The sequence below is a fragment of the Exiguobacterium aestuarii genome, from assembly GCF_020171655.1.
In the GTDB taxonomy this organism is placed as follows: domain Bacteria; phylum Bacillota; class Bacilli; order Exiguobacteriales; family Exiguobacteriaceae; genus Exiguobacterium; species Exiguobacterium aestuarii_A.
Map to the genome: position 1 here is coordinate 57,672 of NZ_JAIVAC010000001.1, position 115,343 is coordinate 173,014.

The 115,343-nt window shown below is 47.6% G+C and carries 111 protein-coding genes and 1 pseudogene (2 of these 112 cut by a window edge); 69 read left to right on the plus strand and 43 right to left on the minus strand.

What is annotated here, in order from left to right:
• The 12 genes from addB to LCM29_RS00405 form a co-directional block, all read left to right on the plus strand.
• On the plus strand, window positions 1-1,886 hold the 3' portion of the coding sequence (gene addB, locus LCM29_RS00350) for a helicase-exonuclease AddAB subunit AddB (RefSeq protein ID WP_224860223.1). 1,552 nt of this gene lie to the left of the window's left edge; 1,886 of the gene's 3,438 nt are visible here — the last part of the coding sequence; its start codon lies beyond the left edge, outside the window; it ends in the stop codon at window positions 1,884-1,886.
• Window positions 1,864-5,481, plus strand: a complete 3,618-nt coding sequence (addA, locus tag LCM29_RS00355) for a helicase-exonuclease AddAB subunit AddA (protein WP_214785389.1) — start codon at window positions 1,864-1,866, stop codon at window positions 5,479-5,481. The genes addB and addA overlap by 23 nt, the downstream gene beginning before the upstream one ends.
• Window positions 5,482-5,649: 168 nt before the next feature.
• Complete coding sequence (locus LCM29_RS00360; protein ID WP_224860225.1) at window positions 5,650-6,132, plus strand: MarR family winged helix-turn-helix transcriptional regulator; 483 nt, start codon at window positions 5,650-5,652, stop codon at window positions 6,130-6,132.
• Window positions 6,125-7,849: an ABC transporter ATP-binding protein gene (locus tag LCM29_RS00365; RefSeq protein WP_224860227.1), complete on the plus strand. Its 1,725-nt coding sequence runs from the start codon at window positions 6,125-6,127 to the stop codon at window positions 7,847-7,849. Before LCM29_RS00360 ends, LCM29_RS00365 begins: the two co-directional genes overlap by 8 nt.
• Entirely contained in the window at window positions 7,846-9,717 is a 1,872-nt protein-coding gene (locus LCM29_RS00370) for an ABC transporter ATP-binding protein (protein ID WP_318247811.1), read from the plus strand. Before LCM29_RS00365 ends, LCM29_RS00370 begins: the two co-directional genes overlap by 4 nt.
• 134 nt (window positions 9,718-9,851) lie before the next feature.
• The gene (locus tag LCM29_RS00375; protein ID WP_074032651.1) at window positions 9,852-10,214 is read left to right on the plus strand and encodes a response regulator; all 363 of its coding nucleotides are present in this window, start codon (window positions 9,852-9,854) and stop codon (window positions 10,212-10,214) included.
• Window positions 10,211-12,769, plus strand: coding sequence for an ATP-binding protein (locus LCM29_RS00380; protein WP_224860229.1), 2,559 nt, complete (start codon window positions 10,211-10,213; stop codon window positions 12,767-12,769). Before LCM29_RS00375 ends, LCM29_RS00380 begins: the two co-directional genes overlap by 4 nt.
• Window positions 12,770-12,885: 116 nt before the next feature.
• The gene (locus tag LCM29_RS00385; RefSeq protein WP_214747656.1) at window positions 12,886-13,269 is read left to right on the plus strand and encodes a YisL family protein; all 384 of its coding nucleotides are present in this window, start codon (window positions 12,886-12,888) and stop codon (window positions 13,267-13,269) included.
• A 100-nt stretch (window positions 13,270-13,369) separates the two neighbouring features.
• On the plus strand, window positions 13,370-14,401 hold the full coding sequence (locus LCM29_RS00390; protein ID WP_214875209.1) for a class I SAM-dependent methyltransferase: 1,032 nt from the start codon (window positions 13,370-13,372) through the stop codon (window positions 14,399-14,401).
• A 69-nt stretch (window positions 14,402-14,470) separates the two neighbouring features.
• Window positions 14,471-15,964 (plus strand): phytoene desaturase family protein, encoded by a 1,494-nt coding sequence (locus LCM29_RS00395; RefSeq protein ID WP_224860231.1) that lies wholly within the window; start codon window positions 14,471-14,473, stop codon window positions 15,962-15,964.
• Window positions 15,961-17,439 (plus strand): phytoene desaturase family protein, encoded by a 1,479-nt coding sequence (locus LCM29_RS00400; protein ID WP_224860233.1) that lies wholly within the window; start codon window positions 15,961-15,963, stop codon window positions 17,437-17,439. Before LCM29_RS00395 ends, LCM29_RS00400 begins: the two co-directional genes overlap by 4 nt.
• A complete protein-coding gene (locus LCM29_RS00405) occupies window positions 17,405-18,247 on the plus strand; it encodes a phytoene/squalene synthase family protein (RefSeq protein WP_412093980.1) in 843 nt (280 codons plus the stop codon). The genes LCM29_RS00400 and LCM29_RS00405 overlap by 35 nt, the downstream gene beginning before the upstream one ends.
• A 443-nt stretch (window positions 18,248-18,690) precedes the next feature.
• Here LCM29_RS00405 and LCM29_RS00410 read toward each other — a convergent pair whose 3' ends face one another.
• From LCM29_RS00410 to ybaK, 6 genes are all read right to left on the minus strand, one after another.
• Window positions 18,691-20,157, minus strand: a complete 1,467-nt coding sequence (locus LCM29_RS00410; protein ID WP_224860237.1) for a phytoene desaturase family protein — start codon at window positions 20,155-20,157, stop codon at window positions 18,691-18,693.
• Window positions 20,158-20,187: 30 nt separating this feature from the next.
• Window positions 20,188-21,255 (minus strand): glycosyltransferase, encoded by a 1,068-nt coding sequence (locus tag LCM29_RS00415; protein WP_224860239.1) that lies wholly within the window; start codon window positions 21,253-21,255, stop codon window positions 20,188-20,190.
• On the minus strand, window positions 21,252-21,950 hold the full coding sequence (locus LCM29_RS00420) for a lysophospholipid acyltransferase family protein (protein WP_224860242.1): 699 nt from the start codon (window positions 21,948-21,950) through the stop codon (window positions 21,252-21,254). Before LCM29_RS00420 ends, LCM29_RS00415 begins: the two co-directional genes overlap by 4 nt.
• On the minus strand, window positions 21,916-22,665 hold the full coding sequence (locus tag LCM29_RS00425) for a carotenoid biosynthesis protein (protein ID WP_224860244.1): 750 nt from the start codon (window positions 22,663-22,665) through the stop codon (window positions 21,916-21,918). Before LCM29_RS00425 ends, LCM29_RS00420 begins: the two co-directional genes overlap by 35 nt.
• 89 nt (window positions 22,666-22,754) lie before the next feature.
• Complete coding sequence (gene pssA, locus LCM29_RS00430) at window positions 22,755-23,453, minus strand: CDP-diacylglycerol--serine O-phosphatidyltransferase (protein WP_214747683.1); 699 nt, start codon at window positions 23,451-23,453, stop codon at window positions 22,755-22,757.
• Window positions 23,454-23,472: 19 nt separating this feature from the next.
• Entirely contained in the window at window positions 23,473-23,937 is a 465-nt protein-coding gene (gene ybaK / locus LCM29_RS00435) for a Cys-tRNA(Pro) deacylase (RefSeq protein WP_214761060.1), read from the minus strand.
• A gap of 145 nt (window positions 23,938-24,082) precedes the next feature.
• Here ybaK and LCM29_RS00440 point away from each other — a divergent pair, with 145 nt between their 5' ends.
• The gene (locus LCM29_RS00440; RefSeq protein WP_224860246.1) at window positions 24,083-24,823 is read left to right on the plus strand and encodes an enoyl-CoA hydratase/isomerase family protein; all 741 of its coding nucleotides are present in this window, start codon (window positions 24,083-24,085) and stop codon (window positions 24,821-24,823) included.
• Window positions 24,824-24,846: 23 nt separating this feature from the next.
• On the opposite strand, the gene LCM29_RS00445 is transcribed toward LCM29_RS00440, so the two are convergent.
• Both LCM29_RS00445 and LCM29_RS00450 read right to left on the minus strand, forming a co-directional pair.
• Window positions 24,847-26,205, minus strand: a complete 1,359-nt coding sequence (locus LCM29_RS00445) for an MATE family efflux transporter (protein WP_211781580.1) — start codon at window positions 26,203-26,205, stop codon at window positions 24,847-24,849.
• A 159-nt stretch (window positions 26,206-26,364) separates the two neighbouring features.
• Window positions 26,365-28,149, minus strand: a complete 1,785-nt coding sequence (locus LCM29_RS00450; RefSeq protein ID WP_214785375.1) for a glycoside hydrolase family 13 protein — start codon at window positions 28,147-28,149, stop codon at window positions 26,365-26,367.
• Between the two features lie 370 nt (window positions 28,150-28,519).
• On the opposite strand from LCM29_RS00450, the gene LCM29_RS00455 reads away from it, so the two are divergent.
• From LCM29_RS00455 to LCM29_RS00495, 9 genes are all read left to right on the plus strand, one after another.
• Window positions 28,520-29,785: an extracellular solute-binding protein gene (locus LCM29_RS00455; protein ID WP_214875219.1), complete on the plus strand. Its 1,266-nt coding sequence runs from the start codon at window positions 28,520-28,522 to the stop codon at window positions 29,783-29,785.
• Window positions 29,786-29,890: 105 nt separating this feature from the next.
• Window positions 29,891-31,243, plus strand: a complete 1,353-nt coding sequence (locus LCM29_RS00460) for a sugar ABC transporter permease (protein ID WP_214875220.1) — start codon at window positions 29,891-29,893, stop codon at window positions 31,241-31,243.
• A gap of 1 nt (window position 31,244) precedes the next feature.
• A complete protein-coding gene (locus LCM29_RS00465) occupies window positions 31,245-32,078 on the plus strand; it encodes a sugar ABC transporter permease (protein WP_074037639.1) in 834 nt (277 codons plus the stop codon).
• Window positions 32,079-32,101: 23 nt separating this feature from the next.
• Window positions 32,102-33,604, plus strand: coding sequence for an alpha-amylase family glycosyl hydrolase (locus LCM29_RS00470; RefSeq protein WP_224860248.1), 1,503 nt, complete (start codon window positions 32,102-32,104; stop codon window positions 33,602-33,604).
• Window positions 33,605-33,659: 55 nt separating this feature from the next.
• Complete coding sequence (locus tag LCM29_RS00475; protein WP_224860250.1) at window positions 33,660-34,715, plus strand: LacI family DNA-binding transcriptional regulator; 1,056 nt, start codon at window positions 33,660-33,662, stop codon at window positions 34,713-34,715.
• A 116-nt stretch (window positions 34,716-34,831) separates the two neighbouring features.
• The gene (locus LCM29_RS00480) at window positions 34,832-35,245 is read left to right on the plus strand and encodes a general stress protein (protein ID WP_224860252.1); all 414 of its coding nucleotides are present in this window, start codon (window positions 34,832-34,834) and stop codon (window positions 35,243-35,245) included.
• 214 nt (window positions 35,246-35,459) lie between these two features.
• A complete protein-coding gene (locus LCM29_RS00485) occupies window positions 35,460-37,757 on the plus strand; it encodes a glycoside hydrolase family 65 protein (RefSeq protein WP_224860254.1) in 2,298 nt (765 codons plus the stop codon).
• 146 nt (window positions 37,758-37,903) lie between these two features.
• Window positions 37,904-38,752: a YitT family protein gene (locus LCM29_RS00490; RefSeq protein ID WP_074032674.1), complete on the plus strand. Its 849-nt coding sequence runs from the start codon at window positions 37,904-37,906 to the stop codon at window positions 38,750-38,752.
• A gap of 73 nt (window positions 38,753-38,825) precedes the next feature.
• Window positions 38,826-39,497, plus strand: a complete 672-nt coding sequence (locus LCM29_RS00495; protein WP_224860256.1) for a permease — start codon at window positions 38,826-38,828, stop codon at window positions 39,495-39,497.
• 168 nt (window positions 39,498-39,665) lie between these two features.
• Here the strand turns inward: LCM29_RS00495 and LCM29_RS00500 are convergent, their stop codons facing one another.
• The gene (locus LCM29_RS00500) at window positions 39,666-40,478 is read right to left on the minus strand and encodes a Cof-type HAD-IIB family hydrolase (protein WP_214875225.1); all 813 of its coding nucleotides are present in this window, start codon (window positions 40,476-40,478) and stop codon (window positions 39,666-39,668) included.
• A 162-nt stretch (window positions 40,479-40,640) separates the two neighbouring features.
• Here LCM29_RS00500 and LCM29_RS00505 point away from each other — a divergent pair, with 162 nt between their 5' ends.
• The 11 genes from LCM29_RS00505 to LCM29_RS00555 all read left to right on the plus strand — a co-directional run bounded on the left by LCM29_RS00505 (window position 40,641) and on the right by LCM29_RS00555 (window position 47,389).
• Window positions 40,641-40,835 (plus strand): YjzD family protein, encoded by a 195-nt coding sequence (locus LCM29_RS00505; RefSeq protein WP_074032676.1) that lies wholly within the window; start codon window positions 40,641-40,643, stop codon window positions 40,833-40,835.
• Window positions 40,836-40,911: 76 nt separating this feature from the next.
• A complete protein-coding gene (locus LCM29_RS00510; RefSeq protein ID WP_214696100.1) occupies window positions 40,912-41,334 on the plus strand; it encodes a thioredoxin family protein in 423 nt (140 codons plus the stop codon).
• Window positions 41,331-42,110, plus strand: coding sequence for a phosphatidylserine decarboxylase (locus LCM29_RS00515; protein ID WP_224860259.1), 780 nt, complete (start codon window positions 41,331-41,333; stop codon window positions 42,108-42,110). Before LCM29_RS00510 ends, LCM29_RS00515 begins: the two co-directional genes overlap by 4 nt.
• Before the next feature lie 125 nt (window positions 42,111-42,235).
• Window positions 42,236-42,862, plus strand: a complete 627-nt coding sequence (locus LCM29_RS00520) for a YqeG family HAD IIIA-type phosphatase (protein ID WP_214696095.1) — start codon at window positions 42,236-42,238, stop codon at window positions 42,860-42,862.
• A 133-nt stretch (window positions 42,863-42,995) separates the two neighbouring features.
• Window positions 42,996-44,108: a ribosome biogenesis GTPase YqeH gene (gene yqeH / locus LCM29_RS00525; RefSeq protein WP_015880995.1), complete on the plus strand. Its 1,113-nt coding sequence runs from the start codon at window positions 42,996-42,998 to the stop codon at window positions 44,106-44,108.
• Window positions 44,105-44,890 (plus strand): shikimate dehydrogenase, encoded by a 786-nt coding sequence (aroE, locus tag LCM29_RS00530; RefSeq protein ID WP_214761054.1) that lies wholly within the window; start codon window positions 44,105-44,107, stop codon window positions 44,888-44,890. Before yqeH ends, aroE begins: the two co-directional genes overlap by 4 nt.
• A gap of 6 nt (window positions 44,891-44,896) precedes the next feature.
• Window positions 44,897-45,193, plus strand: a complete 297-nt coding sequence (yhbY, locus tag LCM29_RS00535) for a ribosome assembly RNA-binding protein YhbY (RefSeq protein ID WP_074032681.1) — start codon at window positions 44,897-44,899, stop codon at window positions 45,191-45,193.
• The gene (locus LCM29_RS00540; RefSeq protein WP_224860261.1) at window positions 45,190-45,759 is read left to right on the plus strand and encodes a nicotinate-nucleotide adenylyltransferase; all 570 of its coding nucleotides are present in this window, start codon (window positions 45,190-45,192) and stop codon (window positions 45,757-45,759) included. Before yhbY ends, LCM29_RS00540 begins: the two co-directional genes overlap by 4 nt.
• Window positions 45,749-46,306 (plus strand): bis(5'-nucleosyl)-tetraphosphatase (symmetrical) YqeK, encoded by a 558-nt coding sequence (yqeK, locus tag LCM29_RS00545; RefSeq protein ID WP_224860263.1) that lies wholly within the window; start codon window positions 45,749-45,751, stop codon window positions 46,304-46,306. Before LCM29_RS00540 ends, yqeK begins: the two co-directional genes overlap by 11 nt.
• 10 nt (window positions 46,307-46,316) lie before the next feature.
• Window positions 46,317-46,664 carry a ribosome silencing factor gene (gene rsfS / locus LCM29_RS00550; RefSeq protein WP_074032684.1) on the plus strand — a complete coding sequence of 116 codons (348 nt, stop codon included), beginning with the start codon at window positions 46,317-46,319 and terminating at the stop codon, window positions 46,662-46,664.
• On the plus strand, window positions 46,664-47,389 hold the full coding sequence (locus LCM29_RS00555; RefSeq protein ID WP_224860265.1) for a class I SAM-dependent DNA methyltransferase: 726 nt from the start codon (window positions 46,664-46,666) through the stop codon (window positions 47,387-47,389). The genes rsfS and LCM29_RS00555 overlap by 1 nt, the downstream gene beginning before the upstream one ends.
• A gap of 44 nt (window positions 47,390-47,433) precedes the next feature.
• Here LCM29_RS00555 and LCM29_RS00560 read toward each other — a convergent pair whose 3' ends face one another.
• On the minus strand, window positions 47,434-47,847 hold the full coding sequence (locus tag LCM29_RS00560; protein WP_224860267.1) for a VOC family protein: 414 nt from the start codon (window positions 47,845-47,847) through the stop codon (window positions 47,434-47,436).
• A 155-nt stretch (window positions 47,848-48,002) separates the two neighbouring features.
• Between LCM29_RS00560 and LCM29_RS00565 the strand changes: the two genes are divergently transcribed.
• Complete coding sequence (locus LCM29_RS00565) at window positions 48,003-48,599, plus strand: hypothetical protein (protein WP_224860269.1); 597 nt, start codon at window positions 48,003-48,005, stop codon at window positions 48,597-48,599.
• 83 nt (window positions 48,600-48,682) lie between these two features.
• Window positions 48,683-50,152: a catalase gene (locus LCM29_RS00570; RefSeq protein ID WP_224860271.1), complete on the plus strand. Its 1,470-nt coding sequence runs from the start codon at window positions 48,683-48,685 to the stop codon at window positions 50,150-50,152.
• A gap of 84 nt (window positions 50,153-50,236) precedes the next feature.
• Here the strand turns inward: LCM29_RS00570 and LCM29_RS00575 are convergent, their stop codons facing one another.
• Complete coding sequence (locus tag LCM29_RS00575; protein ID WP_214819268.1) at window positions 50,237-51,130, minus strand: DNA/RNA non-specific endonuclease; 894 nt, start codon at window positions 51,128-51,130, stop codon at window positions 50,237-50,239.
• Window positions 51,131-51,301: 171 nt separating this feature from the next.
• On the opposite strand from LCM29_RS00575, the gene nfsA reads away from it, so the two are divergent.
• Window positions 51,302-52,051: an oxygen-insensitive NADPH nitroreductase gene (gene nfsA / locus LCM29_RS00580; RefSeq protein WP_074032690.1), complete on the plus strand. Its 750-nt coding sequence runs from the start codon at window positions 51,302-51,304 to the stop codon at window positions 52,049-52,051.
• A 41-nt stretch (window positions 52,052-52,092) separates the two neighbouring features.
• On the opposite strand, the gene LCM29_RS15230 is transcribed toward nfsA, so the two are convergent.
• The 3 genes from LCM29_RS15230 to LCM29_RS00595 form a co-directional block, all read right to left on the minus strand.
• Window positions 52,093-53,214, minus strand: a complete 1,122-nt coding sequence (locus tag LCM29_RS15230) for a redoxin domain-containing protein (RefSeq protein WP_224860273.1) — start codon at window positions 53,212-53,214, stop codon at window positions 52,093-52,095.
• Between the two features lie 66 nt (window positions 53,215-53,280).
• Window positions 53,281-54,681: an MBL fold metallo-hydrolase gene (locus tag LCM29_RS00590; protein WP_214875232.1), complete on the minus strand. Its 1,401-nt coding sequence runs from the start codon at window positions 54,679-54,681 to the stop codon at window positions 53,281-53,283.
• 28 nt (window positions 54,682-54,709) lie between these two features.
• Window positions 54,710-55,006, minus strand: a complete 297-nt coding sequence (locus LCM29_RS00595; protein WP_015881009.1) for a rhodanese-like domain-containing protein — start codon at window positions 55,004-55,006, stop codon at window positions 54,710-54,712.
• Window positions 55,007-55,121: 115 nt separating this feature from the next.
• Between LCM29_RS00595 and LCM29_RS00600 the strand changes: the two genes are divergently transcribed.
• On the plus strand, window positions 55,122-55,496 hold the full coding sequence (locus tag LCM29_RS00600; protein ID WP_224860276.1) for a rhodanese-like domain-containing protein: 375 nt from the start codon (window positions 55,122-55,124) through the stop codon (window positions 55,494-55,496).
• Between the two features lie 33 nt (window positions 55,497-55,529).
• Window positions 55,530-56,309 (plus strand): sulfite exporter TauE/SafE family protein, encoded by a 780-nt coding sequence (locus tag LCM29_RS00605; RefSeq protein ID WP_214696060.1) that lies wholly within the window; start codon window positions 55,530-55,532, stop codon window positions 56,307-56,309.
• A 42-nt stretch (window positions 56,310-56,351) separates the two neighbouring features.
• Here the strand turns inward: LCM29_RS00605 and LCM29_RS00610 are convergent, their stop codons facing one another.
• From LCM29_RS00610 to LCM29_RS00620, 3 genes are all read right to left on the minus strand, one after another.
• Window positions 56,352-56,546: a hypothetical protein gene (locus LCM29_RS00610; protein WP_214696058.1), complete on the minus strand. Its 195-nt coding sequence runs from the start codon at window positions 56,544-56,546 to the stop codon at window positions 56,352-56,354.
• Between the two features lie 166 nt (window positions 56,547-56,712).
• Window positions 56,713-57,450 carry an ABC transporter permease gene (locus LCM29_RS00615; protein ID WP_224860278.1) on the minus strand — a complete coding sequence of 246 codons (738 nt, stop codon included), beginning with the start codon at window positions 57,448-57,450 and terminating at the stop codon, window positions 56,713-56,715.
• Window positions 57,428-58,360 (minus strand): ABC transporter ATP-binding protein, encoded by a 933-nt coding sequence (locus tag LCM29_RS00620; RefSeq protein ID WP_214696054.1) that lies wholly within the window; start codon window positions 58,358-58,360, stop codon window positions 57,428-57,430. The genes LCM29_RS00615 and LCM29_RS00620 overlap by 23 nt, the downstream gene beginning before the upstream one ends.
• 337 nt (window positions 58,361-58,697) lie before the next feature.
• Between LCM29_RS00620 and LCM29_RS00625 the strand changes: the two genes are divergently transcribed.
• The 3 genes from LCM29_RS00625 to LCM29_RS00635 all read left to right on the plus strand — a co-directional run bounded on the left by LCM29_RS00625 (window position 58,698) and on the right by LCM29_RS00635 (window position 63,662).
• Entirely contained in the window at window positions 58,698-61,550 is a 2,853-nt protein-coding gene (locus tag LCM29_RS00625) for a 2-oxoglutarate dehydrogenase E1 component (protein WP_224860280.1), read from the plus strand.
• 18 nt (window positions 61,551-61,568) lie between these two features.
• Window positions 61,569-62,843: a 2-oxoglutarate dehydrogenase complex dihydrolipoyllysine-residue succinyltransferase gene (odhB, locus tag LCM29_RS00630; protein WP_224860282.1), complete on the plus strand. Its 1,275-nt coding sequence runs from the start codon at window positions 61,569-61,571 to the stop codon at window positions 62,841-62,843.
• Between the two features lie 144 nt (window positions 62,844-62,987).
• Window positions 62,988-63,662, plus strand: a complete 675-nt coding sequence (locus LCM29_RS00635; RefSeq protein ID WP_224860284.1) for a DUF6241 domain-containing protein — start codon at window positions 62,988-62,990, stop codon at window positions 63,660-63,662.
• Between the two features lie 47 nt (window positions 63,663-63,709).
• Here the strand turns inward: LCM29_RS00635 and LCM29_RS00640 are convergent, their stop codons facing one another.
• Window positions 63,710-65,302 (minus strand): diguanylate cyclase domain-containing protein, encoded by a 1,593-nt coding sequence (locus tag LCM29_RS00640; protein ID WP_224860286.1) that lies wholly within the window; start codon window positions 65,300-65,302, stop codon window positions 63,710-63,712.
• 123 nt (window positions 65,303-65,425) lie between these two features.
• Between LCM29_RS00640 and LCM29_RS00645 the strand changes: the two genes are divergently transcribed.
• From LCM29_RS00645 to LCM29_RS00660, 4 genes are all read left to right on the plus strand, one after another.
• The gene (locus LCM29_RS00645; protein WP_214819287.1) at window positions 65,426-66,082 is read left to right on the plus strand and encodes a DsbA family protein; all 657 of its coding nucleotides are present in this window, start codon (window positions 65,426-65,428) and stop codon (window positions 66,080-66,082) included.
• A gap of 1 nt (window position 66,083) precedes the next feature.
• Window positions 66,084-66,497: a disulfide oxidoreductase gene (locus tag LCM29_RS00650; RefSeq protein ID WP_214819289.1), complete on the plus strand. Its 414-nt coding sequence runs from the start codon at window positions 66,084-66,086 to the stop codon at window positions 66,495-66,497.
• 4 nt (window positions 66,498-66,501) lie between these two features.
• The gene (locus LCM29_RS00655) at window positions 66,502-67,089 is read left to right on the plus strand and encodes an SCO family protein (RefSeq protein WP_318247812.1); all 588 of its coding nucleotides are present in this window, start codon (window positions 66,502-66,504) and stop codon (window positions 67,087-67,089) included.
• A 103-nt stretch (window positions 67,090-67,192) separates the two neighbouring features.
• A complete protein-coding gene (locus tag LCM29_RS00660; protein ID WP_224860288.1) occupies window positions 67,193-67,786 on the plus strand; it encodes a Crp/Fnr family transcriptional regulator in 594 nt (197 codons plus the stop codon).
• Here the strand turns inward: LCM29_RS00660 and LCM29_RS00665 are convergent.
• Window positions 67,746-68,468, minus strand: coding sequence for a DUF4386 domain-containing protein (locus LCM29_RS00665; RefSeq protein WP_224860290.1), 723 nt, complete (start codon window positions 68,466-68,468; stop codon window positions 67,746-67,748). The two genes, LCM29_RS00660 and LCM29_RS00665, sit on opposite strands and share 41 nt — an antisense overlap.
• A 181-nt stretch (window positions 68,469-68,649) precedes the next feature.
• Here LCM29_RS00665 and LCM29_RS00670 point away from each other — a divergent pair, with 181 nt between their 5' ends.
• A complete protein-coding gene (locus tag LCM29_RS00670) occupies window positions 68,650-69,744 on the plus strand; it encodes an MBL fold metallo-hydrolase (RefSeq protein WP_224860292.1) in 1,095 nt (364 codons plus the stop codon).
• A gap of 22 nt (window positions 69,745-69,766) precedes the next feature.
• Here the strand turns inward: LCM29_RS00670 and LCM29_RS00675 are convergent, their stop codons facing one another.
• The 3 genes from LCM29_RS00675 to trhA form a co-directional block, all read right to left on the minus strand.
• Entirely contained in the window at window positions 69,767-70,984 is a 1,218-nt protein-coding gene (locus LCM29_RS00675) for an MFS transporter (RefSeq protein ID WP_224860294.1), read from the minus strand.
• 97 nt (window positions 70,985-71,081) lie between these two features.
• Window positions 71,082-71,777: a DsbA family oxidoreductase gene (locus LCM29_RS00680; RefSeq protein ID WP_214697332.1), complete on the minus strand. Its 696-nt coding sequence runs from the start codon at window positions 71,775-71,777 to the stop codon at window positions 71,082-71,084.
• 88 nt (window positions 71,778-71,865) lie between these two features.
• On the minus strand, window positions 71,866-72,510 hold the full coding sequence (trhA, locus tag LCM29_RS00685; protein ID WP_074032708.1) for a PAQR family membrane homeostasis protein TrhA: 645 nt from the start codon (window positions 72,508-72,510) through the stop codon (window positions 71,866-71,868).
• Between the two features lie 126 nt (window positions 72,511-72,636).
• On the opposite strand from trhA, the gene LCM29_RS00690 reads away from it, so the two are divergent.
• A complete protein-coding gene (locus tag LCM29_RS00690) occupies window positions 72,637-73,158 on the plus strand; it encodes a DUF1836 domain-containing protein (RefSeq protein ID WP_224860296.1) in 522 nt (173 codons plus the stop codon).
• A 43-nt stretch (window positions 73,159-73,201) separates the two neighbouring features.
• Here LCM29_RS00690 and LCM29_RS00695 read toward each other — a convergent pair whose 3' ends face one another.
• The 3 genes from LCM29_RS00695 to LCM29_RS00705 form a co-directional block, all read right to left on the minus strand.
• Window positions 73,202-73,816 carry a PH domain-containing protein gene (locus tag LCM29_RS00695; RefSeq protein ID WP_224860298.1) on the minus strand — a complete coding sequence of 205 codons (615 nt, stop codon included), beginning with the start codon at window positions 73,814-73,816 and terminating at the stop codon, window positions 73,202-73,204.
• A 12-nt stretch (window positions 73,817-73,828) separates the two neighbouring features.
• A complete protein-coding gene (locus LCM29_RS00700; RefSeq protein WP_224860300.1) occupies window positions 73,829-74,662 on the minus strand; it encodes an aldo/keto reductase in 834 nt (277 codons plus the stop codon).
• Between the two features lie 61 nt (window positions 74,663-74,723).
• Window positions 74,724-75,629 (minus strand): MBL fold metallo-hydrolase, encoded by a 906-nt coding sequence (locus LCM29_RS00705; protein WP_224860302.1) that lies wholly within the window; start codon window positions 75,627-75,629, stop codon window positions 74,724-74,726.
• Between the two features lie 367 nt (window positions 75,630-75,996).
• Here LCM29_RS00705 and abc-f point away from each other — a divergent pair, with 367 nt between their 5' ends.
• From abc-f to LCM29_RS00720, 3 genes are all read left to right on the plus strand, one after another.
• Window positions 75,997-77,694: a ribosomal protection-like ABC-F family protein gene (abc-f, locus tag LCM29_RS00710; protein WP_224860304.1), complete on the plus strand. Its 1,698-nt coding sequence runs from the start codon at window positions 75,997-75,999 to the stop codon at window positions 77,692-77,694.
• An 11-nt stretch (window positions 77,695-77,705) separates the two neighbouring features.
• Window positions 77,706-78,464 carry a hypothetical protein gene (locus LCM29_RS00715; RefSeq protein WP_224860306.1) on the plus strand — a complete coding sequence of 253 codons (759 nt, stop codon included), beginning with the start codon at window positions 77,706-77,708 and terminating at the stop codon, window positions 78,462-78,464.
• Window positions 78,465-78,574: 110 nt separating this feature from the next.
• On the plus strand, window positions 78,575-79,477 hold the full coding sequence (locus LCM29_RS00720) for a cation diffusion facilitator family transporter (protein ID WP_224860308.1): 903 nt from the start codon (window positions 78,575-78,577) through the stop codon (window positions 79,475-79,477).
• A 28-nt stretch (window positions 79,478-79,505) separates the two neighbouring features.
• Here the strand turns inward: LCM29_RS00720 and LCM29_RS00725 are convergent, their stop codons facing one another.
• Window positions 79,506-80,348, minus strand: coding sequence for a metallophosphoesterase (locus tag LCM29_RS00725; RefSeq protein ID WP_224860311.1), 843 nt, complete (start codon window positions 80,346-80,348; stop codon window positions 79,506-79,508).
• A 90-nt stretch (window positions 80,349-80,438) separates the two neighbouring features.
• On the minus strand, window positions 80,439-80,852 hold the full coding sequence (locus tag LCM29_RS00730; RefSeq protein ID WP_074032719.1) for an organic hydroperoxide resistance protein: 414 nt from the start codon (window positions 80,850-80,852) through the stop codon (window positions 80,439-80,441).
• Window positions 80,853-80,969: 117 nt separating this feature from the next.
• Between LCM29_RS00730 and LCM29_RS00735 the strand changes: the two genes are divergently transcribed.
• Window positions 80,970-81,422, plus strand: a complete 453-nt coding sequence (locus tag LCM29_RS00735; protein WP_224860313.1) for a MarR family winged helix-turn-helix transcriptional regulator — start codon at window positions 80,970-80,972, stop codon at window positions 81,420-81,422.
• A gap of 13 nt (window positions 81,423-81,435) precedes the next feature.
• On the plus strand, window positions 81,436-82,350 hold the full coding sequence (locus tag LCM29_RS00740; RefSeq protein ID WP_224860315.1) for a CAP domain-containing protein: 915 nt from the start codon (window positions 81,436-81,438) through the stop codon (window positions 82,348-82,350).
• Between the two features lie 35 nt (window positions 82,351-82,385).
• Here LCM29_RS00740 and LCM29_RS00745 read toward each other — a convergent pair whose 3' ends face one another.
• Entirely contained in the window at window positions 82,386-82,859 is a 474-nt protein-coding gene (locus tag LCM29_RS00745; RefSeq protein WP_074032722.1) for a glutathione peroxidase, read from the minus strand.
• A gap of 162 nt (window positions 82,860-83,021) precedes the next feature.
• Between LCM29_RS00745 and LCM29_RS00750 the strand changes: the two genes are divergently transcribed.
• Together LCM29_RS00750 and LCM29_RS00755 are read left to right on the plus strand one after the other, a co-directional pair.
• On the plus strand, window positions 83,022-83,540 hold the full coding sequence (locus tag LCM29_RS00750; protein WP_224860317.1) for a VanZ family protein: 519 nt from the start codon (window positions 83,022-83,024) through the stop codon (window positions 83,538-83,540).
• Window positions 83,541-83,834: 294 nt separating this feature from the next.
• On the plus strand, window positions 83,835-85,136 hold the full coding sequence (locus LCM29_RS00755; protein WP_214785332.1) for a murein hydrolase activator EnvC family protein: 1,302 nt from the start codon (window positions 83,835-83,837) through the stop codon (window positions 85,134-85,136).
• A 34-nt stretch (window positions 85,137-85,170) separates the two neighbouring features.
• On the opposite strand, the gene LCM29_RS00760 is transcribed toward LCM29_RS00755, so the two are convergent.
• The 3 genes from LCM29_RS00760 to LCM29_RS00770 form a co-directional block, all read right to left on the minus strand.
• On the minus strand, window positions 85,171-85,341 hold the full coding sequence (locus tag LCM29_RS00760; RefSeq protein WP_198929991.1) for a hypothetical protein: 171 nt from the start codon (window positions 85,339-85,341) through the stop codon (window positions 85,171-85,173).
• Window positions 85,342-85,384: 43 nt separating this feature from the next.
• Entirely contained in the window at window positions 85,385-86,230 is an 846-nt protein-coding gene (locus LCM29_RS00765; RefSeq protein ID WP_224860319.1) for a GNAT family N-acetyltransferase, read from the minus strand.
• Between the two features lie 70 nt (window positions 86,231-86,300).
• Window positions 86,301-87,509: a dicarboxylate/amino acid:cation symporter gene (locus tag LCM29_RS00770; protein WP_224860322.1), complete on the minus strand. Its 1,209-nt coding sequence runs from the start codon at window positions 87,507-87,509 to the stop codon at window positions 86,301-86,303.
• Window positions 87,510-87,726: 217 nt separating this feature from the next.
• Here LCM29_RS00770 and zapA point away from each other — a divergent pair, with 217 nt between their 5' ends.
• The 6 genes from zapA to LCM29_RS00800 all read left to right on the plus strand — a co-directional run bounded on the left by zapA (window position 87,727) and on the right by LCM29_RS00800 (window position 95,530).
• Entirely contained in the window at window positions 87,727-87,948 is a 222-nt protein-coding gene (zapA, locus tag LCM29_RS00775; RefSeq protein WP_015881047.1) for a cell division protein ZapA, read from the plus strand.
• An 8-nt stretch (window positions 87,949-87,956) separates the two neighbouring features.
• Window positions 87,957-88,493: a CvpA family protein gene (locus LCM29_RS00780; protein ID WP_074032727.1), complete on the plus strand. Its 537-nt coding sequence runs from the start codon at window positions 87,957-87,959 to the stop codon at window positions 88,491-88,493.
• Between the two features lie 67 nt (window positions 88,494-88,560).
• Complete coding sequence (polX, locus tag LCM29_RS00785) at window positions 88,561-90,255, plus strand: DNA polymerase/3'-5' exonuclease PolX (RefSeq protein WP_224860324.1); 1,695 nt, start codon at window positions 88,561-88,563, stop codon at window positions 90,253-90,255.
• Between the two features lie 15 nt (window positions 90,256-90,270).
• Window positions 90,271-92,625 carry an endonuclease MutS2 gene (locus LCM29_RS00790; protein ID WP_214747848.1) on the plus strand — a complete coding sequence of 785 codons (2,355 nt, stop codon included), beginning with the start codon at window positions 90,271-90,273 and terminating at the stop codon, window positions 92,623-92,625.
• 13 nt (window positions 92,626-92,638) lie between these two features.
• Window positions 92,639-93,049, plus strand: coding sequence for a DUF350 domain-containing protein (locus LCM29_RS00795; protein WP_214760452.1), 411 nt, complete (start codon window positions 92,639-92,641; stop codon window positions 93,047-93,049).
• A gap of 213 nt (window positions 93,050-93,262) precedes the next feature.
• Window positions 93,263-95,530: a hypothetical protein gene (locus LCM29_RS00800; protein ID WP_224860326.1), complete on the plus strand. Its 2,268-nt coding sequence runs from the start codon at window positions 93,263-93,265 to the stop codon at window positions 95,528-95,530.
• 76 nt (window positions 95,531-95,606) lie between these two features.
• On the opposite strand, the pseudogene LCM29_RS00805 reads toward LCM29_RS00800, so the two are convergent.
• The 3 genes and pseudogenes from LCM29_RS00805 to LCM29_RS00815 all read right to left on the minus strand — a co-directional run bounded on the left by LCM29_RS00805 (window position 95,607) and on the right by LCM29_RS00815 (window position 101,168).
• A pseudogene (locus tag LCM29_RS00805) lies at window positions 95,607-97,166 on the minus strand (IS3 family transposase).
• A 92-nt stretch (window positions 97,167-97,258) separates the two neighbouring features.
• Window positions 97,259-100,483, minus strand: a complete 3,225-nt coding sequence (locus tag LCM29_RS00810) for an FtsX-like permease family protein (RefSeq protein ID WP_224860328.1) — start codon at window positions 100,481-100,483, stop codon at window positions 97,259-97,261.
• Complete coding sequence (locus LCM29_RS00815) at window positions 100,476-101,168, minus strand: ABC transporter ATP-binding protein (RefSeq protein WP_224860330.1); 693 nt, start codon at window positions 101,166-101,168, stop codon at window positions 100,476-100,478. Before LCM29_RS00815 ends, LCM29_RS00810 begins: the two co-directional genes overlap by 8 nt.
• A 153-nt stretch (window positions 101,169-101,321) precedes the next feature.
• Between LCM29_RS00815 and LCM29_RS00820 the strand changes: the two genes are divergently transcribed.
• Entirely contained in the window at window positions 101,322-101,525 is a 204-nt protein-coding gene (locus tag LCM29_RS00820) for a hypothetical protein (protein ID WP_224860332.1), read from the plus strand.
• Window positions 101,526-101,651: 126 nt separating this feature from the next.
• On the opposite strand, the gene LCM29_RS00825 is transcribed toward LCM29_RS00820, so the two are convergent.
• Genes LCM29_RS00825 through LCM29_RS00835 form a run of 3 tightly spaced genes read right to left on the minus strand, consistent with a single transcriptional unit; the run spans window position 101,652 to window position 105,160 of the window.
• Complete coding sequence (locus LCM29_RS00825) at window positions 101,652-102,404, minus strand: DUF6339 family protein (RefSeq protein ID WP_224860334.1); 753 nt, start codon at window positions 102,402-102,404, stop codon at window positions 101,652-101,654.
• Window positions 102,394-103,245, minus strand: coding sequence for a hypothetical protein (locus LCM29_RS00830; RefSeq protein ID WP_224860337.1), 852 nt, complete (start codon window positions 103,243-103,245; stop codon window positions 102,394-102,396). Before LCM29_RS00830 ends, LCM29_RS00825 begins: the two co-directional genes overlap by 11 nt.
• Window positions 103,235-105,160 (minus strand): hypothetical protein, encoded by a 1,926-nt coding sequence (locus tag LCM29_RS00835; RefSeq protein ID WP_224860339.1) that lies wholly within the window; start codon window positions 105,158-105,160, stop codon window positions 103,235-103,237. The genes LCM29_RS00830 and LCM29_RS00835 overlap by 11 nt, the downstream gene beginning before the upstream one ends.
• Before the next feature lie 137 nt (window positions 105,161-105,297).
• Here LCM29_RS00835 and LCM29_RS00840 point away from each other — a divergent pair, with 137 nt between their 5' ends.
• The 8 genes from LCM29_RS00840 (at window position 105,298) to LCM29_RS00875 (ending at window position 113,019) form a co-directional block, all read left to right on the plus strand.
• A complete protein-coding gene (locus LCM29_RS00840; protein ID WP_224860342.1) occupies window positions 105,298-106,953 on the plus strand; it encodes a DUF262 domain-containing protein in 1,656 nt (551 codons plus the stop codon).
• 94 nt (window positions 106,954-107,047) lie between these two features.
• A complete protein-coding gene (locus LCM29_RS00845) occupies window positions 107,048-107,377 on the plus strand; it encodes a nucleoside triphosphate pyrophosphohydrolase (protein WP_224860345.1) in 330 nt (109 codons plus the stop codon).
• Window positions 107,370-109,724 (plus strand): DEAD/DEAH box helicase family protein, encoded by a 2,355-nt coding sequence (locus LCM29_RS00850; protein WP_224860347.1) that lies wholly within the window; start codon window positions 107,370-107,372, stop codon window positions 109,722-109,724. The genes LCM29_RS00845 and LCM29_RS00850 overlap by 8 nt, the downstream gene beginning before the upstream one ends.
• Window positions 109,725-109,726: 2 nt before the next feature.
• Window positions 109,727-110,191 carry a hypothetical protein gene (locus LCM29_RS00855; protein ID WP_224860349.1) on the plus strand — a complete coding sequence of 155 codons (465 nt, stop codon included), beginning with the start codon at window positions 109,727-109,729 and terminating at the stop codon, window positions 110,189-110,191.
• Between the two features lie 14 nt (window positions 110,192-110,205).
• Complete coding sequence (locus LCM29_RS00860) at window positions 110,206-110,463, plus strand: hypothetical protein (RefSeq protein ID WP_214760466.1); 258 nt, start codon at window positions 110,206-110,208, stop codon at window positions 110,461-110,463.
• A gap of 128 nt (window positions 110,464-110,591) precedes the next feature.
• Complete coding sequence (locus tag LCM29_RS00865) at window positions 110,592-112,130, plus strand: hypothetical protein (protein WP_214747869.1); 1,539 nt, start codon at window positions 110,592-110,594, stop codon at window positions 112,128-112,130.
• Between the two features lie 91 nt (window positions 112,131-112,221).
• Window positions 112,222-112,584 carry a hypothetical protein gene (locus tag LCM29_RS00870; protein ID WP_224860351.1) on the plus strand — a complete coding sequence of 121 codons (363 nt, stop codon included), beginning with the start codon at window positions 112,222-112,224 and terminating at the stop codon, window positions 112,582-112,584.
• A 12-nt stretch (window positions 112,585-112,596) separates the two neighbouring features.
• A complete protein-coding gene (locus LCM29_RS00875; RefSeq protein ID WP_224860353.1) occupies window positions 112,597-113,019 on the plus strand; it encodes a stage III sporulation protein AH in 423 nt (140 codons plus the stop codon).
• A gap of 30 nt (window positions 113,020-113,049) precedes the next feature.
• Here the strand turns inward: LCM29_RS00875 and LCM29_RS00880 are convergent, their stop codons facing one another.
• From LCM29_RS00880 to LCM29_RS00905, 6 genes are all read right to left on the minus strand, one after another.
• Entirely contained in the window at window positions 113,050-113,328 is a 279-nt protein-coding gene (locus LCM29_RS00880) for a CPCC family cysteine-rich protein (RefSeq protein WP_224860355.1), read from the minus strand.
• A 79-nt stretch (window positions 113,329-113,407) separates the two neighbouring features.
• The gene (locus LCM29_RS00885; RefSeq protein WP_224860357.1) at window positions 113,408-113,770 is read right to left on the minus strand and encodes a DUF1304 domain-containing protein; all 363 of its coding nucleotides are present in this window, start codon (window positions 113,768-113,770) and stop codon (window positions 113,408-113,410) included.
• A gap of 1 nt (window position 113,771) precedes the next feature.
• The gene (locus LCM29_RS00890; protein WP_214760475.1) at window positions 113,772-114,056 is read right to left on the minus strand and encodes a putative quinol monooxygenase; all 285 of its coding nucleotides are present in this window, start codon (window positions 114,054-114,056) and stop codon (window positions 113,772-113,774) included.
• Between the two features lie 27 nt (window positions 114,057-114,083).
• Window positions 114,084-114,722, minus strand: coding sequence for a nitroreductase family protein (locus LCM29_RS00895; protein ID WP_224860359.1), 639 nt, complete (start codon window positions 114,720-114,722; stop codon window positions 114,084-114,086).
• 23 nt (window positions 114,723-114,745) lie between these two features.
• Window positions 114,746-115,156: a MarR family winged helix-turn-helix transcriptional regulator gene (locus LCM29_RS00900; RefSeq protein WP_159561951.1), complete on the minus strand. Its 411-nt coding sequence runs from the start codon at window positions 115,154-115,156 to the stop codon at window positions 114,746-114,748.
• 106 nt (window positions 115,157-115,262) lie between these two features.
• Window positions 115,263-115,343, minus strand: the 3' portion of a protein-coding gene (locus tag LCM29_RS00905) for a hypothetical protein (protein ID WP_224860362.1). Its footprint extends 684 nt past the window's final position; 81 of the gene's 765 nt are visible here — the last part of the coding sequence; the start codon falls outside the window, past its right edge — the gene reads right to left on this strand; it ends in the stop codon at window positions 115,263-115,265.

Genomic DNA, 115,343 nt, shown 5'->3' on the forward strand with positions numbered 1-115,343 from the left:
AAGTGTGGGACGCGGTCTTACATCTACTCGAACAATTGGAAGCGGCAGCTCCGGAAGAGAAGTTGTCGACGGAACTGTTTCTTCAGATGATGGACACTGGGCTAGATAGTCTACGTTATGCGCTCATTCCACCTTCACTCGATCAGTTGACGGTGACGGACTATGTCCGTGGTCGATTGATTGATAAGAAAGTGGTGTTCTTGCTCGGGGCAAATGAAGACCAAATCCCTCTCGTCACGACACAGTCCAAACTGTTGACCGATCACGACTTGGACTTCATGCATGAGAACGGACTGCGTGCCGGGAAAGCGACCGAGCACTTGTTCGATGATGAAACGTATTACTTATATAAAGCAGTGACGGCACCGAGTGAGCGTCTCTATATTAGCTACGCCCTCGTCGACAGAACGGGTAAGGCGGTTCAACCGGCACGTTTCATCGCTGATTTGAAGGTGCGTCTCCATAAAAACATCATTAAGACACACTTTGCTGAAGCAGGAGAGCACCGACCACGTGACCAATTCGCCTTTTTGACGAACGTGAACCAGACGGCAGCGGTCACGGCTCTTGAACTGCAACGATTGAGTCGTCATTATCCGATTCAAGATATGTGGTTCGCCGTCTATAACGAACTGTTAAAACATCCGGATGGTCGTGAACGTTTGCAGTTGTTGACGAGCGCCCTGTTCTATCAAAATATCCCGAAATCACTAGACGACGATGTGGCTAAATCTCTTTATACACCGTCGATTCGGGCGAGTGTCTCGCGACTTGAGACGTTCCAAGCATGTCCGTTCAAACATTTTGCGAGTTATGGCTTGCGCCTGAAGGAACGCCGATTGTATCGACTCGAGGCACCGGATATCGGAAACTTGTATCACCGAACGATTGAACATATGTCACAAACGGTGAAGATGGACGGAAAAGAATGGCGAGATGTGGCACCTGATGAATGTGTGAACTTAGCGGAACAGGCAGTAGAACTCGTGACGCCTGAAATCCAACACGCCATTCTGATGAGTTCAAATCGTTACGCCTATTTAAAGAAAAAATTGACGGACGTCGTCAGCAAGACGGCAGAAGTATTGATTGAACAGTCGAAACGGGACGGATTTGACCCGAAAGCGTTTGAACTCGCGTTCGGGAGTGGGCAGTTCCCTCCTGTCTCGTTCACGTTATCGAATGGAGCCACGTGTGAGCTCATCGGCCGCATCGACCGTGTCGACACGGCGATGGTCCACGATCAGCTGTACGTTCGTATCGTCGATTATAAGTCGAGCAAACGTGAAGTCGACTTCGCGGAAATTTACTATGGTCTTGCCATGCAGATGCTCATCTACTTGAAAGTATTGATTGAACAGGCGGAGGTATGGACGAAAGAGAATGTAGCGCCGGCTGCGGCACTGTATTTCCACGTTCATCGCCCACTCGTCCCACCGGCAGGTTCTGAGGAAGAGACGCGACAGAAAGTATTGGAGTCGTATCAGATGCAAGGGTTGTTGGTCGACGATCCGGAAATTTTGGAGATGATGGACCGCTCTGCGAAAGGGTCTTCGAAAAAATCAATCGTCATCCCGGTCAAATATAAAAAAGATGGCACACCTGATTCGAATACACTGAAGAAGATTGTCACACCACCTCAGCTCGAACAATTGATGGACCATGCGTTTGGCGTCGTCAAATCGAGTGCCGAAGAGATGTATGAAGGAAAAATTGACGTAGAACCTTACGAATATAAAGAGCGCCGCCCGTGTCAGACGTGTCCGTACCAAAGTGTCTGCCATTTTGACGAGGCACTCGCGAATGAACCACGCAAATTGAAAAAGTTAGAGAAAGAAGATGTATTTCAGGAGTTAGGAGGGGATGACCGTGAAATGGACGAATGATCAATTCGCCGCAATTGAAGCGAGGGGAAGTCACGTACTCGTCTCGGCTGCGGCCGGTTCAGGAAAGACAGCAGTTCTCGTTGAACGGTTGTCTAGCCGATTGCTGGACGAAGCGGATGCGTTGACGGCAGACCGTATGCTCGTCGTCACGTTTACGAACGCGGCAGCTGCAGAAATGAAGCGACGCATCGCAAAGGCGCTCGAAGAGGCGTTGCGCGACGACCCGACGAATGAGTACGTCCGAAAACAACGACAAATGTTGAATCGGGCTCTCATTACAACCATCCACTCGTTTTGCTTAGAAGTGATTCGCGAGAATTACTATTTGTTAGACTTAGACCCGGCATTCAAGATTGCGGAAGAACGTGACCTCGTGCTCTTACAAGATGATGTGTTAGAAGAGGTGCTTGAAGAGGAGTACGGAAAGCAGGATACGGATTTCTTCGCCCTTGTCGATGCCTATACGTCAGACCGTGGCGATAGCGAAATCGAAGACCTTATTCTTGGTCTTTATCATTATGCTCGTACACTCCCAGACCCTGATGCCTATTTGGACAAACTCATTTCGATGTATTCGTTCGGCGATGACCCGGATCATGAAGCCATCCTCATCGAGTTCGGTCACATGCTGTGGCAGGACATTGAGAAAGCGGTGCGTGATCTTCGGAAGCTCGAGGCGGAACTTCGGGTTGCAGGCTATGAACCGCAGTCGGAAAACATTCGTCAGGCGATTTTCCCGTTTGAACAGTTAGAAGGGGAAGAAATTGTCTGGAGTGAACTTGAAACGGCTGCACGTGCGATGAAGTTTGGAACGATGAAAGCCGTCCCTAAAAAAGAGGAGCATCAAATTTATCATGAGGTGCTCAAACCGGCGTACGATCAAGCGAAGAAGAAGTTGACGGCAGCTGCTGAACGGGCACGTGTCAGTGGGGCGGATCTATTAGAGAGCGTATCGATGCAACAACCTCTCGTCAAGACGCTCGTCCGAACGGTCCGTGCGTTCGGAACAGCGTATGAGCAAGCGAAACGTGACCGAGCCTTCGTCGACTTTAGCGACTTGGAACATTATGCGCTCGCCATTTTACGGCAGGAGGATGGACCGTCTGATGTCGCCGCTCTATACAAGGAACGTTTCGTCGAGGTACTAGTCGATGAATATCAAGATACGAACGAAATTCAAGAAACGATTATCAACCTGGTCGCAAATGAACGGGAAGAGATTGGGAACCTGTTCATGGTTGGAGACATCAAGCAGTCGATTTATCGGTTCCGTCATGCGGAACCGGGTCTCTTCATCGATAAGGCGACGCGCTTCAAACAGGCGGACACGGGAAAACGAATTGATCTCTCTCAAAACTTCCGCAGTCGGGCAGAGGTGCTTCATGGAATCAATGACTTGTTCGTCCAGCTCATGGACGAAGAGGTCGGAGAAATCGCTTATGATGAGGCCGCTCAACTCGTGCCGGGTCGTGAATATGAACCGATTCCAGCGAATCCTGAATTCATGATCGTCGACGGGACAAGTCGCGAATTATCGAAACAGGAAGTCGAAGGACGAGCGATTGCAACTCGAATCCTAGAATTAGTATCTGGGGAAGAACCGTTCAAAGTGACGGATGAAGTGACGGGTCAACTAAGAAACTGTGAGTACCGGGACATCGTGATTCTCGTTCGTTCGAAAAAAGGGCGGGTTGAACAGCTGATGGACATTTTGACACAGTACAACATTCCGGCTTATACGGATTCAGATGGCGGCTATTTTCAAGCGACAGAGATTCGAATGATTCTTGCTCTCTTGAAAGTAATTGATAATCCCCTACAGGACATCCCGCTCGCCGGTGCGCTCCGTTCCCCGATGTTCCGATTCGATGATGGGGAATTGGCACGAATCCGACTCGAGTCCGAAGATTCTTTCTTTGAAGCTTTGAAAGCAAAAGCGGATGACGATGACGAGCTTGGCGTGAAGTGTGGAGATTTTCTCGATCGTCTTTCCCACTGGCGTACGTATGCACGCAATCATAGCTTATCTGAACTGATTCAACAGCTGTTTAACGATACTGGGTTTTATGACTTCTCGGGTGGATTGCCTGGTGGGAAAGGACGCCAGGAAAACTTAAAAGCGCTCTATGACCGCGCCCTCTCTTACGAGCGAAGCGGCTATCGTGGACTGTATCGCTTCTTACGTGTCATGGACCGTTTACAAGATACAGGAGAAGATTTATCCGAGGCGCGTTCTCTCGGTGATGAGGAGAACGTTGTTCGCATCATGACTGTGCATAAGTCAAAAGGTCTTGAGTTCCCGGTGACGATTGTCGCCCAGCTCGGAAAACAGTTCAATACACTCGACCAGAAACAGCGCGTCATTTTCCATAAGCAATATGGAATTTCACTCGATGCGATTGATGTCGTGACACGTACGAAATCGGAAACATTCGTGAAAGAGATGATCCGACGAGATTTGGATGCAACGATGAAAGCCGAAGAGATGCGTGTCCTCTATGTCGCATTGACACGGGCAAAAGAGAAACTCATTCTCGTCGGTACGGTTGGAGATTCAGCCAAGCAGCTCCAGCAATGGCTACAGGTCGGGCAATCTGGGGAACTGTTAGCAAGTGAGGCGAGACGAGAGGCGAAAACGTACTTGGATTGGATTGCGCCAGCACTCTTACGTTTGCCAAGTGCCACGACATTTATCGAGTCGTTCGGTTTCACGGTACCCGCCTCATTTTATGAATCGACTTCGTGGACGTATCGTTTGATTGGAGAAGACGATCTTGCAGAGATTGCGACACTTCAAGAAATGATGGCACAACTCCACCATGTGCAACGATTTGAAGCGATTGATTTTCCTATTCAAAATGAGGATGAGACGATTCGTGCCGTCCACAAAGCGTTAACTTATAGCTATCCAGCTCAGGATGCTGTACGCACAGCGGCGAAACAGACAGTGACGGAATTAAAACGGGCGATGCAACTGGAACAAGCCGCCTTCGAAGACCCGGTTCGTCCGATCGATACACCTTATCGGGAGCCGAAATGGCGTCAAGTGAAACAGACCGGTGCCGAACGGGGGACCACGTTACATTTGATTTTCCAAATGGCTGATCCGAACCAACCGATTGTCGATCAAATCGATCAATGGGAGAGACACGGTATGCTGAGCCCGGTCGAGGCTGAGACGGCGCGTCTTGCCATTCCTGACGTCGAAGCATTTTTCCAGACCGACGTCGGGCAAGCGCTCGCCGACGCGCTTGAGCGCGGCACGGCGTGGCGAGAGCTTCCGTTCACCTATACCGTTCCGGCTGAACGAGTCAACCCGGATGGACAGTTTACGGATGAGGACGTCTTGATTCAAGGGATTATCGACTGTCTGTATTTCGACGGAACATCGTATGTCCTGTTGGATTATAAATCAGATGCCGTCGTCCATTTGTCCGAATCTCGTGAAGACGCACACGAGCGACTCCGTGAGCGATACGCGATTCAGTTGCAACTGTACCGAGAGGCCATTGAGACGATTTGGGAGATTCGTGTCGAACAGACGCTCATTTACTCACTTGATTTACAAGAAATCGTCACGGTAACAACTTCATAAAGGCTACACGTTGAGCGATGTCAGCTACATGACATCGCTCTTTTTGTTATGTGCATTTTCACATTCTAAATCGTTGACAAGTGAGCTATGGAGGAGTAACTTATTTTATATAAGTAATTGTTCCATATAGAACAATCCGAAACGGAACGATAAAAGGAGTGAAGAAATATGACCGAGATGAGCGCAACAAGAGCGCGGGAAATGATGCAATCGTTTTGGCGCGTCCAACGTGTGTTGATTCGTCTCATGCATCAGACGGCCCAACAAAATGACCTTACCTTGCCACAGCTTCACGGACTGATGATGTTGAATGAACAAGGGGCGATCACTCAAAAAGAGTTGGTTCGGCGCACAAGGATGCCGAAGAGTACGTTGAGTCAATCATTGGATGGACTTGTGGAAAGAGGGCTCATTCGTCGAGACATCAACCCGGACAATCGACGCGAAGTGGTATTGACGATCGATCAATCCGGCAAGCGATTGATTGAGGAGATTGAACAGCAGGAGGAAGGAACCGAACAACAGTTGAATCAAATCCTCGCTCGTCTAGATAAAGAGACGTATCGCCATATGATTGAAGCGCATCAACAGATTGCAGATGGGTTGAACGAAGGATTCACCGATTGTGAAGGAGGATGTCGTCATGATTAAGTTGTTAAAACGTTTGATTACTTATAAATGGGCCGTCCTTATGGTCTTGTTATTTGTGTTCGCCCAGTCGTTAGCAGATTTATTCTTACCGACATTAATGGCGGATATCATCGATAACGGGGTCGTGACAGGAGACACGGGCTATATTTGGCAAATGGGTGGCATCATGCTCGGTGTAACCGGACTCGGGGCGCTTGCAGCGGTCGTGGCAAGTTTTTATTCATCGAAAGCGGCGATGGGATTCGGACGTGACTTACGAAGACGTGTGTTTAACCATGTCGAGCGTTTCTCGCTGGAAGAGTTCGATCGTGTCGGCACAGCCTCGCTCATCACGCGGACGACGAACGACATCACGCAAGTCCAGCAAGTCATCATCATGATGCTTCGGATGGTCGTCAGTGCACCGATCATGTTCGTAGGTGGTTTGATCATGGCGACGTCAAAAGATGCAACGTTGTCACTTGTCATCGTTGCCGCCATGCCTGTTCTCGTCATCTCAATTTTCCTTATTTTCTGGAAGGCGATGCCGCTCTTTAAGAAAGTACAAAAGCGATTGGACCGATTGAATCTCGTCCTACGAGAAAATTTGACGGGTATTCGTGTCATTCGGGCCTTTAATCGTGAAAAAGAAGAGCAAGTTCGTTTGACAGAGGCGAATGAACGATTGACGGACGTCTCGATTAAAGTCAACCAAATCATGGCGTTCCTCATGCCGGCCATGATGCTCGTCATGAACTTGACCGTCGTCGGCGTCATCTGGTTCGGGGGCATCCGAATCGATAACGGGGCGATGCAAATCGGGGATTTGATGGCGTTCATTCAATATGTCATGCAAATCATGTTCGCGCTCGTCATGGCTTCTGTCATGTTCATCATGATTCCGCGAGCATCTGTATCTGCGAATCGCATCAATGAAGTGCTCGAGATGACTCCTTCACTCGTCGATGACGGCACGAAAACGGCCGATGTGGAACACGGGACACTCGTGTTTGATGATGTCACGTTCTTTTACCCAGGTGCCGAAGAGCCGGCATTATCACATGTCAGTTTCTCAGCAAACCCAGGAGAAGTCACGGCGGTGATTGGTGGAACGGGGTCTGGTAAGTCGACACTCGTCAATCTGATTCCTCGATTTTATGATGTGACGTCTGGCAAAATTCGCGTGAACGGGGTCGATGTTCAAGCCGTACCGCAAGAGGAGCTCCGTTCGAAAATCGGATTCGTTCCGCAAAAGGCGTTACTGTTCACCGGTACAATTGCAGAGAATATTCGATACGGGAAAGCCGATGCGACGACCGAAGAAGTCGAACATGCCGCGTCAATCGCACAGGCGAGCGACTTTATCGAGAAGATGTCAGATCGATATGAATCTGTGATTGAGCAAGGTGGCTCGAACGTATCTGGTGGACAAAAGCAACGTCTCTCCATCGCACGGGCACTCGTTCGAAAACCAGATCTATATGTATTCGACGACAGCTTTTCGGCACTCGACTTCAAGACGGATGCTGCGTTACGTAAGGCGTTGAAAGAAGAGATAAAAGATGCGACCGTATTGATTGTCGCGCAACGGGTGAGTACGATCATGGATGCCGATCGCATCATCGTGTTAGAAGAAGGAAGCGTGGCCGGAATCGGTACACATGATGAATTGTTTGCGACGAATGCGGTTTATCAAGAAATCGTGAAGTCGCAATTGTCTGAGGAGGAAATCGCATGAGTGAGAAACAAACAACGACGCGACAAACTCATGGCGGGCACGGTGGTCCAGGGGGTCCTGGCGGTGGGAACATGATGATGATGGGTGAGAAACCGAAGGAGTTCAAAGTCACGTTCCGTCGACTACTCGCCTATTTGAAACCGCGGCGAAACACACTGATCGCGGTCTTCGTCGCAGCGATTCTAAGTACGGTCTTTATGATTGCCGGTCCAAAGATCATGGGGATTGCCATCACGGAACTCTTTGAAGGCGCCTATGCGAAATTCACCGGTGTACCAGGCGCAGAGATCGATTTCACGAGAATCGGACAAATCTTGTCGTTACTCGCAGGACTTTACGTCATCAGCAGTCTATTTAACTACGTGCAACAGTATTTAATGTCAGGCGTTGCGCAAAAGACCGTCTATGATTTGCGGGAAGACGTCAATAAAAAATTGGAACGATTGCCACTCAAATATTACGATGGTCGTTCGAATGGAGAGACGTTGAGCCGAGTGACAAACGATATCGATTTGATTGGGAGCACGCTTCAACAAAGTGTGACGTCATTTATTACCTCAATCGTCACGATTGTCGGAATTTTGATTATGATGCTGTCCATCAGTCCGCTGTTGACGGTCATCTCTCTCGTGTCTTTACCACTCACGATTTTTGCGATTCGTCCGATTTTAAAACGGTCACAACAATATTTTTCCGATCAACAACGTCATCTCGGACGATTGAACGGTCACGTGGAAGAAATGTATACCGGGCACGCGGTCGTCAAAGCGTTCGGTCGTGAAGAGACAGCTGTCCGTGAGTTTGATGAGGTGAATGAAGAACTTTATGATGCCGGACGTAAGGCGCAATTTATCTCTGGGATCATCATGCCGATGACGATGTTCATCGGGAACATCAGTTACGTGTTGATCAGTGTCGTCGGTGGGATTTTAGTCACACAACGAAGCATCTCGATCGGGGATATTCAGGCGTTTATCACGTATACGCGACAGTTCACCCAACCGATTACGCAAACAGCGAACATCGCGAACATCGTCCAGTCGACGGTCGCTGCGGCAGAACGTGTTTTCGAGTTGTTAGACGAAGAGGAAGAAGTAAAAGAAGTAACGACTTATCGATTGGAGCGAGCGGAAGGGAATGTCGCATTCCGTCACGTCGACTTCGGATATGCAGAGAATCTACTCATTCAAGATATGAATCTCGATGTAAAGACGGGACAAACGGTAGCCATCGTCGGTCCGACCGGTGCCGGGAAAACAACATTGATCAATCTGCTCATGCGTTTCTATGAATTGAACGATGGAGAGATTTTGATTGATGGGAAAGACTCGCGTAAAATGTCGAGACAAGATTTACGTCACACGTTCGGGATGGTCTTACAGGATACGTGGTTGTTTAATGGGACAATCCGTGACAACATCGCTTACGGAAAAACCGGGGCGACAGAAGATGAAATTGTCAACGCGGCGAAGACGGCGCATGCGGACTCGTTCATCCGGACGTTGCCAAACGGATATGACACCGTCTTGAATGAAGAAGCGAATAATATCTCACAAGGTCAAAAACAGTTACTGACGATTGCGCGAGCGGTTCTCGCTAATCCACCGATTATGATTTTGGACGAGGCGACATCGAGTGTGGATACGCGCACCGAGATTTTGATTCAACAGGCGATGAAGCGGTTGATGAATGGGCGAACAAGTTTTGTTATTGCACACCGTTTATCAACGATTAAAGATGCAGACTTGATCTTAGTGATGGACCAAGGTCGTGTCATCGAACAAGGTACACATGAATCGCTGCTTGAAGCCGGTGGTTTTTATGAAGATTTATACAACAGCCAGTTCGCTGAAAAAGAAGTTGTATGAGAAGAATACAGGTTTTGCGCTCAAGTGATTAGGCAATAGACGTACGAAGATAGGTTTCGTACGTCTTTTTGTTTTGTGTAACAATTACAAATCCGTTAAAATAATTAAATGGGATAAAAAATGGAGGAACGACTATGGTTAAAATCTTACTTGCGGAAGACGAAGAAGTACTACGCATGCTCGTTATGGATACATTAGAAGATGAAGGATATGACATCGATGAGGCGCAAGATGGAGTAGAGGCCTATCGATTGATTGAAGAAAACGAATATGATTTGGTAATTGTGGACCATATGATGCCCGGCATGACAGGGCTTGAGGTCATTGAAAAAGTACGGAAGTTACCAGGGCGGCAAGATACGAAAGTGATGATGTTGACAGCGAAAAGCCAACAATCTGACCGTGATTGCGCGAATGAGATTGGTGTCGACTACTTCATTTCAAAACCGTTTAGCCCACTTGAACTTGTCAAAATCATAGGAGGCATCGTGAAGTGAAAAGGTGGTTTAAACAAAAACTCGGACGTGACATCATGGTCGTCCTCTATTCGTTCCTCGCCATTGCGTTGGTTGGATCGGTTCTGACATATTTTTATATCGAGAATCGACTCGAGGCGAATGAGGCGAAGTTGCGTCAAGTGGACGAACGCGTTAATCGTTTGACTTCACTTTGGGATGATTGGCAGGCCGATCAGTACGACACACGTGGATATCTCTTGTTTGGAGATACCTCGTCTCTCGAACGGGCAAGTGCGAACGAAGCGAAGTTCCAACAAGAAATTAATTGGTTTAAAACGCAAGTCACTACTCGCCAAGGTGAGTTGTTTGCTGAAGATTTACAGCAGTTCCATGACTTTTACTATGACGTCATCATTCCGGTGACATATGAGTATGCGCAGGCACAATTAAATGGCGAGATTACGGAAACGTTTATCGATGCCGAGACAATTGCCGAATTACCGACGGCTCAACGTTTGATTGACCAAGGGCTCGTCCAATTTAACCCGGAGCGAGGCATCGATATTTTAGGGCCAATTGATGAAGTAGAGTCTGCTCTTTGGGAATATCGTCAATTAATGTCAGCTGAAAAAGAGACCGTCTACGCTGAATGGCGCCAAAACAATAACATGCTTCAATTCTTGTGGATCATGAGCATCGCCTCATTTGCCGCATTGATTTTGTTATTCGTCCAACCGTTCCTTCGTCGTCAAACACGCTTGATTTCAAAACTCTCGATTGCTTCGAACCGTTTGTTGAAAGGTGAAATTGTCGACTTGAGCGATCAAATGGAGCGTGAAGACGAAATCGGGACGATGTCTCGCTCGTTCCATAAGATGGCCGAGACACTTCGTGACAACGAACGTCATTTGATTGAAAAGAACCATGAACTTCAAGCACAGCAAGAAGAATTGATTGCGCAACAAGAAGAGCTTCAGGCACAGCAACAAGAGCTTGAAGAGATTCTCGAACAGACTCAACAAAACGAACAACATCTCGCTTACCGAAACGAATTGACGGAAACGTTAGCGTCACGTGATTCGCTGACGGCTTATCCAGAGATTATCGAGAAACTCGTGACCATCACCGATTCAGAGGTCGGTGCACTCGTCTTCGTCGATGAATCGGGCACATACCGCGTGACGAGCCATGGCTTGAATGAGACGTTGTCACGTCAATTGCTCGATAGTGAGAATTCCGTGTTGACACGAGCAATGACGTTGAAGACGACAGTCCATTCATCGAAACAAGTCGCAAGTGACCACCCACTCCCGTATCCGTACTATATGTTTGAGACGGCGGTGCCGGTCCATGACCCGACAGATGACTCGATCATCGCGTTCATCTATTTGGTTCGTTATAAAGACCGTTTCACACAAACGCAGATGGGTGACATCATGTCGTTCGCTCGCCAGCTTTCACTCTCGCTCTTACGGATGCGTCTATTCGAAGAGATGAAGCGGGAAAAAGGGAAGACAGAACGCATCCTCGACTCGATTCGAGAGGCGGTCGTCTATATCGAACATGCGACGGATGATGTTTTCGTGAACCGACCACTCTACGAGATGTTCCCAGAACTGAGTGATGTCAGCGCGCAGGACCTTGAAGAAGAATCATGGGAAGAGTGGCGCAATCGTCTTGTCGAAACCGTGGATCAAGCGGAAGACTTTACGAAGTACACCAATCGATTGTTCACCGAAGACTTCCCGCATGACAGTGTGAGCTTCTCAATCCGTAAAGGTGAAATGAACTTGCAGATGTATGCAGAACGGATCATCGTCGGCGGTCTTTCGAAAGGAACGCTTCTCGTCTTCCGGGATATTACGAGTGAAACAGAGGCTGAGCGACTGAAGAGTGAATTTATCTCTACGATTTCTCATGAATTGCGGACACCACTTTCGTCTATCTACGGATTTACAGAATTGATGGTGAAGAAGCAGTTACCAAATGAGAAACAAGCAAAATATTTAGAGACGATTCATGCGGAAACGGAACGTCTGACGCACCTCGTCAACGACTTTCTCGATGTGCAGCGGATGGAATCCGGCAGCCAGATGTACGATCGGGAACAACTTGATATCGAACCGGTCGTCCGTGATATGTTGACGTTCTATGAAGCGTCTTCTTTGAAGCACGAATTCGAATTAATCGCAGATGACGCACGTCCTTATGAGTTGTTCGTTGACTGCCAGAAGTTCAAGCAACTGATGAGTAATCTTCTGTCGAATGCGGTGAAGTATTCTCCACGTGGTGGGAAAATCACGGTGGAGCTTGCCCATCATGAACAAATCGTATCCATTAAAGTGAAGGACGAAGGAATCGGAATTCCGAGCGACGCGCTCGACCGCTTGTTCGATAAGTTCTATCGCGTTGATAACTCCGATAGCCGTGAAATCGGTGGAACGGGTCTTGGGTTACCAATCTGTCAAGAAATCGTCCGTGGCCATAATGGTCAAATTCATGTGGAATCGATTCAACACGAGGGATCGACCTTCATCGTTGAAATTCCTAGCTATGAATACGCTGTCCAAGAGGCAGAGACGACACCAGTATAATGAATTGAGTCATCCTTGAGGGATGGCTCTTTTTTTACGAAAGCGTTCGCTTGACCAATCAGGAGAGGGTTCGTGTACAATGAAGACTGTACAACAACATAAAGGGGGGCATTAGAATGCCACTGATTGCATTCTTGCACACGCACGTTACGAGCTGGATTTTGTTACTTATTTTGTTTGCCGTTGCCTATATTGGTTACAAGAACGGCAACAAGAGTGGAAAGATCGCACATATGGCGTTTCGACTCATGTTACTCATCGCATTCGGAACAGGACTTTATCTCTATCTTCAATTGAACGGAGGCGGCACGTTCTATCACGTGAAAATCACAGTTGGACTATTGGCATTGATTTTTGGTGAGATGACGCTCGTCAAAGTGAAAAAGAAAAAACCATCAAACGCCTTGTTCGGCGGATTTATCGTATTGGCACTCGTCACGATTTTTATCGGTTACGCACTACCGTACGGACAATCGTTCTTCAACAGCTTCATTCAATAAGATTTTCCCACTTCGCACACCGAAGTGGGAATTTTTTGTTTGTAGACAAATTATTAGGGGAAAATAAAAAAATCAGTAATCATGACGATGAGGTGAAACGATGGATCAACAAATGACGGAATGGACACGCGTATTGCACGCACGGAAATGGATGAAACAAACGGAATCGTTCTTACCATTATGGCACGGCTATATCGGATATAAGTTTGGCCTATTCGATGCGCTTCAAGGTGGTGCAAGTATGGCAGAGATGAATTTACGACTCAAACGCCCGTTGACACAACTCGCGTTAGAGCGCTGGTTAGAAGTCGGGGTTGCAGTGCGTCATTTGAAGAAGAGAGGCTGGCGCTACTATCCGACACGTGGCTTAAAATATCAATTATCCGGTAACGACGAACGGAGCATCGGATTCATGCTTCAAGAGATGATGGAACTCCATATCCCTGCGTTGATCGCTTATCCGGAATTTTTAGAGTCCGGAAAACAAAAGACATTCGATGGGGCCGAACACGGTCAAGTCGTCGCGAAAACGTCGACCCTTGTGGAAACGGTCGCATTCCCGATTGTACAGCAGTTATTACGCCAGGCGAATGTCCAATCGATGCTTGATATCGGATGTGGACACGGTGGCTATTTACGTAAATTACAAGCGCTCGAACCGAGTTGGGAACTGACAGGCATCGATTTAGAGGAAGAGGTCATCGAAGAGGCGCGATCTCGTGATGAACGGGGCGATATTCATTTTGAAGTCGCCGACTTTATGAACTGGGAAACGGATGAGCAGTTCGATGCGGTCATGATGAACAATATGCTCTATTACTTTTCACCAGAAGAGCGGATCAAACTGCTTGAGAGACTTCGGGATCGTTTAGAAGAGAACGGGGTCGCGGTCCTCGTCACGCCGCTTGCAGAGACGGCACTCGGCGGACGATTCGCTTCTGCATTCAACGCATTCATGACACTTCATGACAACTTGTATCCGCTCCCGACCATTCCACGATTACGCCGACAGATGCAAGAAGTCGGATTTGAACAAATTCGATTTATCCCATTCATCCCAGAAGGATCTTGGTACATCGTCATCGCCGAGCGAGGAAGCAAGAACCTGCTCAATCAACCGATTGAAAATTGAACTTGTCTCCGGTCATTTCTATAATGATAGAGAAGCATAAGAGACTATTCACATAGGGAGTTGTTGAGTGTGTCGAAACAAAGAGTTGCCGTAATAGGGGCAGGACCTGGTGGGTTGGCTGCTGCGATGCTACTGGCGCATCGTGGGGTAGACGTCACCGTATTTGAGAAACAACCGTTTGTCGGAGGAAGGACGTCACGTCTCCAAGTCGGCGAGTTCACGTTTGACCGAGGACCTACGTTTTTAAATATGCCGTATATTTTAGAAGAAATTTTTGAAGAAACCGGACGCGATTTACATGATTACGTCGAGATGAAACGGCTCGAACCGATGTATGATTTGTATTTCGACCGCGGTACGCGTCAGCTCTCGATGACGACAGATCGTGATCAGATGCATCAAGCCATCGAAGAACAATTCCCGGGAAATGGGGAAGGGTATGAACGATTCATGAGCGAACAGGCAATCAAGCTGTCCAAGTTGATGCCTGTCTTACAGACCGCACATGATAAATTGACCGATTACGTCTCGTTGCGTGTGCTCAAAGCACTGCCGTTCCTGTCGATTGGGAAGTCGCTTTATGATGTCTTGTCCGAGTACTTCACGAGCGAAGAGTTGAAGTATGCGTTCACGTTCCAAGCAAAATATTTAGGCATGTCCGCTTGGGAATGCCCGGGCGGTTTCTCCATTTTATCGTATATGGAACACGCATATGGGGTTCATCACCCGATTGGGGGAGTGAATCAACTTTGCCATGCGATGGCAAAAGTCGTAGAGGAAGAAGGTGGCTCTATTCGTCTAGGAGAACCGGTGGAGCGTCTCCTCATGGATGACAAGAAAGTGACAGGTCTCGTGGCCGGAAGCGTCCATTATGCGTTCGATGAAGTCGTAATCGGTGCTGATTTTGCACATGCGATGACGTCGCTCGTTCCTGACGGTAAACTATCGAAGTGGAGTCCGGCTCAACTGAAGAAGAAGCGCTATTCGTGCTCGACGTTCATGCTCTATCTCGGACTCGATCACATATACGAAGACGTGGCGCATCATTCGATTCACTTTGCAGACGATTATGAGTTGAACGTCAAAGAGATGACGCAAGAGTTGAAACTAAGCGAGGATTTCTCGTTTTACGTTCAAAACGCCTCACGCATCGACCCGACGCTCGCGCCTTCAGGAAAGTCATCGCTTTACGTGCTCGTACCGGTACCGAATAACTTATCCGGTCTCCCATGGGACGAACTACAGACGACGATGACAGAACGTGTGCTCGACGCCCTTGAGACACGGTCACCGTACCGAGGCATCCGACAACATATTGAAGTGATGGAGACGTTGACGCCAATGGATTGGGAGACGTTCGGTGTATATGAAGGAGCAACGTTTAACCTTGGCCATAATCTATCGCAAATGATGTATTTCCGTCCGCACAACCAATTTGAAGAGCTCGACAACGTCTGGCTCGTCGGCGGGGGAACGCATCCGGGAAGTGGACTTCCGACGATTTTTGAATCGGCGCGAATCACGACGAACCTATTGCGTGAACGGGCAGGTGTCGGCCGATGAACATCAGCTTTGTCGGAGCCGGGGTCGGTACACTTTATGCCGCCCTCTTATTGACGAAACGGAACCCGTCGCTAAATATCACGATTTATGAGAAAGAAGCACGCGTCGGTGGACGGTTGAACTATGTTGAGTTTGAGAATGGGGCGAAAGTCGATGAAGGGCCTACGATCGTTTTGTTACCGAGTAAACTGAAGCAACAGTTGATTGAAGCAGGGGTACCGGAAAGTGAAGTCGAGTTACTCGAAGTTGACCCGCTCTATCGCTTACGTTATCAAGACGGGACATCATTCTACAAATATCGCGATATCGAACGACAGGCAGAAGAAATCGAGCGAACGTTCGGTGAAGGGGATGCGTTTCGTCATTATATGTCGCAGAAGAAAGAAGAGTATCGGATTGGATTCGATACGTTTTTGGACCGAAGCTACGCATCAAAAACGGAATTGTTCGAGCCTAAACTATTGCTCCTCCTGATGCGTCTGAAAGCATATGAAACGGCCCATGCGAACATGAAACGTTTCTTTGAGGACGAACGCCTACGTGTCGCCTACAGTTTACAGACACTCTATATCGGTGGGAATCCTTATGCGACGCCTTCTTTATATGGACTGATCCCGTATCGCGAACAGGAAGAGGGAGTCTGGTACGTAAAAGGAGGATATTTCTCGCTTGCGGCGAAAATGGAACAAGAGCTGAAGCGTCGAGGTGTCCGTTTTGTGATGAATGCGACCGTCAATCGCGTCCACGTCACAAACGGAGTGGCGGACGGTGTCACGGTCAATGACGAATATGTGTCTTATGACGCGGTCGTCGTGAATGGGGACTTCCCACTCATGGAGCGACTCATTGATGGCGTCACACCAAAGACATACGAACCGTCCAGCGGTACGTTACTCCTGTACTTTACTGTCAATGGCGCACTAGATTTACCGGTCCATCAATTTGATTTACCAAACGATTTTGAAGGATCGATGCGTACAATCTTTGAGGATGGTAAACTAAGTGAGTATCCGGCGATGTACACGTTCAATCCATCACGGATCGATGCGACACTAGCGCCGGATGGGACGAGCGTGTTATATGTCCTCGTTCCGGTACCTCGTAAATTGGAACGGGAAGACTTTGAGACGCAAGGGACGATTGATCATCTATTCGAACGAATCGAGGCACTCGTACCAGATTTTCGTGAACGCGTGACCGAGATGAAAGTCCGGACACCGATGGACGCTGAGCGTTTCGGTCTATTTGAAGGAGGAAGCTTTGGGATTGCACCGAAGTTGTCTCAATCAGCCGCCTTCAAGCCACAGGCAAGACCGTTCCCAAAAATCGAACGATTGTATGCGGTTGGTGCATCTGTCCATCCATGTGGTGGCGTGCCGATCGTCATGATTGGGTCACAGTTACTCGTGAAAAAAATGGAAGAAGAAATGGGGGCAATACATCGTGACGACACAAGAAGCGTATCGTCAATGTGAGGAAATCATGAAGAAAGGCTCGCTGACTTTTTATCGGGCCTTCTCTTTGCTCTCAAAACCAGATCGTCAAGCGGTCATGGCCGTGTATACGTTTTGTCGGACCCTTGATGATGCAGTCGATGAATCGGATCATCCAGAAGAAAGTCTGGCGTCATTTTTGCATGCGTTCGACCGTTTTTTGGCCGGTTATCATCAAGACGATGCACTATGGGTGGCCCTTCGAGATGTATGGCAGCGCTATGAGATGGACGTCGATCCCTTCTTCGAGCTGGCAGAAGGGATGAAGTGGGATTTACATAAGTCGCGATATGAGACGCTCGAAGAGACCGAGCAATACAGCTACTATGCGGCGAGCACGGTCGGTCTGATGCTACTCCCGATTCTTGTCCCGAATCAAGACGCTGCGACGAAACGCCAGCTTCGGCAAGGTGCCATTGACCTTGGAATTGCGATGCAACTGACAAATATTTTGCGAGATGTCGGGGAAGATTTGAACCGAGACCGCATTTATTTACCACGGACGATGATGCGACAGTTCGCTGTAACTGAAGAGATGTTACAGCAACGAGAAGTGACACCTGCTTTTATCGAATTATGGGAGGCGCTGGCGAAACGTGCGGAATTCTTGTATGAACGCGCACGTGGAACCCATCACCTCTATCCACTGGCCAGTCGAAAGCCAGTGCAAGCGGCAGCGCTCCTGTACGAAGGGATTCTAGATGCGGCTCGAGCGAACGGATATGACGTCTTCACAAAGCGTGCATACGTATCGACGCTTCAAAAAGGAAAGTTGCTAGCAAAACTTTAAATGATTCGACTCGCTGTAGGCGCTTTTGCGCGTCTACAGTTTTTTTTGCGCAAAAAAAACCACTTTTGGCGGGGGACCAAAAGTGGCGTAAGCGTTATGTGATCCATTCATCGGGGAAATGAATGAATCGATTTGTGATGAAGCCCTAAAGATGTGCCGGGATTCATGGGGAATGAATCAGTTGGGACATCTTCGTTGAAACAGGATGCTTGATGGACTAAGGGGGAACATCATACGCAAGCTGTCTCAACTACGGGATACGAGTGGGGAAACTCGCTCATCACTTTTTCTCGGGTGTGACAAGTTCAAAACGCGATAAGGCTCGGGGAAGCCATTCGATCGCTACAGGTGTAACCAACGTTACAGAACTGCTTGAACTCGAATATGATATTATCACGTCTTTCAATTGTCGACAAGTGTCGAAACTCGCGTTCACAAAATGTTCATATTGTCAGAGGTATGTCCTCTAACATCGATCGTGCCGCGAATTGTCCTGAAAGCGTGACCATCGGGCTCCCTCCTCCAGGATGGGTCGAACCACCTGCAAACCAGATGTTCGACACGTCCGTCGAGCGGGCTGCCGGTCTAAAGAATGCACCTTTTTTCGAGTTGGCCGACGTGCCATAAAGAGCACCGTAATAGGCATAAAAGTCACGACTCAAATCTTGTGGTGTCACGCGTCGATGGAAGAGGACTTCCTCATCTTCCCAATCGACACCGAACGCGCGCAACCGACGACGAATCAAATGCTCATACGTATCGGCATCAATATCAGTCAAATGAGCTGGGGCATTGACGAGGATGAACAGGTTGTCACCTGCCTCACCCATCGATGGGTCAGTTGCGGATGAATTGGAGATATAGATGGTCGGCTCGTCTGCATAGCGTTCTTCTTGGAAGAGTGCCTTAAATTCTCGCTCGTAGTCGTCAGAGAAATAGACGTTATGATGAGCAAGTTTCAAGCGTTTCGATAACCCGATCATTAACACGAATGCAGAGATGGACGGCTCGACTGTATCGCGAGTCGGGACCGGGAAAGAAGGACGGTCTTTCGCATCGACAAGTCGAGGATATTGTGTGAGCAGCTCGCCATTGAGCAGAACAGCATCGCAAGAGATGACTTCTTTGTCATCAACGACGACTTCATGGGCTTTCCCGTTCAAGACTTCAATTTTCGTCACTTCGTGTCCGAGTCGGAACGTCACGCCAAGTTCACTCGCTCGCTTCGCAAACCCTTTGGCGATGTTCCAGTTGCCTCCCTTGGCGAAATAGACCCCTTCATTCAATTCTAAATGAGAGATGAGTGCGAACGTGCCAGGTGTCACGTATGGGCTACTGCCGATGTATGTCGCATATCGGTCGAGTGCTTGGATGATGCGCTTGTCTTTGAAGTATTTCTGATGAAGGGCATGCAGACTTTGCAGCGGGTGTACTTTTACCATGTCCGCCCAAAGACCGGGATCTAATTTTGTCTCCATACGAGTGAAGAAGCGTTCGTTCGCAATTCGGAACAACTTCTCTGCTTCATCTAAATAAGCTTGTAATTGATTTTTCTTCATTTGATCATTCGTCAAGCGTCGCACTTCCAACTCGAGCTGTGCCCGGTCGGCGCTAAATGTGAACGAGGAACCGTCTGAATAATGATTGACGGTATGTTGATCGAGTTTGATCAATTCAAAATAGTCATCTGGATTGGCACCGCTGTTTCGGATGACGGAACGAAACACATCTGGCATCGTGATAGTGTTCGGACCGAAGTCGAAACGGTGCCCGTCAGTGATGACGGGCATGAGTTTTCCGCCGACATGTTCATTCTTCTCAATGACCGTGACGTCATAGCCGTGTGTGGCGAGCGTGACGGCAGCGCTCAGTCCACCTAACCCGGCTCCAATGACAACAATTTGCTTCATAAATTTGTCCCCCTTAAGTAAGACGCTCGATTAGGAATAATGGCGACCTTTCCATGTGATCGGTAGACGTCTCCATTTACGGATGACGGCGTTCCCGAGTAAGGTCAGATAAGCGATTAAACTGAGTGGATGCAACCATGTACCGGATCCATGAGATTTTATGTCGACAGCAAGTCGGGCGAGGAGTACGAAGAGCGCCGCACTGATCGTTTGCCAATTTGGTGAAAATAGCCATGCGAACATGGCTGTCAACTGAATCCCGTAATACGTCAAGAAGTACAAGGCGAGTCCTACTGATTCATTCATTCCCTTGAATACGTTTTTTGAAAACCCGCTCCATACTTCTTCATTCGTCTCATACATATCACAAGAGATGAACGGGGCGACTTGAACGAGTGACGTCACTTTTTGATGACGTTTGAACGTACGACATAAATCAATGTCATCAATCAACGATGAACGGATTGCAGCGTGCCCACCGATCTCTTCGTAACTATTTCGTTCGACAAATACATTCATTCCGTTCGCTGCCGCGAATGCTGGGTGTTTCACTTTTCGCCAGAACAAAGGCAGGTGTTGGGCGATGAGCACATGTTGCATCGGAATCAACAATTTCCCGAGAAATGTCGATGTCGGAAATTGTGGGAATCCGGATAGAAAGACAGCCTTTTCACGAGCGAGTGTCGCATGCATGCGGGGGATGAAGCTCGAATCGATGGTGACGTCCGCATCTAAAAAGAGGAGATACGGTTCAGTCGTGCGTGTTGCAAGCTGATGACAGGCATGGACTTTCCCGGCCCAGTCATCAGGCAAAGGGACTCCCTGAATGACGGTGAATCGGGAATCGTCTCCGATTGCGCGATTCAATCGTTCATATGTATCGTCTTCGGAGCGGTCTTCATAAATGTAGACATGAGTATTCTCCGGGATTGCCATTTGTAAATTAGTAATCAATCGGTCGACATGTCGTGACTCGTTCCGCATCGGGATGCATACGGCTGTCGCCGGTGTTTTCCCAGGTTTTGCGAGTGGTCGTAAAAACGCTAGATTCACGAGTGTAAAGATGAGCATGCAGAGGGTCATGAACCAAAGAATCATGAATCTTCCCTCCCGAGTCGGACGAACGTCTCTGTCCATTCGGCTAGATTGCGTCGCGGACGGAACAAAGGAGCATAGGCGGTTGAACGCGTGATGACGTCATGTCTGACATCGTCATACAACTGCTCGAGTGCTTGCGCAATCTCTTGTTTTTGAGCTCTCCGTGCCGACGAGGTCACACTGTGCTTTCGGAATCGAACATAGACAACGGGCTCGGCATGGCTTTCGAATGCATAATACATGGCACATAAATGAAGAGGGCGCTCATTCAGTAACAGGGTCGCCCCCGATTCGATTTCGATGGGACGCATCTCTTGAGGGACTTCTCGACCTTGTGGATACATCCACACCGATTTGCCTGAAGTAAGCAACTCATTCGCATAAGCGAGGGAAGCACGCACATCGGAAAGACTTCCTTTTTTTACAGAGAAGGCCCCAAGGTGACGAAAGAATGGGAAACGGCGCAATCCGTCCTCGTCCATCAACACATGGATGTCATGTCTCAAAAAATGTTCATTCACCATATACATGACGAGTCCATCCCACCAAGCACTGTGCGTACTTAAGATTAAACCAGGTGTTGGGATGTCATCGGTTCGAATAAAAATATTATGAAACGTCGGACGAATCTGACGTTCCCTTACGAACGTTGAGAATACGTTATTGAACCATTTCTTTTTGTGTGACTCGATCATCGCGACCTCTCCTTTCTAAAAAAATCACCCCAGACGTCAGAATGCTCAAGAAGCCGATCCCATAAAGACCTGCGTTCACGGCCGTGACGCCAAAGAGGGCATGAAGCATGACGAACAAGTAAACGCCGTGCTGGATGAACAAGGAATCGACAGCTCTTTCGTGACGCTGCAAAATCCAGGAGAAAATAAGGGATAATCCAAACCATCCAATAAAGTTTTGCGTCGGGATATCATAATACAAGCCGTCATTGGCCCATTCCCAGTAGCCTTTCACGTTTGCCGCCACGGGATCGATTGCCATATCGAGCCATACGGCAAGAATCGGAACGAGCCATAAAATGTTGTTGCGGAATGTGAATAGATGCGCCACAGCGAAACTTGAACCGATCACGGCGAGCCATGCCGCCCCAATCGTGACAGGGACTCCAAATACAGTCGGACCGAATGCCTCGGCATAGACGTATTCGCTGAACGGGAACCCCGTTTTCACGCCGAGAGTCTCGACGGCGATTGAACCGAAGAAAATAAACGGAACAATCCAAACACCTTGTCGAATCCCTTGATAAAGAATCGTTCCGCCGATCGCACCGGCGAGCCATAAAAAGACGGGGTTTGCCCACTCTAGCCAAGGCGGAAGCAGGTCGAATCCAACTAAGATCAATCCAATGAAATACCAAACAAGAAACCATTTCCAAATAAACGGATACACTTTCATTCCATCACCTCTTCTTTCATTCTAAAGCTCATCTCAGTCTTCGTCTAACAAATGCATGTACGAAAAAAGAGCCTCGTCGAACGAGACTCTTAATTGGCCATCCGCTTCCGTCTTTTCACGAAAGAGAAAGCGATGAATAAGACATAAAACGGAACGGCGATGAACCAGAACGTCGGCCATTCTTTCCAACGGGCGAACATCATATACGTCACGTAGACAAGACTGATGGTAATGATGAACGAGTGACGCGGCAGTGGTACATCTTTGAAACTCGGGATGCGGACACGGCTGACCATCAACAGGGCGAGCCCTGTGAAGAAAATTGGTGTCAACAGTTCGCTGACGCGGTCCCCGAACGTCGTGATGACGGCGAGGAGCCCACCGGCGGCCGTAATCGGGACACCGGAGAAGTAACTCGCCGCAACGTTTGTCGCGGACAAGTTGAAGCGAGCGAGGCGGTATGCCCCAAATAGCGGGAAGAGTGCCGCAAAGAACAATCCATAATTGCCGTAATCAATGAAAAACGTATAATAGGCGAGCATCGCCGGTGCGACACCAAACGTGACGATGTCAGCGAGCGAATCTAGCTCTTTCCCGAAGTCTCCAGCGACTCCGAGCATACGGGCGAGGCGCCCGTCCAAGCTATCGAGCATCATCGCGATGATGATTAACAACGTGGCGTTTGAGAAGTCACCACGTGCGGCGTAGACGATTGCGACGACACCACAAAATAAATTTCCGAACGTAAAGGAGTTTGGAATCCACGAGCGGATGCGTTCTTTCCACATAATTTTTCCCCCAGTAAGGTCATTGGCTAAACCAGCGACCGTTTGTGAATTGCAGTAAATCTTCTGGCTTCAACTCGATTTGATAGCCACGTTTCCCGGCAGAGATCGTGATGGTCTCTTTCTCTCTAGCTGCCTCATGCAGGTATACGGGAAACGACTTCTTCGCCCCGATGGGAGAGACGCCACCCCGGATGTATCCGGTCAGTGCCTCGAGCTCTTTCATCGGGACAGGCGATGCTTTCTTCGCTCCCCAAGCTTTCGCGGCTGCCTTCAAATCGATGTCACGTTCTCCAGAAATGAGAAAGAAGGCGTATTGTTTTTTCTCGTTCATGAGACAAATCGTTTTGTACAGTTCATCGAGCGGTTTATGCAACGTCTTTGCGACATGTTTGGCAGAGACATCGGTTTCATCGACTTCATACGTATGATAAGCGAACGGAATCTTCTTTTGTTTCAGTTGCCGAGCGGCGTTTGTCAGTTGCATCTGACTCATCCTTTCGTGACCGACTCCTTTTAGAATAGCAAATCAACCAACTTCACGGCAATTGAACTTCAAAAAACTTTTCAGTAAAGGAAGGAGTTTGACGGAATGGCGAAGAAATGAACAGTGATTCATTTTAGAAGGGGGAATGAAAGTGGAGACGATTCAATTGACGACGCACAATGGGGTAGGGTGGTTGAAACTAAACCGACCTGAAAAGCTGAACGCCTTGAACGAGACGTTGCTACGTGAAATGAAAACGGCAATCGATGAATTTGATCAGGACGACGCGGTTCGTGTCATTGTCCTTGTCGGAGAAGGGCGGGCATTCTCATCTGGACAAGATTTAACGATTGAGAGCGATGCAGATTACGGGGAATATTTAGAAGAGGTATATCATCCACTCGTTCGTGCGCTCTTCTCATGCCGTAAGCCGCTCATCGCCGGAATTCATGGCGTCGTGGCGGGAGCGGGACTCAGTTTGGCACTCGCGGCTGATGTCCGTATCGTCGCCAAGTCGACGAAGTTCAGCTCGGCGTTCATCAAAATCGGATTGGTCGCAGATGCAGGCGGACCGTATCACTTACGTCGACTCATGCGAGACGACCTCGCATTAGATTGGTTGTGGAGTGGCAGTACGATCGACTCGGAGGCAGCGCACACATTCGGACTCGTCACAGAGCTCGTGGAAGATGCGGTGTATACGGAGCGATTGACTTCCTACGCAGAGACACTCGCTGCGAAATCACCGGTCGCTGTTCAAGGGATGAAGGCGCTCATGCGAGCCGCTTCATTTGAGGACGGATTGAATGAAGAAATCGATTGGCAACGAAAGTGTGGGGACACGGACGTACACCGTCAGGCGATGCAGGCATTTTTGATGAAATAAAAAAAGCGGCCGCGGCCGCTTTTTTACGTGGTTGATTTGGCTTCGAACTGGAATCCTTTTTGTTGCCACGTTCCGTACTTCCAACGGCGGAACGCGAAGAAACCGCGGAACCACTCATCGAGAGAGAAGGCGAGCCAAATCCCGAGGATGCCGAGCCCCATTTGAAGACCGAACAAGTAGCTGAACGCTACGGCGACGCCCCACATCGAGGCGATTCCAATCATGACCGGGAAACGGACGTCTCCAACGGACTTCAACGATCCCATCAAGACGATGTTCATGGCGCGACCTGGCTCTAAAATGAGCGTTGCCCATAAGATTGGCACTCCGACCGCGATGATGTCAGGGTTTGACGTGAAGAGCCCGAGTAGCGACTCGCTGAATACCGCCAATCCGAGAGAGGCGACGAACGAGGCGAACATGGCAATCTTCAATGTCTTGACGGCGCGATGATACGCCTCTTTGAAACGTTTGCCCCCGATATCTCGCGCGATCAAGAGTTGTGTTCCTTGCGCGACGGCGACGGTGAACAAGAAGGCGAGCATCGACAAGTTCATGACGTATACCCGTGCGGCGAGGGAAGCTTCTCCCATCGTCGCGATGAAGCCGGTGATGATGATTTGTGAAGCTTGATAAGACAAGTTCTCTCCTGCAGAAGGGACACCGATTTGAAGGAGCGACTGGATGTCGTCTTTCTTAGGACGAATCACTTCTTTTAATGGGAAGCGGATCATTAGCTTTCGTTTGACGAGCCAGAACAACAGTACCATGGCGGCGAATCGTGCGATCACGATGGCCCAAGCGACACCGGCAACGCCAGTGACCGGAAGTCCGAACCAGCCGGTAACGGCAAAGATGGCACCAACAGCAGTGATGATATCAATCAGAAGCGTCGCGAGCATGGCATGTTTCGTCATACCGTGACTTCGTAGAATGGAGCTGAGCGCCATGATGAGTGCTTCGGTGAATAGCGACAAGCCGACGATTTGCAGGAACAACAGCCCGTGTGCAAACAGTTCGTCCGAAAGACCGAACAGGCGTAAAAACGTTTCACCGAACAAGAAGATGACGACGACCATGATCGCACCGAGCCACATGTTCAAACTGACGGCGGAGCGGGCGAAGTCGCGACTCTTCTTCATGCGCCCAGCCCCGATGGCCTGACCGATCAAAATGGTCGCCCCGACAGACGTCACACTGAAGACAATCAAGAACACGTTTAAGATTTGGTTGGCAACCCCGACGGCCGAAGCGGCGGCGTCTGAGTAATGTGCGAGCATCAATGTGGCGATGATCCCGGTTCCCATGTGGAGGGCGAGTTCGATGAAAATCGGCCACGACAGTTTGAACAGGGTGAGCTGTTCCGTTTGTTTCGTCTGCATGTAGTGTATTCTCCCTTTTCTCTATAATTCTTTCTGTTAACTATTTGTTTTGTAAAAATGTCAAAGGTCATCTTACTCCTTATGAAATGAAAAAGAAAGGGATTTGCTAAATTATTTTCAACAAAAAAATCACCCGAAGAAATCAGGTGATTTTCGAAATTATTTCAATTTCAGAATAGCTGCACTAAATGGTGCCAGTTCGATTTCGAGTGACTCGAGATCGCGGTCATGTAACAAGTCGTAGGCGGCGCCACGATAACCGAGCGGACTTAGTTTCGAAGTAGAGTCCGAGTTGTTGAAGTAGACCAAGTACGTCTCATCTTTCGTGCATCGCTCGATGATGACGGCATTGTTGGCGTCGTCGACCAAGTTGAAGCGATACGAGCCGGCGTTCGCGAGTACGGGATGGTCTTTCCGTAGCTGGATGAGCTTTTGAATGTAACGGAAGAGGTTACGATCTTCTTCGGCTTCGTCCCACGGCATGCAGCGACGGCAGCCCGGGTCTTGTTCTCCCTCGAGTCCGATTTCATCCCCATAGTAAATACACGGGCTACCGGTGTACGTGAGCATCGAAGTCATCAAGAGCTTGAATTTTCCTTTATGACCTTTCGCCCGCGTCAACGCGCGTGGCGTATCATGTGAGTCGATCAAGTTGAACGTGACTTCGTTAACGTTCATCGTGTTCATCATCTCGACGCGCGTCAATTCGTTGCGGAACTCAGAAGCCGTCGTCCGATCGAGTGCGAAATAGTTCAAGCTCGCGTTCGTGAACGGATAGTTCATGACGGCATCGAACTGGTCGCCTTGTAGCCAAGGTTGCGCGTCGTGCCAAATTTCCCCGAGGATGTAGGCTTCCGGGTTCGCTTGCTTGACGGCTTTTCGGAAGTCACGCCAGAACGCATGATCAACTTCGTTGGCGACGTCTAGGCGCCATCCGTCGATGCCAAATTCTTCGACCCAGTAACGGGCGACATCTAATAAGTAAGCTTTCAACTCTGGATGCTCCGTATTGATCTTCGGCATGTTCTTTTCGAATGCGAACGTATCGTAGTTCGGCTTCGGCTCCGTCACGATTGGGAATTCACGGAGATAGAACCAATCGCGATACTCAGACGCCGGACCGTTCTCGACGACATCTTGGAACCATGGGTGGTGATATCCGACATGATTGAAGACGGCATCGAGCATGACCTTGATGCCATTCTCGTGCAAGAGGTCGACCATTTCTTTAAATTTCTCTTTCGTCCCGAACTGCGGATCGATTTCCATATAGTCGAGCGTATCGTACTTGTGGTTCGTCGTCGCTTTAAAGATCGGGCAGAAATAGATGCCGGTAATCCCGAGTTCGACCAAGTGGTCGATATGGTCGATCACCCCTTGGAAATCCCCACCGAAGAAGTTTGTGATTGTCGGCTCTGTCGAGTTCCATGGCAGTGTCTCTTCTGGATTAAGTGAAGCATCTCCATTAGCGAAGCGATCCGGGAAGATTTGATACCAAACCGTGTCCTTCACCCATGATGGTGCGTGGAAGATATCAATTGGATTGATGAACGGGACACAGAAGTAATAGCCCGTGTCATCGAGCGGTTTTTCTTCGAACCATCCTTTTTCGGTATAGACGGCCGTCTCTTGTCCATCATTTAAACGGAAGCCGTAACGTAGACGTCGGAACGGTGGCTTGATGGCAATGAACCAGTAGTCATAAGCGTCGTCAAAACCGATTTTCTCCATTGGAGTCTCGTATGTACGCCAGTAGCTCGGCTTGTCCGGGTCAAAATTCCACATGGCCGGGTCTTCAGAATGCCAATCGTAAGGGTCGTTCCAAATCAAATCGACCGATTCAATATCTCCACGTTTCGTATGAAAACGGATGTGGATCGTCTCACGGTCATATTTGTAAACGAACGGGGACATGGCACGATGATAAATCGCTTCTTTCATCATAAGGAAAACATTCCTTTCTTTATAGGGGATGACATCATTTTACAACACTGTGAATCAAAGAGAATAGGTGTTGCGAAAACGTTTGCTCAAGCAAAGGTTAATAAAGCGTTTACATTTTGTCAATTGCTGAAACTCATAAAAAGTGAAGATTTGAGAACAAAATTTTATAAATTACATAAATGGGTCAACAGACGTAAAAAAAGTGTAAAAAAAGACTTGTAAAACGCTTTCACAAATGTATAATAAAAATTGAGGTGAGGATGCAAACGTTTTCACTACCGTGTCAATTTCGTAGCGGAGTTTTAAAATTGACGTGGTCGTGCGATTGCGCAAATCTGACCATACTATTTCCTTGGGGAGGTTTTTCATCATGAAGATGAAAAAAATGGTAGCAGGACTTTCAACAGCAGTATTTGCATTCGGTGCACTTGCTGCATGTGGTGGCGGAACAGACAACGGATCTTCTAACGAAGGTGGTTCTTCAAGCGAGAACAAACCTGAAAAGATCGTCATCTGGGAAGACATCGAAAAGTCTGAAACAACGAAAGAAGTTGCGAAGGCGTTCGAAGAAGAGCATGGCGTAAAAGTTGAAGTCGTCGAAGTACAGATGACAGACCAAAAAGACAAGCTTGCGCTTGACGGTCCAGCTGGTAAAGGTCCAGACATCGTTCTCGTACCACACGACCAAATCGGTACAATCGCTGACCAAGGTCACTTGGCTCCAATCGCTGACGAAGGATCACTTGACGCATTCACAGACGCTGCGAAATCAGCTGTCATGTTCGATGGTCAAGCTTATGGATATCCAAAATCAGTTGAGACACCAGTTCTCATGTACAACAAAGATTTGATGGCTGAAGCGCCAGCATCAATGGACGACCTCTACAAGTTGTCAAACGATGTGAAAGCTGACGGCGAGTACGGATTCCTCGCACTTTGGGATAACTTCTACTTCGCACACGGTGTTGTCGCTGGATTCGGCGGATACGTGTTCAAAGAGGACGGTGGCGCACTCGACCCATCTGACATCGGTTTAAACAACGAAGGCGCAGTTGAAGGATTCGAATATATCGGTAAATGGTATCAAGAAGGCCTCTTCCCTAAAGGATTGATCGGTGAGTCTGGTGGCCAAGCGATGGACCAACTCTTCACTGAGAAGAAAGCACATTCAGTCATGAACGGACCATGGGCTGTAGCTGGTTACACAGATGCGGGCGTAAACCTCGGAGCGGCTCCTATGCCAACACTTCCGAACGGTGAGCCAATCAAGACGTTCATGGGTGTGAAAACATATGCCCTTTCAGCTTACACAGAAAACCAAGAGTGGGCTGAAATGTTCCTTCAAGAGTTGACGAATGAAGAAAACGCATTGGCAATGTTTGAAGCATACAACGAAATCCCACCAGTAGCAGCACTCGAGTCGAACGAAACAATCACGTCGAACGAAGTTGCGAAAGCGGTATTCGACCAAGCGACAAACGCAATCCCAATGCCGAACATTCCTGAAATGGGACAAGTTTGGGAGCCAATGGCACAAGCACTTCAGCTTGTAGCTACTGGTAAACAAGATGCACAAAAATCTGCAGACGATGCAGTGAAAGTCATCGAGCAACAAATCCAAGCAAACAACCAATAAGGAATTGAAATGACGGGGTGCGCCACATGGCGTTCCCCCTCATTTTCTAGCATTGAGCAAACGTTTGCTTGATTGATTTGCTCAAATCGAAAGGAGAAACTGAGGATGGCTGCAATTGCGAACCCTAAAACACCGGACCAACGCCCGGACAAGCCTACAAACCATGCTCGGAACGCGGGACTACTTTCCATCATTCCGGGACTCGGACAGTTATATAACAAACAATACGCGAAGGCGGTAGCGTTCTTTATCATCGTCGTATCTTATTTTGCCGTAAACTATGATCTATTTTTCAAAGGGGCGGGCGCCGGACCAGGTGACCGTGGAGGACTTTGGGGATTGATCACGCTTGGTGAAGTGCCAGGACCTCGTAACGACCACTCCATCTTCTTGATGGTCGAGGGGATTGTCGCGTTAATTTTACTTTTCTTCGGAATCGCGTTCTATGTTTGGAACATTCGTGACGCCTATCGTGTCGGTCGCGCTCGTGATCAGCATCTAAACCTTCCATCGTTCCAAATGCAACTTCGCAACTTGCGTGACCATGGATTCCCATACTTAATGTTAATCCCATCACTCATTTTGTTAGTGTTTACCGTTATTCTTCCATTGATCTTTACGTTCTTGATCGCCTTCACGAACTATCGCTATAACAACGCACCACCAGCGAAACTCGTCGAATGGGTCGGATTCGAGAACTTCACGCGTATTTTTGAAATCGATATCTTCCGTGACACGTTCGTCGGGGTACTCGGCTGGACGCTTGTCTGGACGGTCGCTTCAACGACAGGTGTTATCGCAATCGGGATCTTCCTTGCGGTACTCTTGAACCAAGAAGGTCTTCGTTTCCGTCGCTTGTTCCGCTCAATCTTGATTCTTTCTTGGGCAGTTCCAGCATTCATCACGATCTTGATCTTCCGTTCGATGTTCAACGAATCGTTCGGGGTATTCAATACGACGATCTTGCCGGCACTCGGTCTTGACCCAGTCAACTGGATGACCGATCCGACGGCGACACGAACAGCACTCGTTCTCATTCAATGGTGGCTCGGATTCCCGTTCATCATGACGCTTATGACAGGTGTCCTTCAGTCGATTCCTGGTGACTTGTATGAAGCGGCGACAATCGATGGGGCGACCATCTTTGATAAGTTCCGTTTGATCACATTGCCGATGCTCTTGTTCGCAACTGCACCGATCTTGATCACGCAGTTCACGTTCAACTTTAATAACTTCAACATCATTTATCTCTTTAATGGCGGTGGCCCTGCTGTACCTGGACAAACGGCCGGCGGTACCGACATCTTGATTTCTTGGATTTACAAATTGTCTCTCGGTGCCAACCCGCAATACGGACTTGCGGCTGCGATCACACTCATCTTGTCATTCTTCATCATGACACTTGCCGTGATCCAGTTCCGTCGGACAAAATCTTTCAAAGACGAGGATATGATCTGATATGAAAAAACAAAAACGAATCAATTTGGCGATCTCGTATGTCATCTTGACGCTTGCGTCGATCATCATTCTCTATCCGATGCTTTGGGTTGTCGGTACATCATTCAACCCGGGGCGTACGATTACGTCAACGATTATTCCAGCGAACCCGACGTTTATTCACTATAAAAACTTGTTTGACCTAACGATTTCGGATTATAGTTTATGGTATGTGAACACGTTGAAAATCGCTTTCATCACGATGGCGCTCTCTGTCGTCTTGGTGACGATTACTGGTTACGTCTTCTCACGCTACCGTTTCGTCGGACGGAAGAACTCACTCGTCTTGTTCCTTGTCCTTCAAATGGTGCCACAGTTCGTTGCGATCATCGCGATTTATGTATTGCTCAACATGCTCAACCTTCTTGACACACATACAGCGCTCATCTTGCTCTATGCAGGTGGTGCGATTCCGATGAACACGTACTTGGCGAAAGGGTACTTCGACACGATTCCAAAAGAACTTGACGAAGCTGCCCGCATGGATGGTGCAGGTCACCTCCGAATCTTCTGGCAAATTATTTTGCCACTTGCGAAGCCGATTGTCGCAACGATTGCTCTCTTTAACTTCATGGGACCATTCAACGACTTTATCTTGGCATCGCTCGTCCTTCGTTCACCAGAGAAACAAACATTGGCAGTTGGTCTTTACAACATGATCTCGAAACAGTTCGATAATAACTTCACGTTATTCGCGGCGGGTGCGGTTCTTTCAGCCCTTCCGATCGTCATCTTGTTCTTCATGTTCCAACGCTACTTCGTTTCTGGCCTTACAGCGGGTGGTACGAAAGGATAATACTCGTAAAAGGAGGAAGCGATATGAGGCGAGGCGTCGTGCTCGTGCTCCTGTCGCTTCTTTTGTTTCCGACAATCGTCGGTGCAAAGGAAGCTGCTACTTGGGAACAAGAACGCATGTATTTTATTATGGTCGACCGATTTGTTGACGGGAACCCGGACAACAATGAGCAAGTCGACAAAGATGATCCGAAAGCGTTTCATGGCGGAGACATCCGTGGGGTCATCGAAAAGCTCGATTATATCGAGTCACTCGGCTTCACATCGATTTGGTTGACACCCGTTTTTGAAAATATGCCGGACGGCTATCACGGGTATTGGATTAAAGATTTTTATAACATCGACCCGCAATTCGGGACGAAAGAAGATTTACAAGAACTTGTCGCGGAAGCACACAAGCGAGACATGAAAGTCATTCTCGATTTCGTCGTCAACCACGTCGGCCCGAACCATCCATGGGTGGAAGAAAAACCGGAATGGTTCCACGAACAGTTGCCGATCGTATTCTGGAAAGATCAGGAGCAGGTCGAGACGCACTGGTTATTCGACTTACCGGACTTTAAGACAGAGGACCCGGAAGTCAAATCGTATTTGATCGACGCGGCGAAGTACTGGATCGAAGAGACAGATATCGATGGTTACCGTCTCGACACGGTCCGTCACGTCGATAAGGCGTTCTGGAAAGACTTTGTCGAAGGTGTTCGGTCGGTCGACCCAGACTTTTACTTACTCGCTGAAGTATTTGACCCAGACCCACAATACGTTGCGAAGTATGACGACCTCGGGTTCAACAGCATCACGAACTTTACATTCTACGACCGTGTATCAAAAACGATGACGCAACAGCAGGCGAACGTCGATGAGATCGATGTTGCCGCAAGCTATGCCGAAACGTTCTTTAACGACCCGAATCAAATGGCGACGTTCCTCGATAACCATGATGTCGAACGGTTCATGCATATGGCTGAACTCGGCGGCGTGGAATCGGCGGAACGACGGTTACGTCTTGGGTTGTTCGCACTCTATGCGTCACCGGGTATGCCAATCGTCTTCCAAGGAACAGAAAATGCACAGACAGGTGGAGCCGACCCGGCGAACCGTGTCATGACTGAATTCCCGGGAAATGAAGAGTTACACGAATACGTCGCAACGATGAACCGCATGCGTGAAGAGTATCCTGTTTTTGCGACAGGTGAACAGCGTATGATTGCATCGGAGGATGGAATGGCCGTCTTTGAACGTAAAGACGGAAATGACGTCGCGTTATATGCGATCAACATGAACAGTGAGGATCGAGAGATTGAGATCGAGGTCAGTGAAATCGGGGAAGATACAAGACTTCGTGGTCTATTATTCTCACAACTGGTCACAGATCAACGCGGAACGTTTACAATTGAACTGTCTGGCGAAAGTGCGAACGCTTACATTGTTGAGGAGTCATCGGTAAATCCGTGGATGATGGGCTTACTCGTCATCACGATTCCGATTTTCTTGACAGGTTTGGTCATGTGGAAGCGCCGCAAATAAAGATATGACACGCCGAAAGGCACGAATTGAATTCACGGAAGCAGGGGGGAACACCATGCAAATCACAATTAAAGATGTTGCGAAGCACGCGAACGTCGCACCGTCGACGGTATCTCGCGTCATCGCCAACAGTCCAAGAATCAGTCAGAAGACAAAAGAACGGGTCAGAAGCTCGATGGAAGAGCTCGGTTATCATCCGAACATTCATGCGAGAAGTCTTGCCAACCGCTCGACACAGTCGATTGGTCTCGTTATGCCGAGCGCGGCAACAAAGACTCTCCAAAACCCATTCTTCCCAGAGGTATTGCGAGGAATCAGCACGAAGGCGCATCAAAACGGTTATTCACTCTATATGACGACCGGTGTGACAGAAGAAGAGGTATTGTCGGGTGTGATCGAGATGGTACAAGGACGCCGTGTCGACGGTGTCATCGTCCTCTATTCACGTGAAGACGACCAAGTCGTCCAATATTTGCGACAGACGAAGTTTCCGTTCGTCGTGGTCGGGAAGCCGTTCGGGGACGCTTCTTCGATTACTTACGTCGATACGGACAACTATTTGGCCGGACGCGAAGTGACGAAGCACCTCTATAATCTAGGTCACCGTCGCATCGCCTTCATCGGGGGATCGGACAAACTCGCCGTGACACAAGACCGCCGAAACGGATACGCTACGGCTCTCATGGAAGCGGGTATCCCGGTATGTGAGGACTATATCGCCCGGGCCGAGTTCATGACGAAAGGCGGCGCAAAAGCCGTCCGTGAGTTGCTTCAAAATGAAGAGCCACCGACAGCTGTCGTCGTCAGTGATGACATGATGGCACTCGGGGTCATCAGTACACTCAGTGAGATGGGACTCAAGATTCCAGAAGATGTAGCTGTCGTCAGTTTCAATAACGTCTACATCGCCGAGCACTCGAACCCGCCGCTCACTTCGGTCGAAATCAATATTTTCGGTCTCGGCTTTGAGGCGACAAATTGCTTGATTGAACAAATTAGCGATAATGCCCCACCATACGGAAAACGCGTCATTGTTCCACACTATTTGGTCGTTCGCCAATCATGTGGACAGAAAAAGAGTAAAGTGGAGACGCTCGAATCAAATTCTTAATCATCTAGACGATCTCGCGAGGAGCGAGGTCGTCTTTTGCATATCCTGTTGATTGAAGTCGCCTGAAGTGGGGAACATTTCTCACGAACGGATTGAAATTGAAAGGATGGATAGAGATGAGCGAAAAACGATTTGTCGGAACATACGGTACGAAAGAGAGCCTGCTTTCTAAAATAAACGAACTGAATGAAAATGGCTATGATGAAGGAGAATTATATGTCGTGACCGAACAGGAAGACGCTGTCCATGTGCTCAAACATGAGACGAACGTAAACGTGGAAAATGGTGACGCGTCTTGGTTAGACAACCTTCAGGACGAAACAAATCAGGGAAAAGATATGAAACAGGCGCTACACGATTTAGGCATCTCAGATGATGAGGTGGAGCGAGCACATGCACAATTGAAACAAGGCGGATATGTGCTCGTCATCGATGAACCTGATACGGGGTTCAATGATGGCCGGAGCGCTCTATTCGAAGGGCATGAGGCGAATGCGGCGTTCGGTGAGGATGAAGAAAATCAAAAGTGATGACCTATTAAGACTGTCTCCGCGAGAGGCAGTCTTTTTTCTCTAAAAATGTGACAAAAAAAGAAAGAAAAAGTTTTATGCAAACGATTGCATTCTCACTTCAGTTGTGTAAAATGAAAGGTGAGATTAAATACAGCGCTTTCATAGACAAACGGTTGCATGAACTTGTTGTCCGTCGAAGGTAGCCTTGTAGAGAAAAAGGAGTGGCAGACAGATGAAACGATTGTTTGCAGTCGATGAATGGAAAGTAACAGAAGAAGGTCTTCACCCGAAAGAAAACCGTCTTGCTGAATCGATCACATCGCTCGGAAACGGGCACATGGGAATGCGAGGAAATTTCGAGGAAGATTACTCGAATGATACGCACCAAGGATTCTATGTGGCGGGCGTCTATTACCCGGATAAAACACGTGTCGGTTGGTGGAAGAACGGATATCCTGAATACTTTGCCAAAGTATTGAATGCGACAAACGTCATCGGTCTACGCGTCGCGATTAATGGGACACCTGTCGATTTGGCGAAATGGGACGTGAAGGACTTTACACGTGAATTGGATATGCAGCGTGGTGTCCTCACGCGGACGTTCACATTGATGAACGGGACAGAAGAGACAAACGTAGAAGTCGTCCGTTTCTTCTCCATCGTCGATAAAGAAGTATTAGCGATTCGTTACAACGTCACACCGGTGAACTACGAAGCGAAAATCGAGTTCACGCCATACTTAGACGGCGATGTCGAGAATGAAGATTCGAACTACGATGAGAAGTTCTGGCTCCCGGTCGACCGTGGCATCGAAGAACGCTTCGGTTTCGTGACGACGAAGACGAAGAAACTCGATTGGCACGTTACGGCATCGATGATTGCGGACGTAGAAGGCGCTCGTTGCGAAGTGCTCGAAGCGACAGACCTCTTCGTGGCGAACAAATTCACGGTCAATGTGACTGCTGGCGAGACAGCGACTGCCTATAAATATGTATCTGTCGTGACGAACCGCGACCATGCGATTGAAGACCTTCAATCTGCAGGGATGAAACGAGTCGAAGCGGCGTTTGAAAAGGGCTTTGAGACGCTTCTCACTGAACAGACGGAAGCATGGCTCGCACGTTGGGAAGATGCGGACGTTCGAATTGATGGAGATATCGAAGCGCAACAAGGAATCCGTTTCAACATTTTCAACATGTACCAAACGTACACAGGCGAAGATTCGCGTCTCAACATCGGACCGAAAGGATTCACAGGCGAGAAATATGGCGGCGCGACGTATTGGGATACGGAAGCTTATTGTCTCCACTTCTACTTGGCGACGACCAAACCAGAGGTCTCGTGGAACTTGCTCAAATACCGTCACAACCAATTGCCACAGGCAAAAGAAAACGCTGTGAAGAATGTCGGTATGGAAGGTGCGCTTTACCCGATGGTCACGATGAACGGGGAAGAGTGTCACAACGAGTGGGAAATCACGCATGAAGAGATTCACCGGAACGGTGCAATCGCCCATGCGATCTTCAACTACACGAACTTCACAGGCGACAAGTCTTACCTTGGACAATACGGACTTGAAGTATTGGTCGAAATCTCGCGTTACTGGGCTAGCCGCGTCAACTTTGTGCCACACAAAGACGTGTATATGATCCTAGGCGTCACAGGTCCGAACGAATACGACAATAACGTCAACAACAACTGGTACACGAACTTGATCGCCGCGTGGACGCTCGAGTACACGCAAGAAGTATATAACTACTTGAAAGAAGCAGAACCTGCACGTCTCGAAGAGCTCGTGTCGACACTTGGCATCACAGACGCCGAACTTGCGAAGTGGGCGGATATCCAAACGAAGATGTACTATCCAAAAGATGACCTTGTGCCAGATGTCTTCATGCAACAGGATGGCTTCATGGATAAAGAACAAATCTTAGTGAAAGACCTCGATCCGAAACACCTTCCACTAAACCAAAACTGGTCGTGGGATCGCATCCTCCGCTCGAACTTCATCAAACAAGCGGACGTCCTTCAAGGACTCTACACGTTCGGTGATCGCTTCACGCTTGAACAGAAACGTGCAAACTTCGATTTCTATGAGCCACGCACGGTTCATGAGTCGAGCTTGTCACCATGTGTCTATTCAATCATTGCGGCAGAAGTCGGTTATGAGGACAAAGCGGTTGAATTGTATCAACGTTCAGCACGTCTTGACCTCGACAACTACAACAATGATACAGAAGATGGGTTGCACATCACGTCGATGGTCGGCTCATGGATGTCCATCGTTCATGGTTTCGCGGGCATGCGCATCCAAGAGGATCACCTCTCGTTCAGCCCGATGATTCCGAAAGACTGGAACGGCTACTCGTTCAACATGCTCTGGCGTGGTCATCACTTAACGATCACATCATCACGTGAACAAGTGACAATCAAACAAACAGGTGGTACAGATGTAACGCTTCACGTGTATGGAAATGCAGTAACGGTTCCTGCGAATGAATCGATTACAATTGAAACAGTGAAAGCGTGACCAATTGCTTCATACGAACAAGCCGACCTCGGTCGGCTTGTTTTTGTATGAAAAACTTATCGGATTTCCTGCATATTTGCTGTATGCAGCATGAATAATCTATGTTATCTTGATTCTTAGCTATTTTGAGAAAGGGGAGTTGAAGCTTGACGGAAGCCGTTAAAGAACATACACGAATCGGGGTTGTCTCGATCATCGGAGGATTGTTTGTTGCCTTATCCATGACATTATTTTTAATTCCAGCCGGCGTCTATTCGACAGGATTTACGGGCCTTGCCCAAATCTTGACAGCACTACTAGCTGGTACACCGTTTGAACTAGGGGAAGGGCTCTGGTTCTTTATTCTGAACGCACCACTGCTCGTCGTCAGTTATTTTATGCTCGGGCGGAATATGATGATCCATACGCTTGTCAGTGTCGCCTCGGTCACGTTGTTCATTCGTATGCTTCCGCAATCGCAGCTCCTCTCGGACGACCCGTTATTGAACGCCGTGTTCGGCGGTGTGCTTTTGGCGATCGGATCTGGGATTACGATTCGGTACGGTGCCTCGACGGGAGGTTTTGACATCGTCGCGTTGATTCTTGCGAAATTCACGAACAACTCGGTCGGTGTCTACCTCTTCTTGATGAACATGATGATTGCGCTCGCAGCGGGTGCCTTGTTCGGATGGCCGACAGCACTCTATACAATCGTGTTCTTGTATGTGACATCAAAAGTCATCGATGAGATTTACACGAATACGCAGCGTCAGACGCTCTTCATCGTGACGAACCATCCAGATGAAGTGACGAAAGAATTGCATCAACACGTGTTCCGTGGCATCACGCTCATGCCAGCAATCGGTACGTACTCGAAAGTCGAGAAAGCGACGCTCATGATGGTCGCCCAACGACACGAGGTTCGTGAAATCACACGGATCTGTAAAGATGCAGACCCATCGGTTTGGATCAATATCTTGCCGACAGAGGATGTAGAAGGAACGTTCCGTCGCTAAATTAACCCCTACTGAAGTGATCAGTAGGGGTTATTATGTATGTAATACATCAATTGATTGGGGAAGATAGATGATGATTGGGGTCAGTATTGCGACGAAATGGGAATACGAGGCGACATTAGACTATTTTGAAGTGAGCAATGAAGAACGTTGTGAATATCCGTACGGAGAGTTTTTTCTGAAGAAAGTAAATGATACTGAGTTAATTTTTTATTTCACCGGTGTACGGAAAGCGAACGGGGTCGGGGCCAATCAATACATGATTTCTCGTTGTGACTTGGATAAGGTGATTGTGGCGGGAACGTGTGCCGGAATAGATGACACGTACGGTCATTTAGACGTCATCGTACCGCATCGTGCCGTGCAATATGATTGTACGGTTAAAGAGGTAGAACCGATGATCAAACAATCTTTCATCGTTGACATACCACTCTCTCACTACGGGGGTGATTTTTTGACGGGGACGATTGCAACGGCTGACCGGGCTGTCGTGATGTGGAAGGATTATGTAGAGTTGAACGAACATGAGATCACGATTGCTGATACGGAAGCGGGTGCCATTTCATATATCTGCAGAAAGAATCATGTCGAGTGCATTATCATCAAAGGGATTTCTGACTTTCCAAAAGATGAGAGGCAGGGAGACCCATTTGTTTCGAATGCTGAACAGATTGATGTGTATGTGAAGAATACGCCTGTAGTGATGGCTAAAATTTTTGATGACTACTTGATGCGTTTTCTTTGATTATAGGATTCAAAGTGTCTGAACGAAAATGACAGTTGTACGCTTGGAGTTTCGGATACCTTCGGCGGATGTTTGGATACGAAAACAGAGGATCTTCATCCTACTCAGGAAGAAAATCCTCTGTTTGATAATGGTTGAATACCAGACTTTTCTAGGTCGGTACTTTCGTTATGATTTGATCCCAAGTCTTTCTTCTAGGAAGAGGGCGATTCCGTCGTCCATGTTCGAAGCCGTCACTTCATTGGCCACGTTTTTCAGTTGGTTGATGGCATTCCCCATTGCGACACCTGTCCCGACATAGTCGAGCATCTCAAGGTCGTTTTCTTCATCACCGAACGCGATGATCTGTTTCCGGTCGATGTTCAAGTGCTTCGAGACTTCTTGGAGTCCGAGTGCCTTCGACGTGTTTTTGCTCATGACTTCAATCATGTGCTCCGGCATGCGCCATTGACGATTCAATACTGCCTCGGCATGAAGGTCGTCGAGCTGCGAGCGGACGTGCGCCACGTGATCTTTTGTCGCGTGAATCAATAATGACGTCGGCTCATCTTGCAAGTGCGTCAACAAGTTACCAGACGTGACGCTGAGCGCACGTTCTGCATACGGGCTGTAAAACTCTTGCGGGTCTTTTTGGAAATAAACGTGGTCGGTCACTTCTACGACGATGTTATGGGCTTTCGTATCGGCGACCTCTTCAATGATATCGTGTGCGGTCTTGAGCGGAATCGGGCGGTGTGTGACCGCGTAATTCGCATCTTTCGGGTGATGCACGAGGGCGCCGTTGAAGTTGACGAGCGGAGTCGTCAATCCCATTTGCTCATAGTACATGATTGAATGGCGCTTTGGACGCCCTGTCGCGATCATGACTTCATGACCAGCTTCACGTGCCGCTTGAAGGGCACGGAGATTTCGTTCACTAATTGTTTTATCATCTCTTAATAACGTTCCATCTAAATCAACTGCGATTAAATAACGTGACATCAGTCATCCTCTTTTCTTCACAATGATGTTTCTACGACCGTATCACATTTTTCGATTTGACGGAAAGAATATAGAATCGAAGTCACATATTCCATTCGAACAATGCTATACTAATGTCGTATGAATTTTTACGAATCATCTGTGAGATGGAGGGGACGTTCAATGCGTTATTTAGTGACATTGATCTGGGCGATTGTGCTCTCAAATACAGCGGTATTTATCATTTCTGCTGTTGATGGTGTAGAGTTCAACGCGATGCTCGCGACAGGATTTGGCGTGGCCATCACAATCTTCGTTGCACTTCTCGATGTCTTAAACCAAGACATGGGAATCAGCGACGTTGCACAAGAGAAGTAAGCCGTCTACAATCAAACTGACTCGTGCATGAGTCAGTCTTTTTTCTTTACTTAACATAAGAGGAGGATCATGCATTATGAAAAACCCTGAAAAACGCGCGAATTTTATCACGTTCGCTATCATCGGAGCGATTATCGTCATCGGAATCGGTCTGTTGTTCTTCTTAAACGGAGCCAATGAAGAAGAGGGCGTCAATGCCGTCACTGCAGACGAATTACAGCAACAGTTAGACCAGGACGGCGAGGTCGTCGCTTACTTCTGGCAAACAGGTTGTGAATATTGTGAGCAAGTGAAACCGTATGTCGAACCACTCATCGAAGAATATGATGCGGTATCGATCAACTTGGCAGACCATAACGTATGGGAAACTTACGGCATCAATGGAACACCGACGATCATCCGATTCGAAGATGGAAAAGAAGTCGGTCGCATTGAAGGTGCGGTCTCTGAACAACAATACGAAACATTCTTTAAAAATGAGGAGGCAAAAGAGGAATGAAGCGTCGTTTCTACCAAACGTTATTTGAGTTGAACGCCTCGCCTTGGATTGCTACACGCTTGAAGCGCTTTGCGGAATCAAGCGTGAGTCGCCACTTGATTCCTTCGTTTGCCAAAGTGTATGACATTGCGGTGGAGGAAGCAGAACAACCGCTTCATGCCTATCCGTCGCTCCATGCATTTTTTACACGCCATTTGAAGCCGGGAGCGCGTACGATCGATGAGTCTTCCGAGACACTCGTTTCACCGTGTGACGGAAAGTTATCTGTCATCGAATCGATCTCAGAGGATAGCCGTTTTGAGGTGAAGGGACAATCGTATACGCTTGCGGAGTTGCTTGGTTCTCAACAAGAGGCGAGACGTTACGCTGACGGAACGGTCGTTGTCCTGTACCTCAGCCCGCGTGATTATCACCGCGTCCATACGCCGCTCTCGGGTCGTGTGCTCAGTCACTATGAACTTGGGGACCGCTCGGCACCCGTAAACGAGCTTGGATTGACGGAGACGGTGAGACCGCTCTCTCGTAACTACCGTCGTGTGACGCGCTTTGACAGTCCGGCTGGGACGTATGAGCATATCATGGTCGGTGCCTTGAACGTGAACACGATTGAGTGGACACTTGAAGGCGATCAAGCGGAAAAAGGGCAAGAGGTCGGATACTTCTCATTAGGTTCGACGGTCGTGCTTTGTTTTGAGAAAGATGCGATTCAAATGGACCATGAAAAAATGGGTCCGGTTCGACTCGGTGACGTCATCGGGACGATCAAATCCAACTAATTTTGTATCAATTTTCTTCCGGCCGAACGATAGACTAGTCGTTTGGTCGGTTTTCGTTTACCATAGAAGGGATATCAATACTTGTATAAGTAGTTGAATCGTTTAGCTAATTGGAGGAATTTTACGTGTTTAATCGACTTTATCCGAAACAGTTCGTCGCGACTGTGTTTGACATCGACTTACAAGAATTGAAAGACCGTGGGGTACGTGTCATTTTGACCGACCTTGATAATACACTCGTGGCCTGGGACGTTCCGCATGCGCCTGAGCTTTTATTGATGTGGCTTGAAAAAGTAAAATCATACGGTTTCGATGTGATTGTCGTATCAAATAATAACGAGAACCGTGTACGAACGTTTACGGAGCCGCTCGGCCTTCATTATGTCGCTCGTGCCAAGAAGCCGTTACCATCCGGTTTCAAAGAGGCGCTCGCAAAATACGGCTATTCGCCGAAAGAAGCCATTTTCTTGGGGGATCAGTTGTTTACAGACGTACTCGGTGCGAATATGGCCGGCATCCATGTCATCCACGTTCAACCGGTCGTCAAAACGGACGGGCTCGTCACGAAATTCAACCGGATGCTTGAGAAGGTTGTCTTTGCGCATATGAAGCGTCGCGGGAAGTATGTATTGATCACGAAAAAAGTGGAAGAGCTTGCTGTCGACGCACAGCGGGCGAAAGTCGCGGTCGCTGAAAAAATCGGCGAAGCGATGCATCCACATTCCAAAGATTCACATAAAAAAGATGAATAAGACCTCGAACGCACAGGAAGAAGGAGGCTGCCCATGTACGGCGACCAAGGCGTCGGAATTAACGCTTCAGGAGTAGCAGCGAGGTGCTACGGCGAATGAAGAAGGGGAAACCTGAACGGCAGTAAGTACAACTATGGAAGAAACCAAACGATATTGCGCTGGGTGCGGCGTAGCCATCCAAACGGAAGACCCAAACGGGGTCGGCTATGCACCAAAATCGGCACTTGACCGAGAAATCGTCATTTGCCAACGTTGTTTCAAATTAAAGCATTACAACCAAGTTCAAGACGTCGAGTTGTCAGACGATGACTTCTTACGCATCTTGAACGGCATCAGTTCAAAAGAGGCACTCGTCATCAAGATTGTCGATATTTTCGACTTCAATGGCAGCTGGCTCCCGGGTCTACAACGCTCTGTCGGGTCGAACCCGGTCCTCTTAGTCGGGAACAAGGTTGACTTGTTGCCGAAATCCGTCAACCCAAACCGGATGGCGAACTGGATGAAGGCTGAAGCGAAAGAGCTCGGCTTGAACCCGATTGACGTTCATTTGATCAGTGCGAAAAAAGGACACGGCATCGATGAACTCGCAGAGAAGATTGAATATTACCGAAAAGGCAAAGACGTCTTTGTCGTCGGTTGTACGAACGTCGGGAAATCGACACTCATCAACCAGGTAATCAAACGTTTCGGTGAAGAGGATGAAGCCATCATCACCGTCAGTCATTTCCCGGGAACGACGCTTGACTTGATCGATATCCCACTTGATGATGATGCGAACTTGTACGATACACCAGGGATCATCAACCGTCATCAAATGGCGCATTACGTCGATGCGAAAGACTTGAAGACAATCACGCCGAAAAAAGAAATCAAGCCACATGTGTTCCAATTAAACCCGCAACAGACGCTCTACTTTGGCGGTTTGGCACGCTTGGATTACTTGGAAGGCAATAAACGATCGTTCGTCATCTATATGTCGAACGAGTTGAAAGCACACCGTACGAAACTCGAACGCGCGGATGAGCTCTATGACCAGCATATTGGGAAAATGCTCAATCCACCGAACGAGAAGACGCTCGAAATCTTACCACCACTCGTACGCCATGAATTTAGCTTACGAGACGGTGTGAAGACAGACATCGTGTTCAGTGGCCTCGGATGGGTCGCGATTCACGGTAAAGGCGGTCGCATTGCGGCTTGGGCTCCGAAAGGCGTCGCAGTCACACTCCGCGAGGCGCTCGTATGAATCTGGCTGTCATCGGCCACCCGATTGCTCATTCGCTCTCTCCCCAGCTGCACGAGCAGTGGTTGAGGGCGTCTGGGCTTTTCGGGCGTTATGAGGCCATTGACGCCATGACGAGCGACTTACCAGCACTGTTCGAAGCGATGCGGGACGGAGAATGGGACGGATTCAACGTCACCATTCCGTATAAAGAAGCAGTCGTTCGTTACGTCGATGAACTCGATGAGGCAGCGAAACTTGCCGGTGCTGTCAACACGGTGTATAAGCGAGACGGACGCCTTGTCGGAACGAATACAGACGGTGCAGGGCTCGTTCAAGCACTGACACCGTTCACCGATTGGACAGGACAAGTCCTCGTCATCGGTGCAGGTGGGGCCGCGCGTGGAATCGTACAGGCACTACCGACGCGTCAGGTGACGATTGTCAATCGGACAGTCGAACGGGCAAAAGAACTCGCAGACGTGTTCGATGTCACGTACACGACGTTCGAAAAGGTCGACGTCTCGCAATATGAGGTCATCATTCAGACCACTTCTGTCGGCATGGACAAGAGCTCGACACCACTTTCATTAGAAGGACTACGACAAAACACGGTCGTTTGTGATATCATATATCGTCCACTTGTCACCCCGATGCTTCGTGAAGCGAAACATCGCGGGGCCATCATTGTGACAGGGGTAGCCATGTTCGTCGGGCAAGGCGCGCTCTCGTTCGAAAAATGGACGGGCGTGAAACCGGACGAAACCATCGGAAAAAAGTTAATCGAAGGATTATTGGAGGAATAATATACTATGCTATCAGGTAAACAAAAACGCTTTTTACGCGCAGAAGCGCACCATCTCTCACCAATTTATCAAGTCGGGAAGAATGGGGTCAGCGAAGCGATGTGTAAAGATATCGTGGACGCACTCGAAAAACGCGAATTGATCAAAGTTCAAGTACTTCAAAACTGCATGGACACGCCAAAAGACGTGGCCGGCGAATTATCAGAAGGTACAAAAGCTGAGGTTGTTCAAGTCATTGGTAAAGTCATCGTCTTATACAAAGAGGCGACTGAGAAAGAAAATCGCCAAATCAAACTCCCATGAGCCGCATCGGTTTGATGGGGGGCACGTTCGATCCGCCGCATCTCGGACATCTATTGATCGCCGAACAAGCTCGCGAACAACTTGCACTCGATGAAGTCTGGTTTTTACCGGCTGCGATTCCACCACACAAGGTCGGCTTCAGCTCGGCAGACCATCGAATCGAGATGACTCGCCGCGCCATTCAAGGTCAGTCAGAGTTCAAGTTGAATCTGATTGAGTTTGAGCGGAGTGAGCCGTCCTATACGGTAGAGACGATGAAGCGGTTGATCGAACAGCATCCAGACGATACGTTCTATTTCTTGATTGGAGCGGATTCACTCGTTGCACTCGAGTCGTGGCATGACTATGAGACACTTATCCGACTCGTCGCATTCGGCGCCGTCGCCCGTCCTGGGACGCGTTACTTGATTCCAGAGAAGGCGGACGTTCGTCCAATCGATATGCCGCAACTTGAGATTTCGTCCACCGATATTCGGGAGCGGGCGAAGCGAGGCAAATCCATCAAATATTTGGTCCCGGCGCTCGTCGAGACGTATGTGAAGGAGCATAAGCTGTATGACGTTTGAAGAAGCGCATGAGTTGATTAAACAGACGCTACCAGAAAAACGCTATATCCATACGCTCGGTGTCGTCGAGACGGCAGAGCGGATGGCGGTTCAGTACGGCGAGAACGTCGAAGAGGCTCGTCTAGCAGCGATGCTTCATGACTACGCCAAGTACTTTGACACGGAAGAGATGCGTCAAGTCGTCATCGAAGAGGGACTTGATTCAAGCCTTCTTGAGTACGGGGACGAGTTGTTGCATGCGCCGGTCGGTGCGATCTTGCTTGCCCGTCAGTATGAACTCGAGGAAACCGTACTATCGGCGATTCGGAATCACACGACGGGAGAGCCTGGGATGTCTTGTCTCGATCAAATCCTGTTCGTGGCCGATGCCATCGAACCGAATCGGAATTATCCAGGGGTTGATCGCCTGCGAGTAGAGGCAGCGCATTCGCTCGAAGGGGCGGTTGTCGCGACACTGCGCCAAACGATTGAATTTTTATTGAAGAAGTCGGTGCGCATTTTTCCACTGACGATTGAAACGTATAATGATTTTGTGAATACACCTTAGGAGGGTCAATATGACTGCAAGAGAAGAATTAGAATTGATTGTAAAAGCGGCTGACGATAAACGTGCCGAGGAAATCGTCGTACTCGACATGGAAGGCATCTCGCCGATTGCGGATTACTTCGTCATCTGTCACGGGAACTCGGAGAAGCAAGTCGAAGCAATCGCACGTGAGATCAAAGATGTCGCTGGCGAAAATGACCTACCACTCCACAAGTTTGAAGGAATGGACACGGCACGTTGGGTACTTGCTGACCTCGAGAACGTCGTCGTTCACATTTTCCATCGTGACGACCGTGATTACTACAACCTAGAGAAATTGTGGGCTGACGCGCCGCACGTCGAAGTGGAAGTCGGCTAATGGCATACGAAGGATTCGCCTATGTATACGACGAGTTAATGAAAGACGCGCCGTATGATGAGTGGGTCGCTTTCGTGCGTCGTCACGTCCAAGAAGGCGCGACACTCGCGGATGTCGGATGTGGGACAGGATCCGCTACGATTCGTCTTGCCGAACATTACAACGTGATGGGGATCGACTTATCGGAGTCGATGCTCGAAGTCGCACAAGAAAAGGCACTCGAAGCAGAAATCGAGTTGCCACTTTGGGAACAAGATATGCGTGAGTTGGAATTATCGGAACCGGTCGATGCGGTGACGATTCTCTGTGACTCGCTCTGCTACCTTCGGGATGAGGCAGATGTGATCGACACGTTCGAATCTGTCTACAACCAACTCAAACCGGGCGGACTGTTCATCTTTGATGTTCATGCGCCGAATAAGATGCAGACGCTCTTCAACCAAAAGACGTACGCGTCAAACGGGGAAGAGTGCTCGTATATCTGGTTTGCCGACCCAGGAGAGGCACCGCTCTCGGTCGTTCACGATTTGACGTTCTTCGTCGCGCTTGAAGACGGGACGTACGAACGGATCGAGGAGACGCATGAACAACGGACATATGAACCAGGGCAGTACATGCAATGGTTGATTGGTGCTGGGTTCCACGTCAAATCGGTCACATCTGATTTTACCGAACATGCACCAGGAGCGGATGCGGAGCGCATCTTCTTCGTAGCCCAAAAATAAGCAAATCCCCGATTCGTCAAGAATCGGGGATTTTTTTGTCGTTCTTATGCTTCGTGGCTAAACTGCCATTGGACACCGAACTGATCTTCGAGCATGCCATACGCCTTGCTCCAAAACGTCTCTTGAAGTGGCATTAAGACACGGCCGTTCACAGAGAGCGCTTCGAACTCGCGGTGGATGGCATCGAGGTCGTCCGTGACGACGGCGAGTGTGACATTGTCGCCGAACGTGACCGGTCCGTCAGGCATCGCATCGGAAAACATGAGCGATGAGCCGTGAATCGATAGTCGGGTATGCAGCACGAGATTGGCCATTTCACTCGGCACCGGTTGACCGTCTGGACCAGGTTGGTCACCGAACGTCATGATGTCTGGAGCGGCATGGTTGAATACGTCCGTATAAAAGTTCACGGCGTCACGGCAATTCCCATTAAAGTTGAGATACGGATTGATCGGCATAGCAAGTTCCTCCTCGGATTCATAATATTTATTATAGAACGTATGTTCGTAAATGACAAGTGAGTCCAACTAAATTCGATTGTGTGGTTGAACACAACTGAGACTTGGGAATAAAGCTAATAGAGAACAAATTAGATGAAAGAAGGCGAAGTATCATGAAGCTCACGAAAGGGCGTATCCTCGAATTCGGATTCGTCTTGTTCATGGCGGTCATACTCGTGACATCGATCATTGAAGAATCCTGGTTCGATGCAAGTGTGGCGGGAGCCGGGATCATCTCGGGTCTCATCCCGTTCTTTATTGAAAAGACGTTTAAAACAGAACTCGATAGCAAGATGAAGGTGGCCTATATCCTGTTTTTGTTTGCCTCACAGTATTTAGGATCAATTGTCGGATTGTACGGGAACGGCTGGTGGGACACGTTCCTACACCTCTTGAGCGGTATCTTTCTCGCATTCTTAGGATTCGACTTTTTCAGTCGACTCGATGACGACATTCGGACTGAGATTCCAAAACGTTTCTTATTTGTCTATATCGTCGTCTTTTCTATGGCTGGTGCGGCGCTTTGGGAGATGTATGAATTTACATCCGACGTCATCTTAAACACAACGATGCAAGGGAACGGGAACGACGATACAATGGTCGACATCATCGCTGGGTCACTTGGTGGAGTGCTCGCCGCGTTCTTCGTCGTAACGCTTCATCAACGTGAAAAAGCCAAACAAAAGAGACACATGAAAAAAAGTTCGTGATTCACGAGCTTTTTATTTGTAATCATTCTAATGTTTGATTAATATCAAGATTGTAATGATTATAAATAATGGGAGGCAATCATATGGATCAACACCGTCAACTAACTACTAACCAAGGCGCACCAATTGGGGATAACGACAACTCCATCACTGCGGGTCGTCGGGGCCCGACGCTTCTCGAAGACTACCAACTAATTGAGAAATTAGCGCATTTCGACCGTGAACGTGTACCAGAACGCGTCGTTCACGCAAGAGGGGCGGGGGCACATGGTGTCTTCACTGTAAAAAATAGTATGAAACGATATACGAAAGCCGCATTCTTGCAAGAAGAGGGGCAAGAGACACCTGTGTTTGCGCGTTTCTCGACTGTCATCCACGGTTTAGGTTCACCGGAGACACTTCGTGACCCGCGTGGATTCGCCGTCAAGTTTTATACGGAAGAAGGGAACTATGATTTCGTCGGAAACAACTTGCCGGTCTTCTTCATCCGTGACGCGATTAAATTCCCGGACGTGATTCACTCGCTCAAACCGGATCCACAAACAAACCTTCAAGACCCAGACCGCTTCTTCGACTTCATGTCGCTCACACCGGAATCAACAAACATGCTTCTTCATTTATTCAGTGACGAAGGCATTCCGGCATCGTATCGTCATATGCGCGGATCGTCCGTCCACTCTTTCAAATGGGTGAACGAATTTGGCAACACAGTGTACATAAAGATGCGCTGGGTACCGAAGCAAGGCGTTCAAAACTTATCGATGGAAGAAGCCGCGAAGATTCAAGCGGAAGACTTCAACCACGCAACACGTGACTTGTTTAATGCGATTGAGCAAGGCGATTATCCAGAATGGGATCTATACGTACAAATTTTAGACCCGGCAGACATGGATAACTTCGACTTCGATCCGCTCGATGCGACGAAAGATTGGTTCGAGGATGTCATCCCATACCAATTGGTCGGAACGATGACCCTCAACAAGAACGTCGACAATTTCTTCGCTGAGACAGAGTCTGTTGGCTTCAACCCGGGCGTTCTTGTACCAGGAATTCAGCCGTCGGAAGACAAGATGCTCCAAGGACGTCTCTTCTCGTATTCGGATACGCAGCGTCACCGCATCGGGCCGAACTACCTTCAACTTCCGATCAACTGTCCGTTCGCTCAAGTCGCGAACAACCAGCGTGACGGGGCGATGCCATTCAAGCAACAGACGAGTCCAGTCAACTACGAGCCGAACCGCTATGAAGACGCGCCAAAGCCGAATGCGGATTACATCGAAACGCCGCAACCGATCACAGGCGTGACAGGTCGTCAGAAGATTGAGAAGACGAACGACTTCGGTCAGGCCGGAGAAGTGTATCGCCGTTATTCTCAAGAAGAGAAGGATGCGCTTATCCGCAACCTCGTCGCTCACATCAAAGAAGTTCGTCATGAGAAGACGGTTCTCCTCTTGATCTGCAACTTCTATCGTGCGGATCGTGAACTTGGGGAACGTCTCTCAAACGAGTTGAACGTTGATCTCGCACCATTCTTGAACCAAATGTCGAACTAAACGAGTAGCCGCGGTCACATACCGCGGTTTTTTTGTATACAAAAAAGACGCCCCTCTCATGGAGGAACGTCTCGTCAATCGTGGTTATTCACCGACCATCCCATCACCGTCTCGGTCGTCCATATACTGGTACAACCAATGATCACGCGTGATCGGCATCTCAAATCCGGCATTTTTCGCTTCTTTGATTGTCACTTGTCCGTTTCCGTCAACGTCGATATCGGATAAGTCTCGCTCCTCGACAGGCTCCGTCGTCACGTCAGGTGGAGAATCGTCCGTCAAATCGAGTGATTCGTTCACCTCTTCTGGGTCCGCGTTATCATACGTATCCGTGACCGTATTGCCTCGTACGGTATACGTATACTGGTAGCGGGAAGGAATCTGTGTCGTCGTGTTCGGATAGGTGATGATGGCCTCAAAGTCTTTCGCGCCGCCAGCTTTCCGGATGACATCTTCCATGAACGCCTGGTCCCCGTAGCGGTTGAGTGCACTGTTTTGTGGTGTGATGTTATAGGCGTTCGAGACACCACCGAGCGAATCAGCGATGATATGACCTTCATCGAGATTCGGGTCTTCGACACCTGGAACTTTCGCCTCGTCTGAATAATAGCGACCAGAAGAATTGACGTCTTCGGTCTCATCGTCTTGAAGCGTGATTTCGTCGGCGATGACACGAATCAATTGACCATGCTCGTTCGTGAATGCCCAGTACTCACGGTCGCCGAAGCCGATATCGACGACGACATTCGCTTCACGTGTTCCGGACTGATCACCGCCATCGACCTCGATTTGTGTATAGCCTTCGAATAAATCTTCTTCCTGTTCAGGTGAAGGCGCATCGGTGGTTTGTTCTTCTTGTGTCTGTTTCTCTTCGGTCGTTTCATCAGTCGACGTCGGGGCGCTCACATCGGCATCCGTACAACCTGAGAGGAGCAGTACCCCAAGCAAGAATGGAATGTAAAATGGTATTCTTTTCATGTATCTCGCTCCTTATTCAAAGTTACGCTATCGTATTTACTATGTAAATTATAATGATAGCATACGAAAGCAAGAAGTGAGCGTCCCCCTTTCAAAATGTGCCCGACGGATTCCTCTCATTTGTGGATTCAGAAAGCTTGTGCCAAGATTGAAAAAAAGGGGGAAGAACGTATGAACGAAGTGATTGAGACATTATTGAACCACCGTTCCGTCCGTGACTTTACAGACGAGACATTAACAGATGAACAAATTCAGACCATCGTTGAGAGCGCACAACGCGCATCGACATCTAGCTTTATCCAGGCCTATTCCATCATCGGGGTGACCGATGAAGCGAAGAAGAAACGACTTGCCGAGATTGCGGGCAACCAGTCTTATGTCGTCGAGAACGGTCACTTTTTCGTCTTTTGTGCGGATTTACATCGCCATGAAATGATTGGTGAGCTACAGGAAGCTGAAGTGTCTGCGACGCTTGAGACTGATGAGAAGTTGCTTGTCGCTGTAATCGACGCTGCACTCGCCTCACAAAATGCGGCAGTGGCGGCAGAATCGATGGGGCTCGGCATCTGTTATATCGGTGGCATTCGGAACGACCTCTTTGCGGTTAAAGAAGTGCTCGAATTGCCGGAACGGGTCATCCCGCTCTTCGGCATGGCCGTCGGTGTACCGGCTTCAGTCGAGGATCAAAAACCACGCTTACCGTTCCATCATGTTTACCATGAGAATACGTATGAAGCGAATCCAGAACGGATGAAGCAGTCCCTTTCCGATTACGATGCGTTAATTCACGATTACTATATGGTCCGTGGCTCGAACCCGCGTAAGGATACGTGGACTGGACAAATGGGACGCATGTTGTCAAAATCGACGCGTCTTGACGTCAAAGACTTCTTGAAAGCACAAGGGTATTTGAAGCAATAAGATAAACCGCCGACAAATCACTGTCGGCGGTTTTGTCATGTTCAATTCACTTGAGCGTCGAGCCAATTCTTGTCGATGGCACCAAATTGTTTCGCGATGATCACACCGGATGCATCGAGCACATATGTCGTCGGCATTGCCTGAATCCGGTACGCATCCCCGACTTGACCGTCACGGTCATAGACAACGGTAAACGCGTCTTCGTACGGTTCGACGAACGAGACGGCATTGTCCGGGTCACGTTCGCTCGTCGTCGTGTTAACGGCGACAATCGTCACGTCGTCTCGTTCTTTCGCGAACGCCGCCATGTCCGGCATTTCTGCGCGACACGGAGGACACCAGGACGCCCAAAAATTAACGACGACTTGTTGACCGCGTAACGATGCTAAGTCGAACGTACTCCCGTCAGTTCGTTGTAACTCAAACGATGGGGGAATTTGCCCGATGTTTAGACCGGTCGATGCCGTCTCTGTCGTGATCGTTTGTGTCGCGCGTTCCGGTAGGGCAGCATTCACAACCGCGAGCAAGACGAGAGCACCGATACTCAATTGTACGACTCTTCTTGAAGGACGAGCGACATAGAGCGAAAACCCGAACAGGATGAGGGAAATGCCCATCATCCACCATTTTACTTGTCCAACCGCATACGACTGAAACAGCCAGATACTAGATGCGCCAAGGACGGTCCAAAGGATGTGTCCTCGAGTCGGCGCATGCATCCAGCGCCACGTCATCCCGAATAGTATGAGGATAAGGATAGCGCTCCATAGATGAATCGGCTGATCGGGTAGAGAGAATATCGTCCCGTATACCGGAACCGCGAGCGTCATCCCGAGCCAGATGAGGAGCCCGCTCAGCATCCAATATCCTAAGAGGTCTCGATCGAGTCGATAGACGAGCCAAAGGACAACAGCGGTCGCGATCCATTGAGACCATATACCTCCCGTAGCGTAGAGGGCAAGAGAAATATCACGAGTCGTCAACAGACCGATGAGGATGGCGCTCCCTTTCCAGGCGAGAAATCCATAGAACCATGTACCGATGACGGCTTCACGTTGCTTGCTCGTTAGACCGAGGAAACGAAAGATCCCGTAAAGGATACCAAGGCTTACTAAAAAAATGAGTAAATCGACATGAATGTTAAGTGGACCGATAGCGACCACGTCTTTCCCTCCTAAACAAAAGGCGCCCCTCTCGAAGCGGGCGCCATATTCATAGTCAGTATAGCATTACTTGATTTGTTGAGCGTTTAAGACAGTCTTCATCGCGCCGTAGCCACCGAGAATGTTATGGATATCTTTGTAGCCGAGTGATTGAAGGACACTTGCTGCCATGCGTGAGCGGACGCCTGACGCACAGTGAACTGCAATCGTTTGATCGGTCGGAAGACCTTCATGATCACGTGTGAGTTTACCGAGCAAGATGCGCTCTGCCTTTTCGTAATGGCTCGCGTTCCATTCTGTCGCGTTGCGAACGTCGAGGACGAAGACGTCACCTTTTTCAGCAGCTTCAATCGCTTCTTCTGCCGTCACGTCGGTATACGTTTCCGTCAAGAGTGAAGCGTCGAGCTCTTCGACCGGAACGATGAAGCGAAGACGATCGAGGCCGATTGATTGAAGGTCGGTCTGTACTTGATCGACTTCTTCCGCATTTGCGATGAGTGTGATGTCTTTGTCGAAGTTGACGAGCCAGCCTGCCCACGAGACGAACTTGTTGTTGTATGGGATGTTGATTGTCCCAGGTACGTGTCCGTTCGCAAAGTCTTCCCCTTTACGCGTGTCGACGACTTGCGTCTCTTCGACGAGTGTATCAAGGCGATCTGACCCAACGACTTCAGGACGAGCGACATTCGTCGTCACTTGAATGCCTTCTTTGTTCACTTTCTTCATCATGGCGAAGTAGTTCGGTGGTTCTGGTTGATCCGTCGTCAACTCTTTGATGAAGGCATCTTTATCCGTCATTTGAAGCGCCCAGTTCGTCGCTTTCTCATAACCGACCGTCGACGTTGGAATCGCGCCGAGCGCTTTCCCGCAAGCACTGCCTGCACCGTGTCCTGGCCAAACTTGAACGAAGTCAGGAAGCGCCATGAATTTCTTGAGTGAATCAAACATTTGTTCCGCGCCAATTGCCGTCGTTCCTTTCACACCGGCTGCTTCTTCGAGGAGGTCGGGGCGACCGATATCTCCGACGAAGACGAAGTCGCCTGTGAAGATGCCCATCGGTTGTGTCTGGTTCCGGTCATACAGAAGGAATGAAATGTGTTCCGGTGTGTGACCCGGTGTGTGCATGACTTCAAGTGTCACGTTTCCAATTTTGAACGTGTCGCCTTCTTTGACGAGTTGTGCGTCGATGTCTTTGGCGAACGCATACTTCCAAGAAGCATCGCCTTCATCTGATAAATAAGCTTTCGAACCTGTGCGCTTCGCGAGTTCGAGTGAGCCCGATACAAAGTCCGCATGAATGTGTGTCTCAGCTGTTGCGACAATGTTCATGCCTTCTTTTTTCGCTTCTTGAAGGTATGGCTCGATGTTACGGGCCGGGTCGATGACGATGGCTTCTCCTGTCATTTGGCATCCGACCATATATGAAGCTTGCGCTAATTTCTCATCATAAAAATAACGTAATAGCATATCAATTTCCCCCTATGAATGTAATCGTTTATTCGACTTCGCCTTGCCAGCTCATCATCCCACCGTCGACGTTCGTGACATCGAACCCGAGTGAGTCGAGATAAGCGGATGCGTTCATGCTGCGTCCACCGGCTGCGCAAATGACATGAATCGGTTTAGAGCGATCGAGCTCATCGACTTTTGCCCCGAATTCAGAAAGTGGTACGTTTTTCGCTTGTTTAATGTGACCTCCAGCATATTCATCTACCTCTCGTACATCGATGAGGTTGAGTGAGTCGTCAGCTTGAAGTAACGCTTCTAATTCAGTAGTCGTAATCGTCTTCATGAGTCTTTGATCTCCTTTTCGTGTTTAAGGTTTTTGGCAACGAGAATGTTTCGTTGGCTTTAATATACCCCCTAAGGTATAATGAGCGCAAGTGAAAAGAATTGGAGGGGAAAACATGAAGAAAATTTCCTTATTTGTTGGGATTTTGGCTGTTATGGTGATTTTTATCTTTGTAATCACATCAGAAAAGGATGAAATCACGAAAATCGATGCTGAAACTCTACAAAACAAATTGGAAAACGAGGAAATAACACTCCTTGATGTACGAGAAACGTCTGAATACGATGGGGGGCATATTGAAGGGGCGGTGAACGCACCACTATCTTCATTAGATGCCAACGAGTTACCGTATCCGAAAGATGAGCCAATCTACGTCATCTGTCGAAGCGGTAATCGAAGTGCCCAGGCTGCTAGTCGATTAAAAGATGCCGGCTATACCGAAATCTATGATGTGTCAGGCGGTATGATGGCTTGGGAATCGATTGAATAAGTAGAGAATACGAGAGTAAATGGAGGAGTCAATATGGAGTTCGGGTTTATCATTACAATCTTTCTTATTGGGTTTATCGGGTCGTTCATTTCAGGGATGGTCGGGATTGGCGGGTCGATCATCAAGTATCCGATGCTGTTATACATTCCACCAATCTTAGGATTTGCGGCGTTCAGCGCGCACGAAGTATCAGGAATTAGTGCGATTCAAGTGTTCTTTGCGACAATCGGTGGAATCTATGCCTATCGTAAAGGTGGATACTTAAACAAACAGTTAATCCTCTATATGGGTGTGGCGGTCTTGATCGGGAGCTTCATTGGAGGATACGGGTCGACAATTTTATCGGAGACGATGATCAATGTCGTATATGCCGTACTTGCGACGATTGCGACGATCATGATGTTCTTACCGAAGCCACAAGTGGACGATATGCCGCTTGACCAAGTACAGTTCAACAAGGTGATCGCGGCCAGCTCAGCTTTCGTCGTCGGGATTGCAGCTGGTATCGTCGGAGCGGCAGGGGCATTCATTCTTATGCCGATCATGCTTGTTGTCTTGCGCATTCCGACGAAGATGGCGATCGCAAGTTCACTCGCTATCACATTTATCTCGTCGATCGGGTCGACGTTCGGTAAAATCATCACCGATCAAATCGTCTGGGGTCCGGCAATCATCATGATTATCGCGAGTCTGATTGCTGCACCAATCGGGGCGAATGTCGGGAAGAATATGAATACAAAAGCGCTTCAATGGATTTTAGCGTTACTCATCTTAGCGAGTACCATCAAAATTTGGAGTGACTTAATCGCGTAAAAAAATCACGATGCCTATATTCTGGCATCGTGATTTTTTGCATTATTTCGTAATGAAATAGTAGAGAAGTCCGAGTCCGATGAACGAGACGGGGAGCAAAATAATGTAGAGCCAAGAAACCATCGACCAGCTCTTCTTTTGGCTGTACGTGGAGCGGTCTTTCCCGAGTCCGACCATGATAGTAAAAATAAGTGCGATCAAACAGACAAGCAATGCTAATCCAATCGTGAGAGCCATATTGTCACATCCTTCTTACGTGCTGTTAGCTTCATCATATCGCATACAGGTGGGAGACTTCTGACAGAATGTTGAGGTTGTGTGACAAAGGTGTCTTAAAGTCATCACACATATAGAGACAAACAAAAGTCCCTTTCGATTCGTTTGAATCAAAAGGGACCTGTTCTCATTCCGCAAACGTTTTGCTACGGAACATAAATGCCGTGATGAGATAGAAGGCGATGATATGAAGGGCGACATAAAAGATGGAGAAGCCCATCGTGGCATCCATCGCTTTCATGAATTCTGGATTTACATCATAAATAGAAAGGTCTGTATGCAAGAAGACGATCCATTTTGCGAGTTCAGGTTTCCAGGCAACGAGAAGACCGCCGATGATACTTGAGGCGAAGTTCGCGAGTACCGTGAAACCAATGACAACACCGACTGATTTGAAGACGACCGAGAACATGAGCGTCAAGAAGATGATGAAGATCGGTCCGCTCACACTGATGAGAATAGGGCGAACGATGTCCCATGTGACAGAGCCGTCTAACGTGAGTGAGAACCCGAACGCGACAACTAAAATAAAGACGAATTGGAGCAACATGACGAGAACGGACATGACGAGTTTTGACAACAAGATGCGGTCTCGGGAATACGGGCTCATCAAAAGATGTTTCAACGTATCAAATTTCAACTCATTCCCGACCATCTCGGCCGTGAAGACGATGGTAAAGATGCTGAGGAAGGCGATGGCGCCCATCGTTGAGAATTCGAAGAACGATGCCGCTTCCGGTGTCCCATCTCCGCTCGCCAATACGGCATAGACGATGAGGATGATCGCGGTGTATACACCTAAGGCGACGTAAGGCTTAATCGTGCGGCGCCACTTCATCCATTCATTGCTGAGTAATGAACGCATTGTTCGTACCTCCTTCTTTTTTCGTCAATTTCAAGAATTGCTCTTCGAGTGACTCGTGTTTCATACCGATTTGATAGACGGCGATGTCCCGTTCAATCAACTGTTTCAATAGGACGGGGATATCCGTCTCCTGACGTGGCACGATGAACGACTCGGCTGACTGTTGAATAATTTTTACATCATCGAAGGCGAGAGCGGCGACATCGAGTGCATCGCTCATCTGTTCTTTGGCAACTTTACAGAGAATGACGCTATCGGCTTTCGTCTGACCGTCTTCCACCGATTTGATTTGTCCTTGGTCAATGATGGCGAAGCGGTCCGTGATCAATTCCATCTCACTCAACAAGTGACTCGAGATGAGGATGGCGATGCCGCGGTGGTCCGCGAGGTGGCGTAAGTAATTCCGGAGATCAGCAATCCCGGCTGGGTCGAGACCGTTCGTCGGCTCATCAAGGATAAGTACTTTTGGATTATGCAACAAGGCACGGGCGATCCCGAGGCGTTGTTTCATCCCGAGCGAATACTGTTTCACTTTCATATCGAGCTTTCCGTCGAGTCCGACGAGCGCACCAAGCGCATTCAAATCGACCTTCTTTAAGTTTGGGATCAAGTTCATGGCATGAATCAAGTTCTCACGACCGGTCATGTACGGATAGAACGCCGGATTCTCAACGATGGCTCCGATTCGGCTGAGTGCTTCTTGGCGGTTGTTCGCGACGTCATACCCATCGACCGTCACGGTTCCATGTGTTGCAGGCATGAGGCCTGTAATGATTCGGATCGTCGTCGTCTTCCCGGCGCCGTTCGGTCCGAGGAAACCAAAGATTTCACCCGGGACGACATCAAAGCTGACATTCGTCAATACCGTTGCTTTTCCCATCTTCTTATGGACATTTTGTACGGATAACATGTGGTCACCTAGCTTTCTTTTTTGAGTGATAGTGTTCTTCCTACACCCCCTTCTACGGGCTTGTTTGAAATAAGGTTTCATCTTTTTTTGAAATGTTTGAAACAAATCCGCTGAGACACAATTTATCGATAAGCAAAACTTATCGAAATAGTATGGACGAATTGTGAATTTGTAAGGGTCTTTCTAGCATGAAAGGTGTAGTATGAAGTTGAGCGTAAGAGGCAAGATTTGGTTTTGTTCACTAGGGTAAGAGAAGAGTGAACTGCTTCGGGCTACATGTTAAAATGAAAGCGTTCACAGATTGGACGTTTAGGAATGGATAAGGGGGATTTATTCAATGGGAGAGTCGTCGAATGTTCACGAGAAATCGCAAGCATTTTATGGTCCTAACTTAGGCTACATCATTGAACTGTACGAGCAATATTTGGAAGACCCGTCATCGGTCGATGAGGAGACACGTCGTTACTTCGACGAGAACGGAGCACCAGAATCATCACCGACAGAAGTACCGGTCTCGGGTCCGTCGTTTGACTTAGAGAAAGTCGTTTCGGCGACACGTCTCGTCAACGATATCCGTGCGTTCGGTCATAAGGCGGCGGATATTTATCCATTGAAAGATCATCCGCGCGAACAGGAATTGTTCGAACTGTCTCGTTATGATTTGACAGAAGAAGATTTAAAACAAATTCCGGCCCGTCTTCTTTCGGACGATGCACCCAAACCAAATGCGAGTGCCCTTGAGTTATTCCGTCACTTGCTTGACGTCTATACAGGTACGGTCGCAATCGAACTCCGTCACTTAGACGATATGGAAGAGAAGAAGTGGATTCGCCGTCAAGTCGAACAAGGCGCATTGAAACAAACCTTCTCAAAAGAAGAAAAAATCGAATTGTTCAAACGTCTGGCTGAGACCGAACTGTTTGAATCATTCCTTCATAAAACGTATGTCGGACAGAAACGCTTCTCCATCGAAGGTTTGGATGCGATGGTGCCGTTACTCGACGCGATGGTCGGGGGACTCATCTCGAGCGGGTCTGAACACATTAACATCGGGATGGCACACCGTGGACGTCTGAACGTACTCGCTCACGTACTCGGCAAGCCATACGAGATGATTTTTGCGGAGTTCCAGCACGCACCGAACAAAGAATTGATTCCGTCTGAAGGGTCAATCGGCATCAACTTTGGTTGGTCAGGCGACGTGAAATATCACCTTGGACTTGATCGTAAAGTCGTCGAACAACAAAAAGAAGTACGTCTCAACTTGGCGAACAACCCGAGTCACCTTGAATTCGTCGGATCTGTCGTCGAAGGGTACACACGTGCCGCACAAGATGATCGTTCTGAAAAAGGATCGGCTGTCCAGCAGGATGATTTAGCAGCTTCGATCTTGATTCATGGAGATGCAGCGTTCCCGGGACAAGGAATTGTAGCGGAGACGCTCAACATGACGAACTTGACGGGGTATCGTACGGGTGGAACGGTTCACGTCATTGCCAACAACACCATCGGTTTCACGACGGACCCGAACGATTCACGTTCGACGCGTTACGCGAGTGATATCGCCAAAGGGTATGAGATTCCAGTCTTCCACGTGAATGCAGACGACCCGGAAGCATGTGTCGCCGTCGCAAAATTGATCAGTGAGTATCGTGCCAAGTTCCATAAAGACATCTTGGTCGATTTGATTGGGTATCGTCGTTACGGTCACAATGAAATGGACGAACCGATGAATACGAACCCGGTTCTTTATAAAGCGATCAAAGGACATCAATCTGTCCGTCACGTATATGCCGAGCAACTCGAGGCAGAAGGCGTCATGACAAAAGATGAGAAAGCACAAATCGAGCAAAAGATCGAAGAGGCGCTTAAAGCAGCACGCGACCTCGTTCCTTCTGAAGAAGAGGATGCTGACATCGTCTTGCCGGACGCGGTCCATAAAGGATTCCCGAAAGTCGATACGAGCGTAGAACTCGAACTCCTCACGCAATTGAACGAAGAGTTGCTTGACTGGCCAGAAGGATTCGGTGTTTTCCACAAACTTCAAAAAGTACTAGACCGTCGCCGTGACGCTTTCGGTGAAGGTGGGAAAATCGACTGGGGTCATGCGGAGACGCTTGCCTTCGCTTCGATTCTTTCAGACGGTACGCCGGTTCGTTTGAGCGGTCAAGATTCGGAGCGCGGAACGTTCGCCCAACGGAACATCATGTTGAACGACGTCGAGTCAGGGAAGAAGTTCTCGCCACTCCATCAGCTGTCGACGGCGAAAGCTTCGTTCTCTGTCTACAACAGCCCGCTTTCAGAAGGATCAGTTCTTGGATTTGAATACGGTTATAACGTATTCGCTCAAGACACGCTCGTATTGTGGGAAGCCCAGTACGGTGACTTTGCGAACTCGGCGCAAGTCATGTTCGACCAGTTCATCTCGGCCGGTCGTGCGAAATGGGGTCAAAAATCAGGGCTTGTCATGCTCTTGCCACACGGTTATGAAGGACAAGGACCAGAGCACTCGAGTGCACGTATGGAGCGTTACTTGACGCTTGCCGGTGAGAAAAACTGGACAGTCGCAAACCTTTCGTCTGCGGCACAATACTTCCATATTCTCCGTCGCCAAGCTGAGATGCTCGGCAAAGAAGAGATTCGTCCGATGATCATCATGACACCGAAGAGTCTGCTTCGTCATCCACTCGCGACGTCACCGATCGAGGCGTTCACGGAAGAGAGCTTCAAACCAATCGTTGAACAGCCAGGTCTCGGTGAGAACGCAGAGAAAGTCGAACGTCTCGTCTTCTGCACAGGGAAGATGGCGATCGACCTCGCGGAAGCGGTCGGCAAGTCAGAAGAGTCACTCGACTTCTTGCACATCATCCGGGTCGAAGAAATCTACCCGTTCCCGGTACGTGAGATTCGTGACGTCATCAGCCGTTATCCGAACGCACGCGAAATCGTCTGGGTACAAGAAGAGCCGAAAAACATGGGAGCTTGGACGTACATCGAGCCTCGCCTTGAAGCGGTCACAACGAACCGACTCGACGTTCGTTACATCGGTCGTCGCCGTCGTTCGAGCCCGGCTGAAGGAAATCCGACAGCCCATAAACAAGAACAAGCACGCATCATCCGTGAAGCACTTTCTCGCGACGTCGTCTCGAGCGGTGCAGGCACGAGCACATACCAAAAAGATCGTAAATAAGTTAAGGGGGAACTCATTGTGGTCGAAATTAAAGTACCTGAATTAGCAGAATCCATTACGGAAGGAACGGTCGCGACATGGCTCAAACAGCCAGGCGACCAAGTCGAAAAAGGGGAAGCCATCGTCGAGCTCGAGACGGATAAAGTCAATATCGAAGTCCCAGCTGACGAAGCGGGTGTGTTAGAAGAACAACTTGCCGGAGAAGGGGATACGGTTCAAGTTGGCGACGTCATCGCACGTCTCGGTTCAGGTTCTGGTGGCGGAACGGCTGTCGCGACGAAGACGAAGACAGAAAACGCGACAGAAACAAAAACAGAAGCGCCGACTGAGAAGAAAACGGAGTCTGTTGAAGAAGGCAAGAAAGTGGAGAAACGCGAAGAGCACGTCGCGAGCCCGGGTAAAGGACCAATCGCAACACCTGCTGCACGCAAGCTCGCTCGTGAGAAAGGCATCGACCTCTCAGCTGTTCAAACGAACGACCCAATGGGACGTATCAATGTGCATGACGTTTCAAAACATGAAGACAAACCAGCTGTGAAAGAGCAAAAACCAGTTGCCGCAGCTCCAGCACCACAACCAGCTGCAAGTGGGAAAGAAGAAGAGCGCATCAAGATGACACGTCGTCGTCAAACGATTGCCAACCGTCTCGTAGAAGTGCAACAGACGGCAGCAATGCTCACGACGTTCAACGAAATCGATATGTCGGCGGTCATGGCACTTCGTAAACGTCGCCAAGAGAAATTCGTGAAAGACAACGATGTCAAACTCGGCTTCATGTCATTCTTCACGAAAGCAGCGGTCGCGGCTCTTAAGCGCATGCCTTACTTGAACGCTGAAATCCAAGGAAATGAAATCGTCTTGAAGAAGTACTACGATATCGGAATTGCCGTATCGGCTCCAGACGGTCTCGTCGTCCCTGTCGTCCGTGAAGCAGATCGTAAAAACTTTGGTGAAATCGAGAAAGACATCCTTCACCTTGCGGATAAAGCGCGTAACAACAAGCTTGGTTTGAGCGACCTCACAGGTGGTACGTTCACGATCACAAACGGTGGCGTGTTCGGTTCACTTCTTTCAACACCAATCTTGAACGGACCACAAGTTGCCATCCTCGGGATGCACTCGATTCAACTCCGCCCAGTCGCAATCGACGCGGACACGATGGAAAACCGTCCGATGATGTATGTCGCACTCTCGTATGACCACCGAATCGTAGATGGTCGTGAGGCTGTGACATTCCTCAAGCACATCAAAGAGATGATTGAAGATCCAGAACAATTGTTGTTCGAAGCATAAGATGTAGAGGAAGTACCCGCTCCGATATCAGGAGGCGGGTACTTTTTGTTTAAGGTCATGACGAAAAACCTTTTATTGGGATTTTTGGTAAGGTATATATGTTATCCTTGATGGAGAGAATCACTAAAAGGGCGTGAATGGTAAATGAAATGGAAAAAATGGTTTCCTTGGATGGGACTTGTCTTAGTAATAGTGGTCATTGCTACATATGCATTCTATCAGTATTGGATGGGACCGAATCAAAGTGAGCTTGACCGAGACAACTTGACGGAAGAAGAGTATGAACGGGCACTTGAATTGATTGACATCATCAAAGAAGAAGACCCGCTCGGACGGCGTCAAAACGTGACGCGCCGGATCGACCCGCAGGAGACGACGGGACTCGTCTTTGACGATGAGAAAAAATTAAACAAAGGGAATCTCGTCGATGCGATGCATCTGATGACGCACCAAAAGATTTTGGCGACAGAAAAAGCGGGAGCCATCCCGATGACGCATGACAATCTGAAAGAGGTCCGCGACTATTTAGAGTTGCTGCGCGACAAAAATAAAATAAAAAGCGAAGACTACCTACAACTCGGTCGAATCATCGAACGATGGGAACAAGCCATCTTTGATGAGATTGACAAAGAGCAAGATCTTCTTCTAGAGGAGATGTACGCCGTCATCGGATTCTCGAACGGACTTGCGACACGTGCAGAAGAAGAGTTGTTCATCTTGAATAACTTCGGTGAGGAATACGTGTATACGATGGACCTGGAGCCGATGCCAGAAGAGGAAGAACAGAAGGAAGACGTGAATACGGAAACCGAAGAGTAAGCAAAAAGGAGTTCATCACGAACTCCTTTTCATATGGATGCCAGTATTCATTCGAACGACTCATGGAATGAAAGCCGCTTTTTCCCGTTCGCTTTTGACCGATATAAGGCGTCGTCCGCTTGTTCGATGGCGACATGTGGAGGTTCGGCTGGCGACCAAATCGATGCGCCGATGCTTGCCCCGACCTTCACTGAAACGAGGTCGAGCATCACAGGTTGTGAGAGCGTAGCAATAATGGATGTACCGATTTCATGAATACCCTGAATCGAACGCCCATGTCTCGGGAACATCAGGAAAAATTCGTCTCCGCTCAAGCGGACCGGATACACCTCATCAATCGTAAGTGTTCGTAGCCGCTGTGCGACTTCGACTAACAATTCATCCCCGACCGCGTGACCGTATGTATCGTTTACCGCCTTGAACCCATCGAGGTCGATATAAAAGAAAACGTACGGTTCTTTCGAAGCGTGCAATTGATTCAACTGTTCACGTAAGGCGACACGGTTCGAGAGACCGGTCAGCGCGTCACGGTTCGCAAGGAGCTCAAAGTGCACCCGTTCCGATTCTGATTCTGTGAGGGATGTGACGAGCGATTCCAGTGCGAATGCGAGGGACTCAATCTCTTCGATTCCGGATTGATGCGGGAATGTATTGGCTTTTCCTTGCTCCATGAGCGAAGCCGTTTCAGTAATTCGTTTCAACGGTCTCGTCACGACGGAAGCGAGTAACCAACCGAGGACGGCCGTCACAAGTGATGCGAAGAGACCAATCCATAGAATCCTCGTTTCTAGCGCTTCGACCGGTGCGAACGCAACGGATGCCGGTTGACGGACGACGACGCGCCAACCTAGTCCAGGATATTCATCATACCCTTCCCCAATCGACATCCCCGTCAGATAGTCCTGTCCATCCTCCCATTCTTTCACGGAAGCTCCTTCCGTAAACGACACAGGGAGTGGTTTTCCGACTAGATCGTTTGGGCCGAGGAGCACCACGTTGTCTCGTTCACTAACGACGAACAAATCCGTATCATCGACTTGTTCATGGAGCGTCCGATTGAAATGTCCGAGTACTTCTTTTCCCCATGCCCAACTCAAGTGAGTGGCAAGCACCCCTTGAAATGTCCCGTCTTGAAAAAAAGGGACACTGATATCGACGAATTGGAGCGGTTCTCCCGTCGGATTCGGTAACAGTTCAGCTAATAGGACCGCCTCGTGGACGTCACCAATAAAAGGAGCTTCTTTCGCTTCGAGATACACGGGGCGCTCGGCGATGGATGCCTCTTCGAGTATGCCGTTCGTGGAAGCAACGACAGTCCCTTCCGCATCCGTGACACCCATCCAAGAGAATGCCGGAATGTTCGATTGGACTTGATCGAGCAGTCGTCGTGTCGCGTCCGGGTCCCCTAAATCGAGACCTTGCAAGAGTTGGACTTCTTGATAGCGTGACCACATATAAAAGTCGAGTTTGTCCGCTAATTGATGTGATGTTGTCGAAAGACGTTCCCCGATTTCTTGTTCGAGTGAATCAGATGCCCGATGACTGATCAGGGATGTGAGTGCAATTGTCAGTAAAAAGACGAGTGTGGCAATGCTGAGCGCCAAAATGAGTCCGAGGCGCATCGTAAAAGACTTGATCATGCGAGTAAAACCTCCTAAAGCTTGAAATGAAGACAATTATGAAAAACGAGTCGAACACATGATAGGTGAAAGAGCTTCCGCTATAATGAAAGACGAGTCGAAAAATAAATAGAGGTGAAGAAAATGAAAAAGAATCAATGGTTGGTCATCACAACCGTCGTTGCGGTCGCATTGATTGCATTGGTGTTCGTCTTGCTCAATCAAGATGAGCCGACAACGGCCGACCGAGGCGATCACGTGTCAATCGAGGGACAACCGACACTCGGAGACTCGGACGCGAAAGTATCGGTTGTCGAGTTCGGAGATTATAAATGTCCATCATGTAAACAGTGGGGCGAAACGATCTATCCGCAACTGAAAGCGGATTATCTCGACAAGGAAGATGTCAGCTTCAGCTATATTAACGTCTTGTTCCACGGACAAGAATCGATTTTGGCATCCCTCGCTTCCGAGTCGGTGTACGAGCAAGACCCTGAATCGTTCTGGAAGTTCCATAAAGCGCTCTATGACGCGCAACCGGCTTCACAACAACACGACAACGCATGGGTGACAGTCGAGAAGTTGAAAGAAATCGCAGGTGAGACGACATCGGTCGACTTGGCACAACTTGAACAAGACCTTGGCGAAAACTCGACCGTGCTCGAAAAAGTCAGTACGGACGACGGGCTTGTGAAAGAGAACGGTGTTCAATTCACACCTTCGATCATGATCAACGGTGTGATGCTCGAGGACCCGTTCGACTACGAACAAATCCAACAGTTGATCGAGCAGGATTTATAAGATGAAATCATTTTTCGAAAAATATGGATTGTATCTCTCTTGGCTCGTCGCGTTGATGGCGACACTCGGGAGTCTCTATTTCAGTGAGATTCGAGAGTTTGTGCCATGTGAGCTTTGCTGGATTCAACGCATCTTTATGTATCCGCTGACGATTATCCTAGGGATTGCCGTCTTCACGGAAGATCGGGCGGTACGAAAATATGTGTTACCGCTTACTATCATAGGCGGTATTGTTTCACTTTACCATTACTTGGTACAAAAAGTGCCAGGATTTGCTGAAATTCAGCCTTGTGCACAAGGTGTTCCGTGCAGCGGTCAATACATCAACTGGTTCGGATTCATCACGATTCCGTTCCTCGCATTGACGGCTTTCACGCTCATCACCATCCTCATGTGGAATGTCAAAAAGCGATAAGGAGTTGGAACGTGTGAAGAAATGGTGGATCGGTAGTTTGATGACGATGCTCATCGTCCTAGCAGGATGCGGACAAGAAATCGAGGACCCGCTCAACTGGGAAGTCGAATCGTTCGAATACATGAACCAAGAAGAAGAGATGGTCAGTCTCGACGATTTGAAAGGGAAAGTGTGGATGGCAGACTTCGTCTTCACAAGCTGTGAGACGGTCTGCCCGCCGATGACGTACAACATGACGAAGCTGAATGAAGCGCTCGAAGAAGAGGGTGTCGAAGACGTGCAATTCGTCTCGTTCAGTGTCGACCCGACCGTGGACACTCCGGAGAAGATGAAAGAATTCATGAGTGGCTATGACCTGGCGAAAGCGGACTGGCAGTTCTTGTCGGGCTACTCACAAGACGAAATCGAGACGTTCGCGCAAGAGAACTTCAAAGCGCTCGTCCGGAAGCCTGAAGAAGGTACACAAGTCGACCACGGTACGTACTTCTATTTGGTCGACCAGGAAGGCAAAATCATCAAAGCGTATCCTGGTTTCCAAAACGTCCCGACGGAAGACATCATCAACGACATTAAAATCTTACAAAAGTCTTAACAGAAGATCTGTCCCATCAAAGCAGTGGGGCAGGTCTTTTTGATTGATGAAACCTGCTATACTGGAAGGACTAAATCGATTTCCTTGAAAAGGGGTGGACGGGATGAAAGACGTCTTGATTCGATACATGAAACGGTTTACGGATTTGAGTGACGACGAGTGTGAGCGGTTGGTAGCGGATGTACCAATTGCCACGTTTCCGAAAGGGAAGATTCTCTTGCATCAAGGAGACGTCCCGACTAAATGCTATTTCGTACTGAGTGGTTGCATTCGTCAATATAAAGTCGACGAAGACGGGAACGAGCACACTGTCGATTTCATCACGGAAGAACAGAGTATCACCATATTGACGAAACATCATACAGATGGACGATCACCGTATTCGTTAGCGTGTATAGAGGAATGTTGCCTCGTCGTCGGAGACCTTGCGACAGAGCAAGATCAATACGAGGAGAATCCTGTCCTTGAGGCGATGACGCGGGACATGATGCAAGAAGACATGGGGACGATGCGCGATGCGTTCGCCTCGTTCATGTCGTCCACACCGGAGGAACGGTATCAGGCCATGATGGAGAAGAGACCCGACTTGGTTCATCGGGTCCCACAGTATCAATTGGCGAGCTATCTCGGTATCACACCGGAGTCACTCAGTCGGATCAAGAAGCGGGCGACGCGTCACCTGCGGATTGTCGAGTGATATCATGTGTAGGAAGTATTCTTCCTTTCACGATCAACCATACGGCAAAGGCCAATCCGCCGACGAACATCGGGAGCATGAGAGTGAGCTCGAGTAAAGTTGTCATGCTTTCAAGCGTGGGGAATTGGTAAAGGGCATGAACAATCGTATAACTGAAACCGGCTACGACGAGTAAGATGCCAATCGTTCTTGGAATGAAATGGGTCCGCATCGCAACCCATCCGACTGCGATGAGGTGAAGACCGAACACGATCAAGCCAAGCGACCAAATGGTTTCAAATGACGTGACCGTTTCATATACTTGTCTAGCTGAAGTGGAAGTATCGAGGAGTCGCTCGGCTTCAACGAGACGTAAAACAGCGAAGGCGAGAATGAACGAATAAATGAATCGAAGTGTCCCGATGAGTAAGGCGAATGTGGTATGAATCGGTTTAAAGAAACGATATAGTCCGTAGGCGACAATCAGGTCCAGCACGACAATGATGCCCCAGCCGATGATACCGAAACGGAACAGCGTCGAATGACTGACTAAGTTCTCATACGTTGTCATCGCCTCACTTTCGATGACGAGTGATTGGTAAACGTAGCCTTGCGCGAAAAAGGCGACGAGTGCCATGAGGACGAGTGCGATTCCAGACCAAAGCGCGGCACGTCGTTGTGAACGGACAGATGAATGGTTCATGAGAAAAACTCCTTTCGAATGATCTTGTCTCCATCATAAAAGGATGGGAGCAGGTGCACATTGACTTAAGTCAAGAACACGCCATTTTTTGAAAGATGAGTGAATCTGCATACTAACCGATATCAGATGGAGACATGCACGATATAATCAATGCAACGAACTTGTAGAAAAGAGGATTTAGATGAAAAAGACGATGTTGCTCTCATTAGTCGGAATGGCGGCCGTCACCGGAACGATTCTGACGCAGTACAAACCACTCGGACGAAAACCGAAATCAATTCAATCCCCGAACCAGGTCAACGGGAAATTCCGTAATCAATATGAGACACCGATGAACTTTTCCGCAGAGGACATGGTATCGATGGCTCGTGACTATCGTGATGTGACGTCGCTTCGTAAGCCGAGTGAACGGCTACCAATCGTGCCTATCGATTTCGAGGAGAAGACGGGTTCGAGTTTTACGAGAATTTACTGGCTCGGTCATTCGGCGCTCATGGTACAAATGGACGGGAAGACGATGCTCGTCGACCCGATGTTCGGACGCAGCCCATCGCCGCTCCCATTTGCTAAAAATGAGCGTTTCAGTGAAGATTTACCGTTCGACCTCGAAGACTTGCCTGAGATTGATGTCGTCTTGTTGACGCATGACCATTACGATCACCTCGATTATGGGACAATCCTTGCGATTAAAGACAAGGTCGCCATGTTCATCGTGCCGCTAGGGGGAGGGAGTCATTTGAAACGATGGGGTGTCGGCGCAGAGCGAATCGTGGAGCGAGATTGGAACGAGTCATATACGTTCGGGAATTGGACGTTTGTATGTACGCCGGCACGTCACTTCTCCGGTCGCTCGTTGACGGACCGCAACAGCACGTTATGGGCGTCATGGGTCGTCCTCGGCGAGACAGACCGGCTCTTCTTCAGCGGGGACAGCGGCTACGCGCCGCACTTTAAGATGATTGGCGAACAGTACGGACCGTTCGATTTTGCCGCACTCGAATGCGGACAATATGACGTGCGCTGGCCAGACGTCCACATGCAGCCGGAAGAGACGGCACAGGCGTTTCACGATTTACGCGCCGATCAAATGATGCCGATTCATTGGGGTGCGTTCACACTGTCGTTCCACGATTGGTTTGACCCGGCGGAACAGATGACGTCTCTCTTACCGAAAGAAGTCGTCCTCACTCCAAAGATCGGAGAGCGCATTACGCTCGACGGTCGGAATGATACGACGACGTGGTGGCGAGAGCTTCAAGACGCAAACAAGCGATGACATCGGTCATCGCTTGTTTTTATTAAGAAGAAATCTTCTCAGCAGCGTCTTCTTCGATATGCAGTTTGTGTTTACGCGTATAGACGAGGAACGCGGCTGTCATCGCAATCGAACTGACTCCAAACAAGACGACCATGAGCTGAAGTCCGATCAAATCGAGGAAGAACCCTGTCACGAGAAGGACGATTTGGAAGATAATCCGGTCGAGCATGTTTCGGAACGAGAAGAAGCGCCCGTGATATTCTTTTGGCATCCGTGTCTGGAAAATCGTGACCGCAGTCGGGAAGAAGCAACCGACCGAGAATCCGAATACGACGAACGCCGCAATCGACATGAACGGGATGTCTGCGAAATACAGCATCAGTTGCGCGACACCGATTAAAAACGAGAACGAGAATAAAATCGAGAACGCCGAGAATTTTTCGCCGATCCGTTTGATCATGAAGGCACCTGTCATGAAGGCGAGTCCTTCGGCCGTATAAATCCATCCTTTGATTGCCGTCGAATCCTGCAACTCACTGATGTTGATGACGAGCAAGTTGAACCCTCCGATAAAGAGGAGGGGGATGAGCGTCATGACGAGTGTCATGAAGATGACCGGGATTGATTTGATGATTGGAAAGACATCTTTGAAGCCACTCGACGCCTTCGCATCGATCTTTTTCGCCGACGGTGTCTTCGATTCATCTAGCTTTAAGAAGAGCGTCGCGACCGCAAGCAACAGATAGGCGACGAGCGAAAGCGCATAGACGTTACGGAGCGAAATCAGTGTCAACAAGACACCGGCAATCGCCGTCCCGATGACGCGTGATAACGTCGAAACGTTCATATGGACACCGTTCAAGGCGAGAAGTTCCCGTTCCTTTACGATGAGCGGAATCGCTGCTTGTAGGGCAGGGAAGTAAAAAGCCGCCGACCCTTGTAAAATGATCAAAAAGACGACCATCCACACGACCGAATTCGTCTCGATGGCAACGAACATGAAGAGCACGCTGAGCGCTCGGACGATGCTTGAGATGAGCATGATGTTTTTCTTAGAGCCTTGGTCGGTGAGGCGTCCCGCGAGCGGACCGATGGCGACCCCGGCGAGTAACCCGATGGCGAGAATGACCGCCTTCACAAAGTCAGAGGGGACGCGGTCTTGCATGAATTCCAAATTTCCAATGATGCCGAGCCATAGACCTAGACCGGCGACGAATTCGCCCGTCAAGATGATCCAGACGTTCCGATTTTTCCACATAGATGTAGTCCTCGATTCTTATATGCTAATCACTATTATCAAGTAGTAGGGTGGAGAATACCACAAAAAAGAAGCCGAATGTCGGCTTCTTCATCAATCAAATATCACAGTTGTCGTCGGTGCACGTCGCACCGTTCGAAAGAACTTGGATTGTCGGGTTGTTCTCAGACCAGACTTTTTCGAGCACTTGCGTGAACGCTTCCGTCGGTTGAGCACCAGACACTCCGTATTTGTTGTCGAATACGAAGAACGGCACACCTGTGATGCCAAGGTCGCTTGCGCGTTTCTCTTCGGCACGAACGTCTTCGGTATACACATCAGTCGTCAAGACGTCACGGACAGCGTCATGGTCAAGACCAACGCTTGTTGCGATCTCGAGCAGGACATCGTGGTTCCCGATGTGTTTGGCATCGACAAAGTAAGCCTGAAGCAACGCTTCCGACAATTCTTTTTCTTTCCCGACCGTCTTCGCATAATGCGTCAAACGATGCGAGTCGAGCGTACCGGTGACGACCATGTTCTCAAAGTCGTAATCGAGTCCGACTTCGCGGGCTTGTGCCGCGACTTGTGCAGTCGTCCCTTTTGCCTGCTCGATCGGCATACGATATTTCGTTGCGAGTGCCTCATAAATGGTACGTGAATCGTTCGTCGGCGCGTTCGGGTCGAGCTCGAAACTCTTGAATTCGACTTCTACTTGGTCCGCCTGTGGGAACTGTTCGAGCGCCTCTTCTAAACGACGCTTCCCGATATAACAAAACGGGCAGACATAATCTGACCATACTTCAATTTTCATCATGAATCCCTCCTGTCCTTAGTGTAGGAAATCTTGAATTCAAAGTACAGGAAACGGCTCACAAAAAAAGTCCCCCGATAGGAGGACTTTAAAAGACATACCAGAAGACACATACGAAGTGGGCAAAGCTTCCGAACAAGATGAACAAATGGAACACTTCATGGAATCCCCATCCCCGCCAATTGACGAATTTTGGCTTGAACCCATAGATGAGTCCACCAATCGTATACATGACGCCCCCGAGGACGAGCCAGAAGATGCCGGCGTTACCAATCACGTCATGGAGCGGTCCGATAAAGAAGACGGACAGCCAGCCCATCCCGATGTAGAGCGCGGTCGATAAAAAACGTGGGGCATGGAACCAGACGAGTTTGAAGACAATGCCGAACAAGGCGAGTGCGTGCACCGTGCCGAAGAGGACCCAGCGTGTCGGTCCTTCGAGTGCGAGTAGCGTAAGCGGCGCATATGTACCCGCAATCAATGCGTAGATCATCGCATGGTCGATTCTCCGGAAGAAGGCGATGACGTTCGGTGAGGCGATGATGCTATGGTAAAGACCTGACGATAAGTAAAGAAAGACGAGGCTGATCCCGAATAGAATCGCGGCCATAATCGCAAGCGGCGAGCCAAGTAATGAAGCTTTGACGACCATCGCAATCAGCGCAATGAAAGCGAGTACTGCACCAGCAAGATGCGTTAGCGCGTTGATTGGTTCACGGAAAATCGAATTCATGTAAAACACTCCTTATCACATCATGTAGTATCGATAACTACATGATATACTGAAGAGGAACAAACAGCAAGGTGTACCTTTCGACAAATGAGAGTTTTCTTTATACTTGAAGGTGAGGTGAGACGGATGAAAGCGAAAAATATTACCGAAACAGAAGGGACGCTCCCGAGGGACGTATTGCCGACTGTCGATTTATACATGGACCAGGTCATCCAATTGTTCGAGCAGCATTATGGGAAGATGAAGCGGGACGAGGATGAGACGATTTTGACGAAGACGATGATCAACAATTACGCCAAGGGCAAGTTGTTCCATCCTGTCAAAAATAAAAAGTATACGAACGAACATCTGATGTTACTCAGTTTGATCTATGAGATGAAAGGTCTCCTGTCGATCAATGACATCAAAGAGACGCTCCGACCGTTGAACGAGTCAGACGAGACGTTCTCACTCGAGGACTTTTATGAAGCGTATCAAACGCAAAAAGTGAAGAATTTAGAAGCGTTTGAAACCCAGGCGGACACGCTTTTGAGCACATCGCTCGAAAAAGAGAGCGGTGTGCAGCGAACGCTCGCTATCGCGTCTGCCGTGCATATGAGCCACTTATATCAACGATTGGCCGAACAATTGATTGATGATGAGAAATAAAACAACTCCTCCGAGGGTGAATGCCCCACGGAGGAGTTGTTTTTTAGTTATTGATGTACTTCTCGTATACCGCTCCGAAGTCTTTACGGTTCCATTCATGATAGTGACGTTGTAGCCAATCGAACGATTGCTCGTTCAATTCCTTGAACGTGTTCGGTACGTTCATGTCGCCTTCGCGGAGCCCGCTCAAAATCGACACTGAGTGTGTGAGCGACGTGTTCGCATACTCCATCATGCGACGACCTTCCCGTTGAATCTCTTCGATCGCGAGAAGTGCCTTATACAAATCTTTCACATGTTCGATTTGCTTTTTGTTGATGTCGATCGAGTACGCTTTGTCGCCGATTGTGAATTTGACTTCGACATCGAGGTCGACCGTACCCGCCGTCTCAAACATGACGTGCTTGATCGGATAATGTGAATACGGATAACGATAGAGGACGCGCTTCGAACTGATAGCGCTCGTTCCATCGAGGTGGATCATCGACAAGTTGGTGAAACAATACTCATCTGATTTTGACTTGATCAAGAAATAAATCTTTTCATTGTCTTCGTGAAGGACGTAATCATCCGCATCTGCCTTATCGAAGTCGGACGGATCGATCACCTCACCGATGTCGCTAAAGCCAGTCAAATCAGAAGCCAGTTTTTTGAACATGTCATTCACTCCTCAATAATGGATTTTGTGCATCTCTTTCGGGTCGGAGCCGGTCCGCTCATCACGGTTGAGCGCATCGATGGCCGCCATCTCTTCTTTCGTCAACGTGAAGTCGAATACCTGTATATTCTCTTTGATTCGACTCGGTGTCACCGATTTCGGGATGACGGCGACCCCGTTCTGTAAGTGCCAGCGCAAGATGACTTGAGCCGGTGACTTGCCGTGACGGTTCGCAATCTCGACAATCGTGTCATCTTCGAGCGCTTCGCGTCCTTTCATGAGTGGACTCCACGCTTGAATTTGAATGTCATATCGTTTGCAGAAAGCAATTAATTCCTTTTGAGACAAATACGGATGGATCTCGACCTGGTTCACGGCCGGGACGATCGAGCACGACTGAATGATTTGTTCTAAATGCTCGACTTCAAAGTTCGAGACGCCAATTGCACGGACACGTCCTTCTTCATATAACTGTTCGAGTGCCTTATACGTTTCGACGAACTTCCCGAAACGGGGCATCGGCCAGTGAATGAGGAACAAGTCGACATACTCGAGACCGAGTCGGTCGAGACTATCCTGAAACGCTTGGAGCGCCTCATCGAACCCGTGGAACTCATTCCAAAGCTTCGTCGTCACAAACACTTCTTCCCGAGAAATCCCTGCTTCACGAAGCGCTTGTCCGACACTTTCTTCGTTTTGATAAATCGCAGCCGTATCAATCAAACGATAATCCGCTTCAAGCGCAGCTTTGACCGTATCGACCGTCACCGCGCCGTCTTCGACCTTGTACACACCGAGCCCGAGCATCGGCATCTTGACGTCATTATTCAACGTCGTCCATTCCATAACAAATCCCTCCCTCTCGCCTCTAACGTTACCGAAATTTTGGATGAAGGGAAAGGAAAAACTACAGGCGGATGCTTTCCCCGTGCGACTTGATCACAATTTGGTCACGGTCCAGTTTTGCGGCCGCGACAAGCCGGTGATAGGGCTCCTCGACCGGCTCATAAGACAGAACGAACGTGTCCCAATGCATCGGGAAGAAACGTTTCGCCCCGCTCTCTTTGTACATCATCCAAGCCTGTTCGGGGGTACAGTGCGCCTCTTGGAACGAGTCCGGTTGATAAGCGCCGATTGGGAAGAACGCGAGGTCAATCGGTTCACGGTCGGCGAGCCCTTTGAAGGAGTCGGTGTATGCCGTGTCTCCCGCAAACAGCATGCGGATCCCTTTGTATTTTAATAGATAGCCGTTATAGCCCATATGTTTGTCCCATGGGAAACGGTTGCCCCAATGTTTGACAGGGATGGCCCGGACATCGAGCCCGTTCGCCAAGGTCACTTTGTCATGCGGATGTAGCTCGAGCGTCTGCAGACTCGGGTATCGACGGAGCAGGCGACTCGTCCCTGGAGCGGAGACGACAATCGTCTCGCGGGTGATGAGTCGTTTTAAACTTTTATGGTCAAAGTGGTCCATATGGGCGTGACTGAGCAAGATGACGTCAACCGGTCCGACATCCTCGATGGAGAGGGCGGGGGCCGTGTGACGTTTCATTCCGATTGTCAGCGGTCCTAAATGGACACCGATTCGTTTAGAGAAGACGGGGTCCGTCAAAATTTTGAGTCCATACCAATGGATGAGGACGGTCGAATGGCCAATCCACGTCGCTTGCACATGCGTCTCATCGATGGTTGTCAGCTCTGGACGTTCCGGCCATTTAAAACATGGGCGGGGAAGCCGTCGTTTGAATCGTGTATAAAGAAACGTTCCGACGCTCGCCAAGACGGCACTCGGAACGAGGATGCGTCGACGCATCATGCATCACCTCACTGTTCGAATATACTGTCATCATAACGCGGGAAAGAGTGCATCGCATCCGCCTAAAGGAGTAGAAAAAATGGGAGATTGTGGGGTGCGCTCTTGCGAATCCGCTTTCAATTTGATAAGGTGGCAGTAACTTAGGAAAGAGAGGTACACCGTGCCATGAAAAAAACACGTTCACTCCAACGATGAGACGAATCATCACTGTTCGCTTGAACAGTCACGGGTGAAGTGTGTCCATTTTTCAAGTGCGGGAAGCATCTTCTTTCCTCTTTGAACGGATTCCTTCACACCACCGCACTTTGAGCGGATGGTGTTTTTTGTTTCATCGCGTATCGGAAAAATGAGCGAGGTGAAACAGATGTTAGCTATGAAACAAGTCCGGTTCGATTACGACCGGAAACCATTATTTGAAGCGGTCTCTTTTGAGGTCGCAGCCGGAGAATGCGCTGTGTTATTCGGGCTGAACGGAAGTGGGAAGACGACACTCTTCCGACTCGTGACAGGGGAATTGACGCCACAAGCCGGTTCAATCGAATGTCACGGTGAAGTCGGGCTCGTCCGACAGACGATTGAATCCGAAGATATGTCACTACTCGAATGGGTGATGCGGAGCGATCCTGAACGGTATGCTCTTTATGAAGAGGTGTCGTCTGGTGATGAGATGCGAGTCATGCGTTCCTATGAACGAGCGCTCGCACTCGATGTGTATAACTTGGAGCAAGAGGCGACGCAAGCGTTGACCCGACTCGGGTTGGACGGTCAATTCGACCAAAACATCAACGATTTGAGCGGGGGAGAGAAGACGCGGGCACAACTCTCGACGTTGACGATGAAGCAGGTCGACGTCGTCCTACTCGACGAGCCGACGAACCATCTGGATGTCGAGTCGATTGACTGGCTAACGAAATGGCTGAACCGATTCGACGGAACGGTGCTGATCATCTCCCACGACCGTCAACTGATGGATGATGTTGCGACGGTCATTCTCGAACTGTCGGATGGGGAAGTCACCAGATATCCGGGGAACTATACGGCGTATCGACGTCAAAAAGAGGATGAACGTCTGCGTGACGAGCGAGCCCATGCCCGCTACGTGAGCCGCAAAGCAGAGTTGCTCGATATGATTGCCCAATACAAAGGTTGGCACTTGAAGGCGAAAGCGACAGCCAGTGTCCGCAGTCCGGGTGCGCAAAAAGGAGCGGCCAATCTCGCTGTTAAAATGAAGGCGAGGGAACAGAAGCTCAAACACCTCGAAGACAATCGTCCACGAAAGCCGAAAGAAGAGAAGGCCATCTCCGTCCAATTTGCGGCAGATGAGCTCGAAGCGAAGACGTGGCTGACGTGTGAAGAGGTGACGTTTGGATACGACAAGCCATTCTATGAACCGATTTCCTTCTCGATTCAAAAAGGAGAACGTCTCTCCATCATCGGACCGAATGGAAGTGGAAAGACAACGTTATTGAATGTGCTGATTGGTGAACGAGCACCGCTTTCTGGTGTGATTAAACGGCATCCTCGTCTGAAGATTGGGTATTTCTCGCAAACGCTCGAACGTTTACCGAAGACGGGGACACTGCTCGATGCGTTACTCGCCCAGAGTGATATCGGGGAGACGGAGGCTCGGACGTTGCTCGCTCACTTTTTGTTCCGTCGGGATGAGGTGCATCGGCCAATCAACGAGGCGAGTATGGGTGAGAAGTGTCGGATTGCCTTCCTGATTCTCTATTTCTCCGACGCGCATCTGTTGGCACTCGACGAACCGACGAACTATTTAGATGTGGCGACACGGGAACAAATCGAGACGGCATTATCCGTTTACCCAGGTGGATTGCTTCTCATTACGCATGACCGTTATTTCCATCGCTTGACATCGCGGACGCTCGAGCTCGGTAAAACGATTCGTATTCGTGAGAATATGGAGAACGATGAACCGGTAGATGTCGAGCAGATGATGCAAACGATGGACGAATTGACAAAACACGACTTGAAATTTTTTGATGAGGCAGGAAACCTCCTACCATTTGACGAAACGAGTGGAATGAATCGAATCGAGTAGGAGTGAAGAACATGAATGGAGGAAGATTGTCGCGCGCGACGACGCGAAAGCGTAAGCGAGTATTCCGAGTGACGACTGCGATAGCCTTGGTCCTCGCTTTAGTCGGTATCATCGCGTTCGCGGCACTGATCGACAAAAAAGAAAAGTCTGCTTTACCGAAATCAGATGAGATTGCGACCGAGATGGTCGATTCCGAGTCGGAACAACCGACCGATACCGAAACCGAGTCTGCAGATACAATCTATATCGGGCAACCGTATACGAAAGTCTATGCAGATGACCGTGTCGCAGTCGTCTATGAAGCCGACCTCGGTGATCGTTTCGAACGTTTGGAGACGATCAGTGGCTTCGTGAAAGTACAGTTGAATGAGCGCATGACGGGGTGGGTCACGGAAGAAAGTGTGACGACGGAAGCACCGGCCTTGTCGGACGATGACGTGATTGCCGCATGGCAACAAGTCGTCCCAAGCGCTTCGGAGACCGTCCTTGATTGGATCGGCAAAGATGTGGCGACCGTGCGCGCCGAACTCGGTAGCCCGACTGCCGTTCAGCGTGACCAAGTGAACGAATATCATTTCTATGATGGATTCTTCTTGATGGTACGGGACCAAAAAGTGCGTGCCATCGATTGGGACCGTCAGGCAGTCGCGACGCCTGACGTGACACCGACGAACGAACAAACAACTGGGATTTGGTACGAAGGGGAGACGGTTCAGTTGAAGCTGTTCCCATACAGCGGTGTGATGCGCGTGCGTCTCGAGCACAAGTGAGACAAGACGGGAGAGAGATCTCCCGTTTTTTTTATGATGTTTCATTCAAATGAACGTTTGAATGTTTCGGGAAAATGGAATAAGATAAGAAGTAGAAGGAGGCGTCAGTTATGGGACATCATCATGATCACGACCATCACCATCATCATTCCACGAATCAGCGTGCGCTGTTCCTCGCTTTTCTGTTGATTGCGACGTTCATGGTCGTCGAGGTCATCGGCGGACTATGGACGAACAGTTTGGCACTCTTATCCGATGCGGGTCATATGCTCGGAGATGCGGCGGCTTTAGGACTCAGTTTCCTAGCTGTCCGATTCGGGGCGAAGGCGGCGACACCGAACCGGACGTTTGGATATCGACGCTTTGAAATTTTAGCGGCATTCATTAACGGGCTGACCTTACTCGTCATCTCGATCTATATCTTATTCGAGGCATATCAGCGATTGAGTGCCCCACCGGAAATTTTGAGTGGGGGAATGCTCGCGGTTGCCATCATCGGACTACTCGTCAATATCCTCGCCGCCTGGATTTTGATGCGCGGGGAAAAAGATAATTTGAACGTGAAGAGTGCGTTGCTTCATGTGTTCGGAGACTTACTCGGATCGGTCGGTGCCATCACGGCAGCACTCTTAATCATGTCGTTCGGATGGACGTGGGCGGACCCGGTCGCGAGTGCGTTTGTCGCTATCCTCATCTTGATTAGCGGCTATCGCGTGACGCGCGATGCGATTCACATCTTGATGGAAGGGTCACCGGAACAAATCGATGTCCGGGCGATGCAAGCAGAGATTGCCACAGTCGAAGGGGTGAAAGAGGTACACGACCTGCATGTCTGGTCAATCTCATCGAGTGAGCATGCGGCGACGTGCCATGTGTTGATTGGAGAAGATACGGATGATCAGGCCGTGTTACGTCAAGTGACGGAACGGATTCGTAAATATGGGACGTTCGAGCGCTCGACGGTGCAAGTCGAACGGGAACGACAATGTTGCGAGGAGCGTATCATTTGGTAAGCAAAACGGACACTCATCCGAGTGTCCGTTATTTGCCGTGCACATCAATCACCACAATCTCTGGCGGGTTGAAAATGCGCGGTACGTTGAAACTATAATTGAATCCCCGTCCGATCACGTGGGTGAACGTCTCGTGTTCATAAAGACCGCCTGCATATTTCGGGAAGAACCCTTGATCAGGGGCGAACAACCCGTTCAATAAATATGGGATCCTCACCTGTCCGCCGTGGGCATGACCGGATAAGACGAGGTCAAAAGGTAAGTCGGCATACGTGTCGACCTCTTCGGCACGGTGAGAGAGGAGTAAGTTGAACGTCGCATCCGGATCCACGTCTTGCATGGCCGTCGCGACGTCAGTTTCCCAACTCCCATAAATATTTTCGTTATATGTTCGTAACGGATCTTCTAATCCACCGATGACGAGATTGACCCCATTGACGGTAATCGGCTCCCATTCGTTTTCGAGAACGGTCACCCCGTGTGAGCGAAATACATTCTTGGCATCATGACGAATGTAGTCTGCGGAGTCATCAATCTCATGATTCCCGGTTACGAAATACATCGGCGCAATGCCAGCGAGTCCTTCGACGAGCTCGAAAGCAGGTTCAGGAGAACGATAGCGGTCGAGCAGGTCCCCCGGCAGGGCGATCAGATCCGGTTTTTGGGCCCGGACTTGATCGATTAAGATCGATTGCTTATAACCGTACGAGGCGCTATGTAAGTCAGAGAGGAGCACGATGCGAAGCGATTCATCCGCTGACAGCTTGTCAGACGGCACGTCGTACGTCTGAACGGTCAGCGCATTATACGTCGCTGTGAACAGCAAAATGCCGAGAGCGACAAACACGAACGTCGATTTATGTTTCTTCATCACGGCTCCCTCCCTTCATTGTGCCTCTATCTTACCCCGACATGTAGGGGTAAGCAAAAAAAATCCCGCTCCTACGAGCGGGATGGATGATTATGCTGCTTTGGCTGTCAATTTCACATCGACATTGCCGCGCGTCGCTTTTGAATAAGGGCACACTTGGTGTGCTTCTTCAACGAGGCGTTCTGCTGTCGCTTGGTCGACACCTTTGATTTCGACTTCAAGCTCGACTGAAATGAAGAACCCTTCATCGTTTTGGTTCAATGTGACATGACCTGTGACGCTCGATCCGTCTGTCTTCACACGTTCTTTCCCGATGATGAGGTTGAGGGCACTACCGAAGCAAGCCGCATATCCCGCTGCGAAAAGTTGTTCCGGGTTTGTCGCACCGTCGACGTGTTTCGCGCCTGGCATTGAGACGTCCATGTCGATGACGCCGTCTGTTGATTTCACATGACCTTCGCGGCCACCGATTGCAGTTGCTGATGCTGTGAATAGTGATTTCATGATTCAATTCCTCCATTTCATTTTAAACAATTAAGTTGTGCACAATTTAAATTATAGAGCAGTCAAAAAGTTTCGCAAGTGATATGCTTGGCTAAAGAAGAGTACGGAGGATTACGTATGGAACAAACATTAAAACTCGAACACCAAATATGCTTTCAATTGTATACCGCTTCAAAAGAGCTTACCCGTTTATATCGCCCAATTTTAGAACCGTTAAACCTGACATATAGTCAGTATCTGGTCATGCTCGTCTTATGGGAAGAGGATGGCATCGACTTGCGTCAGCTCGGAATGAGGCTGACACTCGACTCGGGCACATTGTCCCCGCTCGTGAAACGATTGATTCAAATCGGGTATGTCGAAAAGAGTCGGGCGACAGACGATGAGCGAAAAGTCGTCGTCCGTTTGACTGATCGTGGTAACGCGTTGCGTGAGCAGGCAGTCGATGTGCCGTTACAAGTCAGTGGTATGCTAAATATAGACGAAGCGACATATGTCGCATACATGGAGATGCTCACCGATATCAAAGAGAGACTTCATGATTTCGGAGAGCGTCAGCGCGAGCAGTAAGGAAGGAGGAGCCATGTTTCGAAAATTGATCATCCTCTTGATGGGGATTGGATTGTATATGGCTTGGCAATATGAAATGCCGAACGTCTCTGCCCCGACGAGCATTCAAGTGGAGTCTGAGGTGGCGACGGAACGTGCGACGGATGCACCGAAGTTTACGAGCCAATATGCCGGGCATGATTGGTACTTAGTGGAACGTGGCGGAGATCGTGGCCTTGAACTCATTGACGAGGACGGCGCCAAAAAAGGATTTTATCAGTTCGAGACCGAAAGCACGTATCGCGGTCTCGTGCTCGATGAGACGACACGTGACCAAGTCGAGGAAATCGGATTTGAGAAAGTGACGTCCTACAACAAAGGGTTGAATCGCTACCTGATCCCGGACGATCCATCCTTTTCGGTGTTTGCGATTGATGGACAATATGTCACGCTCTTCTTCGACCAACATGACGACGACCGCTTGAAAGGGGTCTTGTCGGTTGACCGCCGAGTGGAAGAGGCGAGTGACGGGTATTACGGTGACATTTCCGCGGAAGGAACCGTCGCGAACGAACAGTTGATGCGGATCTTGATGAACTGGGACCGTGAAAAATATGACTTGAGTGCGCTCGCCGATTATGAGCCACTCTATCCGGTCGTTCGGGCGCACAGTCAGAACATGGCGGAGAACGACTTCTTCAGTCATACGGACCCGGAAGGACGTGACCCGTTCGACCGAATGGATGAAGCAGGACTGTCGTACTCGATGGCCGGAGAGAACTTGGCGATGGGGCAGATGAGCGTGTTCCATGCGCATTGGGGGCTGATGAATTCGAAGGGGCACCGTGAGAACATCATGCAACCTCGATTCAGTCATGCTGCCGTCGGACTCGCCTACAACGATGAGAACAGTCCGTTCTATACGATCAACTTCATTACCCCTAGATAAAAGGATGACTCCACCTCGGAGCCATCCTTTTTGTGTTAGATGAGTTTTTTGACCGCATCCTCAATCTCGGCCGGTGTCGTCTGTGGCGAGAAGCGTTCAACGACGTTTCCATCACGGTCGACTAAAAATTTTGTGAAGTTCCATTTGATTGTTTTCGATCCGAGCAGACCAGGTGCTTCTTTTGAGAGATACGTGAAGAGTGGGTGCGCGTCTTTTCCGTTCACATCGACTTTCGCAAACATCGGGAACGATACGCCATAGTTAAGTTGACAGAACTCTTGAATCTCTTCGTTTGAGCCCGGATCTTGATGTCCGAACTGGTTGCAAGGGAAACCTAAAATCTGAAGACCTTGCCCCTTGTACGAGTTGTATAGCGACTCGAGACCTTCGAGCTGTGGCGTGAATCCACACTTACTCGCTGTATTGACGATGAGTAAGACGTCTCCCTTATATGTAGCTAACGGTTGTAACTGACCTTTCATGTCCAATGCTTCAAAATCATAAATCATATTGAATCCCCCTTTTTTCTGTAGTATACCAAGAGAAATCCGCTATCTCGACTTTGAACGCGTTGCGTGCAATCAAATTGTTATAAAATCATGATGTCGCTGTTACATATTTCGTGAAGTACAATCCGTATAATGAAACTCGTTGTAGAAAGGAACGGTGTTATGCGACTTTTAAAAAATGAATTTATATGGATCGCGCTCATTTTGATTGGATTATTCTTCTCGAGTGCAACACCTTACTCAGATCAGTCGATCGTTTCGCCACTCGAGCGATTCGATTGGAGCTGGATTGAGCCGACGTTAGCGAACGTCGAGTTTGACTATGCAGGAAAAGAAGTGTCACTCGACACGTTAGGGACAGTCGGAATCATCGAATTCTTGATGCGGAAAACGGCACATTTCGTTACCTTTTTCGCTCTTGGCGCCTTGTTCGTTAAGGCGATTTCGAGAACGAACCTTCATGCCGGGCTGATCCTTTTGTTCGCCTGGACGCTTGCTAATACGGTCGCCATCTTTGATGAGTATCATCAGAGTTTGACACCGGAGCGGACGCCGTTACTGCAAGATGTTCTATTGGACAGCAGTGGGGCAATTGCTGGAGTCGTGCTCATCGGTGGCCTCTTATTACTTCGTTCGAAACGAAAACGAGGGAAACGAGCCGGATATGTGGCATTAAGGTAGTCGAAAAATGATATAGGTTGTTATGTGAAAAGCGCTTTCTTCAAGTGCTTTTTTTATTTTGAAAACTATTTTGTGACAACAAACCAAATAAAATATTGTCTATACCCACGTTTTTTAAGCGATAAAACCTAAATTAGGTCAATGTCATACGAATGAAATATAAGTGTAAAATAACTTTTGGTTTAGATTGCTATAATGAGTCACAGAGCGAATGAAATTTCGCAACTCATCTTATAGAAAATACTTGAACGACTATAGATAAAAAATACACAGGAATCAGCGGAGGGAAGCACATTGGGTAACTTGAAGAAATTTGCAGCCACAGTCACTCTAGGCGCACTCTTGATCGGCGGAACGTCACCGACTTATGCAGCCTCACTTACAGAGAAGCAGAAGAAAGTACAAGAACAACGACAAAAGAATAGCAGCGAGCAGTCGAAAGCAAACTCTTCGATTCAATCACGTGAGCAAGCCATCAGCAAAGAGCAACAAGAAATCAACAAGTTAGATGCTGAACTCCAAGACGTCATCAACGATGTCGCTCAGAAAAAAGCTGAGATCCGTGCAACTGAAGAAAAAATTCAAAAGCTTCAAGAGCAAATCAAAAAATACGAAGCAAAAATGAAAGCACAAGAAGAACTCATGAAAGACCGTATGGCGACGATGCAAAAGAACGGTGGCTCGTCAGTCAACTGGGCTGAGTTCATCTTCGGTTCAAAAGACTTCGGTGACTTGATCACACGTATGATCACAGCTGGTACGATCCAAGAGAACGACCAACAGATCTTCGAAGAATATGAAGCAACGAAAGAAAAACTTGCAAAAGCGCAAGCTGAATTAAAAGCAGAACGCGATTCACTCGTGAAGCAAAAAGAAGAACTTGAAAAACGCCAAAAAGAGCTCGATCAAAAAATGAAAGAGCGCGCAGCGAAAATCAAGAAACTCGAAGCTGAAAAAGTGAAGTTCGAATCAAAACTCATGAGTCTACAAGAGATGGAAGATACGCTCAAAGCTCAAGAACAAGCGATTCAAGCAGAAATCGAAGCACAACGTCGTGCTGAAGAAGAAGCACGTCGTGCAGCGGCAGAAGCAGCAGCTGCTAAGAAGAAACAAAGTGCAAGCTCAAGCAACAGTGGTTCTAGCGCTTCAGCGTCAACACCTGTAGCGTCTGCACCAGCGAGCGGTGGGATGTTCCAACGTCCAGCAAGCGGTCGCCTCTCACAAGGATGGGGCGCAGCGAGCGGTGCGAACGGATACTCGTTCCATAACGGTCTTGATATCGCAGGTCCAGTTGGTACACCGATTTATGCAGCACAAACTGGTACGGTCCTCCGTGCAGGTTGGGGTGGCGCATACGGAAACCACGTCATGATCGCACACGTCATCAACGGACAAGTGTGGACGACAGTATACGCACACATGAGCTCGGTCTCAGTTAAAGCGGGTCAACGCGTGTCACAAGGTCAAAACCTTGGCGGCATGGGTAGCACAGGGAACTCGACAGGTTCACACCTTCACTTCGAGATTCACCGTGGCGGCTACTCGTACTCTTCATCGAGCGCGGGAAGCACAGTCAACCCAGCATCATTCTTCTAATCAACACAAATATAGTGATCGACGAACGCGTCGATCACTTTTTTGTTGTCTGATACACGATAAACGTCAAGAGTGCGGCACCGATGACACTGAGCCATAGCGTATCGATGTTCGGGTCATCAAGGACGCTCTGTCCACCGACGATTAACATATAAAGAAGGAGTGCCACGCCAAGTGCACGTAAAACAATTCGGAATCTAGCCATGAAAAATCGCCTCCACCTAATAGTATAGGGGAGGCGATTCGTTTCATCTAGCGAGTCGGACCCAAGCAGAGTCCATGATCTGTTCATACCCGACTTCTTGATAGATTTTGTTTGACGTCGGGTTCGTCAAATCCGTATAGAGGACACAGAACGATTTCGTCTCAAGTAATTGACGGCTAAGGTCTGCAACGAGACTGCGAGCGTAACCTCTTCCACGTGCGTCAGGTGACGTATAAACGAACGAGACGGTGATGCCGTTCTCGGTCGGACGTGAGCGTTTCGCACACGAGACGACCTGTCCATCGACTTCCCAGAACACGGCGTCATCATTCTTGAGCATCGTGTCGATTGCTTTCGTCACTTTTTCAGGAGGTGAAGAGCGAAGTCCCGACTCGGCTTCAAAGGCGCTATACCAGGATTCGAGTTGTGCTTGATCGGCTGTTGTCGCTTTTCGCATGTGACCGTTCGCCATCTCGATGTCTTCCACCTCGTCGAGTCGATAAAGACCTTGTGACATGAACATCTCACTCGTCCCAGATGTGATTTCTTGCCACGCTTTCCCGAACCGTTCGGCTTGCTTACGTTCTGAGACCACCTCGATGAACGAGATCTCGTTTTCGAGAAGGTGCGGGATGATGAAGGCAGGGAGTTCGTCCTCCCGTTCCGTGTCCACGACAATGTAATGGAGCGGATGGGGCGGTGTCACTTGAAGGATGGCGAGGAGTTCACCATTCTCTTCGACGGTGAATTGATGAAACGTCTCATAGACGCCTTGAATCACGTTATTTAATACGCCGATCATGAGGCTATTCTTGGCTTCTTCTTTTAACAATGCGTCCATGACGCGGTCAGCGAAGTGATTCGGGTCTTTCCATTCAATCCATTCCATATGTATCTCTCCTATTCGATGTAGACAAAAACGGACAAACCTGATGGCTTGCCCGTTTATGCGTTGTACGTTATGCGATATCTTCTTGCTTCGACGCTGTGTTGTCGAGAAGTTTCGTGTTGTGTTTGAAGTAGTGGATAATTTTTGCGATGGCACCGTCGCCTGTGACGTTTGTAGCTGTCCCGAAGCTATCTTGCGCCAAGTAGAGTGCGATGACCAAGCTTTGCATCGTCGCGTCGAACCCGAGGATCGAGCCGAACAATCCGAGAGATGCCATAACGGCTCCACCTGGAACACCAGGTGCTGCAATCATCGTCACACCGAGTGCGAGGATGAATGGAAGGACGATCGCGTATGACATCGGCATGCCGTTCAAGTACATGAGCGCGACACCGACCGACGTGAGTGTAATCGTCGAGCCTGACAAGTGGATTGTTGCCGAGAGCGGGATGACGAAGTTCGCGACACCCTCATCCGTATTGTTCAACTTCGCTTGGCGAAGCGTGACTGGAATTGTCGCAGCCGATGATTGCGTCCCGATGGCTGTGAAGTAAGCCGGCATCATCGTCTTGAGCAACTTGAACGGATTCTCTTTGTTGAGACCACCTGCGATTGAATATTGAATCATAAGCATCGTCAAATGAAGAACGATGATTGTGACGAAGACGAGCGAGAACACCGAGAGGATCTCAGCGACCTGACCAGCGTACGTCATGTTCATGAAAATTCCGGCGATGTGGAATGGGAGTAATGGAATAATGACTTTACTGATTAAGAGCTCGATGATATCGCGGAAATCCATGGCGAGGTCGAGTGACCGTTTGCTTTCGATTGCGGCAATCCCGATCCCGATGACGAAAGCTAAAATGAGTGCGGTCATGACACCGAATACCGGTGGAATCTCAAATTCCATGAACCCTTTCAATAAGGCTTCTTCTGGGTTTTCGGCTCCTTCCGTCGACCGTGACAAAATTTGCGGGAACAAGTTGCTCGTTGCAAAGTATGCGAGCGTTCCTGCGACAACTGTTGAAGCGTAAGCGATGAGTGCTGTAAGTCCGACTAACTTTCCTGCTCCTTTACCAAGTTCCCCGATTCCTGGGATGATGAAAGCAAGAATGATCAGTGGGATAGCGAAGCCTAAGAACTGCCCGAAGACCGTGTTGAACGTCACAAACGTTCGAACGATCCAGTTCTGACTTTCTGGTACGATGCTCCCGAGCAGAATCCCGAAAGCGATCGCGATGATGATGCGACCTAAGAGGCCAATGCGTAATTTCAAATCAATCACCCTTTCTGTTTGTTTGAATAGTTGATATTTTCGCACATTTTACGAAATGTTGCCACCATCTCTTGCAATTTTCCTGAAGAAAGACGTTTGACAACTTCATAGAAGGGTAATAGAAAATGTTGTACATATCAAGGGAAGGGGCTTCTCCTTTTCCTAATATAAAAACGATGTTATGATTAATGCTGACAGACGTAAAGGAGGGGTGCGCGTGCAGTTACAACGAACAACGATTCACATTGCGGGTCAAGACTATACGATCGTGAGCGAAGAACCCGCTGATCATGTGAGGGAAGTAGGCTTTTTGGTCGACAGTAAGATCCGCGAGATTCGTGAACAATCCCCTCATTTAGATGCTCGTCAGGCAGCGGTCTTGGCTGCGATTCAAATCGCGAGCGACCACGTCAAAACTAAACGAAATATGGGAGAATAAATCAATCCATGGTTACGCTACTTATACTGTTTTTCTTGTTTATTGGAATCGTCAACGGCTTCCGTCGTGGCGCGATTCTACAGCTCGGCCATTGGGTCGCGCTCATCATCAGTTTTCTCGTCGCAAACACGTACTATAAAGATTTAGCCGAAGCGTTCAAGCTCTGGATCCCGTATCCGTCTCAGCTTGATGGAACGCTCCCTGGCGGCGTCTTGGACCTCAACTCGCTTTCAGGGATTGAGATGACGTTTTATAACGTCTTTTGGTTCGTCGTCTTGTTCCTCATCACAAAACTTGTCTTGCATCTCATCTTGGCGATGCTCGACTTCTTGACAGACTTGCCGATCTTGCGCCAATTAAAAGGGTTGATCGGAGCAGTCCTCGGATTCTTTGAGGCGTATGTCATCACATTCTTCATCCTTTGGGTGATTGCGTTCGTGCCGATGGCAGGCGTTCAAAATGCTGTCGACAATTCGTCGCTTGCGACATTTATCATTCAAGACACGCCATATCTATCAGATTGGTTTTCAAATAAGATGTTGTGACACGACAGGCCGGAATGCAAGCTAGTGCTTGTATCTCGGTCTTTTCTGTGTGAAGAGGGGGAAGCATATGAATAAAGTAGAAGCGATGATGTTGCTCGAGAAGATCGCGCAATATATGGAAATCAAAGGGGAGAACCCGTTTAAAATCAATGCGTTCCGTAAGGCCGCAACGGCTCTAGAGAATACGGACCTCGAGCTCGAGGACATCGACGACTTGACGTCCATCTCAGGGATTGGCAAAGGGACGGCGGCCGTCCTTGAGGAGTATCGCGATACAGGTCGCAGTGAGGTGCTCGAAGCGTTGCAAGAAGAAATCCCGTTCGGCTTGATGAAACTCTTGAAAATTCAAGGGCTCGGCGGGAAGAAACTCGCCAAACTCCGTGAAGTCGGGGTCATCGATTTAGAGTCTCTCATCCGTGTGCTTGAAGACGGGACGGCGGCATCGCTCCCAGGATTCGGAGCGAAGAGTGTCGAGAAGCTACTCGCCGCAGCGAAGAACCTCGAGTCGCGTCCGGAACGATTGGCCTATGCGGTCATGCGACCGATTGTCGAAGAGATCAACGATGTGTTGGAGAAAGAAGAGCTCGTCTTGCGTCATTCCGTCGGGGGAAGCTTTCGTCGAGCAGAGGAGACATGTAAAGACCTCGACTTTATCATTGCGACCGAGGAGCCGATCGCGCTTCGGGAGAAACTACTCGCTTTACCGTTCATCAATGAAGTGATCGCGGCAGGGGAGACGAAAGTATCGCTCGTCCTCGAACGTGAGGAAATGGTGTCGGTCGACTTCCGTATGGTCGAACCGGGCGCATTCGCCGCGACGCTTCACCATTTCACAGGCTCAAAAGACCATAACGTCCGCATGCGCCAACTCGCGAAAGCGAAAGGAGAGTCGATTTCGGAATACGGAGTCGAAACGGCAGACGGGCTGTGGCAACCTGAAACGGAAGAAGAGCTGTTCGAACGGTACGGACTCCCCTTCATCCCACCCGAGCTTCGGGAAGGGCACGCCGAGTTCGAGCACGACTTATCGAAACTCGTCACGCTCGAAGACATCAAGGCAGACGCGCATATGCACACGGTCTGGTCGGACGGGAAGTTGACCGTCGATGAGATTGTCGTGGCGATGAAAGGGCGCGGCTATGAGTGGATGGCCATCACCGACCACGGGAAGTATTTGACGTTCGTCAATGGATTGACGGAAGAACGACTCGAGGCACAAGGTGAGGAGATCCGCGAAGCTGCAAAGACACATGAGATGAACGTGTTGCGTGGCGTCGAGATGGATATCCGTCCTGATGGGACGCTCGACTACGAGCCAGAATTTTTAGAGACGCTCGACTATGTCGTCGCCTCGATCCATTCGAAGATGGACCAATCCGTCGACGAGATCATGGCACGTCTCGAGAACGCCTGCCGTTCACCATACGTCAACGTGATCGCGCATCCGACGGGACGACTCATCGGTCGTCGCGACGGTTATCCGATTGACGAGGACAAGTTGATCGCCCTCGCAAAAGAGACGGGGACGGCGCTCGAGTTGAACGCGAACCCGAACCGCCTCGATTTGACGGCATCGACGCTGAAGAAGGCGAAGGCGGCGGGCGTCAAAGTAATGATCAACACCGACACACACCACCCAGACATGATGGAAGATATGGCACTCGGCGTGTTACACGCACGGAAAGCCTATCTCGAACCATCGGATATCATTAACTGCTTCTCGTTTGAAGACGCCAAGGCGTTCTTCGCGGCGAAGCGATAGAAAGGAACATGCTAGATGGACCACGCGTTACGCGTATTAGAATATGAAAAATTGCGTCAACAGCTTGCCGGACACGCGTCGAGCTCGCTCGGGAAAGATTTGGCGCTCAAGATGCAACCGGACTACTCGTACGACCGGGTACTCTCGAATTTGAATGTGACGAAAGAGGCGACCGAGGTCGTGCGTCTCCGTGATCGTCTGCCGCTCGGTGGGCTCACAGACGTCCGCGCGGAAGTGAAGAGGGCTGCTATTGGCTCGGTCCTCTCGACGAGCGAACTGCTCGCCGTCGCCGCCGTCATGTATGGTGGGCGTCAAGTGAAGAACTTCTTCGAGAAGCTGCACGAGGACAACGAAGAGATTCGGATCCCACGTCTTGATGAGTATGCGGACAAGTTGACGAAACTCATCGAAGTCGAACAGTCGATTCGTCATGCAATCGATGACCAAGGGACGGTCCAAGACTCGGCGAGCTCACAACTTCGGGGACTTCGGACACAGCTCCGAAGCTATGAAGGCAGTGTCCGTTCACGAATCGACAACATCCTCCGCAACAACGCGAAGATGCTCTCAGACGCCATCGTCACGATTCGAAACGACCGCTATGTCGTTCCGGTCAAACAAGAGTATCGCCAGGCGTTCGGCGGGATCGTCCATGACCAGTCGGCTTCCGGTCAGACGCTCTTCATCGAGCCGCAAGCGATTGTCTCGATCAACAACGAGATTCAAGAAGTTCGCTTGAAGGAACGCGCTGAGATCGATCGAATTTTGAGTGCGCTCTCGAACGAAGTCGGTGGGGTACATGATGCGATCATGACGAACCTCGACGTGTTGGCCGAACTCGACTTTATCTTTGCGAAAGTCGCTTACGGACAAGAGATGAAAGCGACCGAGCCGAAGTTGAACGACAACCGTGAAATCAAGTTGAAACAAGCACGTCACCCGTTCATCCCGAAAGATGAGGTCGTGCCGATCACGGTCGAGCTCGGGGAAGACTATACGTCGCTCGTCATCACCGGACCGAACACCGGCGGGAAGACGGTCACGTTGAAGACGATTGGACTCCTCCAGTTGATGGTGCAGTCAGGTCTCTACGTACCGGCAGAGTTCGGGACAGAGCTTTCCGTGTTTGACGCCGTCTATGCCGATATCGGCGATGAGCAATCGATCGAACAGAGTCTCTCGACGTTCAGTTCGCATATGACGAACATCGTCGGCATGCTCGACAAGATCGACTTCATGTCACTCGTCCTCTTCGATGAGCTCGGTGCCGGGACGGACCCACAAGAAGGGGCCGCCCTCGCCATCGCGATTCTCGATGAAGTGAAACGTCGCGGGGCACGTGTCGCGGCAACGACGCACTATTCGGAACTGAAGGCATACGCCTATAATCGTGAGGGTGTCATGAACGCCTCGATGGAGTTTGATATTGAATCGCTCAGCCCGACGTACCGCCTCTTGATTGGTGTGCCGGGTCGCTCGAACGCTTTCGAGATCAGCCGTCGCCTCGGACTGTCCGAGCAAGTCATCGACAAGGCACGGAGCCACGTCGGTAGTGACGCGGAGTCGGTCGAATCGATGATCAATGAGCTCGAAGCGGCGAAACAACGCGCCGAACAGCTCGAACAGGAACTCATCGTCAAACGCCATGACTTCGAAGAAGAACAGGCAGCGTTTGAAGCGAAGATGACCGAATTCGAACGCGAACGCGACAACTTGTACAGCGCGGCCGAGGCAAAAGCCGAGAAGGCCGTCGAACAGGCGAAGCGTCAGGCGAACGAAGTCATCGACCGCTTGAAGAAGCTTCGGGAGCAGGGCATCGTCAAAGAGCACGAGATTATCGCGGCGAAGAAAGAGCTCGAGTCGGCCAAACCGACGCTTCAAGATAAAAAGATCCAAAAAGTGAAACAAAAAGCCCAACAGAAACGTACGTTCAGTAAAGGCGAAGAAGTGAAAGTGACGACGTTCAACCAAAAAGGCTACATCGTGAAACAAATCAACGACAACGAGTACAACGTCCAAGTCGGCATCATGAAAGTGAACGTCAAAGCGGACGACCTTCAGAAGATCGGTCCATCGAAAGAGAAGCCGCTTCAATCGAAAGGAAGCTCGCTCAAACGTCAGAGTTCGACGAAGTCCGAGCTCGACCTCCGCGGCGTCCGTGTCGAAGAGGGGCTCATGCGTCTAGATAAGTATATCGATGAAGCACTCGTGTCAGGCTATGACAACGTCCGCATCATCCATGGTTTAGGTACAGGAGCGATGCGTCAGGCGACACAAGAATTTTTAAAAGGACATCGTCACGTGAAGAGTCAACGCCCAGGAGGAATGGGTGAAGGTGGACTCGGTGTCACGGTCGTCGAACTGAAGTAAGGGGAGTCGGGGAATGGGTACGATTACGTTTGCCGTCATGCTGGAATCGTTCGGCCTCTATTCGATGGCGGGACTGATGATTATCGTCGGCCTTGCCATCTTCGAGGTGACGACGCCATACAGCAACTGGCGCGAGATTCAAAAAGGAAATATCGCCGTCGCTTTGGCGACAGGTGGGAAGATTGTCGGTCTCGCCAACATCTTCCGTGTGGTCGAGAGCTATCATGATAGCACGATCGATATCTTCGTCGGTGGAGGATTTGGCTTCATCTTGCTCCTCGCGACATACTGGTTGTTTGAATTTTTGACACCGACGCTGAAGGTGAACGACGAGATTCAAAAAGGAAATATCGCCGTCGGGTTGTTGGCATTCTTGCTGTCGATCGGGGTTTCCCTCGTCGTCGGCGCAGCATTGGTGAGGTGAAGACATGGTATACGAACGATTGGCAAAAATCTTGTTCATCGGGGCCGGGCTGTTCTTAGTGGCAGCGGCGCTATGGTATATCTTTTATTGAGGAGAAAAGCGATGTCGTGAGGCATCGCTTTTCTTATTTTGTTTTAATAGTAATTTTAAAGAAAAAAATTCAAAAATATGATAATTTTAAATTATAATGGTTACTAATGAGGAGTTGAGTATATGAAGAAAATAGTAGTTGATTTTGAAAATTGTTTTGGCATTAAAAAATTGAAGCATGAGTTTAAATTTGAAAGTAATAAAGTAAACTCTGTTTATGCAAAAAATGGAGTTATGAAGACTTCTTTTACAAAAGTATTTGATTGCATTAAAAATTCAAAAACAAGTCAGATTAAAGATCAAATTTTTGGAGAAAGTCCAATCAAATTTGATGTTTATTTAGATGATAATTTAATTAAAGATGATGAAATTTTTGTTATTCATTCATATCGAGATAAATATGAGACTAGTAACTTGGGGGATTTACTAATTGATACTGAACTTAAGGAAGAAGTATCAAAATTATTAATTAAAAGAAATGAATTACTCAAAAAAATTGAAAACTTGTCAGGGATTAAAGTTTCAAGAACTACCGGTGGAAAAGTTAGGTTTGAACTTGAACCAAAAATTATAAAAGATATGGATTTTCATGAAGATAGTATACTAATGAATTTGAATTATTTTATTGAAAAAGATGAATTTGAAGACTACTCGAAAATTCCTTACTCTGCTATTTTTTCTGACACAGCATATAAAAAAATAATATCAGATGATTTTCAAAATTTGATTGAAAAGTATCTTTTGAAGAGTGATGAAATTTATGGAGAATATCATTTTTTTGAAAAAGGTAAATTTCATTTAGGGAAACTGAAAAAAATGAACAAAGATATTAAGAACAGTTCTTTTTTCGTTAAAGATAATGCTTTAAAACTTAATGGTAATACCGAAATTAATTCCGAAAAAGATTTGAGTCAAATGATTAAAGAAATAGAAGGGAAAATTTATACTTCTCCTGAATATAAGAAAATTGAAAGTCTGCTTTCTGACGCAACCGGGACTATATTGAAAGATTTAATTGAATCACATCCTGAATTAATTCAGGAACTCAAAAAAAATAGCATAGAAAATCTAAGACAGAAACTATGGATTTCCTATTTCAAAGCATTTGAATCTGAAGTGATTGATCTTTATAAATTATATGAAGAGGTCGATGAGAAAGTTAAATCTTTAAGAATTGATGACACACCTTGGAAAAATGCTTTAGATATTTTTGAAAGCCGGTTTGATGTTCCATATAGAATGAAGATTGAAAACATTAGAAGTTCAGTAATTGGAGAAAGTATACCCAGAGTTAAATTTTCTTTTTGTAAAGATGGAGACTATAACAACGACTCTGAATCAAATTGGATTGATATTGATAGAGATCAACTAGAAGAAGCTAATGTTTTGAGTCAGGGAGAAAAGAGGGCGCTTTATCTATTAAATATTATATTTGATATAGAAAAGTTAAAAAGAGACAATAAAAATGTTTTAGTCATAGTTGACGATATAGCTGATTCATTTGACTATAAGAACAAGTATGCGATTGTTGAGTATCTCAAAGAGATTTCAGAATTAGAAATGTTCAAAATGATCATACTATCCCATAATTTTGATTTTTATAGGACTATTTCGAGTAGATTGAACTTAAGCAGAGAAAATCGCTTTTTAGCCGCTAAGACCGAAAACGGAATTGAAATTGAGAAAGAACTCTATCAAAAGAACCCATTCGAGTTTTGGAAAAATTCAACTGAAATTAAACACTTTATTGCTTTGATTCCTTTTGTGAGAAACTTGATTGAATACGGTGTAGATAAAAAAATTAATAATTTCATAGAAATTGACAGAGATTTTATGTTGTGTACCCACCTACTTCATTTTAAAAAGCATACGGAGCTAATTACTGTTGGTCATTTGAAAGAAGTATTTAAAGAATACATAGGTAAAAAAACATTTAATAGTCACATAGATGATTCAGAATATGTTTCGGGATTAATTATTAATGTTGCAAATCAAGTGAAACATGTAAACAATAAGCTCGAAGATAAAGTTATTCTTGCTATTGCAATTAGGTTGGTGTCCGAAAAAATCATGATAGAGAGCTTGAAGAGTTCAACAAAAAAAATAACGTGGGAATTAAAAAGAAATCAAAAAAAAATTGGGAGTACAATGGAATTCTTGACATATTTAGAATCTGCGCCAAATCAAACTAGGGAATTAGTATCGGCATACATGCAACTTGATAATGTAGAACATATAGGTCTTTTAAGCAAGGTCAATATTATGACTCCTGAGTTAATTCATATCAATTCATTTATGTACGAACCTATACTAGATATGGATATTAATGAATTAATTAATCTTTATCAATCATTAAAACATGTAGAAAGAAATCGCGCTTCGATTGTATAAAAATGTAACAAAACAACGTCGCCTCGACTCTGAACTGCTCCCCGTCAAGTAGACAGGGCAAATAATGAAAACCAAACTAGGCGGCTTGAGACCTGTATTCGACAGGGCTCAAGCCGTTTAGCCGTTTCTGGAAACGGTCATGGTTGTAGAACGATATGTAGGCCTCGATGGCCGACGTAAGTTCGCTATAGGCCTGGAATTCACGCAGGTAGTATCAGGGTACCCCAAAAGCCCTCGATCGGGGCGTTGTCGAGACAACGTCCGACCCGGGACATGCTGTGGGTCAGTCCTGCGTCTTCTACCATGCGTTTGAACCCTTTCGATGTGTATTGATACCCTCGGTCGCTATGGATCATCGGACCCGCTCCTGTGCGGAGCCCCGCGATCGCTGGCATCATCGTCTGGAAGACGAGCGCGTTGTTGTTGGACTTCCCGATGCGATAGGCGACGATCGAGCCGTCATACAGGTCGATGATCGCGCTCAGATACGCCTTCCTCCCGGCGCCATATTTGAACTCGGTGACGTCGGTGCACCATTTCTCGTCCGGTCGGGACGCGCTGAACGCCCGGTTCATCAGGTTCTCGGCCACATGCTGCGGGGATGACTTTTTGTACCGTTTTCGCTTCTGGCGGATGACCGAACGGATCTCATGGATGCGCATGAGACGATAGATACGCTTCTCGTTGTATGCCGGCAGGCCATGCTGGCGTCGTCTGCGGTTGACCGTCATGGTGATTCGTCGATAGCCGTAGGTCCCGTTCACCTGGTCGTAAAGGAGACGGATGTGCTCCAGTAGGCTCAGGTTCTCTTCCTCGCGTACCGAGACGGTACGCTTCAACCATTTATAGTAGGCGGCCCTTGAGACCTGAGCGATCTCACACAGGAGCACGACTGAGAACGTGTCCATTGTCGACATTTCCTTGATGGCCGTGTAACGCAATTGTAGCCGGATCTGGCTGATCAACCTCTCCTCTCGATCTCCTCTAACTTTTTTAGGAACAGGTTCTCGGCCCGAAGGCGCTCGTTTTCCCGCTCGATCTGTTGGATGCGACGTTCGAGCTTCTCCTCGTTGGTCAGTTCCTCTTCTTGTTTCGTCCGTCCGCGCCGGTCCTCGAGCCCGTGCACGCCGTCGGCGTCATATTTTTTCGTCCAGCCGTAGACCTGGTGGTACGACACGGCGAATACCTCGGCCGTCCGTTGATAGTTCCGTCCGTTGTCCAGGCAATACCTGACGATTTCCATGCGTTCCTCGAAAGTGGTCTTTCTTCCTTTTGCCATAGCTCGATCCATCCCTTTTCTCGAATCTGTTAACTCGCTATGACTAGTATACTTCTTAATCCATCTCCGAAGAACAGACCAATTACTGATTTGATGGTTGGAGAGGACTTCCACCGCGGTGGCCCCGTCGAGATAGTCACGGACGGCCGCGAGCTCCTGTTCCTTGGTGTACAGTTTCCATGTCTTCGACTCCTTCAAGGCATCGATCCCACCGGTATCGAATTTTACTTTCCACACCCGGAGGGTATTCTTAGAAACCTTATGAGTCTCCATGATTTCCTTCCAGGTATATGTGTCTTCTTCCATCATACGTAGTGCACTCAGTTTTTGTTCGATCGAATGCCGACTTCTCGCCATAAAAAAACACTCCCCAATAGAATAAACAGATTTGTTATTTCATCTGTCTACCTATTGGGGAGCATATCACTCCGGGGCGACGTTGTTTTTGTTTAAGGGACATCAATTTTGACGGTATAGGTTTTCGGCATGGCATCACTCGAGGCGAACAAGACGAGTGTCTTCTCATTCTCTGGAACGAGGAAGACTAAATCAATTTCGGACTTCTCGCCTGGCTTGTAACGGAAGCCGCCTTGGAACGCTTTCTTATTGTGGTTGATCATGTCGACTGGACTATATTCCGTCCCATCTGACGTGTACATGCGGAATCCGTTCGGACGATAGTCTGCATAGCCACCATAGCCCTTATCTTTGTCATACAACGTAAGCGGTAGACTGACGAATCGTTTTCCATCTTCCGGTTCGGTTCCGTCCGGAGAGGCGTAAACGGGTTCACCAACTTGGAATTCACGCTTCTTCATTCGTGGATCCCCGATAAACGTTTGGAACGTGCCGAGGTTCATGATTTTTTGAAGGTCATCTTCTTTTGGTGTGGTGGCTTTGGCTTCTTTTGGTTTATCTGCTTTTAAATCAGCCTGTTTCGCACCCGTCGTCTGTGCGGTCGGGGCTGGTGTCGATTTCGCCTCTTCCGTGACCGGCTTGACTTCTGGTGATGTGAAGACGAACAAGCTGATGATCCCAACGACGAGTGCCGTCGCCGTCGTCCCGAGGACGAAGCGGAATCGTTTCTCGACTTGTTTTTGGTTGACGACATGCCCACCGATGGCTTCAGCCGGCGTGATGCGGACCGCGCGTTCTGCAGGAAGCAATGCACCTAAGACCCCTGTCACGACCGGGATGAGGATGGTCGCAAACAAGAATGGTAGCTCTGACGTCGGGAACTGTTGATACATGATCGTGACGATGATGATGGTGAACGTCACACCGAGTAATCCGGCGAAGAACCCGGTCAACGCACCTTCTGTCAAGACGAGACGACGGATGGACGTATTCTGCCAACCGAGCGCTTTCAAGACAGCGAGTTGTGGTTTTCGTTCAGAGACGTTTTGCCACATGATCTCGGTCGTCGTCAGCATCGCAATCAGTAAGGCGACGCCCATGGCGACATAATGCATCGTCCCGACTTCAAGTGCCACGAACTCCCCAATCCACGTCGTATACAAGACACCTTGGAGACGGAACGTGACGAACAAGAAGAAGCCGAAGAGACTCGTCGGTAAGGCGATGGCAAGAATCGACAACAACGTCCGTGGCCAATACGTCACGAGTTGGTTCAAGCTCATACCGACGCTTGAGCGCGAGCGGCCGAGACGTCGTCCTTTTGAGACTTCACCGGACTGCATCGTCTCATATGGCTTGATGCTACGGACGAGTCGGATTGGAATCAGTGTCCCGAGCCAGTAAATCAAGAGACCGGCTAGGCCAATCGATAGGATGCGGGTAATCGATGTCGAGCCAGCTGCCGTCCAAAGGAACGTCCCGAGAATCATCCACGAGATGAGCGCGACCATCGACCCGAGGATTGTGGCTTCTAAGAATAACAGTTTCGACAGCTGACTCGGACGCCAACCGAGCGACAAGAGGATGGCGAATTCTTTCTTCCGAGCGTATAACATGATGATGTTCGAACTGAACACGTACAACATCGCGACGAGGATGACGCTCGCGACGACACCGGAGAAGCCGAGTTTCGCTTCCTGGAAAATCGTGATTGACGACCCGATTTTAATCCATGGCTGCTGAATCCAACCGAGCGAACTTTCTCCTTTTAAACCAGGGAGATAGGTGACGGCGTATTGTGGAGACGAACCGAGCGTGACGTCCGTGATGAGACCGGTCTTATCCTCGATCTCCTTGGCGACCGCTTGGAGCTTCGCTTCACTTTCTTCGTTCAAGACTTCCACGCCCTTTACGTTGACGCGAATGGCCGAGATGGCCTTGTCACCGGCGATGGCGAACGCTGCATCGAGTGTCGTCAACATTGACGGTGGTTTCGTCAAGAAGCTATACGGGTTGTTCGTCGGTTTGACGGTCGTCGGTGGGTTGACCGGCTCGTCTTTCGAGTTCATGACCCATTCGGCGCTTGCCGGGAAATACGTCTCCATCGGAAGTTCCGTCAACGGATCTTTCGACAGCTTTAGTTTCGATGGGTCGAATAAGCCGATGTAGTTATATTTCACTTTCGGCACTTCGTTGAGGTCTTCCGCGTATAAATTGGACTTACGATACATACTTTCTTGCCCATACTTCACTTCACCCTCAGCGAGGAACGGTTTGATTTGATACGAGTACGGCCACCGTTTCGGGAACGGGCTCGTCACGCCTTCATAGACGAGTGGAGATGCCTTCTCGGAAAGCCAAGTGTAGTCAACCGTGACACGAGGGTCTTGCGGCTGTGGTGTTCCTTCTAAAATGTGTTTCGTGATATTGTCGTGCATTTGTTGTGCTGTAAAGTCGTATGAGGCGACTTTTGTCCCTTTCAAGCTATCCAGATATTCCCCTTTCCCTTTCTCGAGATAGGTTTTGATAAAGGCTTCTTGGTCGCTCGTATCGGCATCGACTTCTTCGATGGTGTAGTTGATCGAGGCATCGACGTAGTCTTTTGTACTCATCAAAATCGGGATTGTCGTGATGTCTTCATCGTAAGGTTCTGGGACATCCTCTTCATTGAAGTAACGACTGAACGCTGTCGCTTGTACGGCATCGTCTAACCCGACGAGTTTCGCTTCGGCGACCGGGTCGATCCCCGCGAGCATGACATCACTTCCGTAACTGAGTGGGAATTCTTCATATAGGGCGGTCGGTCCGATGCCGATGTGTGTAGAATCGCCGTTCGGCATCCAGCCGACCCAAAAGTAGGCTTTCAAGTCTTGGAAGTCATTAATTTTTTCAATGCCCGTATCGATGAGCGTATTCATCTTGAGGCGATAAAGTCCTGCTTTATCAAACGTATGCGTTTGCGTGAACGAGCTCGAATAAGTCGACCCAATCATCGCGATTGGAGCTGCGACATCGATGTCGGCAATCTGTTGAATCGTCTCGTATTGTTCGCGTGTGATCCCGCCTTCGAGTCCGCTCATATAGTTCGGCTCGAGCAAGTTCAAGTCCTCGGTCACGCTTCGGCTGCCTTCCGGACGGACGACGATGTGATAAGACGAATCCCAACGTTTCTGTAGCTCATTGACGACCGTCCCGTTATTCGCCTGGGTCACACCGAGAAGATAGCTGAGCCCGGTACTGACGATGAGCATCCCGACCATGAGCAGGATGAATCGTTCCTTATTCCGCCACCATGAATTCCAAATGAACTTAAGCATGATGGACGTCGCTCATGGCGACGACCTGCCCGTCGCGCATCTCGATTTTTCGGTTGGCTCGGTCGGCGAGTTCTGGGTCATGGGTGACGAAGAGGACACCACATCCGTTCTCGCGATTCAAGCGGATCAAGAGGTCAAAGATGACGTCACCCGTTTGTGTATCGAGGTTCCCCGTCGGCTCATCGGCGAGGAGCCATTTCGGGCGATGAATGAGGGCGCGAGCGACGGCGACGCGCTGTTGCTGACCACCTGACAGTTGGGACGGTAACGAATCGACCTTGTCAGCGAGACCGACCTCTTTCAACAGTTCAAGCGCACGTTCATGGACGTCGTAATCGACTTTTCGTCCGAAGAGCGGGGACATGACGTTCTCAAGTGCCGTCAACGTCGGGATCAAGTGGAACTGTTGGAAGATGAAGCCGATGTTCTCGAAACGGAAGTCTGCGAGCTGTTTCGCAGAGAGCGTCGAGATTGGTTCGTCGTTGAAGAGCAACGTGCCCTCTGTCGGACGGTCGAGTGTACCGATCAGACTGAGGAGCGTCGACTTCCCAGATCCCGATGGTCCGATGATGGAGATGAAATCTCCGTGCTCGAAGCGGAGGTTGATGTCTTTTAAGGCGACCGTTTTGACGTCACCTGTATCAAAGCGTTTTGTTAAGTGTTCGCATGTAAAATGATAGGCCATACCGTAAATTCTCTCCTTTACCTAAAATTTAGTGAAAATATGTAAGAGGACGTAATATTCTGACTATTCTCAGATTAGAGGAAAAACATTCCAATGTATAGCTTTATTTTTTTCAATGGGGGAGTGGGTATAGAGAAGTGAGGAGGAGAGAAGATGAAATCATTCGAAATCGAATTCCATTTGATCAATGAAGAAGTACCAACGTATATGGTAGAAGCCGATACACGATATGAGGCATTGGAGTCGATCTTTCAAGCGTTTCGACATGCGAGCGATGGGTTCGTACAATTTGAGGACGAGTTGATTGTGATGTTGGATCATGTGGCGTATGTGAAGGCGTTTGAGGTGGTGGAGTGATTTAATAGGTAATAACATTTAATAAGTTTCTATTATAGATTGAATTACATTTTGAAAAAGTTGCAAGAAGAAAGGATTTGATCTTTTCTTCTTGCAACTTCAATTATTTAAAAGTGAAAATTCTACTTAGTCTTTATCATCAACGTCAGCATATAATTTTAAGTTTTCCAGAAATAATGTCTTTAATTCATCTTTTTCAAGCATGGGAGACAGCACGATAGGATAAGATTTATTAAATTCGAAAATCACCCTACGCCCTACACGCTCATCACGTCCAAGATCATCTCGATTTTTTATCTTTGCTTTTAGTATTTTTGATAAATCTAACTCATTAATGATATCCATTACATTCAAAAGAAACTGTCCATTTCGAAAAATCTCATATTTGATGATGTAGTTGTAAAGATCTAAATTCTCAACAATTAAGCGATAATAGTGTGATTGTTTATTTATATCGGATGTATGATCTGAAACATACTGAGCAGCTAATATGCTTTTGTAAATGTAATTTTCCCAGTCAAATTTTTTTAACACAATATTGTTAAAATTTTTTTCGCTTTCTTCAACTTGAGGATAGGTACTTAGGATGAATTCTCTTTTTTTTGTTAAAAGTAATGAATGCCAAAATCTTTCATCCAGATGAATATCTCGATCAGTTTTTAAGTAGTATTCACTTAAAACTTTAAATGCTTTAAAAAAATGATCATTTCTTTCGTATTCATTTTTTTGGGCCATATATATCGGAAAGTCTGGGGCATTTATTATTGTGACGACTTCATTTGAAAAATACTCTTCTTTAGAGTTAATTTGATCTTCCAAAAAATCTTTATACAAGTTTGCATTATTCCTATAACCACGCTCTAACAATCTAATTTCCATGGTTTGCAAGTCCTTTCATAGCAGAAACGTACTTATCTATCATTCGATCAGATATTTTATGAATTACTTCGTCTATTGTGTCTAGTGTCAATTCAGTAACCATTTTTTTAATCATTAATTGATATAATTTTAAATCTAGTTTATTACTCGGTGGATTACATGTTTCTAGATCGACAGTTTCTTGATCATCGCTATTATTAATAATAAATTGATGTAAAGCTTTGGATAATCCAATATATATATACGGATTATTTAAAGTACTACTTTGAGGGAAATTGTTAAATTGATATTCAGCATCTTTGTAATGAATAATGATTGTTTCAGCACCAAGTTCTATTTTAATATCAGAATTCAGTGACGGATCAACATTTTTTTCAAATAATTCAAAAGGCTTAATAGTGCTTCCTTCAAAAAATACAACATTAGAATAAGCTAATAAAGCATGTTTTGACACACGGAGATCATTCCTGAAATTTAAATAAAAATCATTCAAATCATCATTACTTGCGTAACTAATTTCTTCCTTTGATTGAATTTGAAGTTGGATTGAAGTTCTTTTGCTTAAAGATAAGCGTGATTTTGGAATGTCAATGTAAAAATCCGAATTGTCTATTCGGAAATACTTGTTATCACGAGATTGTATAATGAATATTAGTTGCGCACGTCGATCATTAAGTAATTTCTGCAAAAATGGAGAATCAAGTTCATAAGTGTAGTTTAAGCGATAAAAAGTCGAGTTCTCTTCTAAAGATACATCAAGGATAAAATTACTTTCTGCATAACTATTTGAGTCATTCGTAAGTACCGGATAAGGAAAATTAGCATTTTTTTTATAAATCATTTGGCACCTCTACATAATATACAAACTTTAAAGAACGATTATAGTTTGACGAGAGCTCAAATTCGAGTTGAGCTTTTCCATCAATGATCTCCACATCCTTGATACTGTTGTTTTCGATTTTATAATTTTGGGAAGTGATTGGATTTCGAACAGATAAATAGTTGTCTTTTAATTCAAACTCATTGGCATGTTCTATACCCATACCGTCGATTACAACCAAGCTTATACTGCAGGGATAATCCAAAATTGAGTCCATACTTTTTGAGAAATCGAAGTTCAGATATTCGCGATCTTGTACAATAATTCTTTCTACCATTTCTGGATTTGCACTATACTTCTTAATTGGATCTTCACTATCATATTTACCTTCCGTACTTTTACGAAGTTTTAATGGTTGTCTGTTTCGCTTACTTTCTTGAATAGTAGGTTTGTTTGAAATTCCTTGTTTGTCGCGCTTTTCCTTTTTCTTAACAGTTGTTTTAGATTTAATTATGGGTTTGTTATTAATTAAAACGGTTCCCATTGAAGACATAAGATCTTGCTTGAATTGAGATTCTACTAAATAAATAATATTTTTAGTGTCCATAACTCCATCTACCGGATTATTATCTTTAATAGCATCTTCAATAATTCTGCTAATTTCACGCGTCAAATTATTAATAAAACGTTTTGCTTGTTTCTGTAATACAGGATCTTTAATGTGATCTGAAGAGAGTTGTGTATGTGATTCGTTTTCAAGCGATTTCAAATATGAATCTTCTTCAGGTCCACCTATTAATACAGCATTAAAAGGCTTATTGACGTTTCCCTTCACTTTGAAGTCTTCAATTTTCATTCCAACTGTTCGTACAATTGCGACTCTTCCTTTTACAATTCTTTCATCGTAAGTAAAATATAGACGAAATTTATAATCATTATGCCCGTCTGAAACAATTATTTTTTGAGGGGCCTTTTCTAAGTACGTGTTCACGTAGAGGGGAGTGAAATTTTTCTTGATATCTTCGATTTTTTGTACATAATATGCTGAATGGGTAACAATATCATGAATGGTATCTGGATTAATTTTGACTCCATTTACTTCGACTTCTAATTTTCCTTCGAGTATAGAAATGAAGAAACTATCACATACACTTGTAACAATGTCGTGCGTCTCGGCATAACCTTTTCTTAAATAAGGGATAACGATCTTTAATCCTCTCGTACTTTTTGAAAAGACTTTATGAAATTCATTTTCAAAAGGCATGAATTTTGATGAATATTCATTATTTTGTAATTTTGCGAAATATCCACTGGCTCGATAATAGCGATTATTATATGAATGCTCGATTAACTGAGTTGTACCACCTAAATGTTGCTCACCATTTTCATCACAGTTAGCAAAAAACATTACATGAATGTCTGAAGCCGCGTTAGATGCAATTTTACCAACTCCATGTGATCCTCCTCGAGCAGTTTCTATTGCAGTATCGGATTCTTCAAAGTGAACGCCTTTGTTATATGCATAGATTCCCCAAGTATGGTCTTTTGAGTTAGTTTGACCATATCTTGCACCTGTTAGTCCCTTAGTATTTTGATCCTCAAATGATATGTAAGAAACAGACTCTTGACTTACCTTATTCAACATATGTTTAATAGTTTCTTTCGTGTAAGTATTACGACCTTCTAAGGCATAAATACGATCTATTAACTCTTTGACACCTGGTATGTGTCTAGTCTCTATTTCACCAGTTTCGATTTTTACAATAACGGGACCATCAAAATTCTTAAGTTTTCCATCTAAAGAGTTTTGAATATTTTCTCTAACTAGCCCTGTCACTTTCATATCATAAAAACGTTCTAAAACTTTATTAAAGTTTGATTCTTCAATATTTGGTATTTGCGAAAATTGCCAATAAATTGGGTTTTTTTTAATCATTTTTAAATTTCACCTCAGTATAATCTAAACTTCTTTTTTCCTCATTGTTCCAATTGTACAATATGAGTTATTATTAATCTATAATTTGAAATACTAAAAAATATTACAAGTTAGGGATTTAGAAAGTAGGTATATATATGGCAATTAAAAATTATGCATTCAAAAATTTAGGATCTTTCATTCAAGATAATGTTTATCACATTCCTGATTATCAAAGAGAGTACTCGTGGGAAGAGTCGCAAGTTGAGGATTTTTGGAATGATCTCAAATCACTTTGTTTTTCAAATGAGTCTGAACATTTCTTTGGCCAAATAGTTGTACATGATGAAAACGAAGACTCAAATAGCACAACAAAATATATTATTGACGGACAGCAAAGGACTACAACCTCAATCATATTCTTAAGCGTTTTAAAGCAACTAGCGATTGAAATAACAGAGTATGGGGTTGCGGAGGCTGAAGAAATTGCAGAAGATATAAAAATAAAATTTATTGGACGTTGGACTGCTTCTAATGACCGTCTCCGTTTCAGACCTACTTCAATAGATGCAGACTTTTTTAGAACATATATTCAAGTACGTTCAATAAATTCCTACAATCAAAAACCGAGGAATCGTGCACAAAAGAGAATGAAAGAAGCATATCAACTTCTTGAAAAAAACTTGCGTGAAGAAATTAAGGGGAGAACACCGCAAGAACAATATCTTATCATTAATGATTTTTTTAATTCATTTATTTATGGATTTAAAGTTATGTATGTGGAAACCTCTTCTTTAGAAGAAGCATTTATTATTTTTGAATCGTTGAATGCAAGAGGTAAAGGTTTAGAAACATCAGATTTATTAAAGAACCATTTATTCAAATCATCTAAATCGCAAATTGATTCTGTTAAAAATAAATGGGAAAAGATATCCGATAATATAGGATCTTCAGAAGCTACAAAATTTATTCGTTATTATTGGAATGCCATTGAATCATTTTCAAGAACCCAAAACTTATATAGAAAAATGAAGAGTAAAATTAATACTGAAAGTCAAGTAATTAGAGTGATAAGTGAACTAGAATTACTTTCAGATGTTTATACAACACTCAATGCTAATTCGGGAACAAGTGTATTTAATCATAAGCTCTTGAATGACTCTTTGAAAAACTTGAAATCGTTTAGTGCAACTTCCTTCTACCCAATTGTATTTGCAATGTACTTAAAGAATTGGGATGAAAAAGACATTTTAGAAGTACTCTTAGCTATTGAAAAATTAATTTTTAGAAACATAGTTATTGCTAAAAATGCCGCTAATAAATACGAAATAATTTTTGCGGAACTAGCAATTTCAATTTCAAATAATAACATTTCAATAAATGAAGTTGTTAACAATTTAAATGGTTATAAAATCTCTGATGAAGCATTCGCAAATCATTTTAAAGATTTAGAAATAAAAAACAAGCCAATCATTCGGTACATTTTAAAAGAAATAAATAACTTAGGATCTAGTAAAGAAACAATTATATCAGATTCGGAAAGTGTTCATATTGAACATATTTTGCCTCAATCTCCTGGAGAATGGTATGTATATAACCACGAAGAATACGTGAATAAACTAGGGAATCTTACATTATTGGGAAGTGAATTTAATAGAAAAATTTCAAACAGTTTATTTGATAGAAAGAAAGAAATGTATAGAAATAGTGAGATAAAAATCACAAGAGATTTGATTGACTATTCTCAATGGGGTGTTGAAGAGATAAAGCATCGACAAGATCACTTGACTAAACTTGCGCTTACAATTTGGTAAAGTACTTTAAGCTGATATTAAATATTGAAGAATTTATAGAAAATTAAAACTCTACTAATTTCTCTGTACGAAAAATTCTGAGGGGTGAAGAATAGTGACCCGATATAACAAATTAGTACGCGACCGCATTCCTGAAATTATTCATGAATCAGGAAAAGTCCCAATTGTAAAGCAACTTAGCCAAGCCGAACACTTTGAACAAGCGCGCTTGAAACTTTATGAAGAAATCAAAGAGTATGAAGAGACAAACATTGATGAAGAGTCTCTTGAAGAGTTAGCTGACATTTTGGAGTTGGTCTATACACTCGGAAATATGCATGGGGCAGACTTCGATGAATTGAACCGCATACGTGAAGAGAAGCGCAAAAAACGTGGCGGCTTTGAGAAGGGACTACTTTTAGAAGAGGTTCTGGATCATGAGTGACTTACGACTCCATACGAGCAACCTTGGCACTCCTTTACAAGAACACATAGACGCGGCGACTGAAATTTATATGGTCGTCGCGTTTGCTCAAGTGTCGGGAGTGAAAGAATTATCCGCTTCGTTAAGAAAAGCGGGTGAACGCGGTGCACAAATCAGAATCTTGGTGGGGGACTACCTGTATCTCACCAACCCTGATGCACTGGATGTGCTTCTAAAAATCCCGAACATCGAGCTCAGACTATACCGCTCAAAGGGAAGGTCGTTCCATCCAAAGGCATATTTATTCCGCACGTGCAATAGCGGTACATTTTTTGTCGGTTCCTCGAACTTGTCGCATAGTGCACTAAATCATGGAGTGGAATGGAATGTTGAAATTCCTTCAAGTGTATCAGAGCAAGTGTTTGAAGAGTCAGTCGCTGCGTTCCATGAATTATTTTATAGTGAATACGCGCAAATGATGAATCCAGTCTCGTTACAGCCTTACCGAGAAGAGTATGAAGCGCGAAAGGATCGAATGAAGGAGCTGGAGGTCGCTGAACACTCTCCTGTTTACATAGAAGATGATTCGATTACACCGACATCTGTCCAAGACGCAGCGTTATTGTCACTCCGGGAAACGATGGCGGAAGGTCGGAAAAAGGCGATGCTCGTTTTGGCGACTGGATTAGGAAAGACGTATTTAAGTGCATTTTTTGCTCGTCAGTTCAAACGTGTCCTTTTCGTCGCGCATCAGAAGGAACTCTTGTTACAAGCAGAAAGGTCTTTCCTCAATGTGGCGACCGACTGGAAGACCGGATTATTACTCGGGGGTGAATCACGAGATCAGGAAACTGCTGATGTCGTGTTCGCCTCGATTCAAACGTTAGCTTCGAAACAAAGAATGGAACAATATAATCCGGAGCAATTCGATTTGATTATCGTGGATGAGTTTCATCATTCGGCAGCCCCGTCCTATCGTCGTGTATTAGATTATTTTAAGCCGAAATTTTTGTTAGGTTTGACTGCGACGCCTGACCGTTTAGACGGGGGAGACGTATACGCACTTTGTGATGATAACGTTGCTTTCCAGATGCACTTTACAGAAGCAATCGAAGAATCGTATTTAACCCCGTTTCATTACGTTGGAATCTATGATGAAATCGACTACTCTCAGATTCGTCTGATCAATGGACGTCGTTATGATCAAGAGGAATTATTAGCAGAGCAGTTAAAAGAAAGTGTTGCCGAGAAGATTTATAAGGCGTGGACAGAACATCATCAATCGAGAGCGCTCGGTTTTTGTTCATCTGTTATACAAGCTGAATATTTGGCAGATTATTTCAGGAGACAAGGTGTGCAGGCAGTGGCGCTTCATAGTCAGACCGAGTATGATCGTACCGAAGTGATTGCTCAGTTAAAGCGTGGACAATTGGACATCATTTTTGCAGTGAATCTATTTAATGAAGGTGTCGATATTCCTGAAATCGATACGTTATTGTTCTGTCGTCCGACAGAATCATTGACAGTGTTTACCCAGCAAATCGGACGAGGACTACGTCTATCGACAGGAAAGACACATTGTACGATTATAGATTTGATTGGGAACTATAAAAATATTGATAAGAAACTGGCGCTTTTGACGACTAGCCGACAAGATACAGTGAATTCCTTACCAACTACGATTGATTTACCTTCGTCATGTACAATTGAGTTTGATTTACAAACTGTTGACTTACTGAAGAAAATGGTGACACGTTCCTCAACGCGTCAGCAATTACTTGAACAAAATTATTTCATGGTGAAAGAAGAAATGGGTAGACGCCCGAGCTACATGGAATTAATCCAACGAGGAGAGTACTCTATTGATGCGTATCGTTCCGAATGGAGAAAGCTTGGTGGGTTCTTCGGATTCTTGCATAAACTCGGAGAACTAAGTGAGGAAGAAACGATAATATACAATGATGTGAAGTCGCTTCTAGTCGAGGTGGAATACACGAGCATGACCAAAAGCTATAAAATGATTGTACTTTCTATTATGCTGAAACGAGGAGAAGAGAATTGGTACAATCCACTCAAAGCCTCTGAAGCCGCTCTTCCTTTTTATGACTACATTAAAAATAAACCATATCGTCAGCAGATTGATGGAAAGACGAAAGACTTTCAGCAACCTTTCCATCAACAAAGAATTGAAAAATTGTTGTTACGAATGCCATTCGATAAAATTGCCAAAGGACCGTTTTATGTAGAAGATGAAACCTTGCATATCGAATTCAATGAGAGACTCCGTAATCCGGTGGTTTATAAATGGGTGAAACAAATTGTAGATGTTCGGTTACATTACTACTTTAGTCGGAAAGCGAAAGGGTGAGCATGCTGAACGAGGAAACAACTATCAACTCATCAGAGATTGCTATACAGTCTTTTTGTAACTTTATTGATAGTTTTGCGCGTCAAGGTACATATAAAATGAATGTTATCCAAATCATGCTCAACAGAGGATATGAAGATTGGTTTCACCCATTATCAGCTGATGTGATCGCAAAAGAGTACTATGATTTGGTAAGGAAGCAAAGTGAAGAACATTCTTTAAATAGCATTGCTAAAATATTTCATGAATCATTTTCACAGAAGGGAATAGAAAGTCATCTAAATTCGCTACCGTTTAAAGCCTTGACGACAGAATCACCAAGAACAGGTAAATCACCATTTAAGAATGCGAATGGGAAACTCATTGTCAGAGAAGAGTTCTGCATTCCGACTAAACAAGCACATGCTGCTATTCAATTAGCAGTTGAAAACAAATTAGAAGACTACTTTGAAATGAAGCAGAGGTAGAAAGGTGGGGTAATGTGAAACGCCTATTACTACGCAAAATCCAATTCGCCCTCCAGCACCATGGTGGGACGGCATCTTTACAAGACATTTATGCGTATGTCGAAAAATCGTATTATCAACTCGAGCTCGATCGCTATAAAGATTGGAAAGGGCACGTTAATAAACAGATTCGTGCGCATTCCAGTGATTCAGCGAGCTTTACCGGGAAAGAGGACCTCTTTTATTCCACAGGAAATAAAGGCATTTGGGGCCTCAGACAATCCAATACCTAACGAAAGCGGGACCAATTTCACTTGGTTCCGCTTTCAATGTTTACAAAACATCACACCCTATTGTCACATAATGTTCATTCCTGTACACTTCGATATTGTGTGCTAAAAATTATGTTAGGGGTTAGTCAATGGAACTTGTACAGCAATTATCTCAAATGCAACTCATCAACCAATTCTGGTTGCTTATGGCCTTCATCATCCCGATGGTCATTTTATCTCGTATGGTCGTGGCTGGGACGCGCTTCTCGCCGATCCTCGTCATCGTCATCTTCGGTCTTGGTCTCGGCTTCGGTATGGTCGAGCTCGGCATCGCGACACCGGGACTTCCTGAATTCCCGCTCGTCGACTTCTTGTCACGGACGACGATCATCGCATTAGTCGTTTCGTTCTTCGTCGGTGGACAGGAACTTCGTAAAATCTTAAGCAAACAAGAGCTCGACATGGAAGACATCGTCGTTCCTGCAAAAGAGGAAATGTTCCTCGGAACAGGACGTACGCAGTTCATCTTTATCCTCCGTTCGTTCTTCTTGCTCGTCGGTTTGGAAGGGTTCTTCCGTATGGCAATCGAGCCAGGTACGGCAGAAGGGATTGCGCTTTACTACCCAATCCTCGCACTTCTCGGTCTTGCGGTATCGTTCTTACTCATCGACCATAAAGCACAGATTCAGGACAAGAAAGTATACATGCAAAAAGGTGTCATCGAGACAGTCCTCTTGCTTGTCATCTTGTTCGTCTCGTTCTTGATTGCGACAGCAGTTCAACCGATCATCGCACTTCCGCAAATCTTCTTCGCGATGTTGATCTCGTCAGCACTCGGTGCCATCTTCCATAACTGGACGTATGGACCGACTGTCCGCGCGCTTCTATTCGCAGGGATTCCGGTCGTCTTGGCTGCCAACTTCATGGTTGGTGGTTCACGAATCGGTGACGCGTTCGCCATCGAAGGCATGAACTCGATTCTCGTGTACGGCTTCTTCGGTCAGTTGTTCTGGATGTTCGGTGGAATCGCACTCATCATGTGGTTCGCTCGTACGGGTCACATCCGTAACCTCGCGCCAGGTATGGCGGGGTCACTTTCACACAGTGGTCTCACAGGTGCGTGTACGGCTGGGGACTTCGGTCAAGTGGCGGCAAAACGTGCGCCAATCATGATCAACATCCCGTTCTTCGGACACATTTTCGTATTCTCGATCCTCGCAGTCAGTGCCGATAACGGCGCGCTCTGGATTTGGCCGACAGCCATCATCGTCTTGATCGGTCTCGCACTCACGGCGCTCGCGTTGAAAAACTTACGTGCGGCGAACGGGGAAGACTTCAAAGAAGTCAAAGCCCTTATGCAGTTCTCGTTCGGATGGCAGATGATGGCCGTCTTCGGTGGTCTCGTCATCTTGACGTTCAGCACGATTGCATTTGATTACACGACGATGGCACAATCGTCAGCGATCTCGCACTTCGGCTTGTTCGCAGCGGTCCAAGGCGGTATGTTCGGAACGGAAGCATCGCTTCTCATCCCGCTCATCTTCTCGATGCCGTTCCTCGTGCACCCGATCGTCTTCTACATGTTCGGGAAAGCACTCGACAACAATGGCGAAATGCCACGTGTGCCGGTATATGCGATGGCGCTCGTTGGTGTCGTCGGCGTATCTGCAGCGATTTTCGTTTTATAATACGATTCCGCTCTGACTTCGGTCAGGGCGGTTTTTTTATTTGATGATTTGGATATGGTAGACTTTGGATAGTGAAAGCGGGGGAAAGTATATGAAAAAATGGTTGTTCTTTGGTTTCATTGTGTTGATTGTAGCTAGAGTCTGGGTGACACCGATGTATACGACAAGTCCAGATATGGATGACTTTGTGAGCTGGTTCGAGGAAACCTATTCGGTACAATGTGAAGATGAGAGCTGTGACACATTTACGCTGATTGGGGATCAGACAAATACATATGTGAATGAAGAAGGGTATATGAAACAGTCCAGTGGCTTTTTCACTTTCGAAATGGAGGTAAGGCGATTATATCGAAGTGTCGAAGAACCAGAACGAGTCGGGACGATTGAAGTGAGATGGAATCAAGATTCGTTCGAGATTACGGAAGAAACAGGTATCTTTGTTTCTTCGCCATAGGGGACTTGAAGCATGCTGATGATCACTCAGGATATAAAGGGGAAGCGCTATGAGGCGCTCATCGATAATTTGCTTAAGCACTGCACTCACTTTGCGTTCGTGGAAGACAGGCGCCGAATGGAGATTGAAGAAGAGCGCTTGGCGTATATGGATGTACTGACGGAAAAGATTCGTTGGGATTTGATGGAACGAACCATCGTAAGTGAATGGGAGACGACAAGACTGCCTGGAGATACGGCGTATTTATATTCGTTCCATATGAATTATCGGACAGCCCAGTTCCTAAAAGAGCATGGTGGCTCATTGTTCAGATGGATCCATCCAGAACTTCCAGAAGACTTGATGTTTTATGCGGAGGATACGTGCGTGCTCGCGGTATGTTCTCATGAATCGTTCTTTGTCGTCGATGAAGCGATGTGGGGGCAAATTCAATGAGATGAATGATTAAGGTCACCTCTTATACTATTATGGCAGCTTGTTGGGGAACGGTCTCCATTCCGAATCTTTTCTGTCGCGTTCATTTTGTTTTCTGACAGAGTTAGAAAAAAGTCGTTCACTCGCACCAAATCGTATGTAATTCTGTTGAGCCTGTCGAAGCGACACCGTATTCGCACCGCCTTCATAATCGGGATCGTCGAATTGAACCCCGTCGTCCTCCCAAAAACAGATTCGACAAATGTCGTATGTGCCCGGCGGCTCTTCTTCTAACGTCTGGTAGCCACAACATGGGCATGTGTATCTCAAAATCATCACCTCTTCTTTAGTATAGTAGATACAAGCAAAAAAGCGTCCGACCTTTTCAATAGGTCGAACGCTTTTTCTGTCATGACATCACCATCGAGATCAACGTCAAGATGGCGAGCCCACCTTGTGTCAGGATAATCTTCTTGTCACTCGTGATACTGCCATATAGGGCAACGAGAATGATATATGTCAGAATCATAGTGACAATCTCGACCGGATTGGGGGAGACGTATAGCCCGTATAAGAGCCCGACCCCGATCAATCCGTTATACACCCCTTGATTTTTGAACAAAACCGACACCGAGTCTCTCGTCAGCTCGTCTTTCGACATGCGGAAGACACGTGACGTCGAGGAAGAGGCCGTCGCGATCGTCTCTAAATAGAAGATATAAAAGAATTCGACAGCGACGAGTGTCCCGAGCACAAGGGTGAGCGTCGACATGTTAGTTGACTGCTGCTACTTGGATGACTGGTTTCGCTGACACGTAGTTCGCGACGTTTTGTGCGAAGTTGATGAGGGCCGGGTTTTGGTTGTGCTGCTCGAGAGCTGCTTGGTCTTCCCAGTTCTCGATCATGACGAAACGGTTCTCGACAGACGTTGACTCGTATAGGTCATATCCGACGCAGCCCGCTTCTTGTTTTGATGAGTCGATTAAAACTTGGATGTCACGCAAGAAGTTCTCGCGTTGTGAAGCTTGGATATCAAATGTGGCGTTTACTAAGATCATGGTTAATTCCTCCGATTGTTTAATAAATTATTTGAATGAAGTGACTGTTTGAGCGTCAAGACGAACTGATGTGTAACCTTCTTCTGCAGCTTTCCCGACAGACAAGATCATGACAGGTACATAACGGTCTTTGTCGAGACCGAACGCTTCTGCGAGTTGGTCTTTCTCGAAACCACCGATTGGGTTCGTGTCATAGCCATGTGCACGTGCTGTGAGCATGAATTGCATCGCTGCGAGACTCGCATCGATTTTCACGATATCGTTCATCTCTTGTTTCGAGAGGTTTTTGTAGTAAGGGATGATTGCGCCGAGCTGTTGATCACGAACTTCTTGTGGCATTTTGCCTTCTGCGACCGCTTGATCGTAGATTTGTTCGCCGTACTCGTAGCACTCCATGTCTCCGAAGATGAGGAGCATCGCAGAAGATGAATCGTTTTGACGCGTGTTGAAGCGGATGAGCGGCTTGAGCGTCTCTTTCGCTTCTGGGCTTTCGACGACGACGAAGCGCCATGGTTGCATGTTGACTGATGATGGGGCAGTCGTTGCTTCCTGAATCATCTCGAGCATCTCTTCTTGTGAGATTTTCACGTTCTCGTCATAGACACGGATTGATTTACGACCGAACATGACGTCTTTGAATGTGTTGTTTTCAAATGTAGTTGCCATTGGTGAATTCCTTCTTTCTCTGTTTAGGCGTGACTGTTCAGTTTTTGAAGCAGTCCGGATAAGTGTTGAATCTCTTCAGCGGACAAGGCTTGTAAGACGAGGTGGTTGGCCCGTTCGTCTCGCTCGCAGTGACCGAGGTCTTGCTCTGCTTTCTCTGTCACACGGACGAACATCTCGCGATGGTTCTCCGCGTTCCGCTCTCTGACGACATATCCTTTTTCTTCAAGGATCTTTAAATGTCGGGTGATGGCGGCATTGTCGATTTTCATCTCTTCTTTAATCACGCGTTGCGAACAAACGCCTCGTTCTTTGACGACTTGTAGCATCTCGTAGCGGGTCAGGCTGAAGCCCGTTTCCCGTTCGAACGAGGATGCGACGTTTTGTTCCGCCAACTTGATTTGGTAAAGTAATCGGCTGATTTCACGTAGGTCCATTGCGTCCCACCTTTCTCAATTGACTTATCAATCGTTGACTTGTCAAACGATACAACGTTTTGGATTGCCTGTAAAGTCAAACGCTCAAAAAAAGACGACACCGAAATTATCGTGTCGTCTCGTCTTCGATCGGAGTACCATCAAAATGATATTCTGTCATGAACGTCGTCTCGTCGAATCCGTACAG

Coding starts and splice junctions, on each gene's coding strand:
- addA (WP_214785389.1), top strand. CDS start 1,864: ATGACCGTGAAATGGACGAATGATCAATTCGCCGCAATTGAAGCGAGG.
- LCM29_RS00360 (WP_224860225.1), top strand. CDS start 5,650: ATGACCGAGATGAGCGCAACAAGAGCGCGGGAAATGATGCAATCGTTT.
- LCM29_RS00365 (WP_224860227.1), top strand. CDS start 6,125: ATGATTAAGTTGTTAAAACGTTTGATTACTTATAAATGGGCCGTCCTT.
- LCM29_RS00370 (WP_318247811.1), top strand. CDS start 7,846: ATGAGTGAGAAACAAACAACGACGCGACAAACTCATGGCGGGCACGGT.
- LCM29_RS00375 (WP_074032651.1), top strand. CDS start 9,852: ATGGTTAAAATCTTACTTGCGGAAGACGAAGAAGTACTACGCATGCTC.
- LCM29_RS00385 (WP_214747656.1), top strand. CDS start 12,886: ATGCCACTGATTGCATTCTTGCACACGCACGTTACGAGCTGGATTTTG.
- LCM29_RS00390 (WP_214875209.1), top strand. CDS start 13,370: ATGGATCAACAAATGACGGAATGGACACGCGTATTGCACGCACGGAAA.
- LCM29_RS00400 (WP_224860233.1), top strand. CDS start 15,961: ATGAACATCAGCTTTGTCGGAGCCGGGGTCGGTACACTTTATGCCGCC.
- LCM29_RS00410 (WP_224860237.1), bottom strand. CDS start 20,157: ATGAAGCAAATTGTTGTCATTGGAGCCGGGTTAGGTGGACTGAGCGCT.
- LCM29_RS00415 (WP_224860239.1), bottom strand. CDS start 21,255: ATGATTCTTTGGTTCATGACCCTCTGCATGCTCATCTTTACACTCGTG.
- LCM29_RS00420 (WP_224860242.1), bottom strand. CDS start 21,950: ATGATCGAGTCACACAAAAAGAAATGGTTCAATAACGTATTCTCAACG.
- LCM29_RS00425 (WP_224860244.1), bottom strand. CDS start 22,665: ATGAAAGTGTATCCGTTTATTTGGAAATGGTTTCTTGTTTGGTATTTC.
- pssA (WP_214747683.1), bottom strand. CDS start 23,453: ATGTGGAAAGAACGCATCCGCTCGTGGATTCCAAACTCCTTTACGTTC.
- ybaK (WP_214761060.1), bottom strand. CDS start 23,937: ATGCAACTGACAAACGCCGCTCGGCAACTGAAACAAAAGAAGATTCCG.
- LCM29_RS00440 (WP_224860246.1), top strand. CDS start 24,083: ATGAAAGTGGAGACGATTCAATTGACGACGCACAATGGGGTAGGGTGG.
- LCM29_RS00445 (WP_211781580.1), bottom strand. CDS start 26,205: ATGCAGACGAAACAAACGGAACAGCTCACCCTGTTCAAACTGTCGTGG.
- LCM29_RS00450 (WP_214785375.1), bottom strand. CDS start 28,149: ATGATGAAAGAAGCGATTTATCATCGTGCCATGTCCCCGTTCGTTTAC.
- LCM29_RS00455 (WP_214875219.1), top strand. CDS start 28,520: ATGAAGATGAAAAAAATGGTAGCAGGACTTTCAACAGCAGTATTTGCA.
- LCM29_RS00460 (WP_214875220.1), top strand. CDS start 29,891: ATGGCTGCAATTGCGAACCCTAAAACACCGGACCAACGCCCGGACAAG.
- LCM29_RS00465 (WP_074037639.1), top strand. CDS start 31,245: ATGAAAAAACAAAAACGAATCAATTTGGCGATCTCGTATGTCATCTTG.
- LCM29_RS00470 (WP_224860248.1), top strand. CDS start 32,102: ATGAGGCGAGGCGTCGTGCTCGTGCTCCTGTCGCTTCTTTTGTTTCCG.
- LCM29_RS00475 (WP_224860250.1), top strand. CDS start 33,660: ATGCAAATCACAATTAAAGATGTTGCGAAGCACGCGAACGTCGCACCG.
- LCM29_RS00480 (WP_224860252.1), top strand. CDS start 34,832: ATGAGCGAAAAACGATTTGTCGGAACATACGGTACGAAAGAGAGCCTG.
- LCM29_RS00485 (WP_224860254.1), top strand. CDS start 35,460: ATGAAACGATTGTTTGCAGTCGATGAATGGAAAGTAACAGAAGAAGGT.
- LCM29_RS00495 (WP_224860256.1), top strand. CDS start 38,826: ATGATTGGGGTCAGTATTGCGACGAAATGGGAATACGAGGCGACATTA.
- LCM29_RS00500 (WP_214875225.1), bottom strand. CDS start 40,478: ATGTCACGTTATTTAATCGCAGTTGATTTAGATGGAACGTTATTAAGA.
- LCM29_RS00505 (WP_074032676.1), top strand. CDS start 40,641: ATGCGTTATTTAGTGACATTGATCTGGGCGATTGTGCTCTCAAATACA.
- LCM29_RS00510 (WP_214696100.1), top strand. CDS start 40,912: ATGAAAAACCCTGAAAAACGCGCGAATTTTATCACGTTCGCTATCATC.
- LCM29_RS00515 (WP_224860259.1), top strand. CDS start 41,331: ATGAAGCGTCGTTTCTACCAAACGTTATTTGAGTTGAACGCCTCGCCT.
- yqeH (WP_015880995.1), top strand. CDS start 42,996: ATGGAAGAAACCAAACGATATTGCGCTGGGTGCGGCGTAGCCATCCAA.
- aroE (WP_214761054.1), top strand. CDS start 44,105: ATGAATCTGGCTGTCATCGGCCACCCGATTGCTCATTCGCTCTCTCCC.
- yhbY (WP_074032681.1), top strand. CDS start 44,897: ATGCTATCAGGTAAACAAAAACGCTTTTTACGCGCAGAAGCGCACCAT.
- LCM29_RS00540 (WP_224860261.1), top strand. CDS start 45,190: ATGAGCCGCATCGGTTTGATGGGGGGCACGTTCGATCCGCCGCATCTC.
- yqeK (WP_224860263.1), top strand. CDS start 45,749: ATGACGTTTGAAGAAGCGCATGAGTTGATTAAACAGACGCTACCAGAA.
- rsfS (WP_074032684.1), top strand. CDS start 46,317: ATGACTGCAAGAGAAGAATTAGAATTGATTGTAAAAGCGGCTGACGAT.
- LCM29_RS00555 (WP_224860265.1), top strand. CDS start 46,664: ATGGCATACGAAGGATTCGCCTATGTATACGACGAGTTAATGAAAGAC.
- LCM29_RS00560 (WP_224860267.1), bottom strand. CDS start 47,847: ATGCCGATCAATCCGTATCTCAACTTTAATGGGAATTGCCGTGACGCC.
- LCM29_RS00565 (WP_224860269.1), top strand. CDS start 48,003: ATGAAGCTCACGAAAGGGCGTATCCTCGAATTCGGATTCGTCTTGTTC.
- LCM29_RS00570 (WP_224860271.1), top strand. CDS start 48,683: ATGGATCAACACCGTCAACTAACTACTAACCAAGGCGCACCAATTGGG.
- LCM29_RS00575 (WP_214819268.1), bottom strand. CDS start 51,130: ATGAAAAGAATACCATTTTACATTCCATTCTTGCTTGGGGTACTGCTC.
- nfsA (WP_074032690.1), top strand. CDS start 51,302: ATGAACGAAGTGATTGAGACATTATTGAACCACCGTTCCGTCCGTGAC.
- LCM29_RS00590 (WP_214875232.1), bottom strand. CDS start 54,681: ATGCTATTACGTTATTTTTATGATGAGAAATTAGCGCAAGCTTCATAT.
- LCM29_RS00595 (WP_015881009.1), bottom strand. CDS start 55,006: ATGAAGACGATTACGACTACTGAATTAGAAGCGTTACTTCAAGCTGAC.
- LCM29_RS00600 (WP_224860276.1), top strand. CDS start 55,122: ATGAAGAAAATTTCCTTATTTGTTGGGATTTTGGCTGTTATGGTGATT.
- LCM29_RS00605 (WP_214696060.1), top strand. CDS start 55,530: ATGGAGTTCGGGTTTATCATTACAATCTTTCTTATTGGGTTTATCGGG.
- LCM29_RS00610 (WP_214696058.1), bottom strand. CDS start 56,546: ATGGCTCTCACGATTGGATTAGCATTGCTTGTCTGTTTGATCGCACTT.
- LCM29_RS00615 (WP_224860278.1), bottom strand. CDS start 57,450: ATGCGTTCATTACTCAGCAATGAATGGATGAAGTGGCGCCGCACGATT.
- LCM29_RS00620 (WP_214696054.1), bottom strand. CDS start 58,360: ATGTTATCCGTACAAAATGTCCATAAGAAGATGGGAAAAGCAACGGTA.
- LCM29_RS00625 (WP_224860280.1), top strand. CDS start 58,698: ATGGGAGAGTCGTCGAATGTTCACGAGAAATCGCAAGCATTTTATGGT.
- LCM29_RS00635 (WP_224860284.1), top strand. CDS start 62,988: ATGAAATGGAAAAAATGGTTTCCTTGGATGGGACTTGTCTTAGTAATA.
- LCM29_RS00640 (WP_224860286.1), bottom strand. CDS start 65,302: ATGATCAAGTCTTTTACGATGCGCCTCGGACTCATTTTGGCGCTCAGC.
- LCM29_RS00645 (WP_214819287.1), top strand. CDS start 65,426: ATGAAAAAGAATCAATGGTTGGTCATCACAACCGTCGTTGCGGTCGCA.
- LCM29_RS00650 (WP_214819289.1), top strand. CDS start 66,084: ATGAAATCATTTTTCGAAAAATATGGATTGTATCTCTCTTGGCTCGTC.
- LCM29_RS00660 (WP_224860288.1), top strand. CDS start 67,193: ATGAAAGACGTCTTGATTCGATACATGAAACGGTTTACGGATTTGAGT.
- LCM29_RS00665 (WP_224860290.1), bottom strand. CDS start 68,468: ATGAACCATTCATCTGTCCGTTCACAACGACGTGCCGCGCTTTGGTCT.
- LCM29_RS00670 (WP_224860292.1), top strand. CDS start 68,650: ATGAAAAAGACGATGTTGCTCTCATTAGTCGGAATGGCGGCCGTCACC.
- LCM29_RS00675 (WP_224860294.1), bottom strand. CDS start 70,984: ATGTGGAAAAATCGGAACGTCTGGATCATCTTGACGGGCGAATTCGTC.
- LCM29_RS00680 (WP_214697332.1), bottom strand. CDS start 71,777: ATGAAAATTGAAGTATGGTCAGATTATGTCTGCCCGTTTTGTTATATC.
- trhA (WP_074032708.1), bottom strand. CDS start 72,510: ATGAATTCGATTTTCCGTGAACCAATCAACGCGCTAACGCATCTTGCT.
- LCM29_RS00690 (WP_224860296.1), top strand. CDS start 72,637: ATGAAAGCGAAAAATATTACCGAAACAGAAGGGACGCTCCCGAGGGAC.
- LCM29_RS00695 (WP_224860298.1), bottom strand. CDS start 73,816: ATGTTCAAAAAACTGGCTTCTGATTTGACTGGCTTTAGCGACATCGGT.
- LCM29_RS00700 (WP_224860300.1), bottom strand. CDS start 74,662: ATGGAATGGACGACGTTGAATAATGACGTCAAGATGCCGATGCTCGGG.
- LCM29_RS00705 (WP_224860302.1), bottom strand. CDS start 75,629: ATGCGTCGACGCATCCTCGTTCCGAGTGCCGTCTTGGCGAGCGTCGGA.
- abc-f (WP_224860304.1), top strand. CDS start 75,997: ATGTTAGCTATGAAACAAGTCCGGTTCGATTACGACCGGAAACCATTA.
- LCM29_RS00715 (WP_224860306.1), top strand. CDS start 77,706: ATGAATGGAGGAAGATTGTCGCGCGCGACGACGCGAAAGCGTAAGCGA.
- LCM29_RS00720 (WP_224860308.1), top strand. CDS start 78,575: ATGGGACATCATCATGATCACGACCATCACCATCATCATTCCACGAAT.
- LCM29_RS00725 (WP_224860311.1), bottom strand. CDS start 80,348: ATGAAGAAACATAAATCGACGTTCGTGTTTGTCGCTCTCGGCATTTTG.
- LCM29_RS00730 (WP_074032719.1), bottom strand. CDS start 80,852: ATGAAATCACTATTCACAGCATCAGCAACTGCAATCGGTGGCCGCGAA.
- LCM29_RS00735 (WP_224860313.1), top strand. CDS start 80,970: ATGGAACAAACATTAAAACTCGAACACCAAATATGCTTTCAATTGTAT.
- LCM29_RS00740 (WP_224860315.1), top strand. CDS start 81,436: ATGTTTCGAAAATTGATCATCCTCTTGATGGGGATTGGATTGTATATG.
- LCM29_RS00745 (WP_074032722.1), bottom strand. CDS start 82,859: ATGATTTATGATTTTGAAGCATTGGACATGAAAGGTCAGTTACAACCG.
- LCM29_RS00750 (WP_224860317.1), top strand. CDS start 83,022: ATGCGACTTTTAAAAAATGAATTTATATGGATCGCGCTCATTTTGATT.
- LCM29_RS00760 (WP_198929991.1), bottom strand. CDS start 85,341: ATGGCTAGATTCCGAATTGTTTTACGTGCACTTGGCGTGGCACTCCTT.
- LCM29_RS00765 (WP_224860319.1), bottom strand. CDS start 86,230: ATGGAATGGATTGAATGGAAAGACCCGAATCACTTCGCTGACCGCGTC.
- LCM29_RS00780 (WP_074032727.1), top strand. CDS start 87,957: ATGGTTACGCTACTTATACTGTTTTTCTTGTTTATTGGAATCGTCAAC.
- polX (WP_224860324.1), top strand. CDS start 88,561: ATGAATAAAGTAGAAGCGATGATGTTGCTCGAGAAGATCGCGCAATAT.
- LCM29_RS00790 (WP_214747848.1), top strand. CDS start 90,271: ATGGACCACGCGTTACGCGTATTAGAATATGAAAAATTGCGTCAACAG.
- LCM29_RS00795 (WP_214760452.1), top strand. CDS start 92,639: ATGGGTACGATTACGTTTGCCGTCATGCTGGAATCGTTCGGCCTCTAT.
- LCM29_RS00800 (WP_224860326.1), top strand. CDS start 93,263: ATGAAGAAAATAGTAGTTGATTTTGAAAATTGTTTTGGCATTAAAAAA.
- LCM29_RS00810 (WP_224860328.1), bottom strand. CDS start 100,483: ATGCTTAAGTTCATTTGGAATTCATGGTGGCGGAATAAGGAACGATTC.
- LCM29_RS00815 (WP_224860330.1), bottom strand. CDS start 101,168: ATGGCCTATCATTTTACATGCGAACACTTAACAAAACGCTTTGATACA.
- LCM29_RS00820 (WP_224860332.1), top strand. CDS start 101,322: ATGAAATCATTCGAAATCGAATTCCATTTGATCAATGAAGAAGTACCA.
- LCM29_RS00825 (WP_224860334.1), bottom strand. CDS start 102,404: ATGGAAATTAGATTGTTAGAGCGTGGTTATAGGAATAATGCAAACTTG.
- LCM29_RS00830 (WP_224860337.1), bottom strand. CDS start 103,245: ATGATTTATAAAAAAAATGCTAATTTTCCTTATCCGGTACTTACGAAT.
- LCM29_RS00835 (WP_224860339.1), bottom strand. CDS start 105,160: ATGATTAAAAAAAACCCAATTTATTGGCAATTTTCGCAAATACCAAAT.
- LCM29_RS00840 (WP_224860342.1), top strand. CDS start 105,298: ATGGCAATTAAAAATTATGCATTCAAAAATTTAGGATCTTTCATTCAA.
- LCM29_RS00850 (WP_224860347.1), top strand. CDS start 107,370: ATGAGTGACTTACGACTCCATACGAGCAACCTTGGCACTCCTTTACAA.
- LCM29_RS00855 (WP_224860349.1), top strand. CDS start 109,727: ATGCTGAACGAGGAAACAACTATCAACTCATCAGAGATTGCTATACAG.
- LCM29_RS00865 (WP_214747869.1), top strand. CDS start 110,592: ATGGAACTTGTACAGCAATTATCTCAAATGCAACTCATCAACCAATTC.
- LCM29_RS00870 (WP_224860351.1), top strand. CDS start 112,222: ATGAAAAAATGGTTGTTCTTTGGTTTCATTGTGTTGATTGTAGCTAGA.
- LCM29_RS00875 (WP_224860353.1), top strand. CDS start 112,597: ATGCTGATGATCACTCAGGATATAAAGGGGAAGCGCTATGAGGCGCTC.
- LCM29_RS00885 (WP_224860357.1), bottom strand. CDS start 113,770: ATGTCGACGCTCACCCTTGTGCTCGGGACACTCGTCGCTGTCGAATTC.
- LCM29_RS00890 (WP_214760475.1), bottom strand. CDS start 114,056: ATGATCTTAGTAAACGCCACATTTGATATCCAAGCTTCACAACGCGAG.
- LCM29_RS00895 (WP_224860359.1), bottom strand. CDS start 114,722: ATGGCAACTACATTTGAAAACAACACATTCAAAGACGTCATGTTCGGT.
- LCM29_RS00900 (WP_159561951.1), bottom strand. CDS start 115,156: ATGGACCTACGTGAAATCAGCCGATTACTTTACCAAATCAAGTTGGCG.